The following is a 115343-nucleotide window of genomic DNA, read 5'->3' as shown; positions in this document are numbered from 1 at the left end:
TGGTCACCGCCTTAGCTATTCCCACGATTGCTGCAATAGGTGCAAAAGCGTTCGCGGGAATAATGAGCGCTTTGCTGCTCATCATAGTTGCAAGTTTTTATTTAACCGCCAAACGCGCCAAATAAGTGAAGGCGCGTCGGGTTAATTTTACACATCGCTTAACGTTTAGTTTTCGTTAGCAAGTTGCTCAAGCACATCAGAAAATCCAGCTAAAGAAAAGCTCAGTTCGTTTGCGGTGTTTTCGTTAGAAAAATAACTGACAATTAGCTGCGTATTTGTAGACATTGCATCAATAAAGGGTTCAGACAATACCACGACCGCATTGCAACCACTTGGCAAACAGGTCACGACCGGCACTTTGGTATTTATACTACCAACCTGCAAGCCAATGTCGGTGGGCAAGTAAATGCCTAAAGGAAATATCAGTCGCATAACGGGCGCGTCGCTGAACTTTGAATTGGAGACAACGGCGGTAAATTTTAAATTACTTTCGTTACTGCTGAGCTGCTGATTAGCACTACAGGCTGGCTCGCATTTGATTGCCCAGTCACCCAGCATATCTTGTGTTTGGCCATTAGCGGTAGCGATAAAAAAGAAAAAACCAATGCAGCTTAATAAAATGTGGCGTTTGAGCGGTTTGATGGGTAGGCGCATACAATCTTCCTTGTTATGACGTAAACAATAGATGAAAAAGGCGGGAATTCCCGCCTTTTCAATCTATACCTGAATGTATATTAGCTTAGTTTGCGACGAGCACCAAACAAACCTAAAAGTACGGCACTAAACAAGCCAAGTGTGGCTGGTGCTGACACTGGATCAGGCGTTGGGTCAACGATCACTGTACCACCTACACCCGCAAAGGCGAAAATATAGGTTGGGGCAAGGTCGGTCGTGCCATCAAGGAATCCGTCTTGATCAGCATCGCTTCCAGACCAGCCAAACGAATAAGCTTCTGCACCCACTTCACCAAGTGCGGCAAGGGCTGCGTCGCGACCTAAGGCACCGCCATAGAAAATGCTAAAAGAAAAGGCTTCTCCGGCAGCCAGCGCACCAAAATCAAAGTCAAAGTTTGCGCCAATGTCACCAGGACCGCTAGCTAAAATATCACCAGTTACGGCGCAACCAGAAAATACATTAGAGCTACAAAACCCGTTATTACCTGCACCAGTAATGTTCGTCGATGCGTCTGCGCCCTGAATAGAAACAAACTCATTGAACGGCGTAGGAGAGGTATCCCAGTCAAAAGTACGGCGATACAAAAGGTTAGCAATATCGGTCGCGGACGTATTTTCAATAGTTACCACTACTTCAAACAGATTGTCCGTCTCACTTGATAAAGCAAAATCGTGAGTAATTTGCAAGCTGGCAGTGGAAGTAACAGCAGTCGCAGTCGTAGCGTCCGAAACAAAGTTCACAGCCGTCAAACCGGCAGTACCACTTGAGTTGTTCGCATAACCGGATTCACCCGTTTCTGCTATACCAACACCCCAACCCTCACATTCACAACCGTGAGACGTTGATTCATACTGATTACCAGAAGAATCTATGAAACGCATTCCGACGCTTGTAATACCCGTAACATCGGCTACACCACCGCCTACATTTAATTGACCTAAGTCATCTACGCCGAGAGACACATTACCATCAGTTATAATTGCATCTGCAAATGCCAGGCTTGAGCCTGTCATCATCAATGCAGCGCATAAGAGTTTAATATTTTTCATTGCAATCAAGTCCTTTTACTTGTTTTTTAGCACTATACTGTCTCTTCTAGCTCTGCTAATTGAGACACTTCACACCAGCCAATCATATTTTTGGTTTGTTACTACAATCTAAGGATTGTTTCAAAGTGTATTGCCAGCTCATAAAACACCCCCTGCTATTAAGCTTATCAACGGTGCCTAACAGTCAGTAAGAGCCAGTTTCCCGCAGGTAGCATAAATTGCACCAACATAAATTTAGCTATATAGTTCATATGCTTAGCTGTACAAAAAATGGAAAACCTTACAGCAATGTAAAAAAAACCGACGCTAATGGCCGGTATTTTTGCTTCGTTTTTTCAACTAAAGTTAGAGGGGAAAGGGCCGGCAATGCTATCCGTCTTGCGTAATTTTGTGAATAAGTGCCTCAAGAACTTCGTCTGCTTTATCATTATCAACCTGACAGGTTCCTGCCGCCTGATGGCCGCCTCCACCATAAGCTAAACAAAGCTCTCCCACATTTGTTTTGGAACTTCGATCGATAATGGATTTACCAATGGCAAATACGGTATTTTGCTGTTTTACACCCCACATTTTGTGGATAGAGATATTACACTGCTCAAACAGGGCATAAATCATAAATCGATTACCTGCATAGATGGTTTTTTGCTTGGTTAAATCGAGCACAACTAAATTCTCATGAACCTTTGAACAATTAAGCAGTTGCTGCTTAAATTTTTCATGGTGATCAAAATACATCTCCACGCGCTCTTGCACATCCGGTAAGGCAATAATTTCATCAATATCATGGTTTCGACAATAATCAATCAACTCCATCATTAACTGATAGTTTGAAATTCTAAAGTCTCTAAAGCGACCTAAGCCGGTACGACTATCCATTAAGTAATTAAGGAGAACCCAGCCTTGTGGATTGAGTATTTCATCTTTGGTAAATTGCGCAGAGTCGGCCTTGTCAACCGCTTCCATCATGTCGTTCCATCGCTCCGGGAAGGTTTCTGCACCACCATAATAATCATAAACCACTCGAGCCGCTGATGGCGCATTAGGATCGATAATATGGTTACTTTTCCCTTTTACACCACGGCGTTTAATTTCACTGGCATGATGGTCAAAGGCTAAGTGGCAACCGGGAACATATGGCAGGTTAGTGGTGATGTCGTTAGGGCTAATGTCAATTTCACCGTCTTGCATATCCTTAGGATGCACAAACTTAATGCCATCTATTAATCCCACTTCTTTAAGCAAAACTGCGCAAACAAGCCCGTCAAAATCACTACGTGTAACAAGGCGAAATTTAGTTTGCTCGAGGGGCTTTAATATAGCAGACATGGACACTCTCCAATGAACTTAAACAGGATTATTTATTCGGTGAATATGCTAGCCTTTTTCACTTATTAGCAAAGTATCAATCCATATACGCAGGTAGGCTCACAAATAATCATAGATACATATGACTTACTCGTTCTTCATTCTAATGCTTTGCTTATGCTTGAATTGTCAGGCGAAAACAGGTTCCTTCATTCACCTTGCTTGTCACTGAAAGCTCGCCAGAAATGATAGCACTTAATTTTTTACAAATGGCCAAACCGAGTCCTGCGTGAGTTTTGTTATCCAGGCATTGATTAGATGCCTGATAACGTGCATTAAAAACAAAAGGCAACTCATGCTGGTGAATGCCGTTTCCACTATCTTCAACTTGAATTATGACCTCATCAGTATTTACATCTACACTTAAACTAACCGTTCCGTTATCTGGCGTGTGACGAATGGCGTTATCTAGCAAATTACTTAATATTCGCTCCAGCTTCCCTATATCGCTGGTAACAAATACATCGTGCTTATTTGGTAAGTTAACCCCTAGCCGAATATTTTTTTGCTTAGCTTTTATCGCAAATTTAGCCAACGTATCGTGGCATAGCTCGCCTAAAGAGAAACGTTCAGCATTTAAATTGACTTGGCCCGCTTCCAAATAGGCCAAATCAAAAATTTGATCGATAAGATGTTTTAAATTGCGCGCGTTTTTTAGCGAAATATCAACAAATCGCTTGCGTTCATCACTCGTTAGGCTGTCATTTTGAATATCCAGCGTTTCTATATAGCCTTGCAAATTGGCAAGTGGTGTTCGTAAGTCGTGGGAAAGGTCTGCCAGCAAAATTCGCCGCTGTTGGTCAGTTTGCTCCAAGCAAGCGAATTGTATTTTTATGTGTTCCAGCACGTCGTTAAATGCACAACCTAAACGCTGAACTTCATTGTGACTATCGCGCTTCCATGGCTTGATAGCAGCGTTAATGACCTCTTTATCAAAGTCTGCCGCTCGTACTTTATCCATATCATCACTTAGCATCTTCATAGGTTTGGTGAAATATCTAAAAAGCACAAGTAAAGCCACCAGCAGAAATACAAGAGCAGCTCCGGCAAATAGCACAAATTGCTGAATCGCCGCGTTTTTTTGCACACTTGCAAAAATAGAATCAAAATTTTTACCACCAATAATGATATAGATGAATCCTTGTAAGCCACTTTCATTCGTAATAGGTGCTGCGGTAAAAATTTTTCTGCCATGAATACTTCGAGGATCGTCCCCTTTGATGGGCAAAGAAGTGTTCGCATCCAGCAACTGTGCAATAGGGTTTAAATCAACTTTTGTTCGGGCTATCGGCCCAAGCTCGGTTGAGTAGGTCAAGATTTTGCCTTGCGGATCCAGATAATAGAATTCAAAGTTTGGCCCCATTACCATTAGCGTGTGAAACAGATTTTTCAAGGCTTCATTGTTATAGGCACCGGTGACGAGCAAGGGGTTGTCTGCAATTAAATGCTTGGGTAAATCAATGTGCAGACGCTGCTCTGCAGCATCTTGTGCAACGCGTTGCAAATGAACGCTGCCCGCAAAAAACACGGCAAGCACCAGCAAAAATACCAGCACTAACGATAAAGCAAGGCGCTGGTAAAAGCAGAGTTTTATTGACCTTAAAATGCTCATGTAGCACCAACGCCGCTCGGATTAAACTTATAACCTACACCCCAAACTGTCTGCACAACATAAGGATCGGTGGCGTCCTTCTCTATTTTGGCGCGCAATCGATTGATGTGGGAATTAACCGTATGTTCATATCCGCTGTGATGATAGCCCCATACGGATTCGAGTAATTGTGAGCGAGAAAATACCTGATTTGGATGACGTGCCAGATAAAGCAACAAATCAAATTCGGTGGCGGTTAAATCTAAAGCGCGTTGATTAAAACTGACGCTATGCTCTGCGGTATTGATGCAAAGGCTTCCCACTTTCACAATCGAATCTTGCTTGTCGGGTGCGTTTCGCATGGCTTTAAGCATATGTACCTTTCGTAACTGCGCCCGCACTCTAGCCTGAAGCTCCTTTACTGAAAATGGCTTTGTCATGTAATCGTCTGCCCCAAGCTCCAAACCTAACACGCGATCGGTTTCTGAATTTTTTGAAGTTAGCATCATAATTGCCTGCTCAGGTTTGCTTGCGCGAACTTGACGGCAAATGTCCAGGCCACTAATTCCGGGCAACATGACATCCAAAATCATTAGTTCATAAGCCTTATTAAGGGCTAGCGACAGTCCTTTGTCGCCAGTGGGAGCATGGTCAATGGCAATACCGAGTTCATTTAAATTCACCCGAATTAAATCGGTAATATCTAAATCGTCTTCAACTAGCAGTATGCAATCGGACATGTCATTTTCCTTTTATGATCAAATAGCGCGTTTGTAATCACAAGCTTGAAAGCGCATTTATCGTTAGCGAGTTTGCTAATCACTCCACGCGCAGAATACTGATGCGCATCACCGGATTATCAAACTTATGGGCAAGGTTGAGCACGGAGTTTGATAAACCATCGTCAGCACTGACTACACCCTGATGCAAGGCAACAAAATCGACATCATCACGCGTAACGTTAAATCCCTCACCATTATCAGCCGGACCAGGCATCGTGCCCGCAGCTTCGCTGTTAACTTCTGTACCGGCATCGTAGGCACGGGTAAGCAAAGAAATAGCATCACCAACTCCCAGATCTGCCAGGCTGTAGGCATTAAGACCGGTAAACCCATCATTTGTATTCACAAGCATTGTGGCAACCGATAACAAGGCCTGTGTATTATCATTTATAGAGACGGTGATAGTTTCGCTCCCGCCCGGGCCAATAGGCGCGGCGCCGCTACTTTCGGCTAATACGATATCTAAACTTCTAAGCTCATCGGTCTGGCCACCTTCTGCCATTTGCTCTAAGGCTTGAGAAGCGCTTTGGCCAACCGTCCACAAGTTACCTTCGCTATGCAGAATAAGGGCAACAGGTGATAATGGCTGGGCATTGCTTAGGTTGGTAATGGTAAGCTCATAAGTTACACTCACCGGCGCGGGCGGTTCAGGTACTGGTTGCTCTGCGGTGTTGTCGTCGTTGTCACCGCCACAGGCTGCCAGAGCACTTGCAAGCAAAGCGATCATTAAAACATTGGAAAAGCGCTTAAGCCGCGTGTTATCAATATTATTAGATTCCTTCATCACAGGCCCCTTAATTAACCGTAACGGTCACTTTTGCTACCGGGTTTAACCACCGATGAACACTATTACTCACATCGCTTGTGCCGCCATTTGTCATATCATCGCCTATATTTCCGGGATGAATATGCACGCTTGTATTAGCGATGCTGCTAGTCAAGCCTGAACCGCCAGTGCCAAGTAAGGGCTCCAGGGGCGGAGGAACTGGCATGCCGGGCATGCCCGGGGCGCCGCTGCCTCGCAATTCGTCGTTTGCCTCCGTTCCTGCATCATAGGCGTTTAAGTAAACGGTGTAGGTACCTGCCTCTGTAGGAATTTGCCAATTGTCCAAGCCTATAAATCCGTCATTAGATGGTAAGACCATGGCCACAACAGATAATACGGTATTGCTGTCTGACGTAGATAATTCTGCTGAAGTTGATTGTCCTGGCGCTAATAAGCCGCCGGCCGGATTGGCAGCCGCATCGGCGTTGATAGACGCGCCGATCGTCACCAAACCATCTAAGCTGCCACCTTCGGCCATTGCTTGCAGTTCGGCTGACGCCATTTCCCCAACTTCAAATAAGCTTGCGTCTGGCGTGTGAGCCACTAACAAAATAGGCGTGAAGTAAATGCCCTGAGTGAGGTTTTGTACTTGTATAGACAAGTCCGCGGCGGATGCTTCGCCAGTTATGCCCGATAATGCGCCACTTAATAAAGCCGCTGAAAAAAGTGCTTGTGTCGTTTTCATAGTTTCCTCGTTCTTTTGGTTTGTTTGAACAAGTAAAACTATGAAGCGAATGTATCCCGAAAGTATCACAAGAAATACACGAATTTGTCATATTGCATTGTGTGTCGATTGAGCTATATATTTTCGACAGCGGGATAAAATAATCACTACTGGGTTTTAGGCAGTACTATTTTTGCATTCGCTTGTGTTACACTTTGGCGCGTCAGTCTGAGCAATGTGGCTGTTTATATTAACGTTTGAGAAATTAGCGTTTAAAAAAACGAACATGGCAAGCAACATAACAAGAACAACAGTTTGCCTTTTTCTACACTCGCCATTGAAAACCTTCAAATATCGAGAGCTCTATTTTATGAAATACCTTATTACAGGGACCGTTTTGGTCATTTTGTATATTCTTTCTTCTACACCAACATTTGCACAAACTGATACGCGATATATCAGTGATGATCTATCGGTTTTTATTCACTCTGGTCCCAGTCGAGAGTACCGGATCATCGGCAGTATTGAATCAGGCACCAGCGTAAAGCTTGTCAGCCGCTCAAGCGATGGGCAGTTTGTCGAAATTATTGACAACGAAAATCGTCAGGGTTGGGTAGAGGAGCAATATATTCAGAGTAATCGCTCTCAAAAATTACTGCTGCCTGAGTTACAACAAAAGCTTGAAGAAACGCAGGCAAAAATACCGCCACTTGAAGCTCAGATTGCAGAATTGGAAACCCAAGTCGCCCGACAACAGCAAAATAATAGTCAACAAAGTCAGGATCTAGAAGAGGCGCGCGAGAAAGTAGAAGCGCTAGAGACACAATTGGCAACCAAAGATCTTGATATGAAAATCCGCTGGCTTATCAATGGAGGGGGTTTAGCCGTTGTATGCATAATCTTGGGCATACTGATTTCGTACTTGCCTAAAAAACGTAAGCGCAATGATGGTTGGGCGTAAGCGTTTAATGCAAGTGGTAAAAAGCACTTAATCGCAGAGATCAATCATTAATCCGAAAGCGCTTTTTTACGTAAGACTTTTATAGGTATTGCAAATTGATAGATAAAATTAAAAGCTGAAAAATGAATAAAAAAAGATGTAAAACACGTTTAATGCCCAGCATTGCTATTTTATGTAGCGCTCTGTTTAGCTGTAAAGCACTTGCAGAAAAACCCGTTCCCAACGACCCAATGACCGATTGGTTCGATTCCATATGGAGCAATGCGACTATATACGGTGAAAAAGGTGATTATAGTCAGCCTTTTATCAAACTGCGTGGACGCTTTCACGGAACTGCATTCTCGGTGGACGGGGATGGCGATAATGAAACAGATTGGGAAAACCGTCGCATTCGCTTAGGCGCCGATTTTAACTTCAGTGAAAAGTTAGAGTTCTCATTTGATTTCAATATGTGGCGCGAAGACGGCGATAATATCGTAGAGAATTTTGACTATATCTCATTTACCTATGCGATCTCTGACGATACAGAACTATCTTTTGGCAAGCTTCGTCGAAACCCTCTTACGCGTGAGGACAGCACCTCTTCCAACGATATATTAACTATAGAGCGCTCTCTGCTTGCATCGCGCAGCTTTTTGGATAATGTTGGAGGGGTTTATCTGGAGCATAAGAGCGGAGATTGGACATACGGTGGTGGGGTATTAAAAGGCAGTACCGAAGAGGACTTGAGTTTACCGTCATTAGATGGCTCTACCCTGTTTCAAGGTAATATCGCCAAACAAATAAACGACATGACTGAGCTGCGACTCGACTATCTTTTTAACTCAGGCGATGAAGATAATAACGACGTTGCACCGTTTCGTCACGTAGTATCTTTGAACTCCGAAACTCGCTCGGGCCCCTGGGGTTTAATTACCGATTTAATCTACGCTAGCGCCTTGCCTGAAGCGAGGGGCGATCTTTATGGCCTGGTCATCATGCCTCATTATATGCTAACTGAGCGACTGCAGCTTGTGGGACGTTATACTTGGTCAGGCTCAGACGAAGAGAACGGAATCCGTTTGTTAAACCGATACGAACGACGCGCCGTTCCTGAAGGGTTCGAATTTGGGGATAATCACCAGGCCTTTTATGCAGGTCTTAACTACTATTTTTATGGTCACAAATTCAAGCTTATGTCTGGCATTGAATATACCGATTTTGATAGTGTGTCTGGCAATACCTCTGTTTGGACTGGCTCAGCCGCACTGAGGTTTTATTTTTAGTGAGAACTAAAGCTGTAATTAACATGCCGTAATAAACAGATTGAAGCGGCTCAATTTGAGCCGCATTGTTTATTTTTGCGCCTGTTTACTTCTGCACTTTTTTAATTCTGCACTAGCTTACTTCTGAAATAGCCACTCAAATTCATCAGCCATTAACACTTCTCCATCTTCGCCGGGTACGGGAAATACCGCAACGCAAACCTCGTCGTCCAATAAGCCTGTTGTCCATTTACTAAACCATTCCTTAAGTGATATGGCTTTTGCTTCGCAGTGCTCCCATTCCTGATTACGCCAAACCAGCGCAGCTTCTTCGCTAGGCCACACGGGAATGCAATCTTCATCCTCGGTGACTAGCATCACTGCGCCATGCTCATCGGTTAAAATAAATATTTCGTTTTGCGCTTTTACTATCTCAAAAAACGCCTGCGAACGTTTTTCTGCTGAATAATTCATCAGCGTATCGAGGTTTTCGGCTTGGTACGACAAAAGCAGTTCCTGTAATTCTTTACAATGACTTATTGGGCATTGTAACTGATTTATTGGTAATAGCACGCTATGCAAGTTTACGCGTTGAAATCAATTAAAGACGACGGCAAACCGGCGGACGAATCGTCTTCGGATTAATATTCATTGGTTTTAATTGTGGTATATCATTTTGTCAGTGTTGTCTGTTAGGGGCTTATGAATGCTACCCCAAAGCCTTCCCTAATTGATAAAAATACGCATAGAGCGGCTCGCTAATTTTTAAACATAAGTCTGATTTAGGGTATAACCCCAGTTCTGCTTCTTTTGATTGTTGAGTACCTTGCACCAAAAACGCATTTTTAATTACGTTTGCTTGAACAACGGCTTCAAATGCTCTTGCGCAAAGCTCTTGTGGGCGAGCGTAATAATACGAACTTTGGCTTTTATCTACCGTGATACTGGCTTTAACCAATGCACTCGGCTCGCCTTTTGGTTCACTTAAAAATACGCTTTGGAAAAACTCAAAAAGCAGTGTATTCAATGGATGTGATTCGGGGCTTAAAAGCTCGTTGAGCCAAACTTCGCTGGCAAATTGATGGGGCTTTCGTCCAACAAAGGCCTTTTCGCAAATATAATGGTCAAAGGCGTGAAACCATTCATGAGCAAGCGCACCACCCCCTGCGTTTTTGGCAAGCGCTAATTGTCTTTTCTGGCTACTATAATGCGCGCACACATATCTTCTGCCTCCAGTGCCAAAGGCGAGTGCAAGCGTCCCTTTTAAGGATAATACCGATTCAGGGACTTGCAGTATGTCCATCATGTCGCACAAGGCATCAAAAAACAGGTTAGCTGCAATTTGCTGCTCTTGAGGCGTGACCCATCGTCCCACTTCAATACCGCGAAAGCCAAAGATTTTGACAATATCGGCAAAGGAGACGTCAGCGCCAGCGCGGTGATTTGCGCCATTGCGAAAAAAAGCCCTGTGCAGGCGTTGTTTAGGCATTGCATTGCTAACAGATATTGGCGCAGGAGGATTTTGCTTCATGATTTGATGCTAAGCTAAAACAGTAAAAAGTTAAATGCTTAATGTTCAATAAGCGCTCCGCTAGCAAAAATCACAGTAAAAGCCAAATGTAAGTTTAAGAAATTTAAACTAATTGCCTTAAATACAGTAAAATAGCCCCAGTTCAATTTTTAATAGGTGAAAAGCGTGGCCTTACAGTGGTTCCCCGGGCATATGCACAAAGCCCTCAAAGAAATAAAAGAGTCGCTAAATCAGGTCGACATATTGATAGAGGTTCTCGATGCGCGTATTCCCTATTCGAGTGAAAACCCTGAAATTGCCAAAATCCGAGGCGATAAACCCTGTCTGAAAATACTCAATAAATTCGATCTCGCCGACCCGGAAATCACCGCAAAATGGCAAGCGAGTCTGGAACAAGAACGCGGTATCACAACGATAACGGCATCGAGTGATAAACCAGGTGAAAGTAAAAAGATCCTGGCTGCAGTGAGAAATATCTGCGAAAAACAAACGTCATCGATCAAAACCGTCAATGCCATGATCACGGGTATTCCCAATGTAGGAAAGTCGACGCTAATAAATATACTGGCAGGTCGCATTATTGCCAAAACAGGCAATGAACCAGCGGTTACCAAGTCTCAGCAACGCATCAAGTTGGACAACGGAATTGCCTTGCATGACACCCCCGGAGTGCTATGGCCAAAATTGGAAAATCCGCATTCAATCTACCGTTTAGCAGCGTCAGGTGCGGTTAAAAATACAGCCATGGAATTTGATGATGTTGGATTTTTTGCGGCGGATTATTTGATTAAAGCCTATCCTGAGTTAATGAAAGCCCGTTACATGCTAGATAGTATTCCAGACACCGAAATCGAATTTTTAGAAGCCGCTGCAAAAAAACGAGGCGCGATTATGAGTGGCGGTCGAGTCAATTTACATAAAATATGTGAAGTATTGTTAAAAGAGCTACAGGCTGGAAAATTGGGAAGGATTAGCCTGGAAACCCCAGAAATGATAGCGCAAGAAAAATTGGAAATAAAAGCGGCCGCCGAGAAAAAAGCCGCAGACAAAGCGAAACGCAAACAACGATTTAAAGAAGGCTCTTTGACTCCTGATAAGCATGATCGCAAAGCCATTCGCACTAAAAAGCGCGAGGAGCAAAGTCTACGAATGAAAAAAAATCGTTCTTAATTTATGAATTTACTCCGTCATCCTTGAGACCATTCCGTCATCCTTGTGACCCTCTCCGTCATCCTTGCGAAAGCAAGGATCTGCTGAGGCCCATGGAGTTCTCGCATCAAGTGCGAGATGACGGGTTCTCCGTCATCCTTGCGACCCTCTCCGTCATCCTTGCGAAAGCAAGGATCTGCTGAGGCCCATGGAGTTCTCGCATCAAGTGCGAGATGACGGGTTCTCCGTCATCCTTGCGACCCTCTCCGTCATCCTTGCGAAAGCAAGGATCTGCTGAGGCCCATGGAGTTCTCGCATCAAGTGCGAGATGACGGGTTCTCCGTCATCCTTGTGACCCTCTCCGTCATCCTTGCGAAAGCAAGGATCTGCTGATGTCCACGGAGTTCTCGCATCAAATGCGAGAAGACGGATATTTCTTAATCGAACAACTACTCAGATGCCGTGGTAGCCAATGCCACCGCCTCTGCGACGCGAATACCATCTATTCCGGCTGACCAAATGCCGCCGGCATAGCCTGCGCCCTCGCCAGCGGGGTACAAGCCTTTCACGTTCACACTTTGATAGCTCTTGTCGCGCTTGATACAGATGGGCGACGAAGTACGCGTTTCAAGCCCTGTTAGCAAGCCGTCTTTCTTGGCAAAACCGCTTATTTGTCGATCAAATGCAGGGATCGCCTCGCGGATCGCTTCGGTCACGTAATCCGGAACAATGGTGCTTAAGTCTGTGAGTGTGATACCCGGAGTATAGGAGGGCTTTACATCGCCTAGCTCTGCGCTTGGCGTGCCGCTTAGAAAATCGCCGATTAACTGCGCTGGCGCGAAATAATTTTCACCGCCTGCTTTAAACGCCAGTTCCTCTAATTGACGTTGCAGAGCGATACCCGCAAGCGGGTGACCCGGATAGTCCTGTTCTGGCTCAATTCCCACAACGATTGCGCTGTTTGCATTACGTTCGTGTCGAGAATACTGACTCATACCGTTAGTAACCACTCGCCCCGGTTCAGATGCAGCCGCCACCACGGTGCCACCCGGGCACATACAAAAGCTGTAAACACTGCGGCCGCTCTTGCAATGGTGAACAAGCTTGTAATCTGCCGCGCCTAAAATGGGGTTGCCAGCATTATCGCCAAAGCGGCATTGGTCTATCATGCTTTGCTCGTGTTCTATTCGAAAGCCAATCGAAAAAGGCTTAGCCTCAATATAAACCCCTTGTGCGTGAAGCGCTTCAAAAGTATCTCGTGCGCTATGGCCTACAGCCAAAATAACCTGATTACACGCTAGGTAGTCGTCATTAGAAAGATACAAGCCTTTAATTTTGAAACCACCATCTGTTTTCTCTAAATCCAGTTTTTCCACGCGGGTACTAAAACGGATCTCGCCCCCTAAAGACAGGATCTGTTGACGCATTTTCTCTACCATATTAACGAGTTTAAAGGTCCCGATATGTGGCTTGCTAACATACATGATTTCTTCTGGCGCACCAGCTATAACAAATTCATGTAGCACTTTGCGTCCGTAGTGTTTTGGATCTTTGACTTGGCTATAGAGCTTTCCGTCTGAAAAGGTTCCGGCACCACCTTCACCAAATTGCACATTTGACTCTGGATTTAAAGGCTGTTTGCGCCAAAAACCAAACGTATCTTTGGTGCGCTCTCTTACCGCTTTACCGCGCTCAAGCACAATCGGTTTAAAGCCCATTTGCGCTAAAATTAAAGCCGCAAACAAACCGCAGGGACCAAGGCCAACCACAACTGGTCTATGCCGCAAGTTTTTTGGGGCTTGTGCGACAAATTTATATTCCATATCTGGAGTGACGCGCACGCTTGGGTCGTTTACAAAGGCATCAAGCACGCTTTGCTGGTTTTTAAGTGCTACGTCGAGCGTGTAAATAAGCTGTATGTTTTTTTTGTTTCGTGCGTCATAACCGCGCCTGAAAACGTTAAAAGACAAGAGTTCCCGCTCGTCAATTTTCAGCTTGCTTAAAACCGCTTGTCCAAGTGCGTTTTGCTCATGATCAAGGGCTAGTTTTATATCAGTTAAACGCAACATCGATGTGTACTCGTTAAAGGCTGGAAGGCTTTGATATATTTTTGTGCTGTCTTGTGGCTAGCGCGCGTAGTGTAAATCATAAAAGCAGTATTTAATAGCCAGCGCAGCAACACGTGCTTGCGTTTTTACATTGCTCAATTACACTTGCGCGATGAGCTTTTCGCAACCCATTCAACTTGGCACATTTAGCGCGATGAATTTATTTAGGTACAATTTATTTAGGTACTTAGCATGACCTTTGTGGTGACCGACAATTGTATAAAGTGTAAATACACCGATTGTGTTGCAGTATGCCCTGTGGATGCATTTTTTGAAGGCCCGAACTTTTTGGTCATTGACCCAGACATCTGTATTGATTGCGCTTTGTGCGTACCTGAATGTCCGGCTGACGCAATATTTCAAGACACAGAACTGCCCGATGAGCAAAAGCACTACCTTAAAATAAATGAGGAACTTTCTCAGCAGTGGCCAAATATCAATGCATTAAAAGCTCCGCCTGCGGATGCTGACGAATGGAACGGCGTCCCCAATAAACTCCCTCTTTTAGAAAAGTAAATAAAGGTATTCCCTTGGAAGGGAACACCTTTATAGGACCTTAGGTTATTGTTTTTTCTCGCTTGTGGCAGGTTGACCATATTTGAACGAGCGAGGTCCATGAAGCAATCCATTGTATCCATCTGAGTGTAATAATCGATTTGAAGCAATGGCTGATATATCAAAACCGCGATCGGTAACCGTTTCAATGATTTGAGTCATCGCCGCTTCCACGAGCATACCAACTAAACCACCACCGCTATTGCCCTGCTGCTCTGCGCTGGACGCTCTGGCTACGTCGGCCCAAAGAACTTCTCCCGTTCGAAGGTCGACTAATTGAGCTGAGATGGTAACTGCTGTTTCACTCGACACAATGACATAACTGGTGCCAAATTCACTTATGGTAGTATAAAGAGCGGCATCCGCACCAAAAATTTCTCTCAGTTTTTCAATCGGAATTCCGTGAGCGTCATTTGCTACTGTCACTCCGTTATTTTTGAAAGTTTGATCAACAAGTGCAACAGGATAAACATAAAAACCTGACTCCGCGATGGGCGGAACCAACTGAGCCATTACCGCATAAGGTGCTATTACCTCATTGCTATTGTTGATGGGTGGCATAATCAAAATGGAATGTGGATCAGCGTTTCTAAATTTGCTGTAATCATGTGCTGGCGGCGAACTCACACAGGCACTTAACAAAACAAGACTAGTAAGCACCAACCAATATTTTGTGATTTGAGTCATATTAGACACCTTCCCTTTGTCTTAATAGAAAGTCGATGTAAGCGGCTGATTCAGGAAAAAGTTCTTTTTCAGTTTGTAGATGAGAGAGTCCCAAATCAGCATCTCCGGCTTCTATGTATAACATACCTAGATGGGCATGGAGGCCCGGCGGCACTGGACGGTCTCCTGCTTCTTGTATAGTGAGTTCTAACTGCTGTATTTGTTCTGCTCTAGTTAGATTATCAGTCTTAAAGTAGCTATATACTGCTTGTTGATAGCTACCATAATAGTAAAGTGGTTCGGTAGTTTTACACCCAGTCAGAATGAAAAAAATCGTTATCAACCAAAAAGTGGTTGTGAACTGATACTGCTTCATTATTTAAATACTCCACACTTGCGGCTTGGTCGTATTAAGCTCTGGTTGAACACTCCATGCTCCGGATTCAAGTCCTTCAACCAGATTATTCACCGCTTCTCTAATGGCTAAATCAAGCACCTTTCCGTTTAATGTAGAATCATAGCCAGCGGTACTGCCAAAGCCTATCACTTCTCTTTCACTCAGGCTGTACTCTCCAGCGCCGCTTGACGTGTACACCATTTCTGAAGTGTTAACATCTACAATGTTAATCGTCACTTTTGCGTAGGCAATTTGTGATTTGCCTTTGCCAAGCAAACCAAATAACTGTTTGTCGCCCACATCTTTTCGTCCAAATTCAGTTACGTCGCCTGTAACAACATATTTGGCGCCTGATAAGTTTTGAGAAGCGTTGTTAATCGCGGATTCAACTGCCAGCATTTCCATGTTGTCACGGTCTAGAACCGTAAATCTGTTAGTCTGCTGCAGATGAGACATCAGGGTAGTTTTTGCCTGATTTCCAAGTCTGTCGACGCCAGTAGAAAAAATGCCGTTTTGAAAGCTTGATCGATTGACAAATTTACCCACCGCTAGCTTATTTTTAGGCCCATTATATGTGGTGTTATATGTTTCCACTTTAGGCGTTTCTACGACTTTTGATGAAGTGCTTGCGCACGCGCCAATTAATATACTCAGTAATGCTATTACCAAGATTTTTCCGTAAGATTGAGTATGCATGAGAGCGCTCTCCTAGTGATTGAAATAATACAGCGAGGAGAAGAGACTTTTTGCAAAAGGACTGCTTAAAGACTGCTTAAAAGAGTTGAGTGTTTCTCGACATCCTTGCCTGCTAAACACTATAACCTTAGGCTTAAAAAAAGCAATAGGGTCAATTAAAGAACCTTACTTACTACCCGCTAAGCGATGCTTGTAAACCTAGCCAAGCACGGTAAATACGAACTCAATTATGTTAAACGTGAGCTTGATAAACGTGCCCTTAACTACGCTCTAAAGCCCTTAGCCACAATATACACCTCGCGAGAGCGTGGTCTTGATGCAGCCGGTTTACGGATAAGTACTTGCTTAAAGGCGCTACGCACTTCTTTTACATACTCATCGTAGCCAACTCCCTGAAACACTTTTGCACAAAAGCTACCACCGGGTTTTAACACATTGCGCGCCATATCCAGTGCCAACTCAACCAAATACATCGATGAATATTGATCGGTGCTTTTCACGCCGCTTAAATTTGGTGCCATGTCTGAAATGACGGTATCTACGGCATCACAATTGAGCACGCGCAAAATCTCGTCATAAACCGCTTCTTCGGTGAAGTCACCTTGCACAAAATCCACACCAATAATGGAGTCCATTGGCAATATGTCCGATGCAATAACTCGACCCGAGTCGCCTACCACCGGCGCAACAATTTGTGACCAACCACCCGGTGCACTGCCAAGGTCCATCACCACGCTTCCTGCGCGAAACAGTTTATCTTTCTCGTTAATCTCAATGAGCTTATAACTTGCCCGAGAACGATAGCCGTCCATTTGTGCTTTTTTCACATACGGATCGTTTACATGTTCTTCCATCCACTTTTTGCTGGTTTTTGATCGGGCCATGAAATGTGTCGGGTATCGGTTTCGTTAAAACGGCGAGTATTATAGACTTATGCCCTTTAATTGCAAAAACCAAAGCCCGCTATAGGTGTCCACTTATGAAGTTTGATGATGTTAAGAAATTACATCAAAAAAAGTACCGAGCGCAATTCGCGCATTATTTGGTGGAAGGCGAACACCTGATCCTTGAATTACATAAGGCGTATAAAAATCATCCGAGTCTTAAATTAGATAAAAACTTAGATAAAAAGCCAGATAACAAGCCAAATGCAAAAGCCATCACGCTATATATCACTGAGCAACATCTGGCATGGGCAGAAGCGCTAGGTGCTGATTTTCAGCATCAAGTAATAAGCGAAAAACAAATGCGTCAACTGAGCGATACCAAATCGCCACAGGGCATGGTCGCCTGTGTTCCCTTGCCGCCTCCTCTCACCCATCCCCTTACAAGTACTGGCACAAAAAGCAAAGGTGAGCGCTGTATTTATCTGCATGAAGTGCAAGACCCGGGAAATTTGGGCACCATCATTCGCAATCTGGCCTGGTTTGGCAATTTCCGTTTATTGCTCAGCCCCAATAGTGTCGACCCCTTTAATTCAAAAGTTGTTCGCGCGAGTATGGGAGCAATTTTCCACTTACCTATTGAGCTTGATGTTGCACTTGATGCGCTCGCTCATCGCTTCAAGCGTTTTGCCTATTTGGATCTCGAAGGCTCACCCGTTAATAGTCCACAGTTTGCCAATTATGATTGTTATTTGTTTGGCAATGAGGCGCGCGGTATTCCAAAAGAGACGCTTTCTGCATTTGACTCACATGCCTTTACTATAAATGGAAGCGGTGCCATCGATTCACTCAACCTTGCCAATGCGGTAGGGATTTGTGCTTATCAGTTGTCGCTTTAGCGTTTACTGCTCCCTAAAAGCTTGAATGTTTGTATTAGAAAGAACGGTGCAGCGGGCCGTGGCGCGAGGCTACAAGTTTTCATAGCCTCGTCGACCCTGGCGGAATTGGCGCAACCAGTGAGCTAAAATGGTAAAAAGTTAAATGCGTATTCCAGCTCGGTTTGCGTTACGTTTTGCGCACCAAAATTAATGAGACTGATCCGCGCAAGCAGTTTTTCAACCAGCTCTGGCGCCTCAAGCTCAGAGTCAATTAGCGTGACTGCGGTAAGCGAACCATTCGGAGCAATGACCAGTTTAACGGTAAGTTTTCCCTCTATCGATGGATCTTCTCTTAAGGCTCGACGATAAAGTGAATACACTGCGCCTTTGTTGGCGTCCAAAGTCTGGCGAATTTGGTCCAAATCCCGACTGCCTATCACCTGAGACTCACGTTCAATGCGTTTTGTTGCAAGTGCGGCTTCTCCCTCGCTTGCAGCAACAAACTCAGTGTTACGACGACCTTCCAGCTCTCCCGCCGCACCAACATCACTCGATAGATTACTGGTCTCAATCCCGCCGCTACTTGCAAGCGTTTGTGCTGCAATAACATTACGCTGTGTAAGCGATGATTCGCCGCCACCTTGGGTCAAGTTCGTTTGTGCCAGATTTGAAAGATTGGCTTGCTGACGCATGCTTGCAAGCTGATCCTGAAATGCCAATACGCCTTTGCTTTTTGCCGTTTCCCGGGCTTTGTTCACCTTTTCTTCTTCGCTGATTTTAGGCTCTTCTTTTTGAACAACTACAGGCTCATCGGGCGGCGTCTCAATGGCTTCAAGCACCGGCTCTGGTTTTTCTATTTCAACGGGTTCAGGCTCAGGAAGCACTTCCTCAATCGGTTCTGGCTCGGGTTGTGGCGGTGGAGGAGGCGGTGTTTTCGCCTGTATTATTTTTGCAAGCTGCGGCGGTAATTTTTCTTGCTGGGCGCGAGGCAATTCGGGTACCTCTTTAAAGCTTACATAAAGCGCCAATAGGAGCGTCATAATCAAAATCACTGCAGAAATTTTGAAAAATCTCGCATTTTCCTGCTCGGCGCTTATCCATGGCAATTGGCTAGGAAAGTAAAACTGTCCCGTTACCGATTGATTTGCCTGAGCGGCAGCACTTGCCTGAGCCGATAAACTGGCTAAATTAGAAGGGCTCATTACTTCATCCCTCCAGCAGAAGCAGTCAGGGCACTGCCGTTGTCCTGCTTATTTTCAACCGCCAGAGCAATATTGGTATAACCTTGTGCAGCGCAGGCTTGCATAATTTGTTTAAGCACGGCGTATGGTGTGCTTGCATCACCCATAATGGTGATAGATTGCGCCTGTTTTTCTTCTTCACTTAAATCAACTTTGCGATTGCTGTGGTAATCCAGTTCGGCTTTAAGTGCATTGACAGCTGTCGACTCATTATCAAGCAAAGCTTGTGTTTGACTTAAAGGCTTGCCTTGCAGTAATACCTGATCTTTGGTCACCATCAACAAGAGGGTTTCTTTAGCCGGAGAGTCAGCACTTGATTCTGGCAATGTCACCCGGTCGCTTGACTGTAAAACCTGCACGTCTGAGGCATTAAGCATCAGGAAAAATACCAAAATCGTGAAAATATCCATTAAAGACACCAAGCTTAGCTTTGATTTACCTTGATTTCGCTTGTGATGTCTTGCCATGCGTTTGGCGCGCATTGATTGCTTCATTGCGAACCTCCCGTTGAATTTTCGCCCATTGTCGCATTGCTTGCCTTGCTGATGGAAACCGGGGCATCGGCAAGTGATACTTCGGGGAACAACTCAGCATCGACCACTGAGGCAGCCACAACGTCTTTGTAAGAACGCGTAGCGTCAATTAATGAAATAATGGTTTGGTAGTCAGTATCTTTTTGCATTAATAGCGTGATGTCTTTTTTATCAACGCCTTTGCCCAATAAGGTTTGTTTGATTTGCTTTAAGGTCGTTTGCAATGAGGCATAGTCATGCATAATTTGTCCGCTACCTACAGTGGTGCTTTGATCATCTACTACCTCTATCATGGGAATTTGCGTCACTAAATAGGTCTGCGGAAAGTAAACTTCCAATCCGCTGTCGGTGACTTGCACTTCAAGCACTTCACGCTCAATCGCTTCACTATTAGTTTGTCCTGCAAGCCCTGGCAGGTTGAGCTCAACAACGGTGATACGCGAAAACACCATCATCATCAGCAGCACTGGTACCAGTACAATCATCAGATTCATAAAAGAAGTGATATCGAGATCAGCGTCTTCTTTTTTCACCCGCGCTCGACGATTCGCAATCATTGGACTTACTCGTCGCTTACGCGTGTTTTAGGCGACAAACTTTCAAGTGCGATAAGCGTGTTTAAACATTTCACACCGGCCATCTCCATACTGTCGATAATTTCGGTGGTTTTTGTTTGTAAAAGTGCATGAAATCCCAGTAGTGGAATGGCCGAAATCAAGCCAAAAGCGGTTGTATTCATGGCCACTGAAATAGACTGCGATAAAAGACTGGCTTTTTCAGAAGGGTCGGCGTTGGCCACCGCAGAAAACGCGGCAATCAGTCCGATAATGGTACCTAACAATCCCAGTAAGGTGGCAATGTTAGCCAATGTACCTAAATAGTTGGTGCGCTTTTCAAGGCGAGGTACCGTTTCCATTAAGCCTTCTTCCATCGCGTATTCAATATCTTCACGTCGAGGGCTTACGGTCAGACGTGCAATGCCCGCACCAATCACACGTGAAATAGGCGCTTTGCTGGCCTGCGTGATATTCACAATTTTGTCGAATTGCTGACGCGATAATAAAGGCTCAATCTCGTTAAACGCATTTTTGTTGGTGCGTCTTGCTGACAGGAGAAAAATATATCGCTCAATGGTAATGGCTATTCCAAGGGCTAGCACAATGGCGATAGGCAACATAAACGAACCGCCTTCCTGGAAAAATCTTGCTATGGTATCAATGATATCCATGATATCGCTCCAACTTGGTTAAATTTACTGGGTATAAGTTTTTTGGCGTAAAAAACTCGCTATTAACGAGACAGTTTTAAATCTTTCAATGCAATATAATCGAGCTTTAGCGCTATTGTGTATGGCGCTTGATGAAGGGTATGTAAATTACATACCTAAGCACCTGTCGCGCTTTATAACACCGTCGTACTATTTTACTTTTTATCCCCTTCATCGAGGTTCGTCCCATCAGACCTTGCGTTAGCAATCACACTCAAATCCTTTAAAAATCGGCTCCTTTCAATAGGAGCTAACTTATCAATCACGGGTTGCCATGCGCGCGTTTCGTCAATGCGCTGATGCGATGGCAACTGCCAAGGTACAATGGTAAATACCTGAGGTTGTTCTTTATTCCCTCGTATGGTGTCTTCCAGTCGCAAAATCTCCTCTGAGCTTTGCGCAAAGACTGAGGTCGACAGACACAGCAAAAGCGCGAAGAAAGTGACATTTAATGGCAGTTTAATCATCCGAATCACTCCTTTGTGAATTGCTATTTCTTGCCAGCGCTTGAATCTGCCTTTCAAGGTCCATTAACCAGCGCTCTGCCAGTTTTATTTCTTTGTTAAGCTCGCTAATAATGGCGCTGTTTTGAATATTTTCGTTGCTTTTATCAGTTGCAGAGCCAGCAGCGCTTGCGCGTTCTTGTTCAAGCAGCAATAGTTGGGTATAGATTTGATAGTCTTCATAAGCCGCCGCCTTATTGCCAATATAGAGGTCATTCAGTACCGCTCTGTTTCGATACGATGGGGCATGCGCAGGATTCGCGCGAAGTGCTTGATTATATCGCTCAAGCGACTGCTCAAACTGGCCAAATTCTCGATGCAGCATGGCAGCGCGATTGGCAGCGCGATAATTATCTGGATTAATGCTTAAGGCCTTTTCATATGCTTTAAGCGCTTGTTGTAAGCCAAGCGGGTTGTTGCCGTCTGGGTTTGATACTGCGTTTCCAGCCGAGGTATCCGCCTTCAGCGCTTGTAGCGTCTCCGCTTTTAAAACATCTCCCTTCAACACATAGGCCGCACTGTTAAGTGTACCCCCCGTATTGTTTGCATCATTCTCGGCTTTCTCAATTAAAGTACTGGCTAATGTGAAATCGCTCTGCTGATAAGCTTCAAGTGCTTCCAGCAATAAAGCACGCTGCCTAAAGCTGTTGCTTCGCCTGTTTTGTGGGTAGGCTACCGGGGCAACGCGCAATTGACGTGCATGCATAAGTTCAGGTGAGTCAGCTGTCTGCAGCTCAGATATTTTATTGTTTTGTGGATTGGTTTGCGCTTGCTTTTGGTCTTGGTTTTGGTCTTGCTTGGCACTTTGCTCTTGAGCCTCATCAGTGTTTGTAAAAGGAGATTCAAAGGTACTGACGCAGCCGCCAAGCATTATCGTAATCATCATTGCAAGCATTGTTGCAAACTTCGTTACCACTTTTAAAAACACCAAAGATAATGAGGATGTTCCGGCGCGCTTGGTTTGCAAAGCGCAGGCTCTATGTTTAGCGCTGGATAATTGAGATCTACAGTTCATCAGCACTTATCTCCGAACGAATTTCTGGTTTGTTATAACGGGCAGGCATGGTGGACGCCAAAGCAACAAAACTCTGTTGAACGTAGCGATCAAATACGCCAGATTGCGTGCGAGCGATATTGTTCTCATGCAAGCTAATTGCCGTTTCTTCAAATGGATAAGCTTGCTCTTCCAGTAAAATATCGTATTGACTTAACTCAAGCTCACTTAAATCATCCGGGCGCTCTGAGGCCATCAGGTCGTCGGCTAATTGCATATACAAGTTCGCCAACTGGTAATTGGCCTCGGTACTGTATTGCGCTACCGCAAAGGACATCACTAGATCGTAGGCCTCAATAGCTTTATTCAGGGCATCTTGTTTTTTCGCCAAGCTTTGGGCAATAGGCAAGGTCAGTTTTATATTACGAAACACATAATCAGCGTCTTTTGCAAAAACCATGGCAGACATGGCCGCCAGGTAGCGAGAACGTGGCGTGCCTGCGCTTGCCGGTGAGTTTGATGTCATGGCTAATTGCGCTTGCATCAGTTTATTTAGCCAAAAACGGCGTTTGCTGGGCTCATTGGATTCCACATAAAACTCACTCATGCGATAGCGTGCTTCATTTGCTAAATCCATGGGCTCAGGGTAGCTGTGAGCATAAGTTCTAAAGCTTGATAAGGCTTTATCGCGCATTTTGGCTTTATCGAAAAGTGTAGCGGCAGTATAAAGTGCCTCTCTGGCTTTCTCCTTCGCATCAGACATTTCAAGTTGCTCTGACGCGTCTTTGAACGTTAAATATTGATTAAAATAAATCTCGGCTGCCTCCGGCCAGTTTTCAGTTTGCTGATAGGCATAAAGAAGCTGCGCATCGATATTTTGGGCAAGGGGATGGTCTGGATAGCTCGTTGCAAACGCTTTATAGGTTTGTATTGCCTGAGGCCACTGCTCCAGTAAAGCATAGTAAGTCGCGCTATCGTACTGCGCAGCAAGCGCAAAGCTTGAAGTGGCTGCGTCTGTCAAAATCTGTTGAAAGAATCCTATGGCTTGCTCCACCGGCACTCTAGCACTCGCGCTAACAAGGATAGTCTGGCTTTGGGCCTGGCTTTGGGCTCGTGCGGAGAGGGCTTGAGGACTTAAATCCACAGAGGCTAGCAAGCTCTCTGCCTGCTTATATAAACTTGCGGCAAGTCGGTCAGTAAGTGCAGCTTCATTGGGCATGCCTTGCGTTTGCGAATAGCTGACCGGATTTTGCCTGACATCGCTTAAAAGCGCTCGGTAGTGCGTTTCGGCCTGAGCATAGTTTTGCAATTCAAAATCGCTGTGCGCCATCACTAAACGCGCCGAACGCTGTCGATTAGGCTCCGGAGTATGCATACTCGGTGCTACCGTCATTAGCCAAGTGGCCCATTGCTTGGCCTGGCTGTAGTCTTTCACAGCAAACAGGTTTTGCATCAGTCTCAAGGCAATATTTGGCGCTCGTCTGTCTTTGGCAAAAGTTTCAACAAAACGGATTTGACTCGCTTGTGCGCGTAAAGCAAATTGCAAGCTTTGTTCGTTGTCACGCTTGTCGTTTGTCGCCTCACTCTGCGGTAAAAATGCCTGTTCATTAGCTACGTTCTCATAAGCCACTTCTTCGTAAGCCAAAAGCGCAGCATAGGCAGCTTCAACCGCCATCGGGTTGGGTGAATCCAAATAAGCATAGGTTTCAAATGCATCGATGGCGCTTGCATATTCTTCCAGAGCTAAATAAGCCTCGGCCAAATAAAACCTGCGTTCCGCTACGCTGGGATCATCGCTAAAACTGCGAATAAAGTTCTCATAATAATCGATGGCTTGACGGTAGGCTTCCACTCTCAGACTCGCCAAATCGGTATCACTGGCCGTACTAAGTGTATTGCGCTGACTCTGACTTAAATTGTTGCTGGCAAAGGCTTTTGAAAAGTTACTCGCCGCAGAATTATCCGTCGACTGATCCATAGCTGAATTTGGCGCTGAACTTGACGAAGAATGGGTGGCTCTTGCCTGTAAAATACTTTCAATGCCTTGTGCAATACTATGTTCCGTTTGCGCCAATTCTTGCAAATAGGTGCGCAAGTAAGGCGCTGCATCCTGACCGATAGGCGTTTGTAAACTGCTAACCACGCCGTTTCCAATAGAATAACTTTCAACAAAGCTTTGCTTGGCCAGTAGCACTTTTGCAGGGAAATCTCCTAATATATAGGCATCGATGTGTCTGATATAGAACTCTACCGCTCTTGGATGACTTGGATAGCGCGTTGAAAAGGCTATGAGCGCGTTTGCACTATCCTGATAACGGTCATCATCCAAGTACTGTTGGGCTAACTCCTCGTAAACAAGATGTTCGTAAGCTTGACTGCCTTGGGCTTCAAAAAATGCTGCGATTGCCTGCGCATTACCCTGGTAGGAAAACGTCAAAGCCATGATGCGCAAACTATCCTTCACTAAACGCATTTCGCCCTTGGATAGCTCAAGCTCGTCTATGGTTTGCGATGCTATGCGATTCGCAGATGCACGCTTACTCGCAACGATTGAAGGAGCAAGAGACTGATCTATTGATAAGCTGTCTGATCCAGAAGGCACTTGCTCAGGCTTCAGTAAGGTATGCGCGAGCATGGTGTTGAAGGCAACGAGCGCACTGTCATATTTATCTTGCTTAAACTCGCTCCAACCTAGCATGTAGGCAGATATACCGTAAAAATCAGCACCATTAGCATTACTGACGATTTGCGAAGCATCTGCCGAATAAGGCCGCTGTGCGACTACCTTTTGATAATATTGCGACGCTTGAGCGTATTGCTGACGATTAAAATAATACTCGCCTATTCGAAAATACATCTCAATATGTTGCGGACTAATATCAAAATATTCGGGCGAAAAACTCGCAATAAAAGCTTTGGCAAGGTCTACGCTTTGTGACTTTTTACCCGCTAAATCAAGCGCTCGCGCCAATTGATAATGTGTATCCATGAGTTTTCGATTAAGTGCTTGCTGCTCATCGCTGAGCGTTTGCGTCTGTTGATCAGGGACTTGCACTTGATTTTCATTCAAAATTTTCAAATAAGCGGCAATAGCCGTGTCAAACACCGATGAACCCGCCGACGAGTCAAGTTGAGTGATAGCCTCAGCAGATGATTGATCAGAATTGAATTCGCTTGGCGTATCACCCCGCTCCAGGGCTTGCTCAGCAAGCAACATATTAATATCAGCCAGTCGAAACTGTACTTGCTTTCGTTGTTTTTCATCTTTAATCAACGGCAGAAGCGCTGCATACTCGTCGCGCTTTTGCTCAAGACTCAAACGAGGAATTTCTACAGGAGTAGGCTTAAAAGCAGAGGGATTAACACCGTCATTTGAGAGAGCGCTTTGATCGTCTGCTTCGTTACTGAGTTCATCTGTAACTATATCTCTGCCTTCTGGCATTAGGCCTAAGCTTTTTAAGCTGGGGCGCTCGCTTTTTCCTCGGGTTAAACGCTCACGCTCTTCTCGCTGAATCTCATCAAGGCGAAGCGTATTTTCTTCTGCCTGATTGCTTTGACCACCGAACAGGCCTGTCATGCCAGAGCCAGATAAAGCAGAACATCCACCCATAAAGGTAAGCGATAAGCCTAGACTTACCGCTAACGCAAGCTTGGTCATGCCTTTAGGGGCTTTTCGATATGATTTTGGTACACGCGCTACACAAAGAGATGAAGGAAGCATTAATGCAAACCTCCGCTATTTACTTGAGCGTCACTGTTTTTATTAAGTTCGGGTATATCAGAATCAGCCATATCAGAATCGGCAACTAAGTCTTGTAAGCGTAATTTGGCTAAGCGCGTATTGACTTCCTGTTCAGCTAACTGGGCCATGCGCGTATCAACAATATCTAATAGATGCGTCCGCAATGCCTTATCTGCCTTGTTATACAGCACAAGCGCGGCATCGCGCTGAGACATTAAACGAGTATTAAGTGCGTCCAAACGCATTTGCTGGCTAGTAAATAAGTTAGCGTCTTGCTGGCGACGTAGTAGCGCGTCTAATTGAAGCTGCGCATTTTCTACTGCCTGTTTAGCATCTTTTAACTGCTGCTTATGTGCCCAGGTTTGGGCAATCTTGTCTTTGCTCATTTCAAAATAAATTATGCCTTGGATACGTGCCAAGCGTTCAGCGTAACTTGGTTTTATCGGGCGTTTCTGCTCTGGGTTACGTGACTGTTCATTTAAGAGTCTGCTCAGTCTTGCCTGCGCCTGCTCAAGGCGCGTTAAATGGGCTAAATATTCAGGACTTGCCATTCGTTTATCTAGTTCTGACAGTGCCGCGCCATTGTTTAACCTTGCTTGTGAATTTGCACCTTTGCTCGCCTCGTCTTCATCAATTAAAGTATCAACAAAAGCACGCTCTAGCTGCGTTTGGATTTGAAGTAATTGTTCTTTGGCGCTTGCAATCGATGCCTGTGCCTTTTGTAAATCCAGTGAAGCCTGACGCTGAGCGAATCGTGCTTTTCTGACATCAAGCATTTGAGCGAGTGTCGCAATCTTTTTTTCCTTATCTGCTAGATTGTTAAGCATTTGCTTGGCAGAGGCACGCATTTCTAACAAATATCGAGTATCTATATCCGGGTGATTGGCAAAGAATAAGCGTTTAATATCAAGCAAAGGCTCGGGCCAATCAGAAAACAAAGCGTCGTTTTTTTGATAAGCATCAAAAAAATCATTCTGTTCGACGGCCATTGAAAATGCAGATAATTCGGCAAGATTCGTGGTAATTTGACGACTGGTATCATCTAAAGCGTAAAATGCTTCTCCCAATTTTCCCTGCTGCCCAAGCGCATAGGCAACGCCATAACTCGCCTGCAGGGAATAGAGTCCCTTAGATTGAGATTGCAAGTGTTCCCAAACCTTTATTGCCTGTAACCAGCGATTTTGCTTCGCTAGTGCCCAGCCTGCGCTCAGTAATGCCTGTCCAGCCTCACCCCCCTCACTAGAAACCGTATTGATTACGGCAAGCGCGTTTTCGTCATCTTGCTGCTGGAGTAAGGTATACGCTAAGCCAAGGTTAATCCTGTCAAAAAGGGCATTTTGTTCATCTATTAAGGCCCGGCTTTGTGCTTCAGCCAGCTTACCTTGCGCATGGCTATTTTCATCACTTGAAAACCAGGTCCAGGGCTTAATAATATCCAGACTGAACCAGTCAAATTGAATAAGGCGTTTACCTGCAGTGGCGGCTTTTGTGTACCAGGCGTTTTGAATACGCTGGTGGGTCAGTAGCGCTTGTTTCGCCTTTACAAAGAAATCAACCGCTTGCGCAAGGTGTTCCTTACTTGATACCTGAGCTGATACCTGAGCAGACACCTGACTTGATGACTGACTCACTGCTCGGTCCAGGGCCTGGTTAAAAGCTAGTGTACCTAAATTGGCGTAAACGTAAGCGGGATAAATTTCAGCCTCATCTAAACGGCTTAGCATTGAAGCAAAATCTTTATTCTGCATCATCAAAATATAGGTATTTAAATAAATAAGCTCCTGCATTTGCGCATCGCTGATGTATGAAGCGAGCTCATCTTGTTCGATGGCGGCAAAGGCGCGTTGCGCCAGGTAAAACTGCTGATTGTCAAAGCCTGCTTTTGCTAACCAGTACCAGGTGTTGGCTTGCACATAGGGCGAGCTTGTGCGCGATAAGAGTCCTAAAAAGAGCGTTTGTGAACTTTTATATAAACCCAGGTTAAGTTGGGCAGCACCTTGCATTAAACGAAGCCGATCTGAATCATCAATTGATAACTGCATAAACCCGTGTCGCTTGTCACCTCGCGCGATGAGCATCAGCACCTCATCATATTGCTGCTGAAAATAGGCGTAAAGCACGTGTTGATAATCGGCAATTTGCTTAGCCTGTGTGTATTGCGTTGTTAATTCAGGCGCGTCTTGTGCAGACTTGTCAGTTACGACATCGTTACTGATGTCTGGGGCATTTTTCGGATCTGTTTGCCCGTCTTGCGATACCTCTTTGTCCAGCCCAAACACCCGTACTGCGCGGTCATACCACGACTCCTGAGCGTACGCCGCTATCGTCATACTGCTTAAAACGAATGCAAGCATTAAGCTTGGAAACTTTTTCATCACAAGGTTTTTGCCGAAAATACAGGTTGCTGTTTTGATGTGGAATCTACCACGCTTAACTCGATGGCAACGGGCTCATCGTCTTTTTCAAAATTGATGGTCACACCGCGTTTGTATTCACGCTGCTCTGGTCCGGTCCCAATAAAAAATGCGGTGAGCTCGTGCTGGCCTTGCCCAAGATTGTCTACGTGCAGGCGCTGTACACCGCCACGATAGAGGGCATCTACCTGCCGCTCTGTGTATAAGTAATGCGTACTTACTTCACCATTTAGCTTAAGCTCCACCGAGTCTAAAGCGAAGTATTCACCCACATCCATCGAAAGATAAATGGCGACTTGCGTCGATGACGGGAAGAGCAAGTCTTCTTCTAAAATAAACAGGTCGCGATTTAAATTCACCATCGCTTGTCGCAAACTCTCAATTTCTTTAGCGAGTTCGCTTTGGCTATTTTGCGATTGAGGCTCGCCTGAAATATCCGTCTGAGCCATGCCGCATTCGCTGTATGCCAGAAAAATTAAAAAGTAAAAGACTGCACGTATTTTCATGTTTATAACCTGTGAAATAAGCCCGAAGACTTTGTAAAACGCCTCGAATGAACACGCTCTAATAAAAAATCGAGCCATAAAGCTTGATGACGCTAGCGGAAAAGCCAAACAGTGGCTCTTCTCCCACCGGCGCATCAGCGGTTGCATCTCTAAAATCTTCGTAGTCAAAATTCATATAATCGTATTCAAAATGAATACTGCTTTTCTTTATCATCGCCGTTTGGGAAAATTCCCATTCATAACTTAAGCCTATTCCAACGGTTAACCCGCTATAGGTGCTCATTTCTTTATCACGCGCCATAAAATTAAATTGATTGGGCCGGTCGAAGAGATCCTGATAAAAATCAGCTTTTTCTTGTGAGTAGTAGCGCACAAAAATATCGAGTAAAAAGCCATTGTAGGGATGCAGATACCCAAGTCGCGCGTTGCTTGCGTCTATCCCCCAGGAATCGGAATAAATCCGTGCGTCTGCATAAATAGCTGCCCGATAGGGAAGATAATAATTAGCGTTCAATGAATAGGCATTTGAAGAGCGCGTTTGAGGATATAGTTCCGTCGCTGTGCTGTATCCTCTTGCCGAGTCGTTGTCCCGATAACGATAAAAGCGATAAGGATTATTTAAATAGCCCTCATCAGAAATATGCTCTGCATTGAAACCCATTATTAAGCTTTTTGTGAGTACTTGCGTCCAGGCAAAGCCAAACTTTTGTCTGTCAGCTTCTTCTAGAAAGTTTTCATCGCCTCGACGACCCACTTCGTCCCAGCCTTTTGCATAAGAAAGTGAAATGGTCGACAGGTCGCCAAAAAAGTCCTGCGATACGCCTACATAAACAGAGTTGGCTTCAAAATCATTTTCACTGGAATTAGTATAGCTTAGGCTCAATAGGGTTTTCTCGTGAAGAAAATCAGTGCCTACTGTGGTTTCTCTGCGCTGTTCAGTATAAGGAGAAGCCGTCGCTCGCACATCAATAGAAGCGCCTGAGACAGTATCCACATAATAATTGGCAGAAACAGAGACATGATTACCAATTTGCTTTCTCAATAAAACCGATGGGCCGTCAATCGTCACGCCATCGCCTTCGTAGCGATGATACATCACGTCGGAACGATCTTGCGGTAACACGGCCGCACTGACACTGAATGAAAAGCACATAAAACTCAAACAGAGCAGTAAAAAGGCCAGCATAAGGCCCTGTTTGCTCTGCCTTCTCAGCACGCGTGAAATCGTCAAATCAGTTACAGCCACAACCGCCACCAGCTCCGCCGTCAGCGCCGCGTGCGCCTTCTCGTGATTCATTGACATGCTTGGCATAGGCGAGCGCTATCGGATTGCGATTGACGCTCATGATAGGGTCTGCCAGATTGCTTCGCTCATAAGGTTTAACCCATGGCTCCAGCTTAAAATTTGCCAGGTCAAAACCCTCCTGTCCGTCCCCAAAAGTGGACGCACATCCGCCTAATGAAACTAGCGCGATAAGCAGAGAAGCCTTCGCTATCGTCTGCACTTTGCGTATTTGAGGGCTATTTGTAAGTTTCATTGCTTTACTCCCGCATCAATAATTTGATGGCTTTCTCGTATTTTTTCTCATCGCCGCTGCGATAGCCCATATGCAGTAAGCGCTGATTTCCATCGCGATCCACAATAACCGTGGTAGGCATGGCGTTCACATCGTACAACTTACTCACTTCGCCTTGCGTGTCATAAAGCACAGGAAAGCTCACCTCAATATCATTCAGTAATACGTCGGCTTTACTTGCTTCATCATCGACATTGACAGCTAAAATCTCAAAGCCCAAATCCGCATATTCCTGGTACAAGGCTTCCATCGCCGGTAATTCTTCTCGGCAAGGTCCACACCATGAGGCCCAAAAATTCACTAATACAATATTGCCACGCTGTTCTGAAAGACGAATATTGCCGCTTTCTTTGCTTTTTAAGGTGAAATCAGGGGCAAGCTCGGTGCTCGGTGAGGCTGCCACCGCCGCTGAATTGATAAACAGTAAATTAGGAAGCAAAAGCGCAAAAGTTAGCGCAAAAGTAGCGGCCGGTCTTGCCGCTTTGCCTAAAACACTACAAGTGCTTTTAAGCCTTAATAACGATAATGAGGGAAAAGTAAGTAAACGTTGTTTCATTCTATAACTCCAGGCGCTAGAAAAAGAAAGTGGTTGAAAGCGTATAACTTAAGTTATGCACATTCTTTTCAGTGCCGATAATATCGCTCTTGAAAACATGATCACGTACATCTAATCGTACCGATAGATAATCTGTAACAAGTAAACGATAGCCCGCCCCCGCAGATAGGGTGAAACGCTCATCTCCTCCGAATTCGGTATTGCCCGCACCAAGAGTCAGATAAAAGTCGGTGTTAAATACAAGCGAGTCGGTGATAAACAGCTCGCCATTAAAATTGTATCCGGCAGATATATCGTAATATCGGTAATCGCGCTCATCTTCGGTTAAAAAAGGCGCGCCGCCCGATAGCGTTTCAAAACTGGTTTCGCCTGCGCTTGCTTGTCCGTAGCTTGCCTCTATAAATAAATGCTCATTGACGTGGTAGGCAAGTCGCGCCCCGTATACCACGTCAGATTCAAAATCTTCAATGGAGATAAATCCAACAAAAGCGCCTATTTCAATGTTTTCCGAATCAATATCAAATTCGTCAATATCACGGCGCTCAACATTCGGGTCAATATCAGGCGCTTGCACCTCGGATGATTGCTGCATGCCCACCGCACTCATTGAATAAAACAGCGTGAAAATGACAGTGCACATGACAGTGAACGGCACGATACTGCAGCTAAAGCTTGTGAGTAGTGTTTGAGTCTGTTTCAAAATTCGTTTCCTATTAGAAAAAAACGCTTGCGCCAATTAACCATTGGTCCAATCGCTCTTGTTCATCCCGGTCGGTAAGCGCAAGAAGTCCTCTGTATTCGGCTTTTACCAGCACACTGCGTGCCAAGTAGTAACGTACACCGATACCGACTTCATAGTGGTTGGATTTTCTGACTTCATCGCCGCTTTGCACAAGATTTGATCTTGGCTGCGTGCGGATTTCTCCAGTGCCAAGCGCCAAATAAGGACTCACTCGCCACTGAGGGAAAAAAGTGTGACGCATGCGAACAGACCAGATTTTATTATCAGAAAAATCGCCTAAAGCCTGGGTATAGCTGGCGTCTACGCTCAAATTCTTGGTCCATACCCATGTCGCGCTTGCCGTCATAGCGGTAATATTATCAAGCGCGCCTCCCATGAGCGTGAGTTCAACATCTCTTTGTAAGTAATCTTCAAAGCTTCCAGAGGATGCAGATACTGGCGCGCCATCATCGAGCACCGTTGCCTGCAGGGAATCGATGCTTATCCATCCCTCAATCACTTGCGTGTTGCGCGTTGCGCGTATTTTGTACCAGGCAGTGCGAGATTTTAAAATTGTGATGCGCTCGTTTTGTTCTATTACATGAAAAACCGGGTATTCACTCGCCGGACCACTATGCACGTTGATAAAGGGGCTTTTGACGGTAACGTCTACTTCATCTGCGTACACGCTTAAACAAGCTAAAGCGCTCAGACACAGCATTACAAACCGTGCAGCTTTGATTATTTGATTGATATAGAAAGGACGCTTCATTTGGCTTAATCCTCTGGAGCATCAAAAGGATTGTTATAATACTGCCCGCCTACATCCAGCCATTCGGCAATAAGTCTAAGCTCGGCCTCACTTAACATTCCCTGATGCGAACCGCCTTCAAAGGGCGCAAAAAAACGATTGCTCGCCAACGCGCCCACAACGCTCATACTGCTTTGCACATTGACCGTTTGCGTGAGCGGGATTGGATTGCCTTGTGCATCTAAAATCAATTCGCCTTCTTCATCTCTTGCAAAGACGGGATCGCCATTTGCGTCAAGCACTGGCTCCAATCGGTCCAATAACGCCCCATCTACAATCTCTTGCGCGTTGTCGTTAAACATGAGTTCGCGATAACTGGTCAACACGTCTGGATCATCTGTTGATGGCGTGGCCGATAAGTCGAGCTGGGCAAGAGGAACACGTAACATTTCATCTGAGTCACTTGGGCTATGACAGGCTATACATGTGTTATCGGCAATGATGTTATTTAATTCATCACGCGTGGACCTGTCTACCTCGAAAATAGGCGCAATATGATCAGGAAAGTTGATAACACTTCGACAGATTGCCGTCCAGGTTTGCGCGCAGGCCTGACTAATGGGTAAGGGCGTTTGTAAATCCGCATACGCGTAGGTAAAACTTTGGCTTGGGCTTTGTAAATCGGGGTTAGTCCAAATGTCTTCGTACTCAATATCTGCACTGAGCCTGGGTAAGCCAAGCACCCGCGTGACTGTTTGTGCCATGGTCTCACCTAAATCAGCAAAAAGCGCGGGATTTGTATTAGGAAAAGGCAGGCCGGTGCTTGGGGCGCCTGCATTTACAGAAGGCGGCTGGGCATCAATACGACCATGAGGTGCTGCGCTGTCTTGCGTATGACAACCGATGCAGGTTTTTTGCTCTCCCGGCATTAACTGAAGCCAGTTATTATGACGCGAAGAAATACGTTTACCTTGTGCATTAACTACACTAATAGCAAAGGGGACATTCGCCGGAATAGCAACTTCTACCGAGCCGTCAGGTTGAATAGGGGTGTATCCTACTACCTCTCGCATAAGCTGATTGCGAGAGCGGCCAAAGGCGCTATTGTCGAATTCAAGCACGTCTTCGTCAGGAATAGAAACGGATTTTACCACTCGTAAAAAGCGAGCCGGACGTTGCTGTGCACTTACCTGAGTTGGGTCGCTCATATTAGCAAGTCCGAATTCACTGGTATCGACACCATCTACATCATACACACTTTGGATATGCAGTACGCCGTAGGCCTCGTCAATCAAAGACGGGTTATCTATATCTATGGTCGTTTCAGGATTCGCCGGGAAAGGACGAGATTCAAGCGCAACCACTTCGCTTACCACTGAGTCTAGCTGCGGAATATTTAAAGGAAGCTGGGTTTCTTGCGCTTGACCTTCTTGTGAGCCATCCGCATCATTCGCTCCCCCGTCGGCAGCTGGGTCGTACATCCACAGGCCGTAAGCAGGTGGGGCTTGTTCAAAGCTTTCATCTGCCAAGTTTTCTTCAGAGCACGGTGCGATGGTGCGCTCTTCATCCGGTGGCGGATTTTCGGCTTGCTCTTCTGATAGAGGCTGAAAAAGCCGACACTGCGACCAGCTAAATATTATCCGGCCGCTTCCGTCCCACAATGGATATAAGGCATTGATGTAACCCTGTGGAGAAAGGTCCTGAGTAAAATTGATGTTATCGAACAGCACGCTTTGTTGTGCTGGACCGCTCTGACCGGCAAGCTCGGCAATTGGTGTCGTATTATCAATATACTCATTGATATTAATACTCACGTAGTTTGTGCCAAAAAGGGGATCATCAAAGGAATTTATACCTAATAAAACCTGTCCCTGTGGAGTGACGCTAGCTTTACTAAACTGCGTATCAGATAAGCCTTCTACCGAATCGTGACTGTGGCGTCCATACATTAAAGTTAAATCGCTACCATCTGCGTTCATTTGATAGAGATTTAATCCTTTGTCACCCTCCATTTGATCCCAACGACTAAACAGTATCTTTCCATTTGGCAGAATAATGGGGTCAAGGTCGTGGCTTTGATTAAAGGATATCTGCACAATACCAGAGCCATCGTTATTCATAATATGCAAGACTGAAGCGTGGACATCTAAGCCTTCTTCCAGCCCTGCATACTGCGGTTTTCCTTCATCAAGTAAACGCGCCTGATTACCTCGCTGACGAGTGGAACTAAAAACAATTCTGCCATCGGCTAAATACACGGGACCTGTGTCATCGCCTGCCTCGGCTACAATATCTGAAGCAATGATTCGTCTTAGCTCGTCGTTACTTCGGTCATATTCGTAGATGTTCCAGGAAGGCGGCTCATCCATTCCCTCTAATTCCGGTGCTCTTGCGGCAAAAATTATCCGCTCACCGCTGTAGTCACTTTCTAAATCTTTTATATCTATTGCAAAAGCAAGGCGCTCTTCAATTGAGCTTTCGTCATTAAATTCCGGGATTTGTGCATCTTCGCCCAGCATTAACTGAAGCAATCGTGGTGTTAAGTCGCTTTCTTGAGCAGAAGCATTTGCACGGGCTTTAATAAGAAGTGAAGCGCCTGGTATAAACTGAGAAGGTTGACTCAGGTCGCGCAGAGGTTCGCCCTCTGACAGGCTCAGATCTCGTTCTACAAAGGCGATAGGCACATCGATTACCACCGGATCTGGCTCTTGCTCATCATTAATAATCACCGAACCACCGCATGCCGATAAGCATATCGACGAAATAGTGACCAGAATGAGTAAACTACCTTTGCCCGCTTTGTTCATGCATTACCTACTTCACTTGGTGCGAATATTTGATAGAAAATGAAGCGTCAAAATTATCGCTAAACCGACTGCTATCCAAAATTTCCAATCAAATCAGCAAGAATCGCACCTACTTTTCAACCCGAAAGCTTAACGGCATTCTTGGGAAGTGTTCTAGTGTCGCGATTCACAGACTATTTTGTTCTAAACCGAAATATCTACTGAATTATGCTTCTTTAGATAATTTTAGCGGCTTAGACTGACAGCCTCATATTATTCTGGCAATGCACCGTTCTATATATGCGCATGAAATTAAATAAGTATAAAAATACAAACGATAGATGCATGAAAAAGCAACAATGCTTAGATATAAAAAGTAATAAAAATAAAGTTGTTATAGCAATTAAAACTAACAATTTATTTACAAATAATCCGCGTTACAAAACAGTTCTTATAAAAAAGAAAAGAAATAGAATATTTAAGCATATGTTTTTAATATACTTTCTAATTAAATGGGCTCTAATCTGCCGGTTTAGCAAAAACAGCTTGTAGACAATTTGCGACAAAATGATTGGCCAATTAATTTTTAAACACGCATTATTTAGGCTCAGATGCCAAGCAGCGACTTAGGTGTAAAAAGCAATACAATATAAAAGAAAGGCAGAATAGGGTTTATGCCAGTCTCTTGTTCAACACGGCACGCATTTTGTAAGGCTTTTATGAAATGGGCTAGAAATAGTGCTATCGAGTGCTAAGCGCAAAAAAAGCTTGAACCAATGTTATGAGAAACGACACCCGCCTCTTGCAGCATATAACTAAATTGATTTGAACTCACAGTATAAATAAACATCAACGCGAAACAGGAGTAGTGTTATGTATCGATTTCGCACATTAAAGTTTGCCCGGGCCTGGCAAATTTGCGAGCCAAGTGCGAAATGCACGCTATTACAAGATGCGAAATGCACAGCAAAGCAAATTCATTTAATGCTTAGGAAAATTATCAGAGCATCACAAATTAGGATATCGCGTTTTAAGGTCATCGGCCTTACGTGTTTGCTCGTACTTTCTCATCCATCTATGGCAGACTCTTTATCTCAAGCCAAACGCATGCACGATCGTCTGGCCGGTGTACCTGGCTCTCAAAGTACATTGGAAGAGATGGCCACGCTCATTGATGCAGGCGACCCGAATGCCGCAGCCTATATAGCCATGGAAAATCCTAACTTTTATAACGTCACGCTTAAAAACTGGGTGACCCCATGGACAAACGAAGAGGCGGACATTTTTGCGCCTTTAAATGACTATACGGCAACGGTAATTGGTATGGCGCGAGACAATGTTGATTTTCGACTTGTACTAAGCGGGGATATTCTTTACACGGCGCAAGGTGTGTCTGGTATTCCCGCTTACAGTACCTCAAACAACGCGCATTACGAGACATTAGAAAATAACGGCGTTGACCTGTCTACTGCTTTAGTAAGAAGCACACAATCGGCCATCACCGGCTTACCCAGCGATGCCACAGCTGGCATCATGACCACGCGCGGTGCAGCCAAATCATTTTTTAAAGATGGCACGAATCGCGCGATGCTTCGCTTTACCTTAATGAATCATTTATGTACCGACTTGGAAGCTTTAAAAGATACCAGCTTACCACCAGACAGAATTCGTCAGGATCTAAGCCGAAGTCCGGGTGGCGATAGCCGCATTTTTGCCAATTCATGCACCGGTTGTCACAACGGTATGGACCCGCTAGCCCAAGCTTTTGCTTACTACGAATACGAATACAATGTTGAGGCTGATCCAGAAGGTGAAAACGGACAAATCACTTACAACAGCGCTGGAGAATTAGATCCTCAAACCAACTCTCGCGTAACTGCCAAACACCGAATCAATGCAAATAACTTTCCCTTTGGCTTTATTATCGAAGACGACCGATGGGATAACTATTGGCGTGAGGGCATTAATCAGACGCTGGGTTGGTCAGAGCAGCTAAGCGGTTTTGGCTATGGTGCAAAAAGCATGGGAGAAGAGCTTGCAAATAGCGAGAAGTTTGCAAGCTGTCAGGTTAGCAAAGTTTTTGAAAACGTGTGTCTACGTTCACCTCAGGATGCTGATGATCGAAGTGCGATATCCGCCATTACATCTGCTTTTAAGAGCGATGGCTACAATATTAAAACCGCCTTTGCGCAAAGCGCAAGCTACTGCGCAGGAGAATAATATGAAAGTCTTTAATTATTGTGTTCTTCTTGCAGGCTTGAGTATTTTGTTAAGCGCATGCGGCGGCGGAAGTGACACGCAAGTGCAGGAAATGCCCGCGCCACCCACAAGCTCTGAACCCGTAAATAATTACAATGGTCCGGCGGCGGCCACTACCGACGTGCAAAATTTTAAAGTCAATGTGTGGGATAATCTTGCCACAAAAGATAAGTGCGGAGCCTGTCATATCCAGGGTGAGCAGTCGCCTCCGTTCGCCCGTAATGACGATATTAATGAAGCCTATGCCGTCACCAATACTTTGATAAATCAAGGCAATATCGCAGAGTCATTGCTTATTACCAAGGTTGCCGGTGGACACAACTGTTGGCTAAGCAGTAACCAGGCCTGTGCTGATTTAATGACAACCTGGGTTGAAGCCTGGTTAGATACAGATGAATCTGCTACTGCAATAACGCTTGAAGCACCAGTCGCCAGAACCGTAGGGGCAAATAAAAACTTTCCTGCATCGCCTGATTTATTTGAATCAAACGTCTATCCTCTGCTTGAAACCTATTGCAGTGAGTGTCACCAGTCTAGCGCCGCTATTCCCATCTCTCCGTATATCGGCTCGTCTGATGTGACCGAGGCTTATCTGGCCTCTATTTCTAAACTGAATTTGGATGTGCCTCGCGATAGCCGGATAGTGGCTCGTGTGCGCGATGAGTTTCATAACTGCTGGAGCGGAGATTGCGCCTCGGATGCGCAAGCCTTGACCGATGCAATCACTGCCATGGCCAATGCTATTGATTTAACAGAACTTGATAGCAATCTGGTGGCATCGAATGCCGTGACTTTGTTTGAAGGGACGCTTGCCAGTGGTGGCGGACGCTTTGAATCAAATCTGATTGCCAAATGGGAGTTTAAAACCGGCTTTGGCAATACTGCTTTTGACACTAGCGGCGTTTCTCCGGCGCTTGATTTAACGCTCTCGGGTGATTACAACTGGGTTGGCGGCTGGGGAATTCAGTTAAATGGCGGTAAGGCACAAGGCAGCACCGGCAACAGTAAAAAGCTGCATGATCTTATTGTATCCACGGGGGAATTTTCAGTTGAAGCCTGGATTGCGCCTGCAAACGTGACTCAGGAAGGCCCTGCACGCATCATTTCATATTCTGGTGGTGACGACAGTCGTAACTTTATGCTTGGACAAACCTTATATAACTACGACTTCCTGTTAAGAAACGAAAACACCGACAGCAATGGTGAACCGAGTTTGAGTACGGCTGACGCTGATGAAGATTTGCAGGCAGCACTACAACACGTTGTTATTAATTACGATGGAAGTGGCGCACGAAAAATTTACGTCAATGGCGAGGATACACAAGATACAGATGCCATCGAAGCGTCGCTTCTTAATGATTGGGACGACAGTTTTGCCTTTGTGATTGGCAGTGAAGTAAGCGGCAGGTTTCCTTTTGCTGGCACCGTGAGAATGGTTGCGATTCATAATCGCGTTTTAACGCCAGAACAAATTAGCAGCAACTTTGATGCAGGTATCGGACAAAAATTCTATTTGATGTTTGGCATCGGCGATATCGTTAACATCGAAGATACCTACGTTGTATTTGAAGCCAGTCAGTTTGATACCTACAGTTATTTGTTCAGCGAACCTTTCTTAGTGAGTTTGCAAGAGGGTGCTAATCTGGACGGAATCGAATTAGTCGGTATGCGCCTGGGTATAAACGGACGGGAAGAAAAAACAGGCCAAGTGTTTGCGACGTTGAATACGGTGATTGACGCAAATTCTGGCAATGAATTGGGTGGCAAGCCTATTTCGCGCCAGGGTACCATTATTCCCGTACAAAAAGGGCCAGAGCTGGACGAATTTTTCCTTACTTTTGAAGTGCTTGGCGATGCGACTTCTGTGCGAACACCGGCACAAGCTCCTGTGCCTGCACTGCCACAAGACTTACCCGAACAGGCCGCGATAGGCGTTCGCAATTTTGAAGAAATTAACGCGAGCATGTCGGCCATTACCGGCGTCAGCATTAATGAGCCCGGGGTTAGAGCTACCTTTACACAACTGCGGCAGCAATTGCCAAGTGTGCCAAATCTCGATAGCTTTGTGACCGCCAATCAAATGGCCATTACCCAACTGGCTATCAAATATTGTGATGCATTAGTGGAAGATACGAGCTTACGCGCTCAGTTTTTCCCCGACTTAGATTTTTCAGTTGATGCAAATGCAGGCTTTAATACCGCGACAAGAAACGCGATTATTAATCCACTTAACCAGAAAGTCTTAGGTACTAACATCAGTACGCAACCAGACAGCGCAGAAGTGTATTCGGAAATCAGCAGTCTCATTGATAGATTAAGTGCCTGTAGCAATACAAACTCTTGCTCGTCTGACACCGGTATAACTGTAGTAAAAGCAAGCTGCGCCGCGATTATTGGCAGTGCTGCGCTTGTCATGCAATAGAACATGCAATAGGAAGTCGAAACATGAAAAAAACGACATATAGTTTTAAATCGCATAAAGGCACAAAAATAAGCCGTGCACTTCATAAAGCACATGGAAAAGACGATGTCTTGTTGCATGATGACCATTCAAAACCAATGACACGACGCGATTTTATCGCTCAGGGTTTTTGCGCTGGCGCGGGTGTGTTAGCGGGTGCGTCAGTGCTATCACTCTTTGCCAATCCTCGCAAAGCAATGGCTGCTTTATCGCCCGACCTTGAAGCGCTAAAAGCTGGATGCGGAATAGCCACGCAAGGTGCTGGCAAAATCCCTTTTATTGTATTTGATTTAGCAGGCGGTGCTAACATAGCAGGCTCTAATGTACTGGTTGGCGGTCGAGGTGGGCAACTGGATTTTTTAAGTACGCAAGGTTACTCCCGACAAGGACTACCGGGCGATATGCTGCCCTCTATTGCTAACCCTGATACAGGTCTGTCTGACTTTATCAATACCGAACTCGGCTTAGCTTTTCATGCAGACAGTGCTTTTTTGCGCGGCATTCAGGATAAATTGAACGTCACCAATCGTGCAAATGTAAACGGTGCCGTTATTCCTGCTCGCTCAGAAAATGACACAGGAAATAATCCGCATAATCCCATGTATGGCATAAATCGAGCTGGAGCAGATGGTTCACTGCTTACCTTAATTGGCTCTCGAAACACCGATTCAGGTGGCAACTCGATGGCACCCGCAACCTTGATTGACCCGTCAAAACGCCCCACAAAAGTCGATAGACCTTCTGATGTAACCGGTCTTGTCGACACAGGCGATTTAGTGGGTTTATTAAGCCAGGAAGATTCGGTCGCGGTGATGGAGTCGATTCAGCGAATTTCTGATATGAAACTCAATCGTGTAAATACCCAAATTACGACCGATGAGGTGGTGAAAGATTTGGTGCGCTGCGGCTATGTGAAAAGTGCAGATATAACCGATCGTTTTGGTGATCCCAGTACGCTTAATCCTGAGCTTGATCCAATGATAGTGGGTGAGGGCGGTATATTTTCAGCTGAAGAATTTGCTTCCGATAGAGAATTCCAAAAAACCGCATCTGTGATGAAACTCGTGATGAATGGCTTTGCCGGAGCAGGCACCATTACTATGGGTGGTTACGATTACCATGTTGGTAATCGCGCAACAGGTGAAGTTCGCGATTTACGCGCCGGAAGATGCATGGGCGCGTGTTTAGAATATGCGGCTCGTTTGGGCGTCCCGCTTATGATGTATGTAATGAGTGATGGCTCGGTGTTTAGTAACGGGATGATTGATGATTCGGTAGACGGTCGCGGAAAAGGGGTATGGACGGGTGATAACTCCTCCACGGCAGGTTCGTTTTTCCTTGTTTATAATCCCAACGGCACACCGCAGTTATTGGGCGCAAACGAAACCGAACAAGCCATGCATCAGCAAATTGGTTACATGCGTCGCGACGGCAGTGTTGAAACCGCTTCAACACCAGCAGCGAACAACGTTAACTTACTAGTAGAAACCGTAGTACTTAATTATCTTGCACTTCACGGAGAACAAGGCAGGATGAATGAAGTTATGCCAAACAATGGTTTGGGAAATGCAGCTTTAATGGATTCACTTACCGCATTCGCACCGATAGTAAATGGGACAATCTAGGGTACGTCCTAGTCTGGTTCATTAAGCGTTAGGGGTGACCAAAGTTGCTCCCAGCGCTTGGTTTTCTCCTGAGCGCTAAATGTTTTAGGCGATACAAAAATCGGTTCTTTAAACTGCTCGGCGCTGTGTAGGCACTGTGCATTAACCGCGCCAATTCGTCGCTCGTCAAGGTGCAGCATCACCGCTACCGTTTGCTCGCAGTGACGACAACTTAAAAACTCTGCCTGATTAGAGCCTTGACGTTCATGCCTTAAGCTAATGCTGCTTTGGATCTGGATTTTACCCTCTGGGTCTGAAATGTATGTGAGCTCATTCTGGCGACAGAAGTCACAATCACATGCCCTTGGGGCATAGTTTGAAAGCACCTGTGGTAGATGAACGTGTAATTCCACTTGATTGCAAAGACAAGCGCCCGTATAGCTTATCAACGATAAATCTCCTCTCTGGTTATATCGCTATATACCGCTTGGTAAAGATACCACTGACAGAAGACTGGGCTAAAGACGAAAAAGCTTGATGAAGGGAGGCAAGCCTTCGAATTTTTAGTTGCATGACATTTAAATGCTGCGAGATAAGGTCCATAACGATGCTCAGAAAAGCATGAAATAAACAATTTTTTTACATTAAAATCACAAATTAGTAATAATATAAAAAGTGGCCTACACTGACAGAGACTTTTATTGTCTATCTAAAAGGACGACGCTATGAAAGCATATATGTATATGATTCTTGCTCTGTCTTTTGCCCTCATGTCTTGCAGTCAAGAGCAAAGACAAACTGCACCGGCAGACACCACCGATGCACCTGAAATAAGCGCTCAAGCACCTGATCCAACACAAAATCAAATGGATGATGGGGCTAAAGAAGAGCTAGCCAGCTCAGATCAAGACACCTCATGCAGTTTCAAACTGGGTTTTGATATTTGGTCACCTTACCAGTATGTCGATGTTGATGATCAGGTGAGAGGACTTGACGTTGAACTTATCAATGAGGTCACACAGGATATGGGCTGTGATATTGAGTATATTCAAGGCACTTGGGTAAGTTTACTTCAAGACTTGCAAGATGGTGAAGTGGACATGCTCCTTGGCGCATCGAAAACTGAATCGCGAGAAGAATTTGCTTATTTTAGTGAGCCTTATCGCACAGAAGAATATGCTGTTTATATACGAAAAGATGATGAGGAAGTTGCCGAACTTGCTGATATACAAGCGCTTATTGATGAAGGTAAGCGAATAGGCGTAGTAAGTGATTATTTTTACGGTGACCAAATGTCTGAGATGCTTGATGATCCTGCCTACAGCGACCAGTTTGTATTCAGCATAATGGGTGAATTAAATATTGCACGACTCTTGGATATGGACATAGATGCCTTTGTTGAAGATAACTTTGTGGGCGCCTCTATGCTCAGGCGAAAGGCCATGAACGATTACATTGTTGTGCATGGACATCAAATTGAAACAGGCGACATTTACGTTATGTTTAGTAAAGCCTCGGTAGATAAGGCGCGTGTTGAAACATTCAACGAGCGCTTGCGCGACTTTAAACAAACCGAAGATTATCAGATGATGATTGACAAATATCGAAAATGAAGCCTGAGTTTTTCAGATAGATACAAATTTTTTGTAACCAATTTTCTGAGGAAGCGCGCCCTATTTTGCTTCCTCATTATCAGTCTTAGACTTAATCAAGCTTTTTCTAATTGTGATGAAAGCTTACATAATTAATTCGACTATTTGTATTATGTAGGGTTATGACTCGTACTTTTCTGACAAGATTAAAAAACTGCAGTTGGTTGGAAAACTAAATTCTGAAGGTAAAAATTGAAGTCAATTCGGACGCTATGAATCATTGTACCAACAGGCTCTGTAAGACAAAGAGAAGAAGTTCCAAAAGGTTACAAGTGACGACCACAATCCATTCTTTGATGAAGGACTCTGACAATTCTAATTCCATATGATAAGCGTCGAAATACAACAACATGCTTTCGAACAGAACTAAAGTAACATCCTTGCTTGATGTCATCTCTGGATTTCTCAGCCAAATCGTTCGAATGATTCGCCAAATAGTTGAAGTGACTTTCTAGTTCGTCGAGATAAAAATTTCTTTGCTCAACTCCCCATTCGGTTTCAGTGTAAAGACCAATTTCGTATAAATCATTTACAGCGGCTTTTGATATCTTATATCTTGCCACTACCTGCTATCCAATTTCTTCTTTATAGAATCCATTGAAAAATCTAGTTCGTCAGGGCTGTTATCACCTTCTTCAATCAACTTTCTAAGACTAGTGAGTTTCGAAGATGCACTCTGTTCTTGAAGCAACCGAAGTGCCGCCCGAATAACTTCGCTTTGGTTATTATAATCACCTGTTTGAACCATCTGTTCAATGAAATTACCCATTTTGGCGCTCGGTTGAAATGTAATTGTTCTTGCCATAGATGCTAAACCGTAAGAAATTTACTTACAAACTTATCGTAAGATGTATATTGACTCAAGTATTTTTTAGTAAAGATGGATTGGGAATGTTTCTGGTTTTTATATAAATCTAATGTGATTTAAGCTTTGCGCAGAGAACCTTAAAATTTTAGTTAAGTCGAGCGGCAGCAATTTGTATTTTGCCGCTCTACAGGCCATGTTGACTGGCGCCTAAAGACAATAAGCGGACAAAATGAACTAAACTACGAAGAATCGTCATGCCGTGCTGCGACACGGTACCTCCTTAGTTAACTTATGGAGCAAAAACGAGATCTTGTGTATTTCACTGAAGCTTGTGGTGCGTTTGCCAATGCGTATTGGAGCTTGCAACTTTCGTTGCAATGACGCGATTTTTCGTTAAAACTCAGTGAAACATCGAATCCAACCTCAGAATGCAAATAGCCAAGTTTGTTGGTCATATTGACCATTAATTTGGCTTGAGCACGATTTAATAAAGGATGGAAATACTTTATTCTATGTTTTTCAACAACTTAAAAATTGGAATTTTTTTTGCTTATTGCCTTTTACATACTGCCTTTTGCTGACTGCGTTCAAGAGAAGCAAACTTGCGAAAGATGTAGATTTTAAATACTTTGTTATAGTAAACATGTGCAATAGCAAAGCGTAAAGTCGGATAAAATAGACGTTTCAAAAGGAAGCTTACTATGTCTAGAAATATGGTAACAGCACTTGTTGTGTTGTGTTTATTAGTTGGATTTAAAGGCGCTGAATTTCTTTATACCAAGGTTGTTGAAGACGTGGTAGGTGTAGACGGTCAAGATTGGGAAGAGCGGCAATTAACTAATCGTAAAGGCATTCAGACGCTTAAAATTGGAGACTCGCTGCTTCACGTCACCGATAATATGGGTACTGCCGATTTTAATGAAATTTTGCCTAATTCTGATGTTCCGCTTCAGGTCCTCTATTATCGAACGCAGCGCGCGCATGAAGACGGTTTGACAACCAAAGACGAATGCACGCCACTGGTATTTGAAAATCAGACGCTTATTGGTTGGGGACATGAGTATTTGGCTTCAGTCGTTAATTGAACACGCCTCATTCTTTGAAGAATTAACTAATATAAAAGCCGCTTAAGCTCCTAAATTGCTTGAGCGGTCTAATTTGGGTAGTGGGAGTGGATTTATGCTGGCTTTGACTACTGCTTGTTAAATAAAAAGCATTATTGAAGTTGTTCCACATGAAACCTGCAAAAATATTTTCTTTCTCACCTTAACGCTTACTTGGTTTTTTATCGTAAATTGCTACACTGCGCGTCTACCCAATCTCCGTTTTTAAATTTAAAAAAAAGTGCTAACAGGGTGCCGTTTTACGATAACAACCCTGGAGCTTGAGGATAATTTGTGACTTATTGTTTAGCCATTCAAGTGAATAAAGGCATTGTATTTGCCTCTGACTCTCGCACCAATGCGGGAGTGGATTACGTTGCTGCCCATAGCAAAATGCATTCTTTTGTATTTCCGAAAGATCGCTGTGTGTTTATTTTAACCGCAGGGAGTTTGGCGACTTCGCAAGCGGTAATAAACCGCATCGAATCTGATTTAAATGATAGCGAAGCAAAATTTAATTTAAAAAAAGCGAACTATCTTTACGAAATTGCGGACTATGTAGGAGAGCTCAGTCAAGCTCAGCAGGCCAAGCACGAAGCAGCCATGAAGCGCAGTAACATGAGTGCTGAGTCAAGTTTTATTGTGGGCGGTCAGATAGGGCAGCACCCGTGCGGGATTTTTCATGTGTATGCCCAAGGAAATTATATTAAGGCATCGACCGAAACACCCTATCTGCAAATTGGGGAAAATAAGTACGGCAAACCCATTTTGGACAGGATCGTTTCGCCTGCCACTAGTCTTGAAGATGCAGCACGCTGTGCACTGGTATCTTTAGACTCAACAATTCGCTCCAATATCTCGGTGGGGCCGCCTATTGAACTGGCGATCTACACAAATAATGCCCTTGATACGCCGTATCAAAACACCTTTACACCTAATTCGACCATGTATAAATCTTTGCAAAAACAGTGGAATGAAGGCTTGAAGCGGGCGTTTAAGCGCTTACCACGATTTGATTGGGAAAAGTAGGGCGTTTCGCTGACTCGGCCCTTGTCAGCTATTTTCAGTACCTTTTTCCAGTACCTTGCTCTGAGCCGATTGCTCGATAATGTTGTGCACAAAACGCAGCTTGTTTAATGCGCTGATTGAAATAATAAACGGGTAAGCGTCGTCTAATCCCATGCTGCGATTAAGCGCATTGAGCGACGACGTTAACTTGCACCAGTCGTTAAATAAGCGCGTAAAGTTTCGCTCCGTTATTAGCGCATCATCATGTGGATGCTCATGCAGTGGATCGGAAAGCGCTGCGCCGCCTATACTGAAAGAAAAATGATTAGCGGTTTGCAGGGTATCCACCATATGCAGATAATGCGCCCATGTTTCTGCCCAGTCTTCCCATGGATGCATGCTGGCATAGGCGCTTATCCACACATTCTGCCAATTTGGATTGGGCCCGTTGGCATAATAAGACTGCATTGCATGTTGGTAGTCAATTCTCTCATCGCCAAACAGAGCGCGAAATTCATCAAGCTGGTCGCTGTCTTTTACTAGCTGGTCCCAGAAGTAATGTCCTGATTCATGTCTGAAATGCCCTAACAAGGTTCGATACTGCTCTTGCATTTGCTCGCGTATTTTTATGCGATTGCTGGGATCCGCTTCTTTTAGATTGATTGTGATAAGCCCGCCACTATGACCGGTAGACACATATTCTTTTAAGGTTAATTCATTGCCGAATTCATCTTCTGTTACATCTTCTAAAAACGCAAAACCCAGGCCTTTTTTAGGATCTTCCCATTTACTGACAATCGGCAAGTCAAGTTTTAAAAGCGAATAGAGCAAGCGACGCTTTGCTTCTTCCATGTAAAACCACAACTTGCGATTTTCTGCTTTATCTAAATTGGGTATGGTGTGGGTTAAGCGGCACGAGGTGCAAAGTGGATTGTCATCGTCGGAGCGCACCATCCAGTTGCACACATCTTCAATGGCATAATTGCGGCACTTGCGGTAGCTATGCTCACTTTGCACGCTTGTATATGTATTATCGTGACTGGGCTGGATATCGGCAACAACGAGTTTATCTGGTAAAAACCCTACCGACGCGCCACACTTTACACATTGAGTGTTTGGAAAATGCAGCGTGTTGCCACAAGAGCAAGTAAAGGTTTTCAATGAAACTCCTTATAAATCGGTTGTTCAAATGAATTAAAAATAAGCCTCGTGCAAACGTGAATCGATTTCAATTAGACCCACTTGAATGTCATCTATAAATTCATGAAGCTTATTCTGTTTGAGCTTGGCAGGATTCGCATTAAGTAAATAGTTACGCACCTGTCTTGTTTTGTTAATCACTTCTTTGCTATTTGGTAATTGGGCTAAAGAAAAATCGACCTGCTCAAGCGTATGCAATAGTGAGCGGGGAAAACGTGCTTCTTGCATCAAAAAGCTTAGCACATCCTCTCGATTGATCCGCACACGCACTTGCCGTCGATACATTTGATAGGCAGTCATCGACTTTAACACGCTCATCCATTGAATGTTACTAAAGGCTTGAGAATCTTCATCAATATCCGGTAGTAAGGAAGCAGAGCGAACATCTATAATTCGCGTTGACATATCTGCACGCTCCAGATTGCGGCCGATGCGTAGAAAGCTATAACCATCGTCGTGCGTCATTGTACCGGCCAATAAGCCCGTAATTGCCTGATTCGCTCTGATGATAGTTCTTAAAAAGTCATAGCGCGAACGTCTCGAAAACGCATCCGCTTTGTTCTCATTGACAAACAAATAGACGCTATTAATTTGCTCCCAAGCCTCTTGCGGGATAATTTCTTTGACTGTGCGGGCATTTTCCCGGGCAAAAGCAAGAGAATTTAAGATTGAGCCGGGATTATTTCTGTCCAAGAGCATAAATCGTATAACGCTTTTTTCATCTGCTTTTTCATAGTGCTCATAAAAAATGGAACGAAAAGATAAGATATCGACGATGGGCTCCCAACCCAGTTTGACGCGCGTGGGTAAGTCCAATAAAAGGTGTGAATTTACGTTGATTAAACGAGCAGTGTTTTCAGCGCGTTCTACGTAACGTGCCATCCAGTAAATGTTATTTGCGACGCGTGATAACATACTCATTCCTCATCCTCCATGTCGACTATCCAGGTATCTTTGCTTCCACCGCCTTGAGAGGAGTTGACAACTGTTGAACCTTTTTCCAGCGCAACTCTTGTCAAACCACCCATTGTAACGTTGACGTCTTTGCCACTTAAAATAAAGGGTCGCAAGTCAAGGTGTCTGGGCTCCGCTTTTGTCCCAACCATGGTGGGGGCGGTGGATAGGATCAACATTGGTTGCGCTACATAATTACGAGGATCTGCCTTTATTAATTTCCGAAACTTTTCGTGTTCAGCTTCGCTTGCGTGCGGGCCGATTAGCATGCCGTATCCACCCGACTCGTTAGCCGGTTTAACTACCATTTCATGAATATTTTCCAGCACATATTCGCGTTCTTGCTTATTATTGCATTTGTAGGTAGGTACATTTGCCAATATCGCCTTTTCACCTAAATAGTACTCTATAATTTGTGGAACGTAGGCATAAACCACCTTATCATCTGCAACTCCTGAGCCTGGTGCATTTGCCAAAGCGACATTGCCCGCCTTCCAGGCGCGGATAATACCTGGCACACCCAGTACCGAATCTGGATGAAACACTTCAGGATCAATAAACCAGTCATCAATGCGACGATAAATAACATCCACACGAGATAGCCCGTTGATGGTTCGCATGTAAACGCAGTCATCTTCGTCAACTACTAAATCTGAGCCAATTACTAACTCTGCGCCCATCTGCTGAGCCAAATAAGCGTGCTCAAAATAAGCGGAATTATATATTCCGGGAGTAAGTACCACGATTTCGGGCTCTTCAATTTTACGAGGCGACATTTCAGCAAGCATGTCGTATAACTGGGAAGGATAATCGTCCACTGGCAATATATTATATTTGGCAAACATTTCTGGAAAAACGCGTTTCATAACGTGTCGATTTTCCAGCATGTAGGATACGCCGGATGGAACGCGGAGATTATCTTCCAACACGTACACCGTGCCTTTGTTATCGCGTACCAGATCAGAGCCGCATATATGTGCCCATACGCCATGCGGTGGACTAAAGCCTTTGCATTGTGGTAAAAAGTTTTTGGATTTTTTCAGCAGGCTGGCGGGGAAGATGCCGTCTTTGACAATATTTTGATCATTATACAAGTCGTCGATAAACATATTGAGCGCCTTAACTCTTTGCTTCAAGCCGCTTTCTATCTCATCCCATTCTTTTTTATCAATGAGTCGAGGAATAATGTCAAAGGGCCAGGCTCTGTCTATTGAGCCTTCTTCTTCGCTATAAACCCTAAAGGTTATGCCCATGACATGAATTGCGGAATCTGCCGCGGCCTTTAGCTCATTTATATCCTTGTCTGATAAATCTCTTAGATATTCACATAAGTCACTTGCGTAATCTCGCGGTTTACCGGCTGCGCGTATTAGTTCATCATGCAAATTTTTGACTTTGTAGCTTCCCCAACGAATGGCCATAATCTCTCCTTATCGACGCATTTACTAAGATAGCACTGCTAGTGGGCTATCGTACAGAAAATATACTTTTTGCGTTAAATGCGCGACTTAGACCAAAATTCGTCTTCTATGCTTTTTTGTGCGACTAATTCGAAGGCGTCTGAATCCGCTCTTGAGGGTGAGATTTCATCGATATCCTTGCGTAATTGGGTGTGGTTATCGTGTTCCTTGTATGCAAAAAAACTTTCCTTGTCTCGCCACTGAGCGTAATTGATTAGGTCTTTGCCATCAATACTGACGTGCAAATTGGCGCTGACAAAGCCATCACAATCGCTGATCCAATCATCGATATGACGTGCAATCTTATCGGCAAGCGCTTGTGCGTCTCCGTCTACACAGTGAAATCTTACAATTTGAATATAATAATTATCGCGGATGCGAACCATGATAGCTCCTTAATTGTAACTACAGCATATTGATAAACATGCGTACTAGATAAATAAAGGCTGTTTGCAACTTACTACAGCGTATTAAAGCCAGTTTGCAGGTATCGTGCCGAGTAAGAGGAAACCTTAAGTATTTGAAATTACTGATAATTTTAATAAGGTGCTTTTACTAGTTGTGATGACAGTTCGCCCTTTTTACACAACTGTGTAAAGTTGTATCACTGAATGTCATTGCCTCTGTTTAAAACAGGAGGCAATGAATGATATTAAAAGCGCTTTCGGTATATTCAGCCTCATAAGTAATGAAGGGATACTCAATTTTGTTCACCTCACTGCATTAAACCTTTTGAATAATGCATGCGCCGGTTATTGTCCATCACAATAGCATCAAAAGCGGGGAGTGAATTAATTAAGCCCAAACCTTGTTCCAGCCCCATTACAAATACGGCAGTAGATAAGGCGTCGTTGTAGACCGATTCAGGGCCAATAATCGATACAGACTGCACTTCATAGCTTGATGTGCCGGTTTTAGGAGATAAAATATGGTGATAGCGCTGACCGTCCTGTTCAAAATAACGCTCATAATCGCCGGAGGTCGACATTGCAGTATCTTCAAGCGGGATAACAACTGCCTGTTTATCCGCATTACGCGGGTCCCGAATACCGACTATCCATGGTTTCCCCCGTTTATCGCCAAGCAAGCGGGTATCGCCACCAGCGGTAACAAGTGCATGCTCTATTCCTAGCGCTTTTAAAGATGCAACGGCTTTATCGACCGCATATCCTTTGGCAATGCCACCGAGATCTATTTTTACATCGGGATGCGCAAAATACACGCTCGTATCGTCTGGGTTTAATACAATCAGTTTGTAGTTGATGGCTTCTAAAAGCTCATTTATGCGCGCTTGACTGGGTCGCTGCGCTTCTCGATAGTTATACAAGTAACCCACGCTTGCAAACGTTATATCAAAAGCGCCTTTGCTTAATTCTGAAAGCTCAACACTTAGAACCAGTAAATCAAAGAGCTCCTTTGACACAACAATCGGCTTTTTATGAGCCTCTCGGTTTAACGTAGAAAGCTCACTTGACGCAATGTAGGGGCTCATTAGCTGGTTAACGCTTTCCATATCGTCCATTACCGTCTGTAGCGCTTTTTCACGGATAGTGGCATCTTCGTGGTAGACCTCAGCGTAGATGTTCGTGCCCATAATACTTTCGCTTCTTGTACCCCAACTCGCATGGCTTGCCGAAGCAAAGACCAACAAAGCAAATATTGAGATCAGTTTACTGGCCTTGTGCATGTGGAAATAAAAATATCTGCTTGGTCTGAACATCTAAATCACTCTTAGAAATATGCCTTATAGAACAACATTGTTAATGAAGGTTCAAGCGCAATGTTTAAAAGCGCAGCGCGAAACAAGGTTCTCACTACAATAGATTGGTGCTCTTTATAAGTAATCTACTTAAAGATCGTCAACAAAGATTGCCGCTGAAACTACGATTTAGAGTGATTTTCTGACGCTTTATATTGATTTAGATCAAAGAATCTCTATACTTTCAAAAATTATTGAAACTTTAGAAAGTAGTGAAGCTTATGCAACTTACGCCAATGATTGAGTCTTTTGTATTTCATTTCGGAGAAATGGGGAGCCGCTGGGGATTTAACCGAACGGTCGGGCAGATATATGCTTTGCTGGTACTAAGCAAAGCGCCGCTTACAGCAAACGACATTGGTGAGGCACTGGGAATTTCTAGAGGTAATGTCAGTATGGGCCTTAAGGAGCTTAACGCCTGGCAGCTGGTGCATACACTTCACAAGCAAGGTGATAGAAAAGATTATTACCATACGCGCGGAAGTATATGGGATATGGCAAACAAGGTCTTTGAAGAGCGACGAAAACGCGAGATGGACCCAACTTTAAGTTTGCTACGTGACATTATGATGGATGAAGCGGCGAACGATGATGAGCGCTATGCCCAAGGTCGTATTGCAGAAATTCACGACCTGCTTGAAAACATTACCGAATGGACGCAAAGCCTACAGCAGCTATCACCTGAAAAACTTAATACTCTAATGAAACTTGGCTCTGGAGTAGGCAAGGTCTTGGAGTTTAAAGATAGATTAATGCCAGGTAAGACGGTACAGGATTTGCCTGATAAGACATAAAGAATGAAGTGCACTACTAACGGGGTTTTTGTTTTTATATTTTATTTTTTTTGATTAATAGAGGCGCGCATGTTTGACGTACTCATACTTTCACGCATTCAATTTGCGGCAAATATCAGTTTTCACATACTGTTTCCCACAATAACCATCGCTCTTGGGTGGTTACTCTTTTATTTTAAAGTGCGATACGACTTATCGAAGCATCCCGTGTGGATGAGAGCGTACCGCTTTTGGGTCAAGGTGTTTGCGCTCAGTTTTGCCTTGGGCGTGGTCAGTGGGATCACAATGTCGTTCCAGTTTGGTACAAACTGGCCTGGCTTTATGGAAACGGTAGGAAATATTGCCGGTCCTTTACTGGCATATGAAGTGCTCACCGCCTTTTTTCTGGAAGCCACTATGCTCGGCATTATGCTATTTGGCTTTCGTAAAGTACCTGGCTGGGCGCATACCGGTGCGACCTTTTTGGTTGCCTTCGGCACGACAATGTCGGCATTTTGGATATTGGTGCTTAATTCCTGGATGCAAACGCCCCAAGGCTTTGAAATGCGCGAGGGGGTAGCCCATGCCACTGATTGGTTCGCCATTATTTTCAACCCCTCCTTTCCTTATCGATTTACCCATATGCTGATGGCATCTGCGCTGACGGTGTGTTTTTTAGTGGCAGGCATATCTGCCTATCGAATTTACCGTGGTGATGACAAAAAAGCCCCGCGATTAACGCTTAAAACAGCGCTTTTCACAGCGGCTTTACTTGCACCAACTCAAGCCTTTATAGGCGATTTACACGGTTTAAATACCTTAGAGTATCAGCCGCAAAAAGTGGCCGCGATGGAAGGTTTGTGGGAAACAGAAAAAGGTGCGCCGCTGGTGCTCTTTGGTATTCCAGACGAAGACACGAAAACAAATCGTTTTTCACTTGAAGTGCCCAACTTGGCCAGCCTCATATTAAAGCACGACATAAACGGTGAATTAAAAGGGCTGAATGAATTTGAAGGCGAGCATCCGCCTGTAAAACCCGTATTTTTTGGTTTTAGAATTATGGTGGGAATGGGCTTGCTTATGATTGCTGTTGCCTGGTGGACGAGCTTTAGCTTAAAGCGCAGGAAGCGCTTGAGCAAATTGCAGTTGATGGTGCTCATTGGTATGACATTTTCAGGCTGGATTGCCACGCTTGCTGGCTGGTATGTCACAGAGATTGGTCGTCAGCCCTATCTGGTTAGCGGCGTATTGAAAACCGCCGATGCGGTAACACCTATAGCAGGTTCAAACGTGATGTTTACCTTGCTAGCCTATTTAAGTTTATATGTTGTGTTACTGATTGCCTATATACGCACCTTGTTTGTATTAGCAAATCGAGCGGTTAAAGAGGAAGAATACGATTTGGCCGTACCCGGATTGGGAGAGCAGGGTCGCAATCAGGTAAAAGACGCTGCGCAAAGTGCAAAAAGTCGAGAAGACAAACGCGCCGGACATCATCCAAATAAACATGGTACGCACGAACCACAGAACGCGGGAGCATAGAAGATGTTTGAATTTGCAAACCCAGATACACTGGCTACTATTTTCGCTGGCTTAACGGCTTTGGCGATCATGCTCTATGCCGTACTCGATGGATATGATTTAGGCGTAGGTATTACGCTACCTATGAAAAACGAGGCCTGGCGCGATACGGCTATTGCATCCATCGGTCCATTCTGGGACGCCAATGAGACCTGGCTAGTATTAGGCGTTGGGCTATTGTTAGTGGCCTTTCCCAAAGCGCATAGCGCCATTCTTGAAGCGTTTTACCTGCCTGCCACTATTCTGTTGCTTGGATTAATCCTTCGTGGTGTTGCCTTTGATTTCAGAGCAAAAGTACATCCCGAAAAAAAGCGATTGTGGGATATAACCTTTATGACTGGCTCGTACATAGCAACCCTTTCTCAAGGATTTATGTTGGGGGTGTACATAATGGGATTAGAATACACTACCGCTAGCATAATTTTTGGGGTTTTCAGTGCCCTGTGCGTAAGCGCAGCTTATGCGCTTATCGGAAATGCGTGGCTAATATTGAAAACAAGCGGCGACATTCAAAAGCGGGCAATTTATATTGCAAAACGAGCAGGCGTTCTTACATTTGCCGGTATTTTAGCGGTATGTTTGATTAACCCATTGGTTAACGCAAATGTCTATCAGGTTTGGACCACACCGCCATTTGCCTATTTTTATGCCGCGATCCCTTTAATGTGCTTCACGCTGTTTTTAGCGGGATACCGAGCCTTAAAAATGGTGGACAACGGCGCCAGCGATAAAGAATGGTTGCCCTTCGCTATTACCATCGCCATTTTCATTGGCTGCTTTTTAGGCTTAGCGTTAAGCTTTTATCCTTATGTGGTGCCAAATTCGCTCACGCTGTATGAGGCTGCCAGCGCACCTGAGTCCCTATCGATTATTTTTGCCGGTACTATTATCGTCGTGCCTATCATCATTTTATATACGGGGTTCGCCTACTATGCCTTTAGAGGAAAGGCTGATGGACTGCGCTACTATTAACTTGAAATGATAAAAATAATAGATGCGCTTTTTATCAGCCTCAGCTCGGTTACAGGCGATAGCTAATGCTATCGCTTGCTTTTCGTACGAATAAATTATTCAGAATAGGCTGATGTGCCCCAAAGCGGCACGGTTGACAGGCTGTGTTTGAAACTTCCAGATGTTTCTTTTGTAGAGTACGACACGTACATTAAGCTCTGGGATTTTGGGTCGTATATACGTCTCACTTTCATATTTTTAAAAAAGATACTTTTGGACTTTTTAAACACCACATCGCCAGAGGGGGATTTATCAATTGCTTTTATCATTTGCGCGGTTATGGGCCCAGTTTGTCGACACGCAATAGAACTGTCTGAGGGGTCGGATAAATCAAGATTCGCTTCAATACTTGAAATATGACAGGTGACACCCGTCACTATCGGATCTTGAAGGGCATCAATTTTAATGTCTTTGGTTGTAAAAATACCTAAAGAAACGTCGCCTACCTCGCTATCGCTGCAAGCTAACATCGTAAAACTCAGGCTAATCAACACAAGGACTTTCAAACACTTAATTTTCATATTGTTCTCGATACTGAAATCACTTTATATTAACCAGCTTACGGTAATGTGCTCTTCTTCGCTACTTATGATAGTGCTCTTTCACCATCAAAAGTGCCTGTTATTTTGATTTATGCGACAAGGTGTGCGCATTGGCTTCCCAGTTCTGCCCATCAAAATCGACCACCCGATAATTTGGCGGCTTATCGTCCAGGCAATTGAGATTAACATCGACTCCATCGGGGTTTTAGCGAGGAATATAAAAAGGCTTAATGCCACATGTGCGGCAAAAATAGTGCTGTGCAATATTGGAATTAAAACGATAGGTTATAAGGTCTTCCTCTCCACAGAGAAGTGTAAAATCCCGCTTAGGTACTATTAGATGCAGGTAGCCGGATTTGCTGCAAATTGAACAATTGCAGTTTTCTATTTCAGGATCGTCTGGTGATTCTACTTCAAAACGCACTGCACCACAGTGACAACTACCTTGATATTTCATGCCTTCTCCATGTTTCCAATGCTCTTCATGCTTTACTTATTGAGCACTTTTTAAAAAACTACGCGCTTAATATCAAATCAACGATAATACCTGCGGGCACTAGCAAGCATAACAGTACATTCATCGCCATAAAGGGGATAAAAGTGCTCAACTTGTCATCGTGAAAGTGCATCGCCCGAAACGCAACTAATAATCCCAGGGGTAAACCAATAAACAAAAACAAGGCCGCCATGGACAGTACCTTGGCGTAAATGAGCCAGGCGATGATAATAAAACTCAAAATAATATTGAGAAAATAAATAAAGGCTGAGGTTTTGAAGCCTAGCTGTACAACCAAATGGCGTCTGCCAGCACGGGCATCTGCTTTCGCATCAGGAAACTGGTTAAGAAGGAGAAGATTATTCACCAGGCAGCACAAAGCTAAACTCAATAGTATGATGTTCAATGAGATAGTTTCGGTCAGCGCAATATAACTGCCCACCACCATTATAAAGCCAAACCCGGCCCCAGGCGCGCACAAGCAAAGCAAAGCACTCTGATTTATATAAGGCGTGTAAGTACCCACTATCATTACGCCTACCAAACCTAAAATGATAAGCCCAATCCGCGAAGTGTCAGAGCCCACGAGCATGACAATGCTTATCCCGAGCAAGACTGATACTACGATAAAAAGCAGACCGGCTGTTTTAACTTGATCAAGCGCTTGAGGATTTTTTTGTAGTGCTCCACTACCGCCACTGAAGGGCGTGCGAACGGTACTATCATCCAGTCCGCTTTTAGCGTCCTGATATTCGTTCAATAAATTTACACTGATGTGAGCGCAGAGCGCAAGCAAGATGCATAAGATGGCGAGAGTGTGTGAAAGGGCGATGTTTTGCGCACTTGCATAAGCAAGCGACACGCCCACACAAATTGGCGCCAGCACTAAAAACTTAGGTCTGGCGCTTTCCCATATAGTTGAAACATATAATGACACCGTTTGTCATCTCACATTTAACAGTTTATAGCCTTTTGATATAAAGGCCTTATGCATCTTAATGACACAAATTAAGCGGCAGCGAGTCCTCTTAGTACATAATGTAAGATACCACCGTGTTGGTAATATTCCCACTCACTGCTGGTATCAATGCGCACTTTAACTTCAAACTCGAATTTTTCGCCATCAGGTCGCTCGGCGGTGACCGTCAGGTTATTTGGTCGTCCTTCTAAGCTTCCAAAACTAAAGCTTTCTTCTCCGGTAAGTTTGTAAGTGTCGGCATTTTCTTCTGGCATAAACTCTAAAGGCAATACACCAAACCCCACTAAATTAGAACGATGAATACGTTCATAACTTTGAGCAATTACCACTTCAATACCTAAAAGTTTAGTCCCTTTTGCAGCCCAATCTCTAGAGCTGCCTGTACCATACTCTTTGCCAGCAAGCACAATAAGCGGTGTTTTAGCTGCTTTGTACTTCATCGCTGCATCGTAAACACTTGTGATCTCATCATCAGGGAAATATTTAGTAAATCCGCCTTCTGTTCCGGGCGCAAGCTCGTTGCGTAAGCGCACATTGGCAAAAGTACCTCGCATCATGACTTCATGATTGCCTCGACGCGATCCCAAACTATTAAAATCTTTGGGGGAAACCCCTTCTTTTTGCAAATACTCACCTACTGGGCTATCTGCCTGAATGGCGCCAGCGGGAGATATATGATCGGTGGTGATAGAGTCGCCCACTTTAATGAGACAACGTGCATTTTGCACATGTAAAAATGCATCTACTTCATTTGACATCCCGTCAAAAAACGGCGGGTTTTTAACGTAAGTAGAATCGGGCCAGCTATAAGTCTGACCTTCTGGAACAGGAAGTGCCCGCCACTGCTCAGTGCCTTCAAACACATCCTGATAGCGGCTTTGATACATACTGGCCGACAAAGATGATGCTACTAAATCACTGATTTCTTTTTGGCTTGGCCAAACGTCTTTTAAATAAACCGGATTGTTATCAGCGTCATGACCTAATGGTTCTTTATCCAAATCTATCGTCATACTGCCAGCAAGCGCATAAGCCACTACAAGCGGAGGTGAAGCAAGGTAATTTGCACGCACATCCTGATGAATACGGCCTTCAAAGTTTCGGTTGCCGGATAGCACTGAACAAGCCGTGAGTTTCCCTTTTTGAATTGCTTCGCTAATCACCTCCGGTAATGGCCCTGAATTGCCTATGCAGGTGGTACATCCATAACCAACTACATCAAAGCCCAAGGCCTCGAGGTCATCAAGCAAGCCTGCCTCTTCCAAATAAGCAGGAACCACCTGCGAGCCGGGTGCAAGTGAGGTTTTTACCCATGGCTTAGGCTTTAAGCCTTTTTCGCGTGCCTTTTTCGCTACCAATCCTGCTGCCAGCATAACCGCCGGGTTAGACGTATTGGTACACGAGGTGATGGCTGCAATAACAACATCACCGTGTTTTAAATGCGTTTGTTGACCGTCTACTTCAATTTTGACAGAGCTTGGACTTTGATTGCTACCCACCGCAGTTGCGCCACCTTCATCTGCAAATCGCGAAACCGTTTCATCTTCTAATTCAATGCCGAGAATTTGCATGTGTTTTACAAAGGCGCTTTTTGCATCGCTTAATGCAATGCGATCCTGAGGTCGTTTTGGACCGGCAATACTTGGCATAACATTGCCCAGATCGAGTGAAAGGGTATCTGAATAGTCGGCTTCTTTATCACCATCCTCGCGCCACATGCCTTGCGCTTTTGCATAAGATTCAACTACATCAATTTGTTCCTGGGTTCGACCACTTAGGGCCATATAGGTAAGCGTTTCCTGGTCGATGGGGAAAATCCCGCAGGTTGCGCCATATTCTGGCGCCATGTTCGCAATGGTGGCACGGTCTGCCAGGGGAAGATTACTTAAACCGTCTCCGTAAAATTCAACAAACTTGCCTACTACGCCCTTTTCTCGCAACATTTGCGTAACGGTGAGGACAAGGTCGGTTGCGGTAGCGCCTTCTTTTAGCTTACCGGTTAGTTTAAAACCGACCACCTGTGGTAAAAGCATGCTAATTGGCTGGCCGAGCATGGCCGCTTCTGCTTCTATGCCGCCCACTCCCCATCCGAGCACTCCTAGGCCGTTAATCATTGTTGTGTGAGAATCTGTTCCAACCAAGGTATCTGGATATAAAAGGGAATTGCCGGTTTCACTATTTTTAGGAGCATCAGCGCTCATCACGACATGGGCTAAGTATTCAAGATTTACCTGATGGACAATACCAGTGCCGGGCGGAACCACACGAAAGTTAGATAGGGCTTTTTGTCCCCATCTTAAAAATTTATAGCGCTCTTCATTACGCTGAAATTCAATTTCAGTATTTTTTGCTAGCGAATCATCGGTTCCAAAATAATCAACCATCACAGAATGGTCAATAACCAAATCAACGGGAACCAAGGGATTAATGGCTTCAGCTTTTCCACCCAGTTTTACGACCGCATCTCGCATGGCGGCTAAATCTACTATGGCGGGCACACCGGTAAAATCCTGCAAAACTACGCGCGCTGGCGTAAAGGCAACTTGCTCTAGGGGTCGCGCTTTTGGATCCCATCTACAAATGGCTTCAATGTCTTGAGCACTCACATGATGACTATCTTCGTTTCGTAATAAGTTTTCCAGCAACACCTTCATTGAAAAGGGTAAACGTGTAACGGCGTCTTTTTGTGGTAAGCGGGTAATGTCAAATATATCGTAAGCTTTACCGTTTACGTTTAATGCGCGGCGGGTATGAAAACTATTGTTACTCATGCTGACTCCTAACATTTGTCGATTTGGCTTGTCACTTTCAGGTGTTTTGAAAAACGCCCTACACTGATTGTTAAGTGCTATCTCTTTACTATAGAACAATCTGCTTCTCTTGATCATTTGAAAGACATCAAAACTGGACTTAAAGGCAAAAATCTCTGATATTCATACGCTTTTTGCTTGAAAAAGACTCAAAAAAAGCCCGGGGCGTACTTCGGGCTGTTATTATGTGATATGTCGCGTTCTAGTATTGATTAAATGCGCTTAAAACTTTCGATATTTAAACTGATATCACAGTTAAGCACTTTAGATATAGGGCAATTCGCTTTTGCGCCTTCAGCGACTTCTTTAAAATCGCTTTCTTCAATGCCTTTAATTTTGGCGTTTAAGGTCAGTGCAGAGGATTCGACTTTAAAGCCCTCACCGTCTTCTACTAAAGTAACAACTGATTTTGTATCGATTTCACCCTCATCCAAGCCTTTTTTAGACAGCTCAAAAGACAGTGCCATGGCAAAACACGAGGCATGTGCTGCTGCAATTTGCTCTTCTGGGTTGGTTCCCGCTTCATCTTCAAAGCGTGTGTTAAAACCGTATGGCTGATTATCAAAGGCACCTGATTCGGTGCTGACAAACCCTTTACCTTCTTTTCCTAGACCCTTGTACTTTGCTGTTGCTGAACTTTTCATTCCCATGATGTACCTCCTATAGAAGTTTTGAATAATGAATGAACATCAATAGGTATGGCACTTATTACACAAATTACAAGCGCAAAACCGAAAAAGATAAAATCAGATAATAAAAAACCCGCGAGTTTTCACTTGCGGGCTTTGTCTTGCATCAAATGTAGTGAAGCGGGTTTATTTTCGAAGTTTTTTAATTAAACGAAGTTGTGCAATCGCTTCGGCCAGTTCAATGGCGGCTTCTGCATAATCAAAATCGGCACCCGCATTGGCCATTTTCTCTTCAGCATGCTTTTTCGCTTCAGCAGCGGCGGCTTCGTCAAGGTCTTCAGCACGTACGGCGGTATCGGCTAGTACTGATACATGGCCAGGTTGTACTTCAAGTACGCCGCCAGCAACATAAATCAGCTCTTCTTCGCCATGCTGTTTGACAACGCGTACCATGCCTGGCTGAATGCCTGTGAGAAGTGGCGCGTGCCCTGGGTAAATACCCAGCTCACCTTCGCTACCTGTAACCTGAATGCGCTCAACCAAGCCAGAAAATATTTCTGCCTCAGCACTTACTACATCCAAGTGAACGGTCATTGCCATATTAGGTCTCCTCGATGAGGGCATAGTTTATGGCTATGCCCATATCATTGCTTACTTTTTCTTGGCTTTTTCAGCGGCTTCTTCAATCGAACCTACCATGTAGAACGCTTGCTCTGGTAAGTGATCATATTCACCCTCTAATATGCCTTTAAAGCCTGAAATCGTGTCTTTCAGCGAAACATACTTACCTGGTGAACCGGTAAATACTTCTGCTACGAAGAATGGCTGTGATAAAAAGCGCTGTATTTTACGTGCGCGAGATACTACTAACTTATCTTCATCAGACAATTCATCCATACCCAATATTGCAATGATGTCTTTTAGCTCTTTATAACGCTGTAGTACCGACTGTACGCCACGCGCTGTGTCATAATGCTCCTGACCAATTACTAAAGGATCTAATTGACGAGAGGTAGAATCCAGTGGATCAACCGCAGGATAAATACCTAAAGACGCAATATCACGAGACAGTACAACCGTTGCATCCAAGTGGGCAAAGGTAGTAGCAGGAGATGGGTCAGTTAAGTCATCCGCTGGTACATATACCGCTTGAATAGAGGTAATTGAACCGGTTTTGGTTGAAGTAATACGCTCTTGTAGTACACCCATTTCTTCAGCAAGGGTAGGCTGGTAACCTACTGCTGATGGCATACGACCTAATAGTGCAGATACTTCGGTTCCCGCAAGGGTATAACGATAGATGTTATCTACGAAAAACAGTACATCACGTCCTTCATCACGGAATTTTTCTGCCATGGTCAAACCGGTTAAGGCAACGCGCAAACGGTTACCCGGTGGTTCGTTCATCTGACCATATACTAATGATACTTTATCAAGTACGTTAGATTCGTTCATCTCATGATAGAAGTCATTTCCTTCACGGGTACGCTCACCTACACCGGCAAATACAGAATATCCGCTGTGCTCAATAGCGATGTTACGGATAAGCTCCATCATGTTTACGGTTTTACCTACACCGGCACCACCAAACAAACCAACTTTACCCCCTTTAGCAAAAGGGCAGACTAAGTCGATAACTTTAATACCCGTTTCAAGCAGTTCAACCGAGCTTGACTGGTCTTCGTAGCTAGGCGCTTCACGGTGAATAGACATACGCTCTTCTTCACCAATAGGGCCCGCCTCATCGATTGGATTACCTAATACGTCCATGATGCGACCTAAGGTAGCTGTGCCTACAGGAACCTGAATAGGTGCGCCTGTGTTTTCAACACTTAAATTACGCTTTAACCCGTCAGTAGTACCCATCGCGATGGTGCGAACTACGCCGCCACCAAGCTGCTGCTGTACTTCTAGTGTTAGACCTGCTAAGTCACCTTCGGTCACTTTGAGTGCGTCATACACACGAGGCACTTGATCTTGTGGATATTCGATGTCCACAACAGCGCCTATGATTTGGACGACCTTACCTTGACTCATAATTTGTCCTCTTAAACTTAAAAATTCGTTGCCTAAACCGCTGCCGCACCACCAACAATTTCACTAATTTCTTGTGTAATTGCGGCTTGGCGTGCCTTGTTATATACCAGTTGCAGATCATCAATAAGATTGCCTGCGTTGTCAGTTGCGGCCTTCATCGCCACCATACGCGCTGCCTGTTCGGAAGCTGCGTTTTCTACAACGCCCTGGTACACCACTGTCTCGATATAACGGGTAAATAGTTTCTCGAGAATTTCTTCAGCGTTTGGCTCATAAATATAATCCCAACCGTAGTCGCGTAGCGTTTCTTCCGATTTTGGCAGGGGCAATAATTGGTTCACCGTTGGTTCTTGGGTCATGGTATTCACAAAACGATTGAATACTAAAAACACCTTATCAATTTCGCCTTCTTCGTAAGCGGTAAGTACTGTTTTTACCGTACCGATAACACTGCTTACGCTTGGCTTATCTCCTAAACCCGATTCAGCTGCCATAACTTTTCCACCAAAGCGTGAGAAAAACCCTACGGCCTTGGAGCCTAAAGCGGCAAAATGCAAACCTACGCCGTTTTCTTTATAACGTTTGATCTGCTCTGCAACGAGTTTGAACTCATTGGTGTTTAAACCCCCACATAAACCTCGGTCGGTCGAGACAACGATAAATGCAACGTTTTTAACTTCTCGCTCTTCCAAAAAAGGATGTTTATACTCCAAATTACCGCTGGCGATGTGACTGATGATCTTAAGCATGCTATCAGCATACGGACGACCCGAAGCCATACGGTCTTGAGCTTTTCTCATTTTTGATGCGGCAACCATTTCCATAGCGCTGGTAATCTTTTGAGTATTTTTAATACTCCCAATCTTACCTTTAATTTCTTTTCCGCTAGCCATGTTTAACCTCTTAGATTCGTCACTTCAATTGCTTTCGCTTTTTTGCTTAGCTTCGCATTACCAAGTCTGTGTAGCCTTGAATTTGTCGAATGCTTCTTTCAATTGAGCTTCGATATCGTCGTTGTAGTTACCGGTTTCGTTAATGGTATCCATTAACGATTTGTGCTCTGAATTCATATAAGAATGCAGTGCTGCTTCAAAATCCAATACCTTTTTAAGTTCGATATCTTTTAGATAGCCTTTTTCTGCAGCAAACAACGATACTGCCGTTTCTGCAACGGAAAGTGGCGCATACTGATTTTGCTTCATCAATTCAGTTACGCGCTCACCGTGCTCTAACTGTGCACGAGTCGCTTCGTCCAAATCAGATGCAAACTGAGAGAAAGCGGCCAATTCACGATACTGAGCAAGCGCCAGACGAATACCACCACCTAATTTCTTGATGATTTTGGTTTGCGCTGCACCGCCTACACGAGATACTGAAATACCTGCGTTTACTGCTGGACGGATACCGGCATTGAATAAATCGGTTTCCAAAAAGATTTGTCCGTCGGTAATTGAGATTACATTGGTCGGTACGAAAGCTGATACGTCACCTGCCTGCGTTTCAATGATCGGTAGTGCGGTTAATGAACCGGTTTTACCTTTCACTTCACCGTTGGTGTACTTTTCAACATAATTTGCATTTACGCGCGCTGCGCGCTCTAGCAAACGAGAGTGAAGATAGAACACGTCACCCGGGTAGGCTTCACGGCCTGGAGGACGACGAAGTAGCAATGAAACTTGACGATAAGCAACGGCTTGCTTAGACAAATCATCGTATACAATCAAGGCGTCTTCACCACGGTCACGGAAGTATTCACCCATGGTACAACCTGAATAAGGAGCAAGATATTGAAGAGCTGCTGATTCAGATGCTGAAGCCGCGACGATAATGGTGTGAGCCATCGCACCGTGTTCTTCAAGTTTGCGCACAACGTTAGCAATAGTAGAGGCTTTTTGGCCTATTGCTACATATACACATTTTACGCCTGTGCCTTTTTGATTAATGATAGCGTCAATCGCTAGCGCCGTCTTACCTGTCTGGCGGTCGCCGATAACTAATTCACGCTGACCACGACCAATAGGGATCATGGAGTCGACTGACTTATATCCGGTTTGTACAGGTTGGTCGACCGATTGACGTTCAATTACGCCCGGTGCAATTTTCTCAACTGGCTCGAAGGCTTCTGCTTCAATGGCGCCTTTACCGTCAATTGCTTCACCTAGGGTATTTACCACACGGCCAAGAAGCTGTGGACCAACAGGTACTTCAAGAATACGACCGGTAGATTTTACTTTTACACCTTCTTGAAGGTCGATATACGGACCCATTACAACGGCACCTACTGAATCTCGTTCAAGGTTTAGTGCAATGGCGTAACGTCCGCCTGGTAGTTCAATCATTTCGCCTTGCATGACATCTGCAAGACCGTGAACGCGTATGATCCCGTCGGTTACACCAACGATCGTGCCTTCATTTCTGGCTTCGCTCACTACATTAAACTGATCAATGCGTTTTTTGATCAGTTCTGCAATTTCTGTGGAGTTAAGTTGCATACTCATATCCCCGTTATGCTTGTAACGCGTCTTTTAGACGATTTAATTTAGAATTAATAGAACTATCGATCACCGTGTCACCGGCTTTGACTACAAAGCCCGCTATGAGTGATGGATCCACGTTACAATTTAGCTGTATTTTGCGCTCAAATCGGCGTTCAAGCGCTTCACTTATATTGTCGATTTGCTGCTTCGTCAAAGTCGATGCTGAAGTTAAATCCACACTAATTTCTTTTTCGAATTCAACTTTCATGTCACTGAACATGGCAAAGATAGTCGGTAAGAGTAATAGTCTTGAATTTTCGGCCAATACTTTTACAAAGTTTTGACCCGCTTCATCAAGCTGATCTCCACAGATGTTAATAAATACATCGCTTACCGTAACGGCAGAGTGAGAGGCATTCAAATACTCACGCATATCGGCGTTTTTTGTTACCTCAGCGGCAAAGCCTAACATCTCAAGCCACTTATCGATTGCTTGATTTTCAGCAGCATAGTTGAATGCAGCTTTAGCGTAGGGACGAGCAACAGTCATTAAGTCTGACATAATGCTTATCCTTTAAAGTTCTTCGACAAGTTTTTCAACAATGTCGGATTGTGCGTCAGCATCAATTTCACGCTGCAGAATTCGCTCTGCACCGGCTATTGCCAGGGCAGCAACCTGCTTGCGAAGCTCTTCTTTCACGCGATTTTTTTCTGCTTCAATCTCAGAATGACCTTGAGCAATAATTTTTTCACGCTCTGCGTGACCACGCTGCGTTTCTTCTTCAACTAACTGAGACGCACGTTTTTTTGCCTGATCAATGATCTGCGCAGCTTGATCTTTTGCTTCACGCAATTGATCGGTCGCTTTTGATTGCGCAAGTTCTAAATCTTTCTCAGCACGTTCTGAGGCAGCAAGACCATCTGCTATCTTCTTTTGACGCTCTTTTATGGCAGCCATAATTGGCGGCCATACGAACTTCATACAAAAGCCAACAAACACCGTAAAGGCGATTAGCTGACCTATTAGAGTGGCGTTAAAATTCACGTCCGCTCCTCCTCTTATTTATTCGTTAGCCAGAAAAAGGGATTTAGTAAACTCCACCTAGACCCGGGGCAACAACGAATAGAATGTAAAGAGCAATACCCACACCGATCATTGCGATTGCATCGATAAGACCTGCAAGAATAAACATTTTAACTTGCAGTTGTGGTGCTAACTCTGGTTGGCGAGCAGAAGATTCTAAGAATTTGCCCCCCATAATTCCGAAACCGATTGCAGTACCTAAAGCACCCATTCCGATAATTAGAGCGATTGCGATGTAGATCATTTTTATCTCCGATTTAAGTTAAATGTAAATAATAAAAAGTAAAACTAGTGGTCTTCACAGGCCAAGCTCAAATACACAATGGTTAACATCATGAAAATGAAGGCTTGTAGCGGAAGTACCAAAATGTGGAAAACAGCCCAAGTGAAGTGCAAGGGAAGCTGGAAATAGCCAAGTGTTGCTATCAGAATAAAAATTAGCTCACTGGCATAAAGGTTACCGAATAAACGTAAAGACAATGACAAAGGTCTGGCAAGCAATGTAACGCTTTCGATAACAAAGTTAAAAGGAATAAAAATTGGGTGATTTAGGGGCTGCATAGTGAGCTCTTTGGTAAACCCTTTGATACCTTTAATTTTTAACGAGTAGTAAATAATAAGAACAAACACACCAATAGATAGGGCAAAGGTCGTGTTTATATCTGTTGTAGGTACGACTTTCATGTAAACGTCTTTTGGATCCATACCAAATCCGTACTGCCCCACTAGACCAGCTATCCACGGAAGTAAATCAACCGGCACCAAGTCCATTAGGTTCATCAGCAGTACCCAGACAAAAATGGTCAAGGCTAGAGGTGCAATTAAAGCACTTTTCCCATGAAAAGAACTGCGGACATTATCGTCTACAAATTCAACAATTAATTCGATTAAGGCTTGCGTTTTGGACGGAACGCCCGTTGTTGCCTTTTTACCCATCCGATAAAATAAAAACAAAAAGCCAAAGCCCAGTAAAAATGACCATGCAAGTGTATCGATGTGCCAAACCCAAAAGCCGGCGTCTTCACATGCTTTATTAAAAGCAATACCTTGTTCAGTAGAACACATTCGCGCATTGGTAAGGTGGTGATTTATATATTCTTGCGTTGTATCGTAAGATGCCATTTCAAACCCTAAATTTTATCAATCTAAATTCTACGCTGTGTTGGCTATTCGATGTTAAGTCGAGGGGTGTAAACTCGCCAAAATGATTGAATAGCCAATAAATGTTGTTGCATATGCGCCGATGAGAAAAAGGGGCTGCGCATGAAAAAGAGAAAAGGCAACAACAAACAAAATTATCGTACTCGCCATTTTTAACTTCATTCCCTGATTAAAGCTTTGTGCGACCAACCGATTTTTACTGCCGCCTGAATATCGAAATACCCAGTAAGCAAATAATGCTTGCGGTAACACAAAACACAACCATCCTAACAAAACGGACTTTCCATGTTGTGCCTGAAAAACAAAAACAATTCCTGAAATTATCAACATCAAGCCACTTGTCAAAAAAAGCGCTTTTGCAGCCAGGCGTTTTCCAGACCTTGCCAAGTCAGTCATCTTTAAAAAATCGTCCTTAAAAGACCTTTACAGGTCGAAAAGGGTCATTAAATGGCGCTCGAAGTATACTGGTAGACATAAAAAATTCAACCAAAAACCGTCAATAAGCGTGAAATGTTTCATTCGTTAATACTAATAGCTAATATCAGGTATTTACGAACTTACACATCCATAAAAATATTTGCTACGTGAGGGACTTTGCTATTTACTTAGCCGCTCGCTGCTTACTCTTTCGATAATTCCTTCAAGCTGCTCAAGATCATCAAACGCGATGACCATCTTCCCTTTTCCTTTTTTATTGTGATCGATTTTAACTCGCGCGCCTAAATGTTCTGTCAGGCTGGTTTCAAGACGCACAACATCCGGATCGGCTTTTTGCTTGGCGTTCGACGAAGTGCTTGTTGCTGTGCCTTCCTGTGTTTTTTTAACCAGTTTTTCGGTATCTCTCACCGTCAGGCCTTTTTCAGCAACCAAGGCAGCAAGTTCGGCCTGTTGATCACCTTGTAAACCAAGAAGGGCTCTTGCGTGTCCCATTTCAATATCACCGTGCTCCAAAAGCGTTTTTACTGTACTTTCCAAACCATTTAGCCGAAGCAAATTGGTGACGGTGGTGCGCGACTTACCCACAGCCTCAGCCACCTGCTGATGCGTTAGTTTAAATTCCACCATTAGCCTGTCGAGCGCCTGCGCCTCTTCCATGGCATTTAGATCTTCACGCTGTATATTTTCAATCAAAGCAACTGCCACCGCTGCTTCATCTGGTATGTCTTTTACCAAGCAAGGAACGCTATCAAGCTTTGCTAATTGCGCTGCACGCCATCGTCGCTCACCGGCAATGATTTCGTAACGATTTTCTGCAATTTGACGAACAATGAGAGGTTGAATAATGCCCTGTACTTTTATCGATGCTGCCAGCTCTTCTAGTGCGGCATCCGCCATATCTTTTCGTGGCTGATATTTTCCGGGCTGTAAAAATTCGATGGGCAGCTTTTGTAATTCGCTGGCAGGCGCCTCAGCAGCGCTTTGCGCAGGATTGTTTTCGTTATACTTGTCGGAATAGCTTTTACTTGTTGCCAGTAACGCGTCTAATCCTCTGCCTAAGCCTTTACTTTTTGCCATGAATTGTCTCTATCGTTATTGCTTTTGTCATGTATACCCGCATCGGAAAGATCCTTGTCAGGCACTAAGCGCTTGCTTCTGGCGCCTTAAAATTTCTCCAGCTAAAGCCAAATAAGCTTTGGAGCCTGTTGACGACTTGTCATAATACATGGCAGGCGCACCAAAACTCGGCGCTTCTGCCAATCGTACATTTCGGGGTATGACTGTTCTATACACCTGATCACCAAAATGCCGTTTTAATTGCTCACTCACATCATTGGCTAAGCGGTTTCTTGGGTCGTACATTGTTCTTAGCACACCCTCAATTTTAAGCGCCGGGTTGACGACAGATGCCAGTTTTTGAATGGTATCCATTAAAGCGGTTAAACCTTCAAGGGCATAGTACTCACACTGCATAGGAACAAGCACTGAATCTGACGCGGCAAGCGCATTAACCGTTAACTGGTTCAACGAAGGCGGGCAATCTATAAAAATAAAATCATATTTATCTTTTACAGGCGCCAGGGCATTGCGCAAACGAACTTCGCGAGCAAACACTTCCATCAGTTTAATTTCAGCTGCGGTTACATCAGAATTGCCTGCAATAAGATGATATTTGCCGCTTGTTTCGGTAATGATGACATCTTCTGGCGCTTTTTCTTCAATCAATAGCTCATAACAAGTATTTTCAACATCGTATTTATCAACACCACTTCCCATAGTTGCATTGCCCTGCGGATCTAAATCAATCAGCAATACTTTGCGTTTAGTGGCTGCCATTGATGCGGCAACGTTGACGGCGGTGGTGGTTTTTCCAACGCCGCCTTTTTGATTTGCAATAGAAATGACTCTCGCCAAAATAGTTCCTGCTTACTTAACTGTTTCGCTTAAATTGTAGACCTTTGATGTTACGCCCTGATGATTCGCACCAAGTGACGTTCGCCCTCCAAAGATGGTACCAAAAGGGGATAGGTCTGTGCCACTGAAAAAGCAGCAGGCACCTTTGCTAGCTCATCTTGATGCAAGTGACCTTTTAACGCAAGAAATTCTCCACCGTGTGCGACTAAATGAGCGCACCAGCTTAGCATATCTTCAAGTGAGGCAAAGGCTCTGGAGAGCACTAAGTCAAAATCCTGTTGTTGCACATTTTCCACGCGTGTATGCAAGGCCTGAACGTTTTTTATACCAAGCTCAAAACATACCTGTTTAATAAACCGTATACGCTTGCCCAAAGAGTCAATCAGCGTAAATTCGATGTCCTCGCACATAATGGCGAGGGGAATACCCGGCAAGCCCGGACCCGTTCCTACATCTGCAATTTTTCGCACCTGTTCAAAGCCAATTTGCTTGCTGTGTATGCCTTTATGCAAATGGGGCAGCACTACTAGCGAATCCATAATGTGCTTGATTAGCATTTGCTGAGGTTCTCTAACAGAACTCAAGTTATAAGCTTTATTCCACTTGTGCATCATCAGTACAAACCGCACAAGCTGGCTGCGCTTTTCCACAGATACCTTCAACTGGGTTTGGCGAATAAGCGCCTCCAGTTGCTGATTTAACTCTGTTTCCAAAGCTGTTTCGACCGCAGACATTAGGCAGATCGCGCAGTGGAATGAGATTGTTTGAACAACATATTATGCTTTTTCAGATACACCAGTAACAACGAAATAGCGGCTGGCGTGATCCCTGATATTCTCGACGCTTTTCCTATAGTTTCTGGTCTCGCATCGCTAAGTTTAGACACCACTTCATTCGATAATCCTGAGATTTTTGAATAATCAAAATCGACGGGGAGCAAAGTCTGTTCATGGCGCTGAGATTTGGCGATTTCTTCTAATTGACGCGCTATGTAGCCTGCATACTTAATTTGAATTTCGACTTGCTCTGCCGCTTTTTCATCATCAAGACCCGGACCAAGTGACGGAATATTCATCAAAGTTTTATAATTCATTTCAGGACGACGAATTAACTCTTCCAGTGAATGCTCACGCGTAATAGGATTTTTTAGTACTTCATTTAATGGCTCAGCCGCTGGATGTTTAGCGTGCACATATTGCTTTGACAAACGTTGTTTTTCACGCTCTACCGCTTCCATTTTTGCTTCAAAAGCTGCAAAACGTGCGTCATCAACAAGGCCTAATTGACGGCCAATTTCAGTTAGTCTTACGTCCGCATTATCCTCTCGCAATAACAATCGGTATTCGGCTCGGCTGGTAAACATGCGATAGGGTTCTTTTGTGCCCATGGTGGCCAAGTCGTCAATCAAAACGCCCATGTAAGCCTGATCACGACGCAGTTCAAAGCTGTCTTTTTCTTGCACTTGAAGTGCAGCATTAGCGCCTGCGACTAAACCTTGCGCGCCCGCTTCTTCATAGCCTGTTGTTCCGTTAATCTGTCCGGCAAAAAACAAGCCCTTAATAAATTTTGTTTCCAGGGTTTGTTTCAGGTCACGAGGGTCAAAAAAATCATATTCAATGGCGTATCCAGGTCTGACTATGTGCGCATTTTCAAAGCCTTTGATTGAGCGGACCAAGGCCATTTGCACATCAAAAGGCAAACTGGTTGATATACCATTTGGATACACTTCTATGCTGTTTAGCCCCTCTGGCTCAACAAATATCTGATGTGATTCTTTGTCAGCAAAGCGCATAATTTTGTCTTCAATAGACGGACAATAACGTGGCCCCACGCCCTCAATAACGCCAGTGTACATAGGAGAGCGATCGAGCCCGGAGCGAATAATGTCATGCGTTTTGGCGTTGGTATGCGTAATGTAGCAGGGGATTTGCTCAGGGTGGTCTTCAACTTTGCCCATGTACGAAAATACCGGTAGAGGGGTATCACCCGGTTGTGCCTGCATCACAGAAAAATCCAAGGTCCGGACATCTAAGCGCGCAGGTGTTCCTGTTTTTAGTCTATCAACCCTGAAGGGCATAGCACGCAAACGTTCAGCCAACGCAATTGAAGGCGGATCACCTGCCCGGCCACCTTTATAATTCTCGAGGCCAATATGAATTGTGCCACCTAAAAATGTGCCAACTGTTAGTACAACGGTTTTGGCTTTAAATTTTAAGCCCATTTGAGTGACAACGCCTGTTACGCGATCGTTTTCAACGATCAGATCGTCACAGGACTGTTGAAAAAGCGTGAGATTTTCTTGTGACTCGAGCATTTGACGAACGGCAATTCGATAGAGGGTTCTATCTGCCTGTGCACGTGTTGCTCTAACTGCAGGTCCTTTTGACGAATTCAGGGTGCGAAATTGAATACCTGCTTTATCAATGGCTTTGGCCATGACGCCTCCAAGGGCATCAATCTCTTTTACCAAATGACCTTTGCCAATCCCACCAATAGCAGGGTTACACGACATTTGTCCTAAGGTTTCAATACTGTGAGTTAACAATAAGGTAGATGCCCCCATACGCGCAGAAGCCATAGCTGCCTCTGTGCCTGCATGACCACCACCAATTACAATCACATCAAATGCTTGCTGATAAAACATTGTCTCACCCAAGTTAGCTTGCCAAATACTTATAAAGCGCCCATTAAAATGGGGCGCGTATTGTATATGAGAACATCCCTTTTTGAAATGTTTATTAATTGTTCAATTTTACTGAAACAAATACGCCTCATTTTTTTAAATTTTTGTTGTTTTTTAGACCATGCTTAAGAAATGCGCGAAGTTTATAAATATAAAGAAATATATAGATAGATCTTTATTACTACTACTATTACGTAAGCCCGAATTTGTGAGTAAGTGTATTTTTACTTATATTAACAATCAGTTAAAAGATTTTAATCCGTGGGATAAGTGATCAATAAGTGATCAATAACCTGGGTTTAAGTCCTTGTTTTGTCCACAGCTGAAAAAACAAGAATTTTCATCCAATAGTTGTTATTGCGTTGATCACAGCCTTGTACTCAACTTATCCACAAGGCTGTGAAAATCGACTTATTCGTAAACTGTGTTTAATTTAGTCAAAACCATTCCAGTTATTTAGCTTAGTTTGTAAAGCAGAATTACTAAGTGGTCTGCCACCATGTTTTTTATACATGTAGATTAATGGAGCTTGTATGCTGGCGTTGTAATGAACCGTCGGCTCGTTACCTGTCCAGTTCTGTTGATCATCTACAAAGTCATAATCATTTTCTGTTACTCCCCCTAACAAGGCGCCCCAAAGCATATTTTCATTTACCCCGCTAAAGTTAGCACCGCCACTGGCGCCTCGATGATGAATTTGCGTACAGTTGCTATTGGTGTTAAAGCCACAAAGATAGGGCATATTGACGGGATTGGAGCCCAGCAAATAATCAATTTGTGATTTGATATGGGCATCCCAGCGATTAGTGTTTTTTGCCTTTGCGTAAATCGCCATATTCATTAACGCAGGTGCCACACTGCCACTGGAACCCCAGTTATTGCTGTCATGCAATACATATCCACCTGCTGTGCGTTTGAGATCTGCACCTACGTCTTTCCATGTATCAAAATAGGTTCGTATTTGGGCGTCGCGATCCGGATAGTTTCCCCAAATAGCTAGAAGTGTTGACACCAATTGTTCCTGATGTTCAAAGCCACCTGCCCACATGCTTAAATAGCTGTCATCCATAATGGTATTGGCATAGTCGCGATGTGAGGTGTTTCCGGTGGCCAGATACACGCCTAAAGCACCTAATGCCATTTCATCTTCATCACCGTTGCTATTTTTATAAACCGTAACGACTCCGTTATTTTCGCCTAAACCGCGATTCTGTTTGGCAAAAGTCAGTAGCTTTTGAGCTTGATTTTTTAGGGTGTCAGGATAAGTGCCGCCGAGTACTTTTGAACAAAATCCCATTGCAGCGGCTGCAAGTGCGGCATAATCACTACCGTGATTATTTTTATCAATTTTGTAGACCGGTCGCCAATGGGTAGTTTGTTCCAGGGTTAGCCATCTGTGATGATCAGTAGCGCTGTCACTTAGCTGTACAACCAGGCTTTTAGTGTCGCCATTACTGTCACGTTCGTGTGCTTTTAATAAAAAATCGATACCATGTTTGGCTTGTAGCTGAAGCTCATCAAATTGGCCTAATTCTTGAAGTTCATCTTTAAATATATAAGCAGTTACGCACATTGATGCAATAGCTGAAAATTGGGCCTTTCCAAACAAAATATTGTCTCCTGCATCTCCCCAACCACCCGAATATTGTCCATCGGTGTTTGTATTACTGCGCCAGGGAAGGCGTGTATCTGTGAGATTGCCCATTTGATTGGCAGCAAAAAATAAAGGCGTTAGTTGTAAGGCATGTCCGTAGTTATGCGTTGATCTTTGTTCTTTTGGATTACCCTCATTGTTGGTGCTACCAACAACAGAACGCGTCCACTTCATACTCCCCCAACTATTGTTAAGATTGTTTTGCTCAACGTTAGACCAGTTGGCATTGGCAGTATTATTCAAGTATTTTCCAGTCCAAATGTTTTGCAATCTGAATTGGCCGTTGCCAGCGTTGATGCGCTTCCACTTTTGACTATCCCATGTACTATTAAGTGGTGCTGTTTTGATATCGCTGGCAGCATCGGTAGATGTCGAAGTCAGGTAATGACCAGACCATTTGTTTTTGTAACGATAAACATTATTACCAAGCGCCTCTTCTTCCCATTTTTGACTGTCCCATGCGCTGTTGAGATTGGCAGCTTTAACTAGCTCCCATGGCTCTTTGCTTGTTGCACTTAAGTAACGATTGCCCCAGTTTTCTTTTAAGCGAACGGTCTCAGCAAAAGCATTCGCGCATAAAAACATGAGTAAAATGATGACGTTCAGATAGTGTAAATATTTCATTGGTACTCTCATTCAAAGGTTAAGTATGTTGAAGTGAGTTAACTGCTACAAACCGCACTATTCTTAATCGCTAATGCAACAGGAAGGCTATTGCTAATAACGTTTGATGCGAGAGGTATTTTGATAGTGTTTAAGAATAGATGTAAAAACTCGAACGGACGTTTATAGTTGAATTTATTATTGTTTTATAAACGTTAACCTAGACGTTAACCAAAGGAATTTATCCTGACAAGCTAAAAGATCGGCTTGTTACTATTTTGTAAAAAATTGTTATAAAGAAGTGAAAAATATGAATGAAAAATTGCAGGTTAAGGCTAAGCGTTAACCTGACTAAAATGCGTTGGGACGATAGCCAGTATGACTTTGATTGGACGTTTCTGCTTCTTCTGAGGCGACCGCGTGGCGACGACTTGGGCCTTGAAAGTGCACCTTGTAAGTTTCGTATTCTTTAATAGATTCAAAACAATAACGGCCTAAAGCTGATTCTAATTCTGAAAGGTTGTGATTGGTGATCAATATACAGTTTTTGTTTGTGGCTGCTCGCTGTCGCAATAAATTGCCCAGATAACTTTGGGCGCTTTTTTTAAGCACCGTTTCATTGACACAAACTTCATCTAATATGAGTAAATCAACATCATGAAGTTGTTTATTAATTTCTCTAAATTGCTGTGAAGCTTTGTCGTCAGCTTGATAGTCATACGAGAAAAATCGCATTTCCAGGAGTGTTTGCAACTGACGATATAACACCGTAATTTCATATTGTCGAATAAGCTGGTGTGCAATCGCGCCCGCGATATGCGATTTGCCCCGACCGTAATCACCATAAAAAATCATCATATGCGCGTTGCTGTGACGCCAATCCGGATCTTGATGTGCCGCGATGAACGAGCGAGCAATGCTGACTGCCTCAATAACATCGGGTGCATCTTCTTTTAGTGAATCAAATGTCCAATGTGGATTCAATTCTGACTGACCGTAAAGCGCTTCAATTCGCTTTTGTTTACTTTGCTGCTGTAATCTGGCGACTTCTTCATTGGCAAGCGCATCGTACATCGCCCGCTGTTTTTTATAGTCAAAAGGCGCAGCATTTTCGGTCAGTTTGTCTACATCTTTACCAAGCGCTCGTCCGATATCGGCAAGTCTGTCTTGAAAGCTTTTCATGCACTTTTTATCCGCTATATTTGCTTACTAGTTTTTTTACGTTTTCATCAAAGCTTATGCCGGCTTTTGGCTCTACCCATTGATGTCCTACTTTGTGTTGCTCAGTGCGCGAAGGTTGCTTAATGCGCCGATGCTTCAAATGTATCACAAATTTTTGTGTCCATTGATAATGCGTGTGTTTATTTTCGGGTCTACCCATCCAGTATGCGATAAATTCACCTATCTCATCCGCATCAAAAGCCATGTCTATCAAACCTACTAATTGACAAATTTGGGTAAACAGCGCTTCATCTGGTCGCCATTGTATATGCATCTTTTCGTGTTGTTGATGAAGATGGTTTAAATTGTCCGTGTTTGCGTCTTTGACATCGGTGCCCGCAAGGGTTTTTTCTTTTAAATGATTATGGGTTTCACTTAGCTGTATCAGAGGAAGTTTCACAATATGATGATTCAGGCTTTTATCGAAACTGATGTCTTCTTTCAATTGACCTGCGTCATCGATAAACCGAATGAGCCCAACGTGATAAAGCTGTTTGAATAAGGCACTAATTTGACGGCCTAATTTAATAGATTCGCTATGCGCATTGAGCAAATCCAGTATATCTCGATTATTGATCAACACTGAATCGGTTGTCGACACCTGGGGACGCAAATACAAACAATACAACACCCGCGCCTCATTAGAGATGGCTTGTTGTAAGGCGCTTAATTCAAGGTCGTTCACAGCTTACCTAATACTTCTTCTAGATAAATGAGGGCTTCATCTTCAGGTACCGGATGGTGAAGCACGTCTATGTGCGCGGGAGGGTGAACCAAAGTTGCTCCGGTTTCCAGAAAAGTTTCTTCCATTGTAATCGCACCTTGGCAGAAGGTATCGTAACTAGTGTCACCTAAACCAAGCACAATAAATTTTGTATCGGTTAGCTGCTGTTGCGCCAGTTCCTCTTCAAATGTCTGGATATTATCTGGCAAGTCGCCAGCGCCATGCGTGGAAGTCACAACAATGATGATAGACGAAAAGTCGACTTCTTTTAATACAGGTTGCAGATGAACCTTTACTTGATGGCCCTTTTCAAGAAGGGCTTGTTCAAGGGCTTCGGCAACGTATTCACTTGCGCCTAGCATTGAGCCAACAACGATTTCAAATTTCATGCGCTTCCTTAACTATTGCCTTATTTACCTATACAAAACGATGAAAATATTTTACCGAGTAAGTCGTCTGAGGTAAATTCACCGGTGATTTCATTTAAATAGTGTTGTGCGATACGCAGTTCTTCCGCTAGTAATTCACCAGCCATCTGGGATTCCAATTGCGCTTTGCCCTGATAAATATGCGTATCAGCATTTGCTAAAGCGTTGATATGACGCTGTCGCGCGATGATTTGGTCTTCACCTGCCTGTTCAAAGCCCATGCAGGCTTTCAGATGATCTTTTAAGGGGCGAAGCCCGTCTCCCGATTTAGCCGATATTCGGATAACGGGGTGAGAAAATGACTCATCAATACCCGTCTTTTCACCCGTTAAGTCACATTTGTTTCGTACAACACTTAGTCCAATACCTTGTGGTAACTGTTCGTAAAACTCTGGCCATATATCCTGTACTTGATCTGCATCAGTGGTTTGTGCGTCGACCAAAAACAAGACGCGATCTGCTTGATGAATTGCTTGCCATGCGCGCTCAATACCGATTTGTTCAACCTTATCTGTACTGTCTCTCAAACCCGCAGTATCAATAATGTGTAATGGCATTCCGTCTATGTGAATATGCTCTTTTAATACATCTCGCGTGGTTCCGGCAATGTCAGTGACAATAGCCGATTCCTTACCTGAAAGTGCATTTAATAAACTCGATTTTCCGGCATTTGGGCGGCCAACAATGACGACTTGCATGCCGTCACGTAGCAAGGTGCCTTGTTTGGCTTGCTTTTTTACTTGCTCTAATTTATCAACAATGTTCGCCAGATAATGCTGTACCTTGCCATCGGACAAAAAATCGATTTCTTCTTCTGGAAAATCAATGGCGGCCTCAACGTACATCCTAAGATGAATAACTTCTTCAACAAGCTGGCGAATGGCATCAGAAAAGGCTCCTTGCAAGCTTTTTAACGCGCTTTTTGCAGCCTGTCGAGAAGAAGCCTCAATTAAATCGGCAATGGCTTCTGCCTGTGTTAAATCCATTTTATCGTTTAAAAACGCTTGCTCACTAAATTCACCCGGTCGAGCCAAACGTACAACATTAGTCGCTAAACAGGCTTCTAACAGCATCTCCATTACGACTTGCCCACCGTGCCCTTGCAACTCAAGTACATCTTCGCCGGTAAAGGAGTGTGGATTTTCAAAATATAGGGCGATACCCTGGTCAATGACTTCGCCGTTTTTGTCATAAAAGGGCAGGTAGCTGGCAACTCGTGGTTGTGGACACTGTTTTAGAATTTTTTCTGCAACAACTTTGACCTTTGGGCCAGACACTCGCACAATCCCGACACTCGCTCGCCCTGGAGCGCTCGCCTGTGCGACGATAGTGTCTTGCGTTAGAGAATAGGTCACCAAATTAATCTCTAAAATTGTTAAATTGCAGGGGTTGCGGTAAATCTTCTGCTTTAAGCATTGCCATCACGGCTTGCAAATCATCTCGCTTTTTACCGGTTACCCTGAGCTTATCACCTTGTATGGAGGTCTGAACTTTAAGCTTTTTGTCTTTTATCAATTTGACCAAGCGTTTTGCCAGTTCCTGATCGATGCCTTGTTTAAATTCTATGGTTTGCTTATGCATTTTACCGGAGCGCTGAATATCTTTTACCTGCATGGCACGGGTATCAACGTTTCGTTTTGCACAGGAGTTACGTAACATGTCCTGAAGCTGCTGAAGCTGAAAGTCACCTTCGGCCGTCATGATGACATTATCATCTTTAAACTCAAAGGAGGCTTCTACGCCCCTGAAGTCAAATCGCGTCGATAGCTCACGATTAGCGTTATCGACTGCGTGTTTTACGTCAACATTATTCAGTTCAGATACAACGTCGAATGAGGGCATAGGCTGTCCTTCTTTGTATATTTTTGTGATGTGAATGGGCGATATTTCACGGTTAGTTTGACAAGTTATCGCATATTCTTTTAAGCGCTTAGTTTATCAGACAATCGTTAAATGTGTGACACGCCAAATAATTTAAAATGACAGAAATAAAAACGCCCGCATAAGCGCGGGCGTGAAGCTTGCATTTAATTAAAGTCTATCTGGATTTGATTCCACGCTTTTCCATCGATGCATAAATCATTTTCGCCTGGACAAGCGTTACCAAGTTACTCACTAACCAGTAAAGAACCAGTCCTGCCGGGAAGAAGAAGAAAAAGATACTCATCGCGACGGGCATATACTGCAGTAATTTCTGCTGCAATGGATCTTGTATCGTCATCGGTTGTAGCTTTTGTAACAAATACATACTCGCACCAGTTAGTATTGGCAGAACGAAGTATGGATCGGGCACCGATAAGTCTGTAATCCAAAGTACAAATCCTGCATGACGTAATTCAACACTCTCTAGTAGTACCCAATATAAGGCTAAGAAAATAGGCATTTGCAGAAGAAGCGGGAAACAGCCACCCATCGGATTTACTTTTTCTTTTTTATACATTTCCATCATGGCTTGAGACATTTTTTGTCTGTCATCGCCATAGCGGTCTTTGAGTTGCTGCATTTTGGGAGCAAGGTTTCGCATTTTTGCCATTGATTCGTATTGTTTTTTCGTTAACCAATACATGGCGCCTTTAACAATTAAGGTAATGATAATAATGGCAAGACCCCAGTTAATAACAAAAGACTGTATCAACTTAAGCAAGTCAAACAATGGCTGAGCTAACCACCATAAAAAGCCATAATCAACGGTAAGGTCCAAACCACGTGCAAGCTCTGCCAATACAGCTTGATCTTTAGGGCCAGCATACAAGTGCGTGCTGATTTGCTGTGTTTCACCGGCGTTAATAAGCTTATTTTCACCAATAAATTCGATAATCGCATTGTTGCCTGAAAGACGAGCGCGTATGGTATTAGTCTCTTCTTGAGGTGGAACCCAGGCAGACACGAAATAATGTTCGAGCATGCCTACCCAACCACCAAGCGTTGCGACACGCAAACCATCTTCCATATCGTCAAAGGGAAGCTTTTCGTATCGCTCGTCTTGTGTCGAGTACGCTGCACCTCTAAAGGTTGGCATAAACATGCTACCACTGGATTGGTCATTTAGCGTTTGCTTTAATTGTGCATACTGACGCATCTGAAGAGGTGTAGAGGTATTATTCTCAATGTCATAAACGACCTGTACGGTATGGCTATCACTTTCAAACACAAAGGTTTTGGTGACTTTAAGACCATCAGCGTTGGTATAGATAAGAGGAACACGAAGTGTGTCTTGTCCTTGCATTACATATGCATCACTAGGAGATTGATATATAGCCCTTCCTTGTGCGTTATCAATACCGTTAGTACCCGCAAGTCCACTTTGTGCAATGTACAAAGTGGCGTTTCGTGGGCTAAGTAATTCATAGGAATCATCAGCGCCTTGTGTCACTGGATATTGAATTAAGTCCGCCTGCACAACGTCACCGCCTTGCAAATCAATTTTGACGTGTAGCGTATCAGTGCGAACATCAACAAAACGGGAAGTGTTAGTTAAGGTCTCTGCTATAGGAGTCGCTTCACTTTCTTCAATATCTGTAGGTACATCGCTTGCGCCTGTTGCAGTACTTAAATTTGAAGGTGCGCCATTGCTAAGTTCACTGCCTGGTTCGTTGCGCACAATTGTATCTAAATCTAGTAAGCTTTGATTGGCAATAGCTTCTTCTTGAGCGGCTTGTTGCTGCGCCTGTGGACTACTCGCTTCCTGATATTCCAAAAACAAAAAGAAGCTCACAAGTAAAAAGCCGATGATTAGAATACTTCGTTGGGATTCCATAAATCTCTCATTTATACATTTTAATTTTTATGCTTAGGCGGCACGTGATCGATACCACCAGGATGCATTGGATGACATTTGCTGATGCGTTTTATAGCTAGAATGCTTCCCTTTGCTAATCCATGGGTTTTCAAGGCTTGCTGAGCATAACATGAACAAGACGGGAAAAACCTGCAATTTTGCCCTAACAATGGTGAAAGTAAAAGTTGATAGACCCGAATAAGACCAAGCGCTGGTAAGGCCGCCATTGACGGTTTTTCCTCGCTATTTTTGGCTTTATTTTGATTCTGAATTAACGACATCTTTTACTTAACTTTATCCATAGTTTTGACAGGACTTGATGGATGCTAGCATTATCTAAGGTATCTGCACCATGTTTTGCGAGCACAATAATATCAATATTTGGCATTTCGTGCGCGTGTAATCGAAAACTCTCTCTTATACAGCGTTTGATGCGATTTCGTTGGACAGCCAGTTTAACTTTTTTCTTCGCGATAGTAATACCAAGGCGAGGTCGCTCTAGGTCATTGTGTCTGGCAAGAAGGGTGAACGTTGGTGATACTGCAGGGATGGCGTTTTCAAACACCTTGGAAAATTGGCGGGGAGTCAATAATCTTGACTCCCGTACAAAAGCGTTAGGCTTGTTGTTCACTATATAAGAACAACATTAAGCTGATAAACGCTTTCTGCCCTTCGCTCTACGATTTGCTAGTACTTTGCGGCCGTTTTTTGTAGCCATGCGAGCACGGAAACCGTGAGAACGCTTACGTTTGATGTTACTTGGTTGAAAAGTTCTTTTCATGAGCTGTTCTCATTATATCAATAATGTGTGTGCAACATTTCTGCATTGGTTTATTTGCGCTAGTTACCATAATTTGCAACAAACAAATAAAAACCAATAATTAAAGAAAGGGGCACTCACCGGTTAATTCGGACGCGGAATAGTAGAGATCGCGTGGGCTAAAGTCAAGTATATTGTTTAAATTTTATTGACCTTCAACTGCTGAGGAAGTGGTATGGGGGCGCTGTGAATCTTGCTTTTAAACTTCAATTGAATTTCAGTTTGTAAAGGATTATATCCACAAGTGGGTAAAATAATTAAATGTTATCCACAATCAAGTTGTATAGCGGTGCTTTAAACAAGACAAAAAGTATGATATGACGATTAAAAAGCTTGTATTCTATGAATAAATTTAAAGCAGATATATGCCTTAACACCGCTATAACAAATTATAATATATAGAAAAAACATGATCATGGCGCAATAATGTTGTGCTTTTAGTGATATTTCTAACACTTTCTAAAATTAGCTGTGGATAAATATTGTATTTTCTCCTATATTACTCGGCCCTTTTTTTTCGAAAACCGTCTCAAGGAGTGTGATTTGTCCGTTAATTGGCAGGACTGTTTGGATGTTCTCAAACATGAGTTAAGTTCAGATAAATTTAATATGTGGTTAAAGCCACTTAAATCTTATTTTGACGGCGACACGCTTCATCTTTACGCTGCAAACCGCTTTGTGCTTTCTTGGGTCAAGGACGAATACTACACGCTTATCTCAAAATGTTTAGATCAGCTTTATGGAAAGGACGCACCCTCACTGGAGCTCAAAGAAGGTGTGCCGCCATCAGCGGCTTCAGTTAGCAGTGCGCATCAGTCTAATGCACCTTCTATGCAGATGCAGGCGGGAGCGGTAAGTACTCATCGTGAAACTGCGGTCGAAACAAGTCCTTCAAGAGAGCCAAATATATTTTTAGATAAAATGCATCGAAACACGCAAAGTAATGAAGCGGCGCTTTCTGCATCAAACCTTTCTGTCAAATCAAACGAACAAAACGAAAAAAATACCCCAATAAACACTTCGCAGGCAGATATTTCAAAAGTTCCTTTACCTAAACTTCATAATCATAAAAGTAATGTCAAACCCGAATATACCTTTGAAAATTTTGTTGAAGGTAAATCCAACCAGCTGGCTCGCGCTGCTGCTGTGCAGGTTGCACAAAATCCTGGTCATTCCTACAATCCTTTGTTTTTATATGGCGGCACAGGATTGGGTAAAACGCACCTGATACATGCCGTTGGGAACGGTATTGTAGCTAACAAGCCTGATGCAAAAATTGTTTACATGCATTCTGAACGCTTTGTGCAGGACATGGTTAAAGCACTTCAAAATAATGCGATAGAGGAATTTAAACGTTTTTACCGTTCGGTAGATGCATTACTTATTGATGATATTCAGTTTTTTGCTAAAAAAGAACGCTCACAGGAAGAATTCTTTCATACCTTTAATGCTTTACTGGAAGGTAATCAACAAATCATACTTACCTCAGACCGCTATCCAAAAGAAATTGACGGCGTTGAAGACAGGCTCAAGTCGCGTTTTGGTTGGGGTTTAACTGTTGTGATAGAGCCGCCAGAGCTGGAAACACGTGTCGCTATTTTAATGAGAAAGGCAAACGAAAATAAAATTGATCTGCCTGATGAAGTTGCCTTTTTTATAGCCAAACGTTTGCGAAGCAATGTAAGAGAATTAGAGGGTGCGCTTAATCGCGTTATTGCAAACGCTAATTTTACGGGCAGACCTATTACTATTGATTTTGTACGTGATGCCTTAAGAGATTTACTTGCCTTGCAAGATAAGTTAGTTACTATTGATAACATAATAAAAACCGTTGCTGATTATTATAAAATCAAAGTTTCAGATATACTGTCTAAGAAGCGAACAAGAAGCCTAGCAAGGCCGCGTCAGATAGCAATGGCGTTGTCAAAAGAGCTGACGAATCAAAGTTTGCCTGAGATAGGAAATGCCTTTGGTGGAAAGGATCACACCACAGTGCTGCATGCTGTTAGAAAAGTAAATGAATTACGGGCTGAGAATCACGATATTAAGGATGATTATAAAAACTTGATTCGCACCTTATCTTCATAAGACAATCGTGTTACGCAATAATTGAGAATAAGAAATGAATTTTACGATTAGCCGAGAAAGTTTTTTACAACCTTTGCAATTAGTGTCTGGAGCCGTTGAACGACGACACACTTTGCCTATCTTGGCAAACGTGTTGCTTAAGGTTGAGCAAGAATCCCTCTGGATGACCGGTACCGATTTGGAAGTCGAGCTAATCGCAAACGTGCCATTAGGCGGTGCAAGCCATAGTGACGGGCAAATTACGGTTCCTGCCAAAAAGTTACTTGATATCGTGCGCGGCCTGCCAGAGGACGTCAGTATCGTATTTGAAGTGTCGGAAAATAAAGCGGTTTTGAAGTCTGGTCGAGCACGCTACTCTTTATCTACACTTTCAGCTGACGACTACCCAAATTTAGAAGACTGGGAAGGTGAGAGTGAATTCGAAATTTCTCAGCATGCTTTAAAGCATCTTATTGATTCTGTTCAGTTTTCTATGGCTCAACAGGACGTGCGTTATTATTTAAACGGTATGAGTTTGGAAACCAGTGAAAATGAAATCCGTACGGTAGCTACGGATGGACACAGGCTCGCAATGTCGGTGCACCCATATGATAATGGAAGTTTACCTGTTAAGCAGGTGATTATACCGCGTAAAGGTGTAATGGAAATTGCGCGATTAATTGATGATTCTGATGCCAACATTAAAGTGCAATTAGGCAGCAATCATATTCGCATATTTTCAAAGTCTTTTATTTTCACCAGTAAGTTAGTAGACGGTCGCTTTCCTGATTATAATCGTGTTGTTCCTAAAAATACCGACAAGGGACTAGTGGTTGCGCGAGAGTTGATCAAAAGTGCGTTTTCACGCGCAATGATTCTGACGAATGAAAAATTTAAAGGCGTAAGACTTAATCTAGAGCAATCAGAACTTAAAATTACAGCAACGAATCCAGAGCAGGAGCAGGCCGAAGAAATTATAGATGTTGATTATGATGGAGAGTCTTTGGAAATTGGATTCAACGTTGCTTATTTAATTGACGCACTAAATGCGATAGATACACAATCGGTAATCTTCAAGTTATCGGATTCAAACGCCAGTGCACTCGTGCACGGCATGAAAAAGGAAGGGGATAAGCTCGTAGACGAAGATAGTTCGCAGTATGTCATTATGCCCATGAGACTGTAGCCGCCCTGAAATTTCATATAGCTCGAAACGTCCATGCATATTGACCAGTTGCGGATTCAACATTTTCGTAATTTTGATGAAGTTGAACTCAAACCCTCTGCCTCATTTAATTTAATTCATGGCTTAAATGGGGCAGGTAAATCCTCTCTTCTAGAAGCGCTTCATTTACTTGGTTTTGGACGCTCTTTCAGAACCAATAAACCCAACAGCATTATTCAAGATTCTCAGCGCAGCGCAACAAGCTTTTGCCGATACAATGTAGATGGCCAGATCCAAAGTATTGGCGCATCAAGACATAAAGAGGACGGCCTGACATTTAGCGTTGATGGTAGAAAGTCACGAAAGATATCTGAAATGGCACGTCTTCTACCCATGCAAATCTTTACTCCTCAAAGCAGTGACTTAATTATTGGTCCGCCTTTGCTTCGTCGACGATTTATTGATTGGCTTTTGTTCCACGTGGAACCTAATTTTCATTTACAAAGCGCTCGCTATAATTCAGCTTTACAACAACGCAATGCTTTACTCAAACAATGCTACGGCCAATCTGAAAATAGATTTGCAGATCAAGACGTATGGCAGACAATCATCGCACAAAGTGGAGAATACATCAGCGAGAGACGACAACACTATTTAAATGCCTTAAATTGCGAATTAAACCGTTTATACGCTGAATTTAAACCTGATGTAGAGATTGAATTAAGGTATAATCGCGGATGGGATTCAAGCGAAAGCTTACATTCCTCTTTGGCTGATAAATTAACAAGAGATCTTAATCGCGGAAGTACATCAGCAGGGCCCCATAAAGCAGAGATTGTTTTTTACCTGAATGGTAAAAATGCTTCTGAATTTTTGTCGAGGGGACAGCTTCGCGTATTAGTATCTTTACTTTTGATAAGTGAAGTGAGGGTCTTGAAAAGCCTGACTGGAAAGAGTTGTATATTTTTGGTCGACGATATTGCAGCAGAGCTGGATGAGCTTACCCGAGAGTTTTTTCTTGATACCGTAGTCAACGAAAGTGCTCAAGTATTTGTTACCGCTATTGATAAAAATCAATTGTCGTTTGCAGAAAAGTATAAAAACAAAAAAGTGTTCCACGTGAAACAAAATCACGTTTATGAGGAGTAAAAATGTCCGAAAATAACTATGACTCGTCCAGTATTAAAGTTCTTAAAGGGCTTGATGCAGTAAGAAAACGCCCAGGTATGTACATTGGCGACACGGATGATGGCACAGGCCTTCATCACATGGTATTTGAGGTGGTTGATAATTCAATCGACGAAGCCTTAGCTGGACACTGTAACGACATTATCATCAAAATTCATTCTGACAACTCTGTATCGGTAAGTGATGATGGTCGAGGAATTCCTACGGAGTTGCATCCAGAAGAGGGTGTTTCTGCTGCAGAGGTCATAATGACGGTGCTTCATGCCGGAGGTAAATTCGACGATAACTCTTATAAAGTGTCTGGTGGATTACATGGCGTAGGGGTTTCAGTTGTAAACGCACTATCTAAAAAACTAACGCTTTCTATTAAACGTGGTGGTAAGGTTTACGAGCAAGAATATGACATGGGTGTTCCTGTTGCACCACTCGCCGAAGTAGGTGAATCGAACAGCACAGGCACCAAAATTCGATTTTGGCCAAGTGAACAAACCTTTACCAATATTGAATTTCACTATGATATTTTGGCGAAACGCATACGTGAATTATCATTTCTAAATTCTGGCGTGTCTATTCGTTTAGAAGATGAACGCGACGGACGGAAAGACCATTTCCATTACGAAGGTGGTATACAAGCGTTCGTTCAATATTTGAATAAAAATAAGAATTCGATTCATCCCACTCCTTTTTACTTTACCGCAGAGCGCGAAGAAGACGGCATATCTGTCGAAGTAAGCATGCAGTGGAATGATGGTTTCCAGGAAAATATTTTCTGTTTTACAAATAATATTCCGCAGCGTGATGGGGGAACGCATTTAGCCGGTTTTCGAGGCGCACTCACACGAACCTTGAATAACTATATGGAAAAAGAAGGCTATTTAAAGAAACATAAAGCAACGAATGCGAGCGGGGACGATGCAAGGGAAGGATTGACTGCAATTATCTCAGTAAAAGTACCAGACCCTAAATTCTCGTCACAAACAAAAGACAAATTGGTTTCATCAGAAGTGAAATCTGCTGTTGAAAGTGCAATGGGCGAAAAGCTTTCTGAGTATTTAGAAGAAAATCCGAACGACAGCAAAATCATTGTTAACAAAATTATTGATGCAGCCAGAGCCAGAGAAGCAGCCAGAAAAGCCCGTGAAATGACCCGCCGCAAAGGTGCACTTGATTTAGCGGGTTTGCCGGGTAAGTTGGCAGATTGCCAAGAAAAAGATCCAGCACTTTCTGAATTATATATAGTAGAGGGCGACTCAGCTGGTGGTTCAGCCAAACAGGGGCGCAACCGTAAAAACCAAGCGATATTGCCCCTAAAAGGAAAAATTCTAAACGTTGAGAAAGCGCGTTTTGACAAAATGCTTTCATCTCAAGAAGTGGCGACGCTTATAACAGCGCTTGGCTGTGGTATCGGAAGAGACGAATATAACCCCGACAAATTACGTTATCACAGCATTATCATTATGACAGATGCAGACGTAGACGGCTCTCATATTCGTACCTTGCTGTTGACCTTCTTCTATCGTCAAATGCCAGAGATGATTGAACGCGGTCATATTTTTATTGCTCAACCACCGCTTTATAAAATAAAGAAAGGTAAACAAGAGCAATATTTAAAAGACGAAGCAACTTTGACCGAGCATCTTACAAATATTGCGGTAGATGGAGCAGCGCTATATGTCAGCGATGAAGCTCCATCCATTCAGGGTGTTGCCTTGGAAAACATGGTGCGTCTATATCAGTCAACGTTTTTAATGATTGGGCGTATGCACCGCAGAATGCCAGCGTCTATTTTAAAGCAGTTAGTCTATTCAACAGTGATTGATGAGGCTGCTATAGCAGATAAGAGCAAACTCAATGAAATTGGTGAAGAACTTGTAGGCAAGCTTGGTAGTGCAGAAGATGATGGTCAAAGTTTCTTGTTTGAAGTAAGACTTGATGATGCAGGTAAAAACGAGTTGATTGTGATTATGCGACGACATGGCATAGATTACGAATATCGATTAAATCAGGAATTTGTGTCCTCACCTGAATATCAGAAGATAGCATCACTTAATCAGACGATAAATAATTTGATGGAAGAGGGTGCTTACGTCCAGCGCGGTGAAAAGAAATTGCCAGTTAGTACCTTTGAACAAGCGCTAGACTGGTTAATGGCTGAGGCAAAACGTGGTCAATATATACAGCGTTATAAAGGCTTAGGTGAGATGAATCCCGAGCAGTTGTGGGAAACAACGATGGACCCCGCATCAAGGCGGATGCTGCAGGTAACCATCGAAGATGCTATTGCTGCCGACCAGCTCTTTACCACCCTAATGGGTGACCAAGTGGAGCCGCGCAGAGAGTTCATTGAAACCAACGCGCTTAACGTTGAAAACCTTGACGTTTAAGCACATTACTTAAACAGATTAACCCGCGCTTGATTGATACACAGCGCGGGTTTTTTGTTTATGCGACCAGAGCGTCTATGATTGCTTTATTAAAAGCATCTAAGTCGTCGGGCTTGCGGCTTGTAATTATCTGACCATCTACCACAACTTCCTTATCCTCCCAATGCGCCCCGGCGTTTTTTAGATCCGTTTGGATACTTGGAAAAGAAGTAAGACGCTTGCCAGAAACCTGCGCAGCTTCTGCTAACAGCCATGGGCCGTGACAGATCGCTGCAACGGGTCGCTGACGATCATCGTCAAAAAAGGCGCTGACAAATTTAATGGCTTTTTCATTTTGACGGAGGGTATCAGGATTAATTAATCCGCCAGGCAATACGAGCGCATCGTAGTCATCTGAATTTGCATTATCCAAGGTTTTACTTACTTTAAATTCATCGCCCCAGTTATCGCCACTCCAACCTTTAATTTTTCCGCTTTCTACTGACACGATATGAACTGATGCGCCTGCTTTCTCAAGTGCATCTTTTGGCGAGGATAATTCGCTTTGCTCAAAACCGTCTGTTGCCAAAATTGCAACTGATTTACCTGCTAAGTTATTCATTGACTCTCCTTACATGTTTTATGAATGGACATATACTTAGCGATAACCATGCCACTTACATTACATTTAATAAAAGCTAAGTGTCTGTTTTATAATTATTTTATTTTCAAATAAAAAGGCCACTAAGTAAAATTTGCAAACGTACCAGGCAGAGTAAGCAAAATATTCAAATAGAAATAACTTACAAACATTTTAATTTGGCTATATGCTTTTGATGCGTTTTAGACACGTAAACAACAAGAGAGTGAACAGATGAATAAGCGGAAAAGACTAAAGTCCTTGCAAACGAGCTGTTTGATTAAAGTTGCTGCGGCAACAAGTTTGCTAATCGCAAGCTATGCTACAAGCTATGCCAACGCAAATTGTCTACAAGAGGACGCTATAAGAGCCGTAGACGCAAAGTATGAGAAAGCCTTGCTTGAAAACGACTACGCTTATCTGACAAACTTGCTCCATCCAAATTTTGTTTGGGTGCATAATCATGCCAGCTATATTGAAGAGTCGAGAGAAGCCCTTTTAGCACCCATGCGACAGCGTGTTGCTGAGGGTAGACCGTCGCACAGTGTTGCTCGAACGCAAGAAGGAGTAGCAGTGCTGATTGTGGAAAATACGGCTGTCCTTCGAGGTTTTACGTCGGTTGAAAGACACGACACTCAAACGAATGATTCAGGTGAAAAACTTAAGGATGTGTATCATTTTATGCGCACATACATTTTGTATGACGATAAATGCACCCTGTTAGCAAATCAAACGATGGCTATACCTATACCAAGAGGGAACGAGCAGTAAAGCGCTTTAGAAAATTACGCGGCGCTTTGCTTTTCTTCTTTTGGTTTGAGGATCAGACTGATGATCTTCCAACCGGCTTTGGGCTTGAGCTTTTCGTTACCTGAAAATACGCCCACTTTGCCATCGCCAATATAAAGCAGCGGTACCAGTTCATTCTCGTATTGTTTCAAATAGTCATCGTACGTAAATGCGTCTGTTATTGCGGTTGTTTTTATTTTGGCGCCACGCTTCATTGCGCCTGCAAGATAGCTGTAGGTAACGTGGCTATCAAAAAGCGATAACTTTTTGGCATAGCGTTCAGACACTTGATGACTCGTCATACCCTCAGTCTCCTTGCTACTCAAACCAAGGATAGTCGCTTCTTTCCCGAGTTCGTGCTCAAAATGCATCATCACTAGCGGGTTAAGTTGGCGATAGGGCGACAAAACAAGGACTGAACCCATCGCGGTGAGATCGAGATGTCTTTGCGCATGTTCTGACATAGGGTTGCCAAAATACGTCTTGGTATTGGCCATTCGAGCTTCTTTGACGGTATCCCAGTTAGTATCGGCAAGAATAACAGGGATCTCGTTATTTTGAAGTTCAATGGCAAGTTCGCGGGCAAACTGACTGCCGCCAAATAAAAAGATACCGTTTGGCTCAGGAGAGCGCAATCCAAGCCATTGTGCCACTTTCGCCGCCGTGAGCGATTGGATAACTACAGTAGCAATTATGATGATAAACACCATGGGTACAAGCACTTCAGCCTGCGGATAGCCATCAGCTTCCAATTTAAGCGCAAATAACGCGCTTACTGCAGCAGCCACTATCCCTCTGGGCGCAATCCAGCTCAACAAGAGCTTTTCTTTTATGTTAAGCGGCGTACCGATTGCAGATATAAAAACCGAAGCTGGCCTTGCAATAAATAATACCACCAATACTACGATGAATGCGCCTGAGCCTACTGCCTGAACGGCGCCAAAATCCATTCTGGTCGCTAACAAAATAAACAAACCTGAAATCAACAGCACACTAAGCGTTTCTTTGAATTCTAAAATATCGCTGACATCGACATTTTTCATATTGGCCAAAATCATCCCGGCAATGGTAACCGTTAAGAGTCCTGATTCGTGAGCCAGCATATTAGAAAATGCAAAAGAAGCCAGAATGACGGTTAGTGTTGCGGTATTTTGTAAATAGTGTGGAATGACATTGTGTCGTAGGGCAAGTCCTAAGAGATATCCAGTAAACGCGCCAATCAAGACGCCCGATAAAACCGTTTGACCAAATGCAAAAAAGGTGTGGGTCACCGCGTCCTGTTGCGTCATGATAAATTCAAATACGAGAACAGCGAATAGCGCACCGACTGGATCGATAATAATGCCTTCCCAACGCAGGATATTGCTAAGCTTACTTGACGGTCTGACTGTGCGTAGCATGGGTACAATAACTGTTGGGCCGGTAACGGTTACGATGGCGCCTAAAAGCGCTGCTAAACCCAAAGGAATGTCTAACAAATAATAAGAAACAGGGGTAACAATTGCCCACGTAACAAACACGCCAACACTGCAAAGATTGCGCACCATTGCTCCATGCCCGCTGATATCTGAGAATTTGAGCGTTAAGGCACCTTCAAACAAAATGATGGCAACTGCAAGCGATACAATGGGAAAAAGCAAGTCACCAAACACCTCATCGGCTGTAAAAAAGCCTAAAGTGGGCCCAACCACAATTCCCACAACCAAGAGAAATAAAATGGCGGGAAGTTTGACTTTATGAGCAATAAACTGACAGCCAATTGAGAGCAGGCCAACGGATACCAACGCAAGGGTAGGATCGATCACATAGACTCCGGTTTTAGCTTTCCACGAGCGTTATTCGAAGCTCTGGGTATTGATTATTCGATGTGTCTAAAGCAAAGCGATAAACACCCGTTTCATTCGGAATAAATTGCAAATTCAGTGAGTCACTAAAACAGTAAAGTTCGATATCTTGCTCTAGTTCCAAGGCTTCATCTAAACTGGGCAAGCCGCAATTATAGGCGGGTGACCATTGAGCGTCTGCCAGCTTAAAATCATAAGGCTGACCATCTGCTATTAACTCAATATCCACCTGATATAAATCGTTTTCCCCATCGACTTTGTTTAGCTTGTAGTCTTCCCTTGCTTCCCACCAGTTGAAAATTCCGCGCAAATACATATCGCTGTAGTCTTTATCTGGCGTTTGAGAAAAGATATCTGATCCTGTTGGAACTGCACAAGCACTTAGTAGTGTCGCAATATAAATCGCAATAATTGTTTTTAAGCGCCTTGTTTTACCACTCATTTAATCAATCCTGATACCTCTTTGTAAGGTATAAATTCAATTAGAAGCCTTTTAGATAACAAAATCTTGCTGCACTATCTGCAATCACTAAGACTGTCTGATGTTCAGCAAAGAAATATCCGCTACCGATAAAAACAATTGTCGCACGCTAGCAATCAGCGCAATTCGATTCTCTTTAATTTCTTTGTCATCAACCATTATCATCACCTTATCAAAAAAAGCGTCGAGAGGCTCTTTTAGAGCGCTTAAGGTTATTAATAACTCACTATAATCTTTGTTTTCCTGCGCATCTATTGCATTTAGCGTAAGAAGATAAGCCTGATTAAGCGCCTTTTCTTCTGCCAGCGCCAAATGCCCTTCTTTGATCACAAAGTTTCCATGCAAAGAAACATCATTCTTATTCAATATATTTGCAACACGTTTGTTAGCTTCAACCAAAGCAGCTGCACTAGGAAGCTGTGTAAAACTTGATACTGCTAAAATGCGTTTATGGATGTCGCTAATACTTATGTCTTTTGAATCTAAGTGAGTCGCTAATACAGCATTGACAATGTCAGCGGAAATGCCACGCTCGTGATAAAAAGGTTTTAACCTGTCCAGAAGAAAGTCTTGTATCTGCTCAGACGTTTTCTGATTCTTTAACAAATTGCCAAATACCTGAACAACTCCATCTATCAGTTCGTTTAACTTAATGTCTAATTCAAAACTGACAAGCATGCGCAAAATTCCAATAGCACTGCGACGCAAGGCAAATGGGTCTTTATCGCCCTTCGGTATCATATTTACACCAAAAATCCCAACAAGCGTATCTAGTTTGTCAGCAAGCGAAAGTAAGATACCCAATTGAGAATCTGGTAAATTGTCACCAGAAAAACGCGGTAAGTATTGCTCTTCAATTGCCAAGGCTACCGCTTCGTCTTCACCATCGTGAAGCGCATAATGACGGCCCATGACCCCTTGTACGCTTGGAAATTCAGACACCATATTTGAAACAAGATCGGCTTTTGCCAAAAAGGCTGCTCGCTTTGCAAGTTGCAGCTGTGCTTGCGTAAGCCCTAGATACTTGCCAATCAGCTGCGTAATTTGAGCAACACGCGCGCTTTTGTCGGCAATTGTCCCTAACGATTTTTGAAACAGAATGTTGCCTAATTTTTCTGCTTTGCTATCTAAGCGCGTCTTTTTGTCGCTTTCAAAGAAAAACTCAGCATCTGAAAGTCGAGGTCTTATTACTTTTTCGTTTCCAGCGATGACTTGTGAGGGGTCCTTACTTTCAATATTGGAAACAAATAAAAAGGTATTGGCTAGCTGACCTTCGTTGTCACCTTTTGTGTGAAGAAGCGGTACATATTTTTGGTCGTCTTTCATGGTATAGATTAACGCTTCTTTAGGTACTTTGAGAAAACGAGTTTCAAAACTGGCCTGAAGAACAACTGGCCATTCTACCAGGGATGAAATTTCTTCGAGTAAAAGGGCATCGTAATCAGGTTTTAGACCAAGCGATGCACCTTGCTCGTCTAATTGCTGTTTGATTACAGCACTACGTTTTTGGTAATCGGCAATCACATATTGCGCTTCAAGCGCTTGCTCATAATTATCCGCGTGCTCAAGTGTAAAGCGGTGATCGCCATGAAAGCGATGGCCCGAAAGCTGGTTGCCTGCCTGAATACCCAGTACTGACGCATCGATCACTTCATCGGCATACATAATGCAAAGTGTGTGCACGGGTCGAATAAATTCATCTTCCGACGTTCCCCAACGCATCGCCTTGGGAATGGGCAGTTGCTTGAGGACGGATTTGATCGCATCTTCAATCAAGTCGTCCAGACGCTGACCTGGCACAAGTTGCTTATAAAGAAGCCACTCTCCTTTGTCTGTTTTGAGCCTTTCAGCATCTTCCACATTGATGCCATTTCCTTTTGCCCACCCAAGGGCAGCTTTGGTTGCTTGACCCTTTTCGTCGAAAGCGGCGCTTAGGGCAGGGCCGCGCTTTTCTACCACTTTATCAGCCTGAATGCGCTGGCACTTTTCCAGGCTTATCGCCAGTCTTCTTGGCGCGCCAAAGGCTTTGTATGAGGCAAACTCGAAGCCCAACTTGCTAAGTGTATCGGCTATCCCGGTTGAAAACGCTTCGGTCAGTTGTTTAAGGGCTTTTGGCGGCAATTCTTCCGTGCCCAATTCAATGAGTAAGGTGTTTAGAGGGGTGTCCATGTTTTTATTCTTCTTCTGTGATAACAGGTACTTTGGCGGTGTCAGTAGTTGAGGATTTAGCTTGCGTGATATCACCACACAGCGGAAATCCTAGCGCTTCTCTTGACTCGTAATACATTTGGGCACACGCTTTGGCAAGTGCTCTTACGCGTAGAATATATCCCTGTCGTTCAGTAACAGAAATGGCATGTCTTGCATCAAGTAAATTGAAGGCATGCGACGCCTTCATTACCTGCTCATAGGCCGGTAAGGGTAGGCGATTTTCGATAAGGTGCTGACTGGCTTTCTCGCATTCATCAAAGGTAGTAAACAAAAACTCAACGTTAGCGTGTTCAAAGTTATAAGCAGACTGTTCTTTTTCGTTTTGTAAAAATACATCACCGTAAGTCACCGTGCCAAAGGGGCCTTGCGTCCAGATTAGGTCGTAAATACTGTCTACGCCTTGCATATACATGGCAAGTCTTTCCAATCCGTAAGTAATTTCGCCGGTGACCGGTTTGCACTCTAAACCGCCCACTTGCTGAAAATAGGTAAATTGAGTCACTTCCATGCCATTAAGCCATACTTCCCATCCTAAACCCCAGGCACCAAGCGTAGGTGACTCCCAGTTATCTTCTACAAAACGAATATCGTGCACTAAAGGGTCGAAACCAAGGGCTTTTAATGAGCCTAAATATAATTCCTGAATATTATCTGGAGAAGGTTTAAGCATGACCTGAAATTGATAATAATGCTGCAAGCGGTTTGGATTTTCACCATAGCGGCCATCGGTTGGACGTCGACAAGGCTGAACATACGCACTACTCATGGGCTCAGGACCTAATGAGCGAAGAAAGGTCATAGGATGGAAAGTTCCGGCGCCTACTTCCATATCTAATGGCTGAATAATGACACAACCTTGTTGTGCCCAATAATCCTGGAGCGCCAAGATTAAGCCTTGGAATGTGTTCAAATCATATTTCTGCATGTTCGACCGCTGTAGATAATTTAAAAGACAACAAACCAGGCTGTTATCTCTTGCTAGTTAATGCGTTTAAAGCGCGTAGTATACCTGCAATCACTTATCTATAAAAGCTTCGCTAGCATCCAAAACCGTATTGGATGCTAGCGTCAATGACGCACTTTATTGGTTAAATCGCTTGAGTTGTTCAAGTTCTACCAAGATTGAGGATTCGAGCTCGCTTTCAAATTCTTCCCGCTCTTTATCTTGCGCGCGACGCTCGCTTTTAGGTAACGCATTTCTTGCTTCGTGTGTGGGGTAATCTTTGACCTTTTCGAACAGATTGTGAAGGGCAGGGAAGTCGCGCTCATAATCAGGCTGCGGATCGAGCGGCATTGCTTCAAGTAAACGGCAGATGCGGATTGCGCCCTCAGATAGATCGCATTGCTGTTGCTGCATCGCAAAGGCAATAGTTTGAATACTTTGCGTAATATTTACGATGCGTTTTTCGCGCGCTACAAGATGTCGCTTATTTTGCGCCTTGAGCATATACAACAGTTTTCCAGCATAGACGCTTAAGCCAACAATTATCAGCGCTGCAAGCGCAAGCAGTATCCAAAATATCATGATGCTTTAGCCTTATTTGCTAGTCTTTAAAATCGTCTAGCTTTATTGCGTCTAAAGCCGCAAAGGGATCATCTTCGCGCTTAACATCCTTTTCATCATCGTCAGCATTGATACCCAAAAGCTCACAAAGCTGCTGGTGACGAGCAAGCAATGTATCAACATATGATTGCTCATCTGCGCTCAGTCTTTGTTTTTCCCGTTTCTCTAACAGCGCTTCAAGACGCATATCTTCTTCAATCGCTACTAATTCTAACTGCGGCGTTTTATATTTGGGCTTTGCTACTTGCGGTTTAGGTTTATCTTGTTTGAGCGATGTTGCAGATTTTACAGCGTAGCGACTTAAGTCAATTGCCTTTTTACTGCCGCTGCGAGGGTCTTGTTTGGGCTTTTCATTCGCATTTTTGTTGCTCTGCTTGACTTCTTGCTGACGAGACCCAGGCTTTCTGCCTGCTTTTTTCTTTGGTTTTGGCTTTTCGTTGCTACGCGGCTTTTTTGGTGCGTCAGATTTAGACACGCCAATTTTGCCTATCTTTCTCGATTTTTTGCTGTGACCCATATGGTCCTCATTTATCCTGTATTAACACAACAGACAAGAAAAAAGGTGATACCCGAAGATATCACCTTAATATTAATCAGTGTCTTGTGACACCTCTCCCGTTTAGCACTTCTTGTGCTTAACTGCTTATTTCACTTTTTATTATTCTTATCAAAACAAGCTAACTTGTTTTTGGTATTCCGTTACGCTTTCTTATTGTGTAAATACTACTCACAAACTTCGCGTTAAGCAAGCACTGCTTGCGAGATGGGTGAATAATACGTGATTAAAATTATTTTACAACTTTTTTACATCTGTTTTTTTATCGAAAATTTCGATAGGTAAACAGAAACAATACTTAAGTTTAGTGAAGACCTTCAAGATAAGCAGAAAGTATTCTGATATCTTCGTCTGTCAGTTTTGAGGATACGCCTCGCATCATTCCATTCAGGTCATTATTCCGTTCACCTGAACGAAACATTTTAAGTTGTTGCTCTGTGTATTGCGCATGCTGACCGCCAATAACGGGGAAGCCTGCCAGATTCATACCTTTACCGCCCGGGCCGTGACAGGCAATACACGCCGTAATGCCCCGCTCTGCATCGCCGCCTCGATAAAGGGCTTCACCTTGAGCGATGACATCTTCAGGTGCTGCACCGATTTTCAAATCCTGGCTAGCAAAATAAGCGGCAAGATCCTTCATATCTTGCTCGGAAAGAGGGGCCGCCATGCCATTCATCACCGCATTGTTTCGTCCCTCTTTACCACCGGTTTGCGAAGCAAGCTTGAACTCTTCAAGTTGCTTATACAGGTAACCCGCATGTTGCCCGGCGATTTTGGGGTTCAGAGGGATGGCGCTATTTCCATCAGTACCGTGACAAGCTGCGCACGTGATAGATTTCGCTTTTCCTGCTTCTGGGTCTCCGTCTACCGCCAAGGCAGTTGCGCTTGAAAGGATAAGCCCTAAAAGCATACATATTTTCTTCATAAACTATCTCTCTAAAGATGCGGTTTTAGTAAATGCAATGGATCGCTATCGTGTAATGGCGTGATATTTTACACAAATATAGACTTAAGAAAACTCTTACATCGTAATACTATCGATTTAAGCACTGCTTTGGTAAATCATTTCATACACTTTTCGCGATTATTCGAACGTTCTCTGTTAACATTGCCGGGAAATTTGTGATTAACCTTCGCGTTTTAAAAGACTGACTTTTTAATTGACGCCTACTGAATTGTTTTAGATAGGAATACATGTCGTACTTTACCAAAGCAACATTTTTAACCAGTGCTCCCGATATTTCTCATCTCGATAAATTTGACGGTTTTGAAATCGCGTTTGCCGGACGAAGTAATGCAGGTAAATCCAGCGCATTAAATAAAATTACGCGTCAGAATAATCTGGCTCGCACCAGTAAAACGCCAGGTCGTACCCAATTAATCAATATATTCGAATTGGATGAAAAACGTCGCCTGGTGGATTTACCCGGCTATGGATATGCCAAAGTGCCGCTGAAAATGAAAGAAAAGTGGCAGAAATCGCTGGGCGAATACCTGCAAAAGCGAGAATGTTTAAAAGGGCTGGTGGTCTTGATGGATATACGTCATCCGCTAAAAGACCTTGATCAAAACTTAATCTACTGGGCGGTTGACGCCAAATTGCCAGTGCTGTTGCTGCTGACAAAGGCCGACAAACTTAAATCGGGCAAGCGCAAGCAGCAGGTACTGATGGTAAGAGAAGCATCTCTTGCCTTTATGGGTGACATTACGGTTCATGCATTTTCTTCATTAAATGGAGTAGGGCTAAGCGAGGCTGAAAAAGTCTTGATGAATTGGCTGGAACTTGAAAAAGCGCCTTCTCACAAAGAGTAGGCGCCAATAGGGGCTTAATAGAAAAACTTAGTGCGCCTCATCCCAGTTTTTTCCTACGCCTGCTTCGACTTCTAGTGGCACGTCGAGCGACACGCAGTTTTGCATAATATCGCAGATTTTGTCGATGTAAGTGTCGAGTTTCTCTTCTTTTATTTCAAACACCAATTCATCGTGGACCTGCATGATCATGATAATCTCATTTTGCTGAGATAAACCATCAATCCATGCGGCCACGTCTATCATCGCCTTTTTGATAATATCTGCTGCTGTCCCTTGCATCGGCGCATTTATTGCCGCTCGTTCTGCGCCTTTTCGTCGAGCGCCATTACTTGCGTTGATGTCTGGCAAATACAGCCTGCGGCCAAAAACGGTACTGACATACCCCTTTTCTTTTGCACTTTCTCGCGTGGACTCCATATATTTAAGAACACCTGGATAGCGCTTAAAATATAAATCCATGTAATTTTGCGCTTCTGCCCGTGAAATATGCAGTTGCTTGGATAAGCCAAATGCGCTCATCCCATAAATTAAACCAAAGTTAATGGCTTTGGCGCTTCGACGTTGATCAGCGGTAACCTTATCCAGTTCAACTGAAAAAACGTCCGAAGCCGTTGCGCTATGTATATCTTTACCTTGAGCAAAAGCCTTAAGCAAGCCCTCGTCTTTACTCAGGTGAGCCATAATCCGAAGTTCAATTTGAGAGTAATCCGCAGCAACAATTTTATAGCCTTCTTGAGGAACAAAAGCTTGTCTAACCTGGCGACCTTCGCTGGTACGAATGGGAATATTTTGTAAGTTAGGATCGCTTGACGAAAGCCTTCCTGTAGCAGCAACTGCCTGATGATATGACGTGTGAACGCGATTCGTGCGATGATTAATCATTTTAGGTAGTTTGTCGGTATAGGTATTTTTTAACTTGGTTAAACCACGATACTGCATGATAAGCGCAGGTAATTCGTAATCATTGGCCAAGTCTTGTAGTACGTCTTCTGAAGTCGATGGCGCGCCTTTAGGGGTTTTTTTCACAACCGGCAACGACATTTTATCGAACAAAATATGTTGCAACTGTTTGGTCGAGCCCAGGTTAAAGCTTTCACCGGCAAGTTCATGAACCTGCTTTTCTAGCTCAACAATGCGCTTTGCAAGTGTCTGAGACTGCTGCGCCAGCATTTGTGAATCAATGAGCACACCGGTTTGCTCCACTTTCGCTAGCACCGATGATAAAGGGACTTCGATGTTATTAAGCACATCAGACAAGCCATCTTGTTTATCAAGCAGTGTGCGGAGTGTTTCGTATAAACGCAGGGTTACGTCCGCGTCTTCTGCTGCATATGCACTGGCTGTATCTAAAGAAAGCTGGTTAAAAGTCAGTTGTTTAGCGCCTTTGCCGGCTATTTCTTCAAAGCCAATACATTTATGACCCAGATATTTAAGTGAAAGGCTATCCATATCGTGGCGCGTGGCAACACTGTTTAATACATAAGAAGCCAGCATGGTATCGGATAAGATTCCGTTTAACTCAATGTCATAGTTGGCTAATACGTTTTTATCATATTTGATATGCTGGCCAATCTTCTTTGCCTGCTTATCTTCAAGCAGCGCCTTAAGTTTAGACAGTACTAACTCTCTTGAAAGCTGCTCGGGCGCATCGGGATAATCGTGAGCGACGGGAATATAGTAAGCCTTGTTCGGCGCTGTAGCAAAGCTAATTCCAACAAGTTCAGCTTGCATATAATCCAGGCTGGTGGTTTCGGTGTCTACTGCATAATAGTCAGCGTCCTTAAGCTCTTGAATTAGATCATCAAGGGTATTTTCATCAAATACCGTAACATATGCGCTGCGGTCGAACACTTCTCCATGACTTGTTGTACTTTCGCTTTGAGGGTCAATATTATTGGTTTGTTCAGTGTTCGTATCTTCAAGTGCATCAACGTAGCTATCGGCATCCCCGCTAACTTCGGCTAACCATTTTTTAAATTCGAGTTCGGTAAACATGCTTTTGAGCAATGCCTTGTCCATTTCGCCGATTTGCAGATTTGTGGGCTTATAGTCGAGCTTTAAATCACACGCAATGGTAGCAAGTTCATAAGACAGTAAAGCCTGTTCTTTATACTCTTCCATCTTTTTTGCCATTGTCTTGGCGCCGCGAAAGTCTAAATCCGCTATTTTATCCAGATTTTCATAAATCGCGTGAATGCCACCAATACCGTTAAGCATGGCTACTGCGCTTTTGTCACCGACACCGGGTACGCCTGGAATATTGTCGACTTTGTCGCCTTTAAGCGCTAAGTAATCAATAATCAACTCAGCCGGTACGCCAAACTTATCAACCACTCCCTCTAGATCCATTTTTGTTTTGGTCATGGTGTTAATGAGCGTGACATGTTCACTCACTAACTGTGCCATATCCTTATCGCCAGTGCTGATAACACACTCAATCCCTTGTGATGTAGCCTGCTTTGCCAGAGTACCAATCACGTCGTCTGCCTCTACATTCGGCTCCACAATAATGGGAAAACCCATTGCCTTAACAATGGCATGCAGAGGTTCGATTTGAGAACGCAATTCATCTGGCATAGGCGGCCGGTTGGCTTTATAGTCGGCGTAAATTTCATCCCTGAATGTTTTGCCTTTAGCATCAAATACCACAGCCATATGGCTGGGTTCGTATTCCTTCACCAAACTGCGGAGCATGTTTACAACGCCATAGATAGCCCCTGTATCTTGACCTTTGCTGTTAGTAAGTGGTGGCAAACCGTGAAAGGCTCTAAACAAATAAGATGAACCGTCAACAAGGACGAGAGGTGCTGAGTTATGTTTGTGCATAATTGCTTTACTCTTTCTTCAAATATCGCGTAAGTCTATGTAAATACGAAAAATAAAAACGCTTGGTTTTACAATCACCTGTGGATAACTTTGTTGACAACTAAATTTTTGACAGCAAAACACTACCTTTTCTACCTTAGAAAAAGTATGAAATAAAGTGGTTTAGGAATAACGCGAAGGCGACAGCCAAAATCCTTAACTATTTTTATTCTTGTGATTGCGATTTGAATGTTTCGGGTCCTTTTTGCAAGACCACTTCAAGAAATAAACGATCAAAGTGCAATTTCCTTAAGCTTCGATTACGCGTGTCTATATCGTTATGTCGTATTCGAAACTCGCATAAATTTAGCACAAATATTTAACATGCCAAGCATTAAATTTGATAAATTTTTTTATCCATGGGCTTCAAGTGCTTACAAATGTAAAATAATTTTTGGCATTGTGTTTGAGTTTTGAAGATGAAAGGCACACAATGCATTAGGGGCGCAAAAGATGCCACGTAAATTAAAACCTTTGTCTAAAACAAGCTAGTTAACAAGCGAGTAAAGATTGCAATACGGCGCTATCATTCGAATATTAGGGCTTTTAGTTGCGCTGTTTAGTGTGACCATGTTGCCGCCAGCTTTAATATCATTAATTTATCAAGATGGGGGCGGGCTGGCTTTTGTCGTCGCGTTTTTCCTGAGCTTGCTAACCGGGCTAATCATTTGGTACCCGACTCGCACCAATAAAAGTGACCTGCGCGCGAAAGAAGGCTTCTTGATTGTTGTTTTGTTTTGGACGGTGCTCGCTACATTCGGCGCCTTGCCCTTTGCTTTGCTCGATCAGCCTCAAATGACCATAACCGATGCAATTTTTGAATCGTTTTCAGGCTTAACAACCACCGGCGCGACCGTCATTGAGGGTATAGAATTTTTGCCCAAGGCTGTTCAGTTTTATCGGCAACAACTGCAATGGTTAGGGGGTATGGGTATCATTGTACTAGCAGTTGCTGTTTTACCTATTTTAGGTGTAGGTGGCATGCAGTTGTATCGGGCTGAAACGCCTGGTCCCGTCAAAGATTCCAAGATGACACCGCGCATAGCGGATACTGCTAAACATCTTTGGTATATCTACTTGACGCTTACTATCGCCTGTTCTTTTGCCTATTGGCTTGCCGGCATGGATGTCTTTGATGCGGTCTGTCATGCATTTTCAACCATAGCCATCGGGGGCTTTTCGACGTATGACGCTAGTTTAGGTCACTTTAATAGCGTAGCCATAAATGTGGTTTGTGTGATTTTTTTATGGATTGCGGCCCTTAACTTTTCTCTGCATTATGCCGCGGTCAGCGGCAGAAACATCAAAAATTACTTCCGTGACCCGGAATGCAAAGCGTTTTTTACTATCCAATTTACCTTGATAACAGTATGCTTTTTAGTGTTGGTAAACTATACCGTCTATGATTCGGCTGAAGCGGCACTTGATCAGGCATTGATTCAAGCGGTATCCGTCAGTACAACTGCCGGATTTGCAACAACCGACTTTTCTTCATGGCCAACCTTTTTGCCCATCTTATTGATATTTTCCAGCTTCATAGGCGGTTGCGCTGGTTCCACTGGTGGCGGACTTAAAGTCATTCGTGTTCTTTTGCTTTTCCTGCAAGGTAAACGTGAAGTCGACAGGCTTATTCACCCTAAAGCTGTTTATGCAGTAAAACTTGGTGATAGAGCAATGCCTTCGCGAGTGGTGGAAGCTGTTTGGGGATTTTTTGCCGCCTATGCCATTGTGTTTGTGGTGATCATGATTGGATTAATAGGCACCGGATTGGATAATATCACGGCATTTTCGGCAACGGCAGCTACCTTGAATAATTTAGGTCCAGGCTTAGGTACAGTTGCAGGTACATATGCAGAAGTGTCTGACCCGGGCAAATGGATGCTAGTTGCGGCGATGTTGTTTGGTCGTCTGGAGGTGTTCTCGTTACTTGTTTTGTTCTCACCCACCTTTTGGCGTAGTTAGATACGTTTAACTACGCGCTTTATCTCGATAAAACGAGCTATCCAAAGAAAAGCGCGCTGGGTTGGAAGAGTTTTTCCACGTCCCATATGAATTTTTTGTCTACCAAAAACAAAATAACGTGATCGTTGGCTTGAATAACCGTATCGCTGTGGGCAATGATCACTTCATCTTTTCGCACAATTGCGCCAATGGTCGTGCCAGGAGGAAGTTTGATATCCTGGATTTGTCTACCCACTACTTTCGATGTCGATTCATCGCCGTGAGCAATCGCTTCAATTGCCTCTGCAGCACCTCTGCGAAGTGAGTGAACATTTACTATATCCCCTCGTCTCACATGTGTCAGCAGCGCAGATATGGTGGCCTGTTGAGGAGAAAATGCAATGTCAATATCGCCACCTTGCACTAAATCAACATAGGCGCTGCGTTGAATCAGCACCATCGCTTTTTGAGCACCCATGCGTTTGGCAAGCATTGCTGACATGATATTGGCTTCATCATCGTTTGTAACTGCAATAAAAGCATCGACTTGCTCAACATTTTCTTCTGAAAGAAGTGATGCATCTGATGCATCTCCCTGAAACACAATCGCTTTATCAAGCACGGTCGATAAATACTGCGCCCGCTCGGCGTTGTACTCAATGAGCTTCACATTGTGCGTATCTTCAAGACGTTTTGCCAGACCCGCACCAATTAAACCGCCGCCCGCAATCATAATGCGTTTATAACTGGACTCCAATTTTTGCAATTCGCTCATAACGGCTCGTATATGCTTGGTGTCAGCAATAAAAAACACTTCATCGTCGGCTTCAATAACAGTAGAGCCGAGGGGTCTTATTGGCCGACCTCGCCGGTAAATTGCGGCGACGCGCGTATCCACATTGGGCATATGTTCTTTTAATGCAGAAAGGGCATGACCCACCAGGAGGCCACCGTAATAGGCTTTCACAGCAACCAGGCTGGCTTTACCATCGGCAAATTCAACAACCTGTAAGGCGCCCGGATAGTCGATTAAGCGCTTAATTGCTGTTGTTACAAGTTGTTCAGGCGCGATTAAATGATCAACAGGAATATCTTGGTGTTTATACAGCTGACTTTGGTAAATAATGTATTGTTCAGAACGTACACGAGCAATTTTGGTAGGCGTTTTAAATAGGCTATAGGCGACCTGACAGGCCATCATGTTACTTTCATCGCTGTTGGTCACCGCAATAACCATATCAGCATCTTCAGCGCCCGCTTTTTTTAGCACATCGGGATGAGAGCCAATGCCGCAGACAACTTGCAAATCCAGTCTGTTTTGCAGCGTCTCAAGGATCGCCATATCCGAATCAACAATCGTGATTTCGTTTTTTTCGCCTACCAGATTCTCTGCTAATGTGCCGCCAACCTGACCAGCACCGATGATGATAATTTTCATAATAGTAGTGTTTTCATCGCCCTATAAAGACTTTATCAGTCTAGCGTAAAAGAAACCATCCATGTTTTGTTCACCTGGTAGTATTTGCCATCCAACTTGTTGGTCATGTTCGTGGCCTTGGATGGCAAGCAAACTGGCATCGCTATGTGAAGCTAAAAACGCGGTAATTTGCTGGCTGTTTTCCTGTGGCAATATCGAGCAGGTGGCATATAAAAGAACGCCACCCGGTTTAAGCTGCGCCCAGCAATTTGCGAGAATTTTCTGTTGTAGCTGACATATTGCTTCGACATCACTGGCTTTGCGATGCCACTTTATGTCAGGATGCTTTCGAATAATGCCCGTCGCAGTGCAGGGAGCATCTAACAGGATCTTGTCAAACAGCGGTAACGAGGAAAAGCTGGCAGGGTCTGAAGCATCACCGTTTACTATCGTCAGTCGCGCCTTTAGCCGTTTGGTGTGATTCAGGCGCTTAAGGTTTTCCCGCGTTTTGCTTTGCCTATGTTCATCGGTATCCATCGCATAGATATGGCCAAGCGCAGGACATGCTTCAATGATTGCGCCGGTTTTGCCCCCGGGAGCTGCACACGCATCTAATACAACTTCGCCAGGCTGCACTTGCAATAAGTCCGCACTTTTTTGTGCGGCGTAATCCTGAACGGAAAACCCACCGCTTTCATAAAGAGGAAGAGAGGGTATTTCAACATTTTGCTTAATCAATACCGTGCGAGGCGGATGGATTTCATGGGCAATTTGCGCTTTATTGAGCAATTCACAATAATCTGGCAGACCAATCTCCATTAGGTTTATGCGCAGAAAAAGCGGCGCTTTTGCATTCATCTGCTCACAAAGGCTGTCTATGTTTTCAGGGTAAGCCTCTGATAATGTTCTAAATAGCCATTTTGGTAAATTCACTTTTGCATGAGCTTGCGTAATTTCGTGTTCTACTATCTTCTCTCTTTCAAAGCGTCGTAAAATAGCATTGACTAAACCACTGAGTTGAGGCGCTTTAAGTACTTTTACCGCTTCCACCGTTTCGCTCACCGCCGCATGTGACGAAGTACGCATAAATGCTGATTGAAACATGCCAAGCATAATCACATGCTCAATGATTTTTTGCTGAGACTTTAGCGGTTTTTCAAGCAGTAGGCGCAAATAGACTTGCAAGCGAGGTAATACTCGCAATACACCAAACACCGATTCTTGAAGCCACGCTCTATCTTTCGCTTTAGGTGTACGCTCAAATACAAGCGGCATGATTTCTCGTGATGAATGGCCATGCTCTAATATTTGAAAAAGCGCCCACGCCGCATCTGCTCTTAAGTGAGCTTTATGTGTAGGCCTAATGCGATATGCGTTTTGCGCGCTAGTCATCTAAGTGTTGACCGGGAGCAAATAGCTTGGGATTTCCATTGACAATCAGCTCAATATCAAGCGCTTTTTTACCCGGCATTTGTATATTGGTGATGCGCAGTACCGAGTCTTTGCAGGCAACATCGAGTCCTAGTTTTGTAAAAGCAAGCACTTCGCCTGGTCGACGCTCCTTAAGCTTATATTCATGGTTTTCCAATACGCTTGCTGCCCATACCTTGATATTTTTATCACTTAAACTAAACCAAGCCACCGGCCACGGATTAAACGCCCTTACATTTCGTTCCAGTTGCGTCGCGCTTTGTTGCCAGTCAAGCTTAGCCTCTGTTTTACTGAGTTTGTTCGCGTAGCTTGCCTGACTGTCGTCCTGCTTTACTCGTTCCAGTTGTGAAAATTTCTCAAGCGCTCGAAGTAAAGCTTTAGGACCCAGTGATGCCAGCTTTTCATATAAACTGGCGCTGGTTTCTTCTCGGCTGAGTGTAATGCGTTCCATCAGCAAGATATCGCCGGTATCCAATCCTTCATCCATTTGCATGATACTTACGCCGCTTTCTTTATCTCCCGCCCAAATCGACCTTTGAATTGGTGCTGCTCCTCTCCATTTTGGAAGCAAAGAACCATGCACATTAATGCATCCAGCTTTAGGTGTTTCCAGCACCGATTTAGGAAGCAACAAGCCATAGGCAACCACCACCATTACATCCGCTTCGTAGGCGCGTAGAGCTGCCAGCGTCGAGTCACTTTTAAAGTTCTGAGGCTGCTCAACTGGAATTTGATGATTCAATGCAAGTGATTTGACGGCTGATGGCGTTAGCTTTTTGCCTCTATTTGCCGGGCGATCGGGCTGCGTATAAACGGCAACAACTTCATGACCCGCTTCGATCAACGCGCTTAAGTGAGAGGCGGCAAAATCCGGTGTACCTGCAAAAATAAGTTTCAAAGTGTTTGTGCCTTTGCGTGTTTAATTCTAAAGCTTGGCATTAACTGGCTCGCGCAGAAAGCCGAGCTTCTTTTTCCAACTTTTTCTTAATACGTTGGCGCTTTAAAGGCGACAGATAATCAACAAAAAGCTTTCCTTTCAGATGGTCAAGCTCGTGTTGAATACAAATTGCCAACAGTCCTTCAGCCTCAAGCTCAAAGCTTTGTCCATTTTTATCCAATGCGCGAACGGTGACCTTTTCGGCACGGTCAACTTTCGCGTAATTATTCGGAACGGAAAGGCAACCTTCCTCACTTACTGTGCTGCCTGATTTGGCAATGATTTCAGGATTGATGAAAACCCTGGGTTCGTCTTGTTCTTCAGAAACATCCATCACAACCACACGCTTGTGGACATTTACTTGTGTTGCGGCCAGCCCTATGCCACGTTCATCACGCATAGTCTCGAACATATCGTCAACAAGCTGGCGGATCTCATCATTCACCTCTTCCACCGCTTCTGCCACTGTTCTTAGCCGCTCGTCTGGAAACGTGAGCACTTGTAATACAGCCATAAAAACCACTCTTTTAGTCAGTATAAAAAACGATACGAATACCGCAGAATTCGTATTTAAGTGCGCTTTAGCTTCGATATGATGCGCAGTTGCAACACTCAATTTCTTAGATATTTAAGATTTGGGGTTAATTTTATTAATTTCAAACCGATAACGAATTATACAACAGTCTTTTTATTATTAAACTGATATTCGTACAGGAACCGTCTCATGCGACTAAATCGTTTTATGGTGCACGCCGTTGCGCTTGTTTTGTTAGCCGGCACACTCACTCAGCAACTAGCATTTGCAGATGTGATTAACATCCGACAAGATGCCCCGCAAACTTATGTCGTGAAAAAAGGAGATACACTTTGGGACATATCCAGTTTATTTTTAAATCAGCCATGGCGCTGGCCCGAATTATGGCGTAACAACACGCAAATTGAAAATCCACATCTGATTTATCCGGGAGATATGTTAAGACTTCGCTGGGAAAACGGCGTGCCGATTTTAGAAGTTGTGAGAGATAAACCGCTACTGACACTTGTCCCTGGTGAATCAAGAAGACAAAAGCCCAACCCAATTAAAACACTGCCTTGGGATGCCATCGAGATGTACATCAATAATGACAGCATCATGTCATCAGAGGAATTCCATGCTCTGCCAGCAGTGTTGGGAGACAGAGAAGGTTCAGCACGCTTTATTGATGAAGAATTTATCATGACCAAAGCAATGGCCAATGCATCACCGAGCGAAGCAGAGGGTTTTGAGATTGTGCGAAAGGAGAGAGAAGTTTACGACAGTAACGGTGCACTATTGGGCATTCAAGTCATTCAGCTTAGTGATGCAGACTTTTCGATTGAACTGAACAACGATCGTTACGTTGTGCAAGTTGAAAACAGCCTGATGGAAGTCAAAAAAGGCGATAAGCTTCGTCCCGCTATGCGCTTTGATAATAAAGACTTAATGCTGCATCCTGCTACGCGTCAAAAAGGCGAACTTGTATCTAACATCAACGGCAACTCGATTATCGCCAAACATGACGTGGTCATTGTGAACTTAGGTGAACGAAAAGTTAAAGCAGGTATGGTGTTTGGCATTTATAAGCAAGGACGTCCAGTGCACTACAAAGAAGAGCCGGTCGCCGGTTTAACCGAAGTTGATTTTAGTGAGTGGTTTTCTTTGGGTGAAACATACCAGCAACCCGCGTATAAAGTGGGTGAGCTAGTCATTATCCGAGAGTTTGAGCATGCCAGCTATGCTTGGGTAACAAAAGCCTCAACCCACCTTACTGGTGGAGAAATTATCGCCAGTCCCACGCCACCAAAGGACTAATTTACATACAAGGAAGATAAGCGACCATGGATCAGGTCAACACATTCAACACAGCGCTTAAAAATTATTCATCAAACATTGAAGCCTATCTGGTGTTGGATGCCATCAGTCAGATGGGCATCCAGGGGCTACAAAAAACTGCGCAGCTATTTCGGTGCGACATTGCTGATATTATTTTTCTGGACGCAGACCAGTTGCGCAAAGCTAACTGGTCTCAGACACAAATCGATGAACTTAAGCAACCCAAAGCGGCTACTGTTGCGCAATTAAAGCGTGCAATAAAATGGCTTGAATCATGTGACACTCATCATTTTCTTCCAATCGATTCGCCGCATTACCCTGATAGCTTAAAAGAATTAACAAGACCCCCTTTATTTATATTTGTAAAAGGTGATGCGTCGCTACTGAATTCACCGCAACTTGCGGTCGTCGGGACACGCGCACCCAGTCAGTATGCAAAAGAGGTTGTCTCGCTCTTGTTAAGCGAAATTGGCCAAACATCAGATTTTGCTATAACCAGTGGAATGGCTTTGGGAATAGATGGAATAGCACACAGAATTGCGCTGGATAATCAAATGCCAACGTTGGCAGTCTTAGGTTGCGGAATTGATATTGCCTACCCGCGTCGGCATTCGCAACTTTATCAGCAAATTGCAGAGCAGGGCGCACTAGTGAGTGAATTTGTACCTTCTACACCGCCCCATGCCAGTTTGTTTCCTCGAAGAAATCGCATAATAAGTGGCTTGTCTCAGGGGGTACTCGTTATTGAAGCTAAAATTAAAAGTGGCAGTTTAGTCACAGCAAGGTATGCGCTTGAGCAAAACAAAGAAGTATTTGCAGTGCCAAGTGCGATTTATAATCCTCAGGCTGAGGGCTGTCACTTTCTTATCAAACAGGGCGCTAAACTGACCGAAAATGCAAAAGATATTCTAGAAGAATTGCCAGGTTTCGAGAATACCGCCAAGAAATTTCAAAAAAATACACAAAATTTGCAAAAAAGCGCGTCATTAGACTTGGCAAGCGATCCATTGTTAGATAGTGTTAGCTATAGCGCTACATCAGTCGATCTGATAGCTAAACGCAGCGGCATGCCAATTTCTGATGTGCTGACACAATTATTACAATATGAGTTGCGTGGCATTGTAGCCTCCACACCGGAGGGCTACGTAAAATTGAGGGGCTAATTATGTTTGATATCCTCATGTATCTATTTGAGAATTTGGTACATAACCAGTCAGAATTAATGGTCGACCAAGACGAATTGACCGACGAGCTCATTAGAGCAGGCTTCCACCACGACGAAATTTACAAAGCACTTGCCTGGCTAGAAAAGCTTTGTGAACTGCAAACAACAGACGATAAACCTTATCTGCACTACGTAAAAGATACAGCAGAACCCACAACAACACGCATGTACACCTTTGAGGAACAGCAAAGACTAGACGTTGAAAGCCGAGGATTTTTGATGTTTCTTGAGCAAATAAATGTGCTAGATGCAACAACACGTGAAATGGTAATTGATCGCGTTATGGAAATTGAAGCAAACGAGTTTTGTTTAGTCGACTTAAAATGGGTTGTGTTGATGGTGCTTTTCAATGTGCCTGGTAAAGAACTCGCATACGAACAAATGGAGGAGCTGCTCTTTGAAACTCCAGAAGGTTTATTGCATTAACACGATTTGCAAACCTTCCATGGCCTAATTTACTATGGCAAAAATAAACGATGAACTTTTCTCACAAGATGCTGCAAAGCATCTTGCCTATGGCTCATGCCCAGAGTGTGATGCTGCCTTAGCGATTAAATACAAAGGCAAATCTTCATTTTTGGCCTGCACGCAATATCCAAAATGTGATTACACCAAATCTTTAAGTAAGAATGATGTTGAGATAATCAAGCTTATCGCTGACAGCGAATGCCCCGAGTGTAAAAGTGAGCTTGCTGTCAAAAAAGGCCGTTTTGGTATGTTTATTGGTTGTACAAACTTTCCAAGTTGTCATTTTATTTCGAATACACACAGCGTAAAAAAAGCGGCAGAATACGCACCTGTCTCATGTCCTGCTTGTAAGAGTGGAAAGATTGAGAAAAAACAAAACAGGTTTGGAAAGTTTTTTTACGCTTGCGATAACTATCCGCACTGTAAATATGTAGTCAACGCGATGCCGGTGGCAGTAACCTGCAGTGAATGTGGTTCGAGCATAATGCTTTCTCAATCCGCAAATTCAAAACAACTTAATTGTCCAAACACAGATTGTGGACATCAACAGATTCAGGAATAAAGCATGCAGTTTGAGTCGACCAAATTTAGACAAGATTTTGCTGATGGACGAGTGTTCGCTTACCCCACTGAAGCCGTATATGGCCTCGGTTGCGATCCTTTAAATGAGGAGGCGGTGAATGAGATATTGCGATTGAAACAGCGTCCCGTTGAAAAAGGTATGATATTAATCGCACAGAGTGTGGAGCAAATTTTACCCTTTATAGAATTTGACCGTTTGCCCGTTAATACACAACAGCAAATAGTAGACTCCTGGCCTGGACCCGTAACCTGGTTAATTCCTAAATCAGTTAAAACACCTTATTTTATTAGTGGAGATTCTGATTTGGTGGCAGTGCGGGTGACTACTCACAAGTTAGTGCAGCAAATGTGTTGGTCTGTCGCCAGCCCACTGGTGTCAACCAGTGCTAATCCTGCAACAGAAGAGCCGGCGCGAAGTAAAGAAGAGGTTCAGGCTTACTTCAATACGGACGTTATCATAATTGATGGTGAGTTAGGGGAGCAGAAAAAACCAAGCACGATTATCAATAGTCTGACAATGGAAACGATAAGATAATGAAGCATGATGCTATATTGCCTCAACATATCCAGGCTGTAAAAAGCTATCTTCTGCAATTGCAGGAGGATATTTGCAAAGCCCTTGAAAAAGCAGACGGGAAAGGGCGATTTAGAGAGGATAGCTGGACGCGTGATGGAGGCGGTGGCGGTCGCTCAAGGGTGTTATCAAAGGGCGCTGTAATTGAACAGGGAGGCGTTAACTTTTCGCATGTTTTCGGTGAACAAATGCCACCATCAGCAACTGCAGCAAGACCGGAATTGGCTGGGCGTCACTTTCAGGCTATGGGAGTGTCTTTAGTAATACATCCTCATTCGCCGCTAATACCTACCTCTCATGCTAATGTTCGATTTTTTATTGCTGAGAAAGAAGGCGAAGCTCCCATCTGGTGGTTTGGAGGGGGATTTGATCTTACGCCGACTTATGTTTTTGAAGAAGATGCGGTGCATTGGCACCAGATCGCATCCGATTTATGTGAGCCTTTCGGGAAAAACGTCTATCAAACCTATAAAAAATGGTGTGACGATTATTTTTATCTAAAGCATCGCGGAGAAACGCGTGGAGTCGGTGGTCTATTTTACGACGATTTAAATGAATGGGGATTTGATCGATGCTTTGCATTTATGAAAGCGGTTGGAAACGGTTATCTGGATGCTTACCTTCCTATAATAGACAAGCGCAAGAACATGTCATTTACTCAACATCAGCGAGATTATCAACTATACCGGCGAGGCCGCTACGTTGAATTTAATTTAGTCTACGATCGCGGGACTTTGTTTGGCCTTCAAACAGGTGGCAGGACAGAATCCATTCTCATGTCGATGCCACCTCTCGCTCGCTGGCAGTACAATTATTCACCAGAACAAAACAGTGCAGAAGCGCAACTGCTTGAATATTTGAGGCCCATTGATTGGTTAAATCTCGATAGTTCGAACAAATCATCGTAAAAACTTGATATAGATCAACAGAACTTTCGTTGATAAATGCCTGTTTTTAAAACATTAATCTAGATCAATGTTATTGCTTCTTTCGTAAGTATGATGGATTTATTCAATCAGGAGCAATACACAATGAAAAAAACATTAGTTACTTTATCAATTTTAACAGCACTTAGTGCGACGGCTGGCAATGCTATCGCATATGAAAAGGGAGATTGGTTAGTTCGCGTAGGCTTGACCAATGTAGCACCGGATGAAAGCAGCTCTCCCATTCTTGCTGGCGGAGCCGATCTTGGTCAGGCGTTAAATCTTGGTTCTCTCGAAGTTGGAGTTGATAACAACACTCAATTAGGCTTAAACATTGCCTATTTTTTCACAGATAATATAAACGTAGAGGTATTAGCAGCCACGCCATTTAAGCACGACATTACCTTTTTGGACGGAGCAAAATTAGCGGAAACGACTCATTTGCCTCCAACGGTCACCGTCAACTACTTTTTCTTGGACAGTTCGTCTAAGTTCCAGCCCTATGCTGGTGTAGGCTTAAACTATACAATCTTTTTCGATGAAGACTTTGAGCAAAGCGCGGTTGAAACCATCGAAATGGTAACAGACGGTGCGGTTGTTTCTAATCTGGATTTAGATGCATCGTTTGGCTTGTCTGCACAGGTTGGTTTTGATTATGAAGTGTCTGACGGTATCTTCCTGAACGGTTCGGTTCGATACATAGATATTGGCACAGAAGCGTCTTTTGATATCAATGGAGCAGCTGGTGGCTCAATTGAAACGGTAGACATTGACCCATGGGTATACACCTTATCGGTTGGCTACAAGTTTTAATTCAAAAGCGTTAATTAGCAACAAATAGTCTTTATCAATAAAACCCTCGAAGCTTAAATATCTTCGAGGGTTTATTTTTGAGGTTACAAACAGATTTTGTTGTTATAGGCTTTATTTACATTCATTTATTGGTTTACAACAATGTTCAGAGCCTGTGTGTTTGGGAACCCAATCTCTCAAAGCAAATCGCCTATTATTCATGCAAACTTTGCAAAGCAGTTTTCTATCGAGCTCGATTATTCTAAGCAACTTGTAGAACAAGGAGATTTTGAAAAAAGTGTAGGCTCTTTTTTCTCTGACCATACAAGTGTGGGTGCGAATGTCACATCACCTTTTAAAGAAGAGGCATTTAATTGGGTCGACAAGCTTTCAGAAGCAGCACAGGTTGCAGGCGCAATTAACACGATAATTCGCAAAGATGATCATTTTTATGGGGAAAATACTGATGGAGCTGGCTTGGTCGCAGACTTTGCTTTCAACAATGTTGAATTAAAAGGCAAGCGCGTTTTAATTATTGGTGCGGGTGGCGCTGCGAAAGGGGTACTGCCTGCTCTCGTGCGTGCGCAAGTACATGCTATTGCCATTTACAATCGCACTTCAGCACGAGCTGAAAGCTTAGTGAATGATTATAAGACCCGTTCAGACGTTAACGTTACGACGTATTCAGAAGCAGTAAATGAAAAGTTCGATATCATTATTAACGCCACATCTTTAAGCTTAAAAGGCGAACTCCCCCCGCTTTCGAATCACGTATTCTCAGATTGTCATGTTGCATATGATATGGTTTATCTTTCGCACGAAACGTCATTTTTGACTTTAGCACGGACACAAGGCGTGAAGCATCGACTAGACGGACTTGGTATGTTGGTTGAACAAGCCGCCTTGTCATTCTTCCACTGGTTTAATAAACATCCGGACACGTCAGAGTTAAGACGTACTTTAATTGCTAGAGATTAGCCTAGTTGACATCTGAGGTTCCCAGGTAATCATTTTTCAATTCAACATAATTGAGTGCAGATTGCTTAAGAAAATCGCGCTCCTCTGTTGTTAACGGCCGTTTCTTTTGCGCTGGATTTCCCACGTAAAGATACCCGCTTTCAGCTCGCTTGTTAGGAGTTATTATTGCGCCAGCGGCAATAAAGACGTCATCTTCAATTACGGCACCGTCCATTATAATAGCGCCCATGCCTACTAGGATACGGTTGCCTAGCATACAGCCGTGCAACATGCATTTATGGCCAATGGTGACATCGTCGCCAATAATGAGGGGATAGCCATTTGGATTAGTGGATGATTTTCGGGTTACGTGAAGGACGCTGGAGTCTTGCACGTTTGTGCGCTTTCCAATCTTTATGTAGTTTACATCGCCGCGAGCAGCGACTAACGGCCAAATGCTTGAATCGTCCCCTACACAAATATCGCCTACTAATACTGCACTTTCATCGATATAAACCTGCGAGCCGCTTTTTGGTTCCTTTTGCTTATAAGACCTAATTGTCAAAATTTTACCTCTTTTTATTAGTGTATAAGTGGTTTCTTTTTATTTCACTATTGTACTATTTGTGTAGCTAGTTAAAGTTCAAGTGATGAACATATAATCAAATTGTACTCTTAATAAACGAAAAGAGAAAAAAGCGAAATTATTTTTCAAATTTGCTTGACCCAGAATCTGATGTCTGTAGAATGCGCGCTCGCTTCAGGGAGAAGACGAAATAAAAGCCGCGGGTGATTTAATCAACGCTTTTATCTATCCCTTTAACGATGCGGTGTTCAGCAAAAATGAAATATGAAAATATTTGATAAAAAGCTTGACACCAGATGCGATTAAAGTAGAATTCGCATCCCGCTTGAGAAGGCGGCAAAAAAACGTCATTGTCACGAAAGTGACAAACTCCAACAAGCACTA

General features: G+C 43.7%; 109 protein-coding genes (1 of these 109 running past the window's edge). 30 read left to right on the top strand and 79 right to left on the bottom strand.

Annotation, left to right across the window (positions count from 1 at the left end):
- Positions 1–125: the end of a sodium/glutamate symporter gene (locus D6V41_RS06880; RefSeq protein WP_136250760.1), read on the top strand. It extends 1222 nt beyond the left edge of the window; the window shows 125 of its 1347 coding nt (coding positions 1223–1347); its start codon lies beyond the left edge, outside the window; its stop codon occupies positions 123–125.
- 40 nt (positions 126–165) lie between these two features.
- On the opposite strand, the gene D6V41_RS06875 is transcribed toward D6V41_RS06880, so the two are convergent.
- The 7 genes from D6V41_RS06875 to D6V41_RS06845 all read right to left on the bottom strand — a co-directional run bounded on the left by D6V41_RS06875 (position 166) and on the right by D6V41_RS06845 (position 6973).
- Positions 166–654, bottom strand: a complete 489-nt coding sequence (locus tag D6V41_RS06875; RefSeq protein WP_136250759.1) for an invasion associated locus B family protein — start codon at positions 652–654, stop codon at positions 166–168.
- A gap of 80 nt (positions 655–734) precedes the next feature.
- A complete protein-coding gene (locus D6V41_RS18255; protein WP_179952544.1) occupies positions 735–1724 on the bottom strand; it encodes a hypothetical protein in 990 nt (329 codons plus the stop codon).
- Positions 1725–2093: 369 nt separating this feature from the next.
- Positions 2094–3050 carry a DHH family phosphoesterase gene (locus D6V41_RS06865; RefSeq protein WP_136250758.1) on the bottom strand — a complete coding sequence of 319 codons (957 nt, stop codon included), beginning with the start codon at positions 3048–3050 and terminating at the stop codon, positions 2094–2096.
- A 154-nt stretch (positions 3051–3204) separates the two neighbouring features.
- Positions 3205–4701, bottom strand: a complete 1497-nt coding sequence (locus D6V41_RS06860) for a sensor histidine kinase (protein WP_241664453.1) — start codon at positions 4699–4701, stop codon at positions 3205–3207.
- Positions 4698–5420, bottom strand: coding sequence for a response regulator transcription factor (locus D6V41_RS06855; RefSeq protein WP_136250757.1), 723 nt, complete (start codon positions 5418–5420; stop codon positions 4698–4700). The genes D6V41_RS06860 and D6V41_RS06855 overlap by 4 nt, the downstream gene beginning before the upstream one ends.
- Positions 5421–5499: 79 nt before the next feature.
- Positions 5500–6246 carry a spondin domain-containing protein gene (locus tag D6V41_RS06850; RefSeq protein WP_136250756.1) on the bottom strand — a complete coding sequence of 249 codons (747 nt, stop codon included), beginning with the start codon at positions 6244–6246 and terminating at the stop codon, positions 5500–5502.
- 10 nt (positions 6247–6256) lie between these two features.
- Positions 6257–6973, bottom strand: coding sequence for a spondin domain-containing protein (locus D6V41_RS06845; RefSeq protein WP_136250755.1), 717 nt, complete (start codon positions 6971–6973; stop codon positions 6257–6259).
- Between the two features lie 349 nt (positions 6974–7322).
- Here D6V41_RS06845 and D6V41_RS06840 point away from each other — a divergent pair, with 349 nt between their 5' ends.
- Together D6V41_RS06840 and D6V41_RS06835 are read left to right on the top strand one after the other, a co-directional pair.
- Positions 7323–7913, top strand: a complete 591-nt coding sequence (locus tag D6V41_RS06840) for a TIGR04211 family SH3 domain-containing protein (protein ID WP_168710980.1) — start codon at positions 7323–7325, stop codon at positions 7911–7913.
- 122 nt (positions 7914–8035) lie between these two features.
- Complete coding sequence (locus D6V41_RS06835; RefSeq protein WP_136250753.1) at positions 8036–9178, top strand: porin; 1143 nt, start codon at positions 8036–8038, stop codon at positions 9176–9178.
- Between the two features lie 117 nt (positions 9179–9295).
- On the opposite strand, the gene D6V41_RS06830 is transcribed toward D6V41_RS06835, so the two are convergent.
- Both D6V41_RS06830 and D6V41_RS06825 read right to left on the bottom strand, forming a co-directional pair.
- On the bottom strand, positions 9296–9664 hold the full coding sequence (locus D6V41_RS06830) for a DUF2750 domain-containing protein (RefSeq protein ID WP_241664452.1): 369 nt from the start codon (positions 9662–9664) through the stop codon (positions 9296–9298).
- 202 nt (positions 9665–9866) lie between these two features.
- Entirely contained in the window at positions 9867–10688 is an 822-nt protein-coding gene (locus D6V41_RS06825) for a CLCA_X family protein (RefSeq protein ID WP_241664451.1), read from the bottom strand.
- Positions 10689–10853: 165 nt separating this feature from the next.
- On the opposite strand from D6V41_RS06825, the gene ylqF reads away from it, so the two are divergent.
- Complete coding sequence (gene ylqF / locus D6V41_RS06820) at positions 10854–11858, top strand: ribosome biogenesis GTPase YlqF (protein WP_136250752.1); 1005 nt, start codon at positions 10854–10856, stop codon at positions 11856–11858.
- 428 nt (positions 11859–12286) lie between these two features.
- Here the strand turns inward: ylqF and D6V41_RS06815 are convergent, their stop codons facing one another.
- Positions 12287–13906: an NAD(P)/FAD-dependent oxidoreductase gene (locus D6V41_RS06815; RefSeq protein WP_136250751.1), complete on the bottom strand. Its 1620-nt coding sequence runs from the start codon at positions 13904–13906 to the stop codon at positions 12287–12289.
- 231 nt (positions 13907–14137) lie between these two features.
- Between D6V41_RS06815 and fdxA the strand changes: the two genes are divergently transcribed.
- Positions 14138–14461, top strand: coding sequence for a ferredoxin FdxA (gene fdxA, locus D6V41_RS06810; RefSeq protein ID WP_136250750.1), 324 nt, complete (start codon positions 14138–14140; stop codon positions 14459–14461).
- Positions 14462–14506: 45 nt separating this feature from the next.
- On the opposite strand, the gene D6V41_RS06805 is transcribed toward fdxA, so the two are convergent.
- The 4 genes from D6V41_RS06805 to rlmE form a co-directional block, all read right to left on the bottom strand.
- Complete coding sequence (locus D6V41_RS06805; RefSeq protein ID WP_136250749.1) at positions 14507–15187, bottom strand: DUF799 domain-containing protein; 681 nt, start codon at positions 15185–15187, stop codon at positions 14507–14509.
- 1 nt (position 15188) lies between these two features.
- Positions 15189–15542, bottom strand: a complete 354-nt coding sequence (locus D6V41_RS06800; RefSeq protein WP_136250748.1) for a DUF4810 domain-containing protein — start codon at positions 15540–15542, stop codon at positions 15189–15191.
- Between the two features lie 3 nt (positions 15543–15545).
- A complete protein-coding gene (locus D6V41_RS06795; RefSeq protein ID WP_136250747.1) occupies positions 15546–16259 on the bottom strand; it encodes a CsgG/HfaB family protein in 714 nt (237 codons plus the stop codon).
- Positions 16260–16522: 263 nt separating this feature from the next.
- On the bottom strand, positions 16523–17143 hold the full coding sequence (gene rlmE / locus D6V41_RS06790; protein WP_136250746.1) for a 23S rRNA (uridine(2552)-2'-O)-methyltransferase RlmE: 621 nt from the start codon (positions 17141–17143) through the stop codon (positions 16523–16525).
- A 95-nt stretch (positions 17144–17238) separates the two neighbouring features.
- Between rlmE and D6V41_RS06785 the strand changes: the two genes are divergently transcribed.
- Positions 17239–18042, top strand: coding sequence for a TrmH family RNA methyltransferase (locus tag D6V41_RS06785; RefSeq protein WP_136250745.1), 804 nt, complete (start codon positions 17239–17241; stop codon positions 18040–18042).
- Positions 18043–18164: 122 nt separating this feature from the next.
- Here the strand turns inward: D6V41_RS06785 and D6V41_RS06780 are convergent, their stop codons facing one another.
- The 15 genes from D6V41_RS06780 to D6V41_RS06710 all read right to left on the bottom strand — a co-directional run bounded on the left by D6V41_RS06780 (position 18165) and on the right by D6V41_RS06710 (position 35633).
- A complete protein-coding gene (locus tag D6V41_RS06780; RefSeq protein ID WP_136250744.1) occupies positions 18165–19223 on the bottom strand; it encodes an AgmX/PglI C-terminal domain-containing protein in 1059 nt (352 codons plus the stop codon).
- A complete protein-coding gene (locus tag D6V41_RS06775) occupies positions 19223–19756 on the bottom strand; it encodes an ExbD/TolR family protein (RefSeq protein ID WP_136250743.1) in 534 nt (177 codons plus the stop codon). Before D6V41_RS06775 ends, D6V41_RS06780 begins: the two co-directional genes overlap by 1 nt.
- Positions 19753–20352, bottom strand: coding sequence for an ExbD/TolR family protein (locus D6V41_RS06770; protein WP_136250742.1), 600 nt, complete (start codon positions 20350–20352; stop codon positions 19753–19755). Before D6V41_RS06770 ends, D6V41_RS06775 begins: the two co-directional genes overlap by 4 nt.
- 5 nt (positions 20353–20357) lie before the next feature.
- Positions 20358–21023 (bottom strand): MotA/TolQ/ExbB proton channel family protein, encoded by a 666-nt coding sequence (locus D6V41_RS06765; RefSeq protein ID WP_136250741.1) that lies wholly within the window; start codon positions 21021–21023, stop codon positions 20358–20360.
- Between the two features lie 194 nt (positions 21024–21217).
- Positions 21218–21529: a hypothetical protein gene (locus D6V41_RS06760; RefSeq protein ID WP_136250740.1), complete on the bottom strand. Its 312-nt coding sequence runs from the start codon at positions 21527–21529 to the stop codon at positions 21218–21220.
- Complete coding sequence (locus D6V41_RS06755) at positions 21522–22580, bottom strand: tetratricopeptide repeat protein (protein ID WP_136250739.1); 1059 nt, start codon at positions 22578–22580, stop codon at positions 21522–21524. Before D6V41_RS06755 ends, D6V41_RS06760 begins: the two co-directional genes overlap by 8 nt.
- Positions 22570–26280, bottom strand: a complete 3711-nt coding sequence (locus D6V41_RS06750; protein WP_136250738.1) for a tetratricopeptide repeat protein — start codon at positions 26278–26280, stop codon at positions 22570–22572. Before D6V41_RS06750 ends, D6V41_RS06755 begins: the two co-directional genes overlap by 11 nt.
- Positions 26280–28676 (bottom strand): tetratricopeptide repeat protein, encoded by a 2397-nt coding sequence (locus tag D6V41_RS06745; protein ID WP_136250737.1) that lies wholly within the window; start codon positions 28674–28676, stop codon positions 26280–26282. The genes D6V41_RS06750 and D6V41_RS06745 overlap by 1 nt, the downstream gene beginning before the upstream one ends.
- A complete protein-coding gene (locus D6V41_RS06740; protein WP_136250736.1) occupies positions 28676–29221 on the bottom strand; it encodes a hypothetical protein in 546 nt (181 codons plus the stop codon). Before D6V41_RS06740 ends, D6V41_RS06745 begins: the two co-directional genes overlap by 1 nt.
- A gap of 58 nt (positions 29222–29279) precedes the next feature.
- Positions 29280–30518 (bottom strand): DUF3570 domain-containing protein, encoded by a 1239-nt coding sequence (locus tag D6V41_RS06735; RefSeq protein ID WP_338324236.1) that lies wholly within the window; start codon positions 30516–30518, stop codon positions 29280–29282.
- On the bottom strand, positions 30454–30759 hold the full coding sequence (locus D6V41_RS06730; protein WP_136250735.1) for a DUF4266 domain-containing protein: 306 nt from the start codon (positions 30757–30759) through the stop codon (positions 30454–30456). Before D6V41_RS06730 ends, D6V41_RS06735 begins: the two co-directional genes overlap by 65 nt.
- A 4-nt stretch (positions 30760–30763) precedes the next feature.
- Positions 30764–31354 carry a TlpA disulfide reductase family protein gene (locus D6V41_RS06725; RefSeq protein WP_136250734.1) on the bottom strand — a complete coding sequence of 197 codons (591 nt, stop codon included), beginning with the start codon at positions 31352–31354 and terminating at the stop codon, positions 30764–30766.
- 16 nt (positions 31355–31370) lie between these two features.
- Positions 31371–32054 carry an outer membrane beta-barrel domain-containing protein gene (locus tag D6V41_RS06720; protein ID WP_241664450.1) on the bottom strand — a complete coding sequence of 228 codons (684 nt, stop codon included), beginning with the start codon at positions 32052–32054 and terminating at the stop codon, positions 31371–31373.
- A gap of 13 nt (positions 32055–32067) precedes the next feature.
- Positions 32068–32847: an SH3 domain-containing protein gene (locus D6V41_RS06715; protein ID WP_136250733.1), complete on the bottom strand. Its 780-nt coding sequence runs from the start codon at positions 32845–32847 to the stop codon at positions 32068–32070.
- Between the two features lie 5 nt (positions 32848–32852).
- Positions 32853–35633, bottom strand: a complete 2781-nt coding sequence (locus D6V41_RS06710) for an HzsA-related protein (RefSeq protein WP_136250732.1) — start codon at positions 35631–35633, stop codon at positions 32853–32855.
- Between the two features lie 852 nt (positions 35634–36485).
- Between D6V41_RS06710 and D6V41_RS06705 the strand changes: the two genes are divergently transcribed.
- The 3 genes from D6V41_RS06705 (at position 36486) to D6V41_RS06695 (ending at position 41957) form a co-directional block, all read left to right on the top strand.
- Positions 36486–37832, top strand: a complete 1347-nt coding sequence (locus D6V41_RS06705; protein ID WP_241664449.1) for a hypothetical protein — start codon at positions 36486–36488, stop codon at positions 37830–37832.
- A gap of 1 nt (position 37833) precedes the next feature.
- Entirely contained in the window at positions 37834–40293 is a 2460-nt protein-coding gene (locus tag D6V41_RS06700) for a LamG domain-containing protein (RefSeq protein ID WP_136250731.1), read from the top strand.
- Positions 40294–40430: 137 nt separating this feature from the next.
- Positions 40431–41957 (top strand): general secretion pathway protein GspF, encoded by a 1527-nt coding sequence (locus D6V41_RS06695; RefSeq protein ID WP_241664489.1) that lies wholly within the window; start codon positions 40431–40433, stop codon positions 41955–41957.
- A gap of 8 nt (positions 41958–41965) precedes the next feature.
- Here D6V41_RS06695 and D6V41_RS06690 read toward each other — a convergent pair whose 3' ends face one another.
- A complete protein-coding gene (locus D6V41_RS06690; RefSeq protein ID WP_136250730.1) occupies positions 41966–42385 on the bottom strand; it encodes a GFA family protein in 420 nt (139 codons plus the stop codon).
- A gap of 276 nt (positions 42386–42661) precedes the next feature.
- Between D6V41_RS06690 and D6V41_RS06685 the strand changes: the two genes are divergently transcribed.
- On the top strand, positions 42662–43549 hold the full coding sequence (locus tag D6V41_RS06685; protein WP_241664448.1) for a substrate-binding periplasmic protein: 888 nt from the start codon (positions 42662–42664) through the stop codon (positions 43547–43549).
- A gap of 305 nt (positions 43550–43854) precedes the next feature.
- Here D6V41_RS06685 and D6V41_RS06680 read toward each other — a convergent pair whose 3' ends face one another.
- Positions 43855–44151, bottom strand: coding sequence for a type II toxin-antitoxin system RelE/ParE family toxin (locus tag D6V41_RS06680; RefSeq protein ID WP_136250729.1), 297 nt, complete (start codon positions 44149–44151; stop codon positions 43855–43857).
- Positions 44151–44393 (bottom strand): type II toxin-antitoxin system ParD family antitoxin, encoded by a 243-nt coding sequence (locus D6V41_RS06675; protein WP_168710979.1) that lies wholly within the window; start codon positions 44391–44393, stop codon positions 44151–44153. Before D6V41_RS06675 ends, D6V41_RS06680 begins: the two co-directional genes overlap by 1 nt.
- 704 nt (positions 44394–45097) lie before the next feature.
- On the opposite strand from D6V41_RS06675, the gene D6V41_RS06670 reads away from it, so the two are divergent.
- Both D6V41_RS06670 and D6V41_RS06665 read left to right on the top strand, forming a co-directional pair.
- Positions 45098–45481: a DUF3192 domain-containing protein gene (locus D6V41_RS06670; RefSeq protein WP_136250728.1), complete on the top strand. Its 384-nt coding sequence runs from the start codon at positions 45098–45100 to the stop codon at positions 45479–45481.
- A 312-nt stretch (positions 45482–45793) separates the two neighbouring features.
- The gene (locus D6V41_RS06665; RefSeq protein WP_136250727.1) at positions 45794–46528 is read left to right on the top strand and encodes a proteasome-type protease; all 735 of its coding nucleotides are present in this window, start codon (positions 45794–45796) and stop codon (positions 46526–46528) included.
- 24 nt (positions 46529–46552) lie between these two features.
- Here the strand turns inward: D6V41_RS06665 and D6V41_RS06660 are convergent, their stop codons facing one another.
- The 5 genes from D6V41_RS06660 to D6V41_RS06640 all read right to left on the bottom strand — a co-directional run bounded on the left by D6V41_RS06660 (position 46553) and on the right by D6V41_RS06640 (position 51715).
- Positions 46553–47668 (bottom strand): zinc-binding metallopeptidase family protein, encoded by a 1116-nt coding sequence (locus D6V41_RS06660; protein WP_136250726.1) that lies wholly within the window; start codon positions 47666–47668, stop codon positions 46553–46555.
- Positions 47669–47701: 33 nt separating this feature from the next.
- Complete coding sequence (locus D6V41_RS06655; RefSeq protein WP_241664447.1) at positions 47702–48628, bottom strand: alpha-E domain-containing protein; 927 nt, start codon at positions 48626–48628, stop codon at positions 47702–47704.
- The gene (locus D6V41_RS06650) at positions 48625–50082 is read right to left on the bottom strand and encodes a circularly permuted type 2 ATP-grasp protein (protein ID WP_136250725.1); all 1458 of its coding nucleotides are present in this window, start codon (positions 50080–50082) and stop codon (positions 48625–48627) included. The genes D6V41_RS06655 and D6V41_RS06650 overlap by 4 nt, the downstream gene beginning before the upstream one ends.
- A 74-nt stretch (positions 50083–50156) precedes the next feature.
- A complete protein-coding gene (locus tag D6V41_RS06645) occupies positions 50157–50507 on the bottom strand; it encodes an antibiotic biosynthesis monooxygenase family protein (RefSeq protein ID WP_136250724.1) in 351 nt (116 codons plus the stop codon).
- Positions 50508–50836: 329 nt separating this feature from the next.
- Positions 50837–51715: an FAD:protein FMN transferase gene (locus tag D6V41_RS06640; RefSeq protein WP_338324233.1), complete on the bottom strand. Its 879-nt coding sequence runs from the start codon at positions 51713–51715 to the stop codon at positions 50837–50839.
- 386 nt (positions 51716–52101) lie between these two features.
- On the opposite strand from D6V41_RS06640, the gene D6V41_RS06635 reads away from it, so the two are divergent.
- The 3 genes from D6V41_RS06635 to cydB all read left to right on the top strand — a co-directional run bounded on the left by D6V41_RS06635 (position 52102) and on the right by cydB (position 55206).
- Positions 52102–52674 (top strand): GbsR/MarR family transcriptional regulator, encoded by a 573-nt coding sequence (locus D6V41_RS06635; RefSeq protein WP_136250723.1) that lies wholly within the window; start codon positions 52102–52104, stop codon positions 52672–52674.
- A gap of 69 nt (positions 52675–52743) precedes the next feature.
- Positions 52744–54195 (top strand): cytochrome ubiquinol oxidase subunit I, encoded by a 1452-nt coding sequence (locus D6V41_RS06630; protein WP_136250722.1) that lies wholly within the window; start codon positions 52744–52746, stop codon positions 54193–54195.
- A 3-nt stretch (positions 54196–54198) separates the two neighbouring features.
- Positions 54199–55206 (top strand): cytochrome d ubiquinol oxidase subunit II, encoded by a 1008-nt coding sequence (cydB, locus tag D6V41_RS06625; RefSeq protein ID WP_136250721.1) that lies wholly within the window; start codon positions 54199–54201, stop codon positions 55204–55206.
- A 95-nt stretch (positions 55207–55301) separates the two neighbouring features.
- Here the strand turns inward: cydB and D6V41_RS06620 are convergent, their stop codons facing one another.
- From D6V41_RS06620 to rpmH, 28 genes are all read right to left on the bottom strand, one after another.
- Complete coding sequence (locus D6V41_RS06620; protein ID WP_179952543.1) at positions 55302–55766, bottom strand: CreA family protein; 465 nt, start codon at positions 55764–55766, stop codon at positions 55302–55304.
- Positions 55767–55992: 226 nt separating this feature from the next.
- On the bottom strand, positions 55993–56244 hold the full coding sequence (locus D6V41_RS06615) for a GFA family protein (RefSeq protein WP_206663242.1): 252 nt from the start codon (positions 56242–56244) through the stop codon (positions 55993–55995).
- A gap of 58 nt (positions 56245–56302) precedes the next feature.
- A complete protein-coding gene (locus tag D6V41_RS06610) occupies positions 56303–57220 on the bottom strand; it encodes a prenyltransferase (protein ID WP_136250720.1) in 918 nt (305 codons plus the stop codon).
- A gap of 71 nt (positions 57221–57291) precedes the next feature.
- Positions 57292–60033 carry an aconitate hydratase AcnA gene (gene acnA, locus D6V41_RS06605; RefSeq protein ID WP_136250719.1) on the bottom strand — a complete coding sequence of 914 codons (2742 nt, stop codon included), beginning with the start codon at positions 60031–60033 and terminating at the stop codon, positions 57292–57294.
- Between the two features lie 251 nt (positions 60034–60284).
- Entirely contained in the window at positions 60285–60722 is a 438-nt protein-coding gene (locus D6V41_RS06600) for an OsmC family protein (protein WP_136250718.1), read from the bottom strand.
- A gap of 165 nt (positions 60723–60887) precedes the next feature.
- The gene (locus D6V41_RS06595) at positions 60888–61301 is read right to left on the bottom strand and encodes a F0F1 ATP synthase subunit epsilon (RefSeq protein WP_136250717.1); all 414 of its coding nucleotides are present in this window, start codon (positions 61299–61301) and stop codon (positions 60888–60890) included.
- 51 nt (positions 61302–61352) lie between these two features.
- Positions 61353–62738: a F0F1 ATP synthase subunit beta gene (gene atpD, locus D6V41_RS06590; protein ID WP_136250716.1), complete on the bottom strand. Its 1386-nt coding sequence runs from the start codon at positions 62736–62738 to the stop codon at positions 61353–61355.
- 32 nt (positions 62739–62770) lie between these two features.
- Positions 62771–63631 carry a F0F1 ATP synthase subunit gamma gene (gene atpG / locus D6V41_RS06585; protein WP_136250715.1) on the bottom strand — a complete coding sequence of 287 codons (861 nt, stop codon included), beginning with the start codon at positions 63629–63631 and terminating at the stop codon, positions 62771–62773.
- Between the two features lie 57 nt (positions 63632–63688).
- A complete protein-coding gene (atpA, locus tag D6V41_RS06580) occupies positions 63689–65230 on the bottom strand; it encodes a F0F1 ATP synthase subunit alpha (RefSeq protein ID WP_136250714.1) in 1542 nt (513 codons plus the stop codon).
- 13 nt (positions 65231–65243) lie between these two features.
- Positions 65244–65777, bottom strand: coding sequence for a F0F1 ATP synthase subunit delta (gene atpH, locus D6V41_RS06575; protein WP_136250713.1), 534 nt, complete (start codon positions 65775–65777; stop codon positions 65244–65246).
- Positions 65778–65789: 12 nt separating this feature from the next.
- Positions 65790–66260, bottom strand: coding sequence for a F0F1 ATP synthase subunit B (gene atpF, locus D6V41_RS06570; protein WP_136250712.1), 471 nt, complete (start codon positions 66258–66260; stop codon positions 65790–65792).
- 43 nt (positions 66261–66303) lie between these two features.
- Positions 66304–66543, bottom strand: coding sequence for a F0F1 ATP synthase subunit C (atpE, locus tag D6V41_RS06565; protein WP_136250711.1), 240 nt, complete (start codon positions 66541–66543; stop codon positions 66304–66306).
- Between the two features lie 44 nt (positions 66544–66587).
- Entirely contained in the window at positions 66588–67421 is an 834-nt protein-coding gene (gene atpB / locus D6V41_RS06560) for a F0F1 ATP synthase subunit A (RefSeq protein WP_136250710.1), read from the bottom strand.
- Between the two features lie 54 nt (positions 67422–67475).
- Positions 67476–67856 (bottom strand): ATP synthase subunit I, encoded by a 381-nt coding sequence (locus D6V41_RS06555; RefSeq protein WP_136250709.1) that lies wholly within the window; start codon positions 67854–67856, stop codon positions 67476–67478.
- A 201-nt stretch (positions 67857–68057) separates the two neighbouring features.
- Positions 68058–68975, bottom strand: a complete 918-nt coding sequence (locus D6V41_RS06550; protein WP_136250708.1) for a ParB/RepB/Spo0J family partition protein — start codon at positions 68973–68975, stop codon at positions 68058–68060.
- Between the two features lie 57 nt (positions 68976–69032).
- The gene (locus D6V41_RS06545) at positions 69033–69812 is read right to left on the bottom strand and encodes a ParA family protein (RefSeq protein ID WP_136250707.1); all 780 of its coding nucleotides are present in this window, start codon (positions 69810–69812) and stop codon (positions 69033–69035) included.
- A 50-nt stretch (positions 69813–69862) separates the two neighbouring features.
- A complete protein-coding gene (rsmG, locus tag D6V41_RS06540; RefSeq protein ID WP_136250706.1) occupies positions 69863–70546 on the bottom strand; it encodes a 16S rRNA (guanine(527)-N(7))-methyltransferase RsmG in 684 nt (227 codons plus the stop codon).
- The gene (gene mnmG / locus D6V41_RS06535; protein ID WP_136250705.1) at positions 70546–72456 is read right to left on the bottom strand and encodes a tRNA uridine-5-carboxymethylaminomethyl(34) synthesis enzyme MnmG; all 1911 of its coding nucleotides are present in this window, start codon (positions 72454–72456) and stop codon (positions 70546–70548) included. Before mnmG ends, rsmG begins: the two co-directional genes overlap by 1 nt.
- Positions 72457–72928: 472 nt before the next feature.
- Positions 72929–74773 carry a glycoside hydrolase family 9 protein gene (locus tag D6V41_RS06530; RefSeq protein ID WP_168710978.1) on the bottom strand — a complete coding sequence of 615 codons (1845 nt, stop codon included), beginning with the start codon at positions 74771–74773 and terminating at the stop codon, positions 72929–72931.
- 330 nt (positions 74774–75103) lie between these two features.
- Entirely contained in the window at positions 75104–75934 is an 831-nt protein-coding gene (locus D6V41_RS06525) for an ATP-binding protein (RefSeq protein WP_136250703.1), read from the bottom strand.
- A 7-nt stretch (positions 75935–75941) separates the two neighbouring features.
- Positions 75942–76658, bottom strand: a complete 717-nt coding sequence (locus tag D6V41_RS06520) for a DnaT-like ssDNA-binding domain-containing protein (protein WP_136250702.1) — start codon at positions 76656–76658, stop codon at positions 75942–75944.
- Positions 76655–77086 carry a flavodoxin domain-containing protein gene (locus D6V41_RS06515; RefSeq protein WP_136250701.1) on the bottom strand — a complete coding sequence of 144 codons (432 nt, stop codon included), beginning with the start codon at positions 77084–77086 and terminating at the stop codon, positions 76655–76657. Before D6V41_RS06515 ends, D6V41_RS06520 begins: the two co-directional genes overlap by 4 nt.
- 20 nt (positions 77087–77106) lie before the next feature.
- Complete coding sequence (mnmE, locus tag D6V41_RS06510) at positions 77107–78489, bottom strand: tRNA uridine-5-carboxymethylaminomethyl(34) synthesis GTPase MnmE (RefSeq protein ID WP_421907769.1); 1383 nt, start codon at positions 78487–78489, stop codon at positions 77107–77109.
- Positions 78485–78967 (bottom strand): YajQ family cyclic di-GMP-binding protein, encoded by a 483-nt coding sequence (locus tag D6V41_RS06505; protein ID WP_136250699.1) that lies wholly within the window; start codon positions 78965–78967, stop codon positions 78485–78487. The genes mnmE and D6V41_RS06505 overlap by 5 nt, the downstream gene beginning before the upstream one ends.
- Before the next feature lie 196 nt (positions 78968–79163).
- Positions 79164–80882 carry a membrane protein insertase YidC gene (yidC, locus tag D6V41_RS06500; RefSeq protein WP_136250698.1) on the bottom strand — a complete coding sequence of 573 codons (1719 nt, stop codon included), beginning with the start codon at positions 80880–80882 and terminating at the stop codon, positions 79164–79166.
- 20 nt (positions 80883–80902) lie between these two features.
- Positions 80903–81130 carry a membrane protein insertion efficiency factor YidD gene (gene yidD, locus D6V41_RS06495; protein ID WP_206663250.1) on the bottom strand — a complete coding sequence of 76 codons (228 nt, stop codon included), beginning with the start codon at positions 81128–81130 and terminating at the stop codon, positions 80903–80905.
- A 44-nt stretch (positions 81131–81174) separates the two neighbouring features.
- Positions 81175–81534 (bottom strand): ribonuclease P protein component, encoded by a 360-nt coding sequence (gene rnpA, locus D6V41_RS06490; protein WP_136250696.1) that lies wholly within the window; start codon positions 81532–81534, stop codon positions 81175–81177.
- Positions 81535–81549: 15 nt separating this feature from the next.
- On the bottom strand, positions 81550–81684 hold the full coding sequence (rpmH, locus tag D6V41_RS06485) for a 50S ribosomal protein L34 (protein WP_136250695.1): 135 nt from the start codon (positions 81682–81684) through the stop codon (positions 81550–81552).
- 582 nt (positions 81685–82266) lie between these two features.
- On the opposite strand from rpmH, the gene dnaA reads away from it, so the two are divergent.
- From dnaA to gyrB, 4 genes are read left to right on the top strand one after another with little or no spacing between them, the layout of a single operon-like run.
- Complete coding sequence (gene dnaA, locus D6V41_RS06480; protein WP_136250694.1) at positions 82267–83811, top strand: chromosomal replication initiator protein DnaA; 1545 nt, start codon at positions 82267–82269, stop codon at positions 83809–83811.
- Positions 83812–83845: 34 nt separating this feature from the next.
- The gene (dnaN, locus tag D6V41_RS06475; protein ID WP_136250693.1) at positions 83846–84976 is read left to right on the top strand and encodes a DNA polymerase III subunit beta; all 1131 of its coding nucleotides are present in this window, start codon (positions 83846–83848) and stop codon (positions 84974–84976) included.
- A 33-nt stretch (positions 84977–85009) separates the two neighbouring features.
- Entirely contained in the window at positions 85010–86104 is a 1095-nt protein-coding gene (gene recF / locus D6V41_RS06470) for a DNA replication/repair protein RecF (protein ID WP_136250692.1), read from the top strand.
- A 2-nt stretch (positions 86105–86106) separates the two neighbouring features.
- Positions 86107–88527 carry a DNA topoisomerase (ATP-hydrolyzing) subunit B gene (gyrB, locus tag D6V41_RS06465; protein ID WP_136250691.1) on the top strand — a complete coding sequence of 807 codons (2421 nt, stop codon included), beginning with the start codon at positions 86107–86109 and terminating at the stop codon, positions 88525–88527.
- A 58-nt stretch (positions 88528–88585) separates the two neighbouring features.
- On the opposite strand, the gene D6V41_RS06460 is transcribed toward gyrB, so the two are convergent.
- On the bottom strand, positions 88586–89128 hold the full coding sequence (locus D6V41_RS06460; RefSeq protein ID WP_136250690.1) for a type 1 glutamine amidotransferase domain-containing protein: 543 nt from the start codon (positions 89126–89128) through the stop codon (positions 88586–88588).
- A gap of 252 nt (positions 89129–89380) precedes the next feature.
- On the opposite strand from D6V41_RS06460, the gene D6V41_RS06455 reads away from it, so the two are divergent.
- A complete protein-coding gene (locus tag D6V41_RS06455; protein ID WP_136250689.1) occupies positions 89381–89917 on the top strand; it encodes a nuclear transport factor 2 family protein in 537 nt (178 codons plus the stop codon).
- Between the two features lie 14 nt (positions 89918–89931).
- On the opposite strand, the gene D6V41_RS06450 is transcribed toward D6V41_RS06455, so the two are convergent.
- The 7 genes from D6V41_RS06450 to D6V41_RS06420 form a co-directional block, all read right to left on the bottom strand.
- On the bottom strand, positions 89932–91740 hold the full coding sequence (locus tag D6V41_RS06450) for a cation:proton antiporter (protein WP_136250688.1): 1809 nt from the start codon (positions 91738–91740) through the stop codon (positions 89932–89934).
- Between the two features lie 13 nt (positions 91741–91753).
- Entirely contained in the window at positions 91754–92221 is a 468-nt protein-coding gene (locus D6V41_RS06445; RefSeq protein ID WP_136250687.1) for an early set domain-containing protein, read from the bottom strand.
- 87 nt (positions 92222–92308) lie between these two features.
- Positions 92309–94429, bottom strand: a complete 2121-nt coding sequence (glyS, locus tag D6V41_RS06440) for a glycine--tRNA ligase subunit beta (RefSeq protein ID WP_136250686.1) — start codon at positions 94427–94429, stop codon at positions 92309–92311.
- A gap of 4 nt (positions 94430–94433) precedes the next feature.
- The gene (glyQ, locus tag D6V41_RS06435) at positions 94434–95396 is read right to left on the bottom strand and encodes a glycine--tRNA ligase subunit alpha (RefSeq protein ID WP_136250685.1); all 963 of its coding nucleotides are present in this window, start codon (positions 95394–95396) and stop codon (positions 94434–94436) included.
- 156 nt (positions 95397–95552) lie between these two features.
- The gene (locus D6V41_RS06430) at positions 95553–95996 is read right to left on the bottom strand and encodes a DUF2489 domain-containing protein (RefSeq protein ID WP_136250684.1); all 444 of its coding nucleotides are present in this window, start codon (positions 95994–95996) and stop codon (positions 95553–95555) included.
- Positions 95997–96015: 19 nt separating this feature from the next.
- The gene (yihI, locus tag D6V41_RS06425; protein WP_136250683.1) at positions 96016–96552 is read right to left on the bottom strand and encodes a Der GTPase-activating protein YihI; all 537 of its coding nucleotides are present in this window, start codon (positions 96550–96552) and stop codon (positions 96016–96018) included.
- Positions 96553–96895: 343 nt separating this feature from the next.
- A complete protein-coding gene (locus D6V41_RS06420) occupies positions 96896–97519 on the bottom strand; it encodes a c-type cytochrome (RefSeq protein WP_136250682.1) in 624 nt (207 codons plus the stop codon).
- A gap of 269 nt (positions 97520–97788) precedes the next feature.
- Between D6V41_RS06420 and yihA the strand changes: the two genes are divergently transcribed.
- Positions 97789–98406, top strand: a complete 618-nt coding sequence (gene yihA / locus D6V41_RS06415) for a ribosome biogenesis GTP-binding protein YihA/YsxC (RefSeq protein ID WP_136250681.1) — start codon at positions 97789–97791, stop codon at positions 98404–98406.
- Between the two features lie 27 nt (positions 98407–98433).
- On the opposite strand, the gene polA is transcribed toward yihA, so the two are convergent.
- Positions 98434–101232, bottom strand: a complete 2799-nt coding sequence (gene polA, locus D6V41_RS06410; protein WP_136250680.1) for a DNA polymerase I — start codon at positions 101230–101232, stop codon at positions 98434–98436.
- A 549-nt stretch (positions 101233–101781) separates the two neighbouring features.
- Between polA and D6V41_RS06405 the strand changes: the two genes are divergently transcribed.
- Positions 101782–103233 carry a TrkH family potassium uptake protein gene (locus tag D6V41_RS06405; protein WP_136250679.1) on the top strand — a complete coding sequence of 484 codons (1452 nt, stop codon included), beginning with the start codon at positions 101782–101784 and terminating at the stop codon, positions 103231–103233.
- Between the two features lie 37 nt (positions 103234–103270).
- Here D6V41_RS06405 and trkA read toward each other — a convergent pair whose 3' ends face one another.
- Genes trkA through def form a run of 4 tightly spaced genes read right to left on the bottom strand, consistent with a single transcriptional unit; the run spans position 103271 to position 107511 of the window.
- Entirely contained in the window at positions 103271–104650 is a 1380-nt protein-coding gene (gene trkA, locus D6V41_RS06400) for a Trk system potassium transporter TrkA (protein WP_136250678.1), read from the bottom strand.
- Positions 104651–104671: 21 nt separating this feature from the next.
- Positions 104672–106021, bottom strand: a complete 1350-nt coding sequence (gene rsmB, locus D6V41_RS06395) for a 16S rRNA (cytosine(967)-C(5))-methyltransferase RsmB (RefSeq protein ID WP_136250677.1) — start codon at positions 106019–106021, stop codon at positions 104672–104674.
- Positions 106014–106958, bottom strand: coding sequence for a methionyl-tRNA formyltransferase (gene fmt / locus D6V41_RS06390; RefSeq protein WP_136250676.1), 945 nt, complete (start codon positions 106956–106958; stop codon positions 106014–106016). Before fmt ends, rsmB begins: the two co-directional genes overlap by 8 nt.
- Before the next feature lie 40 nt (positions 106959–106998).
- Positions 106999–107511, bottom strand: a complete 513-nt coding sequence (def, locus tag D6V41_RS06385; RefSeq protein WP_136250675.1) for a peptide deformylase — start codon at positions 107509–107511, stop codon at positions 106999–107001.
- Positions 107512–107721: 210 nt separating this feature from the next.
- Here def and D6V41_RS06380 point away from each other — a divergent pair, with 210 nt between their 5' ends.
- From D6V41_RS06380 to aroE, 8 genes are all read left to right on the top strand, one after another.
- Positions 107722–108828, top strand: a complete 1107-nt coding sequence (locus D6V41_RS06380) for a LysM peptidoglycan-binding domain-containing protein (RefSeq protein ID WP_136250674.1) — start codon at positions 107722–107724, stop codon at positions 108826–108828.
- Positions 108829–108854: 26 nt separating this feature from the next.
- Positions 108855–110012: a DNA-processing protein DprA gene (gene dprA, locus D6V41_RS06375; protein WP_136250673.1), complete on the top strand. Its 1158-nt coding sequence runs from the start codon at positions 108855–108857 to the stop codon at positions 110010–110012.
- A 2-nt stretch (positions 110013–110014) separates the two neighbouring features.
- Positions 110015–110500: a DUF494 family protein gene (locus D6V41_RS06370; protein ID WP_136250672.1), complete on the top strand. Its 486-nt coding sequence runs from the start codon at positions 110015–110017 to the stop codon at positions 110498–110500.
- 34 nt (positions 110501–110534) lie between these two features.
- Positions 110535–111104, top strand: a complete 570-nt coding sequence (locus D6V41_RS06365; protein ID WP_136250671.1) for a topoisomerase DNA-binding C4 zinc finger domain-containing protein — start codon at positions 110535–110537, stop codon at positions 111102–111104.
- 3 nt (positions 111105–111107) lie between these two features.
- Entirely contained in the window at positions 111108–111659 is a 552-nt protein-coding gene (gene tsaC, locus D6V41_RS06360) for an L-threonylcarbamoyladenylate synthase type 1 TsaC (protein WP_136250670.1), read from the top strand.
- Entirely contained in the window at positions 111659–112606 is a 948-nt protein-coding gene (gene hemF, locus D6V41_RS06355) for an oxygen-dependent coproporphyrinogen oxidase (protein ID WP_136250669.1), read from the top strand. The genes tsaC and hemF overlap by 1 nt, the downstream gene beginning before the upstream one ends.
- 123 nt (positions 112607–112729) lie before the next feature.
- Complete coding sequence (locus D6V41_RS06350) at positions 112730–113437, top strand: OmpW/AlkL family protein (RefSeq protein WP_136250668.1); 708 nt, start codon at positions 112730–112732, stop codon at positions 113435–113437.
- Between the two features lie 141 nt (positions 113438–113578).
- Positions 113579–114394 carry a shikimate dehydrogenase gene (gene aroE / locus D6V41_RS06345; protein ID WP_136250667.1) on the top strand — a complete coding sequence of 272 codons (816 nt, stop codon included), beginning with the start codon at positions 113579–113581 and terminating at the stop codon, positions 114392–114394.
- Position 114395: 1 nt separating this feature from the next.
- Here aroE and D6V41_RS06340 read toward each other — a convergent pair whose 3' ends face one another.
- The gene (locus D6V41_RS06340; RefSeq protein ID WP_136250666.1) at positions 114396–114938 is read right to left on the bottom strand and encodes a gamma carbonic anhydrase family protein; all 543 of its coding nucleotides are present in this window, start codon (positions 114936–114938) and stop codon (positions 114396–114398) included.
- Positions 114939–115343: the final 405 nt, after the last annotated feature.

It is taken from the genome of Ningiella ruwaisensis, from assembly GCF_004798935.1.
GTDB classification, from domain to species: domain Bacteria; phylum Pseudomonadota; class Gammaproteobacteria; order Enterobacterales; family Alteromonadaceae; genus Glaciecola; species Glaciecola ruwaisensis.
This window is presented reverse-complemented; position numbering and strand designations above follow the sequence as displayed.

Bases quoted from the DNA above. Each gene is read 5' to 3' on its own strand.
- dprA (WP_136250673.1), top strand. From the start codon at position 108,855: ATGGATCAGGTCAACACATTCAACACAGCGCTTAAAAATTATTCATCA.
- trkA (WP_136250678.1), bottom strand. From the start codon at position 104,650: ATGAAAATTATCATCATCGGTGCTGGTCAGGTTGGCGGCACATTAGCA.
- D6V41_RS06380 (WP_136250674.1), top strand. From the start codon at position 107,722: ATGCGACTAAATCGTTTTATGGTGCACGCCGTTGCGCTTGTTTTGTTA.
- D6V41_RS06620 (WP_179952543.1), bottom strand. From the start codon at position 55,766: ATGAAAATTAAGTGTTTGAAAGTCCTTGTGTTGATTAGCCTGAGTTTT.
- D6V41_RS06460 (WP_136250690.1), bottom strand. From the start codon at position 89,128: ATGAATAACTTAGCAGGTAAATCAGTTGCAATTTTGGCAACAGACGGT.
- acnA (WP_136250719.1), bottom strand. From the start codon at position 60,033: ATGAGTAACAATAGTTTTCATACCCGCCGCGCATTAAACGTAAACGGT.
- D6V41_RS06515 (WP_136250701.1), bottom strand. From the start codon at position 77,086: ATGAAATTTGAAATCGTTGTTGGCTCAATGCTAGGCGCAAGTGAATAC.
- D6V41_RS06835 (WP_136250753.1), top strand. From the start codon at position 8,036: ATGAATAAAAAAAGATGTAAAACACGTTTAATGCCCAGCATTGCTATT.
- atpD (WP_136250716.1), bottom strand. From the start codon at position 62,738: ATGAGTCAAGGTAAGGTCGTCCAAATCATAGGCGCTGTTGTGGACATC.
- D6V41_RS06700 (WP_136250731.1), top strand. From the start codon at position 37,834: ATGAAAGTCTTTAATTATTGTGTTCTTCTTGCAGGCTTGAGTATTTTG.
- D6V41_RS06650 (WP_136250725.1), bottom strand. From the start codon at position 50,082: ATGGCCATTCGTTGGGGAAGCTACAAAGTCAAAAATTTGCATGATGAA.
- D6V41_RS18255 (WP_179952544.1), bottom strand. From the start codon at position 1,724: ATGAAAAATATTAAACTCTTATGCGCTGCATTGATGATGACAGGCTCA.
- D6V41_RS06755 (WP_136250739.1), bottom strand. From the start codon at position 22,580: ATGAACTGTAGATCTCAATTATCCAGCGCTAAACATAGAGCCTGCGCT.
- polA (WP_136250680.1), bottom strand. From the start codon at position 101,232: ATGCACAAACATAACTCAGCACCTCTCGTCCTTGTTGACGGTTCATCT.
- D6V41_RS06685 (WP_241664448.1), top strand. From the start codon at position 42,662: ATGAAAGCATATATGTATATGATTCTTGCTCTGTCTTTTGCCCTCATG.
- D6V41_RS06875 (WP_136250759.1), bottom strand. From the start codon at position 654: ATGCGCCTACCCATCAAACCGCTCAAACGCCACATTTTATTAAGCTGC.
- D6V41_RS06645 (WP_136250724.1), bottom strand. From the start codon at position 50,507: ATGGTTCGCATCCGCGATAATTATTATATTCAAATTGTAAGATTTCAC.
- D6V41_RS06705 (WP_241664449.1), top strand. From the start codon at position 36,486: ATGTATCGATTTCGCACATTAAAGTTTGCCCGGGCCTGGCAAATTTGC.
- rlmE (WP_136250746.1), bottom strand. From the start codon at position 17,143: ATGGCCCGATCAAAAACCAGCAAAAAGTGGATGGAAGAACATGTAAAC.
- D6V41_RS06615 (WP_206663242.1), bottom strand. From the start codon at position 56,244: ATGAAATATCAAGGTAGTTGTCACTGTGGTGCAGTGCGTTTTGAAGTA.
- cydB (WP_136250721.1), top strand. From the start codon at position 54,199: ATGTTTGAATTTGCAAACCCAGATACACTGGCTACTATTTTCGCTGGC.
- D6V41_RS06525 (WP_136250703.1), bottom strand. From the start codon at position 75,934: ATGAAAAGCTTTCAAGACAGACTTGCCGATATCGGACGAGCGCTTGGT.
- def (WP_136250675.1), bottom strand. From the start codon at position 107,511: ATGGCTGTATTACAAGTGCTCACGTTTCCAGACGAGCGGCTAAGAACA.
- D6V41_RS06675 (WP_168710979.1), bottom strand. From the start codon at position 44,393: ATGGCAAGAACAATTACATTTCAACCGAGCGCCAAAATGGGTAATTTC.
- yidD (WP_206663250.1), bottom strand. From the start codon at position 81,130: ATGGCGGCCTTACCAGCGCTTGGTCTTATTCGGGTCTATCAACTTTTA.
- D6V41_RS06670 (WP_136250728.1), top strand. From the start codon at position 45,098: ATGTCTAGAAATATGGTAACAGCACTTGTTGTGTTGTGTTTATTAGTT.
- atpB (WP_136250710.1), bottom strand. From the start codon at position 67,421: ATGGCATCTTACGATACAACGCAAGAATATATAAATCACCACCTTACC.
- tsaC (WP_136250670.1), top strand. From the start codon at position 111,108: ATGCAGTTTGAGTCGACCAAATTTAGACAAGATTTTGCTGATGGACGA.
- D6V41_RS06455 (WP_136250689.1), top strand. From the start codon at position 89,381: ATGAATAAGCGGAAAAGACTAAAGTCCTTGCAAACGAGCTGTTTGATT.
- D6V41_RS06785 (WP_136250745.1), top strand. From the start codon at position 17,239: ATGAAGTTTGATGATGTTAAGAAATTACATCAAAAAAAGTACCGAGCG.
- D6V41_RS06860 (WP_241664453.1), bottom strand. From the start codon at position 4,701: ATGAGCATTTTAAGGTCAATAAAACTCTGCTTTTACCAGCGCCTTGCT.
- D6V41_RS06765 (WP_136250741.1), bottom strand. From the start codon at position 21,023: ATGGATATCATTGATACCATAGCAAGATTTTTCCAGGAAGGCGGTTCG.
- D6V41_RS06530 (WP_168710978.1), bottom strand. From the start codon at position 74,773: ATGAAATATTTACACTATCTGAACGTCATCATTTTACTCATGTTTTTA.
- D6V41_RS06595 (WP_136250717.1), bottom strand. From the start codon at position 61,301: ATGGCAATGACCGTTCACTTGGATGTAGTAAGTGCTGAGGCAGAAATA.
- glyS (WP_136250686.1), bottom strand. From the start codon at position 94,429: ATGGACACCCCTCTAAACACCTTACTCATTGAATTGGGCACGGAAGAA.
- D6V41_RS06845 (WP_136250755.1), bottom strand. From the start codon at position 6,973: ATGAAAACGACACAAGCACTTTTTTCAGCGGCTTTATTAAGTGGCGCA.
- D6V41_RS06840 (WP_168710980.1), top strand. From the start codon at position 7,323: ATGAAATACCTTATTACAGGGACCGTTTTGGTCATTTTGTATATTCTT.
- rpmH (WP_136250695.1), bottom strand. From the start codon at position 81,684: ATGAAAAGAACTTTTCAACCAAGTAACATCAAACGTAAGCGTTCTCAC.
- D6V41_RS06550 (WP_136250708.1), bottom strand. From the start codon at position 68,975: ATGGCAAAAAGTAAAGGCTTAGGCAGAGGATTAGACGCGTTACTGGCA.
- D6V41_RS06775 (WP_136250743.1), bottom strand. From the start codon at position 19,756: ATGAAGCAATCAATGCGCGCCAAACGCATGGCAAGACATCACAAGCGA.
- D6V41_RS06805 (WP_136250749.1), bottom strand. From the start codon at position 15,187: ATGACTCAAATCACAAAATATTGGTTGGTGCTTACTAGTCTTGTTTTG.
- D6V41_RS06710 (WP_136250732.1), bottom strand. From the start codon at position 35,633: ATGAACAAAGCGGGCAAAGGTAGTTTACTCATTCTGGTCACTATTTCG.
- D6V41_RS06855 (WP_136250757.1), bottom strand. From the start codon at position 5,420: ATGTCCGATTGCATACTGCTAGTTGAAGACGATTTAGATATTACCGAT.
- D6V41_RS06555 (WP_136250709.1), bottom strand. From the start codon at position 67,856: ATGACTGACTTGGCAAGGTCTGGAAAACGCCTGGCTGCAAAAGCGCTT.
- D6V41_RS06370 (WP_136250672.1), top strand. From the start codon at position 110,015: ATGTTTGATATCCTCATGTATCTATTTGAGAATTTGGTACATAACCAG.
- D6V41_RS06730 (WP_136250735.1), bottom strand. From the start codon at position 30,759: ATGAAACTTACAAATAGCCCTCAAATACGCAAAGTGCAGACGATAGCG.
- D6V41_RS06780 (WP_136250744.1), bottom strand. From the start codon at position 19,223: ATGAGCCCTTCTAATTTAGCCAGTTTATCGGCTCAGGCAAGTGCTGCC.
- D6V41_RS06795 (WP_136250747.1), bottom strand. From the start codon at position 16,259: ATGCATACTCAATCTTACGGAAAAATCTTGGTAATAGCATTACTGAGT.
- atpE (WP_136250711.1), bottom strand. From the start codon at position 66,543: ATGATCTACATCGCAATCGCTCTAATTATCGGAATGGGTGCTTTAGGT.
- D6V41_RS06635 (WP_136250723.1), top strand. From the start codon at position 52,102: ATGCAACTTACGCCAATGATTGAGTCTTTTGTATTTCATTTCGGAGAA.
- D6V41_RS06740 (WP_136250736.1), bottom strand. From the start codon at position 29,221: ATGAAAATACGTGCAGTCTTTTACTTTTTAATTTTTCTGGCATACAGC.
- yihI (WP_136250683.1), bottom strand. From the start codon at position 96,552: ATGGGTCACAGCAAAAAATCGAGAAAGATAGGCAAAATTGGCGTGTCT.
- rsmG (WP_136250706.1), bottom strand. From the start codon at position 70,546: ATGTCTGCGGTCGAAACAGCTTTGGAAACAGAGTTAAATCAGCAACTG.
- D6V41_RS06865 (WP_136250758.1), bottom strand. From the start codon at position 3,050: ATGTCTGCTATATTAAAGCCCCTCGAGCAAACTAAATTTCGCCTTGTT.
- D6V41_RS06600 (WP_136250718.1), bottom strand. From the start codon at position 60,722: ATGGGAATGAAAAGTTCAGCAACAGCAAAGTACAAGGGTCTAGGAAAA.
- D6V41_RS06430 (WP_136250684.1), bottom strand. From the start codon at position 95,996: ATGATATTTTGGATACTGCTTGCGCTTGCAGCGCTGATAATTGTTGGC.
- dnaN (WP_136250693.1), top strand. From the start codon at position 83,846: ATGAATTTTACGATTAGCCGAGAAAGTTTTTTACAACCTTTGCAATTA.
- D6V41_RS06655 (WP_241664447.1), bottom strand. From the start codon at position 48,628: ATGAGTATGTTATCACGCGTCGCAAATAACATTTACTGGATGGCACGT.
- gyrB (WP_136250691.1), top strand. From the start codon at position 86,107: ATGTCCGAAAATAACTATGACTCGTCCAGTATTAAAGTTCTTAAAGGG.
- D6V41_RS06365 (WP_136250671.1), top strand. From the start codon at position 110,535: ATGGCAAAAATAAACGATGAACTTTTCTCACAAGATGCTGCAAAGCAT.
- D6V41_RS06445 (WP_136250687.1), bottom strand. From the start codon at position 92,221: ATGAGTGGTAAAACAAGGCGCTTAAAAACAATTATTGCGATTTATATT.
- hemF (WP_136250669.1), top strand. From the start codon at position 111,659: ATGAAGCATGATGCTATATTGCCTCAACATATCCAGGCTGTAAAAAGC.
- rsmB (WP_136250677.1), bottom strand. From the start codon at position 106,021: ATGACTAGCGCGCAAAACGCATATCGCATTAGGCCTACACATAAAGCT.
- D6V41_RS06630 (WP_136250722.1), top strand. From the start codon at position 52,744: ATGTTTGACGTACTCATACTTTCACGCATTCAATTTGCGGCAAATATC.
- aroE (WP_136250667.1), top strand. From the start codon at position 113,579: ATGTTCAGAGCCTGTGTGTTTGGGAACCCAATCTCTCAAAGCAAATCG.
- D6V41_RS06815 (WP_136250751.1), bottom strand. From the start codon at position 13,906: ATGTTGCGTTTAACTGATATAAAACTAGCCCTTGATCATGAGCAAAAC.
- glyQ (WP_136250685.1), bottom strand. From the start codon at position 95,396: ATGCAGAAATATGATTTGAACACATTCCAAGGCTTAATCTTGGCGCTC.
- D6V41_RS06640 (WP_338324233.1), bottom strand. From the start codon at position 51,715: ATGGGCACGAACATCTACGCTGAGGTCTACCACGAAGATGCCACTATC.
- D6V41_RS06420 (WP_136250682.1), bottom strand. From the start codon at position 97,519: ATGAAGAAAATATGTATGCTTTTAGGGCTTATCCTTTCAAGCGCAACT.
- D6V41_RS06760 (WP_136250740.1), bottom strand. From the start codon at position 21,529: ATGATTAAACTGCCATTAAATGTCACTTTCTTCGCGCTTTTGCTGTGT.
- D6V41_RS06735 (WP_338324236.1), bottom strand. From the start codon at position 30,518: ATGAATCACGAGAAGGCGCACGCGGCGCTGACGGCGGAGCTGGTGGCG.
- D6V41_RS06850 (WP_136250756.1), bottom strand. From the start codon at position 6,246: ATGAAGGAATCTAATAATATTGATAACACGCGGCTTAAGCGCTTTTCC.
- yihA (WP_136250681.1), top strand. From the start codon at position 97,789: ATGTCGTACTTTACCAAAGCAACATTTTTAACCAGTGCTCCCGATATT.
- yidC (WP_136250698.1), bottom strand. From the start codon at position 80,882: ATGGAATCCCAACGAAGTATTCTAATCATCGGCTTTTTACTTGTGAGC.
- D6V41_RS06350 (WP_136250668.1), top strand. From the start codon at position 112,730: ATGAAAAAAACATTAGTTACTTTATCAATTTTAACAGCACTTAGTGCG.
- atpA (WP_136250714.1), bottom strand. From the start codon at position 65,230: ATGCAACTTAACTCCACAGAAATTGCAGAACTGATCAAAAAACGCATT.
- D6V41_RS06750 (WP_136250738.1), bottom strand. From the start codon at position 26,280: ATGCTTCCTTCATCTCTTTGTGTAGCGCGTGTACCAAAATCATATCGA.
- D6V41_RS06505 (WP_136250699.1), bottom strand. From the start codon at position 78,967: ATGCCCTCATTCGACGTTGTATCTGAACTGAATAATGTTGACGTAAAA.
- D6V41_RS06825 (WP_241664451.1), bottom strand. From the start codon at position 10,688: ATGAAGCAAAATCCTCCTGCGCCAATATCTGTTAGCAATGCAATGCCT.
- fdxA (WP_136250750.1), top strand. From the start codon at position 14,138: ATGACCTTTGTGGTGACCGACAATTGTATAAAGTGTAAATACACCGAT.
- atpH (WP_136250713.1), bottom strand. From the start codon at position 65,777: ATGTCAGACTTAATGACTGTTGCTCGTCCCTACGCTAAAGCTGCATTC.
- mnmG (WP_136250705.1), bottom strand. From the start codon at position 72,456: ATGTTTTATCAGCAAGCATTTGATGTGATTGTAATTGGTGGTGGTCAT.
- D6V41_RS06745 (WP_136250737.1), bottom strand. From the start codon at position 28,676: ATGAAAAAGTTTCCAAGCTTAATGCTTGCATTCGTTTTAAGCAGTATG.
- D6V41_RS06770 (WP_136250742.1), bottom strand. From the start codon at position 20,352: ATGATTGCGAATCGTCGAGCGCGGGTGAAAAAAGAAGACGCTGATCTC.
- recF (WP_136250692.1), top strand. From the start codon at position 85,010: ATGCATATTGACCAGTTGCGGATTCAACATTTTCGTAATTTTGATGAA.
- D6V41_RS06800 (WP_136250748.1), bottom strand. From the start codon at position 15,542: ATGAAGCAGTATCAGTTCACAACCACTTTTTGGTTGATAACGATTTTT.
- D6V41_RS06715 (WP_136250733.1), bottom strand. From the start codon at position 32,847: ATGAAGCGTCCTTTCTATATCAATCAAATAATCAAAGCTGCACGGTTT.
- D6V41_RS06725 (WP_136250734.1), bottom strand. From the start codon at position 31,354: ATGAAACAACGTTTACTTACTTTTCCCTCATTATCGTTATTAAGGCTT.
- D6V41_RS06695 (WP_241664489.1), top strand. From the start codon at position 40,431: ATGACACGACGCGATTTTATCGCTCAGGGTTTTTGCGCTGGCGCGGGT.
- atpG (WP_136250715.1), bottom strand. From the start codon at position 63,631: ATGGCTAGCGGAAAAGAAATTAAAGGTAAGATTGGGAGTATTAAAAAT.